97 protein-coding genes, 12 tRNA genes and 1 CRISPR repeat array (1 of these 110 running past the window's edge) are annotated in these 87,074 nt (G+C 26.6%); of the genes, 32 read left to right on the forward strand and 77 right to left on the reverse strand.

Annotated elements, in window-relative coordinates; translation table 11 throughout:
- The 14 genes from rpoB to NY022_RS02410 all read right to left on the reverse strand — a co-directional run.
- Positions 1 to 2,875: the 5' portion of a DNA-directed RNA polymerase subunit beta gene (gene rpoB, locus NY022_RS02345; protein WP_267523391.1), read on the reverse strand. The gene continues 1,256 nt to the left of window position 1, outside the view; 2,875 of the gene's 4,131 nt are visible here — the first part of the coding sequence; it begins with the start codon at positions 2,873 to 2,875; its stop codon lies beyond the left edge, outside the window.
- Between the two features lie 87 nt (positions 2,876 to 2,962).
- Positions 2,963 to 3,337 (reverse strand): 50S ribosomal protein L7/L12, encoded by a 375-nt coding sequence (gene rplL, locus NY022_RS02350; protein ID WP_267523392.1) that lies wholly within the window; start codon positions 3,335 to 3,337, stop codon positions 2,963 to 2,965.
- 21 nt (positions 3,338 to 3,358) lie between these two features.
- Positions 3,359 to 3,838: a 50S ribosomal protein L10 gene (gene rplJ / locus NY022_RS02355; protein ID WP_267523393.1), complete on the reverse strand. Its 480-nt coding sequence runs from the start codon at positions 3,836 to 3,838 to the stop codon at positions 3,359 to 3,361.
- 186 nt (positions 3,839 to 4,024) lie between these two features.
- Positions 4,025 to 4,726, reverse strand: coding sequence for a 50S ribosomal protein L1 (gene rplA / locus NY022_RS02360; RefSeq protein WP_267523394.1), 702 nt, complete (start codon positions 4,724 to 4,726; stop codon positions 4,025 to 4,027).
- 58 nt (positions 4,727 to 4,784) lie between these two features.
- Positions 4,785 to 5,210: a 50S ribosomal protein L11 gene (gene rplK / locus NY022_RS02365; RefSeq protein ID WP_214118198.1), complete on the reverse strand. Its 426-nt coding sequence runs from the start codon at positions 5,208 to 5,210 to the stop codon at positions 4,785 to 4,787.
- Between the two features lie 17 nt (positions 5,211 to 5,227).
- The gene (gene nusG, locus NY022_RS02370; protein ID WP_267523395.1) at positions 5,228 to 5,761 is read right to left on the reverse strand and encodes a transcription termination/antitermination protein NusG; all 534 of its coding nucleotides are present in this window, start codon (positions 5,759 to 5,761) and stop codon (positions 5,228 to 5,230) included.
- 10 nt (positions 5,762 to 5,771) lie between these two features.
- Positions 5,772 to 5,951, reverse strand: a complete 180-nt coding sequence (secE, locus tag NY022_RS02375) for a preprotein translocase subunit SecE (protein ID WP_267523396.1) — start codon at positions 5,949 to 5,951, stop codon at positions 5,772 to 5,774.
- A gap of 14 nt (positions 5,952 to 5,965) precedes the next feature.
- A tRNA-Trp gene (locus NY022_RS02380) sits at positions 5,966 to 6,041 on the reverse strand.
- Between the two features lie 4 nt (positions 6,042 to 6,045).
- A complete protein-coding gene (rpmG, locus tag NY022_RS02385) occupies positions 6,046 to 6,204 on the reverse strand; it encodes a 50S ribosomal protein L33 (protein WP_267523397.1) in 159 nt (52 codons plus the stop codon).
- A 50-nt stretch (positions 6,205 to 6,254) separates the two neighbouring features.
- Complete coding sequence (gene tuf / locus NY022_RS02390; protein ID WP_267523398.1) at positions 6,255 to 7,454, reverse strand: elongation factor Tu; 1,200 nt, start codon at positions 7,452 to 7,454, stop codon at positions 6,255 to 6,257.
- Between the two features lie 64 nt (positions 7,455 to 7,518).
- Positions 7,519 to 7,593: transfer RNA gene (locus NY022_RS02395), tRNA-Thr, on the reverse strand.
- Positions 7,594 to 7,696: 103 nt separating this feature from the next.
- A tRNA-Gly gene (locus NY022_RS02400) sits at positions 7,697 to 7,773 on the reverse strand.
- Between the two features lie 4 nt (positions 7,774 to 7,777).
- Positions 7,778 to 7,862: transfer RNA gene (locus NY022_RS02405), tRNA-Tyr, on the reverse strand.
- Positions 7,863 to 7,907: 45 nt separating this feature from the next.
- Positions 7,908 to 7,983, reverse strand: a tRNA-Thr gene (locus NY022_RS02410).
- 84 nt (positions 7,984 to 8,067) lie between these two features.
- Between NY022_RS02410 and yaaA the strand changes: the two genes are divergently transcribed.
- The 3 genes from yaaA to NY022_RS02425 are packed head-to-tail and all read left to right on the forward strand — an operon-like array spanning position 8,068 to position 9,618.
- A complete protein-coding gene (gene yaaA / locus NY022_RS02415; RefSeq protein ID WP_267523399.1) occupies positions 8,068 to 8,802 on the forward strand; it encodes a peroxide stress protein YaaA in 735 nt (244 codons plus the stop codon).
- Position 8,803: 1 nt separating this feature from the next.
- Positions 8,804 to 9,025, forward strand: coding sequence for a hypothetical protein (locus tag NY022_RS02420; protein WP_267523400.1), 222 nt, complete (start codon positions 8,804 to 8,806; stop codon positions 9,023 to 9,025).
- Entirely contained in the window at positions 9,022 to 9,618 is a 597-nt protein-coding gene (locus tag NY022_RS02425) for an NAD(P)H-dependent oxidoreductase (protein ID WP_267523401.1), read from the forward strand. Before NY022_RS02420 ends, NY022_RS02425 begins: the two co-directional genes overlap by 4 nt.
- 64 nt (positions 9,619 to 9,682) lie before the next feature.
- Here NY022_RS02425 and NY022_RS02430 read toward each other — a convergent pair whose 3' ends face one another.
- Positions 9,683 to 9,829 (reverse strand): alpha-amylase, encoded by a 147-nt coding sequence (locus NY022_RS02430; protein ID WP_267523402.1) that lies wholly within the window; start codon positions 9,827 to 9,829, stop codon positions 9,683 to 9,685.
- A 259-nt stretch (positions 9,830 to 10,088) separates the two neighbouring features.
- On the opposite strand from NY022_RS02430, the gene NY022_RS02435 reads away from it, so the two are divergent.
- Positions 10,089 to 10,355, forward strand: coding sequence for a hypothetical protein (locus NY022_RS02435; protein ID WP_267523403.1), 267 nt, complete (start codon positions 10,089 to 10,091; stop codon positions 10,353 to 10,355).
- Positions 10,356 to 10,733: 378 nt separating this feature from the next.
- Here the strand turns inward: NY022_RS02435 and NY022_RS02440 are convergent, their stop codons facing one another.
- On the reverse strand, positions 10,734 to 11,426 hold the full coding sequence (locus tag NY022_RS02440) for a hypothetical protein (RefSeq protein WP_267523404.1): 693 nt from the start codon (positions 11,424 to 11,426) through the stop codon (positions 10,734 to 10,736).
- A 336-nt stretch (positions 11,427 to 11,762) separates the two neighbouring features.
- On the opposite strand from NY022_RS02440, the gene NY022_RS02445 reads away from it, so the two are divergent.
- On the forward strand, positions 11,763 to 12,479 hold the full coding sequence (locus NY022_RS02445; RefSeq protein WP_267523405.1) for a transporter substrate-binding domain-containing protein: 717 nt from the start codon (positions 11,763 to 11,765) through the stop codon (positions 12,477 to 12,479).
- Between the two features lie 27 nt (positions 12,480 to 12,506).
- On the opposite strand, the gene NY022_RS02450 is transcribed toward NY022_RS02445, so the two are convergent.
- Entirely contained in the window at positions 12,507 to 13,094 is a 588-nt protein-coding gene (locus tag NY022_RS02450; protein WP_267523406.1) for an NAD(P)H-dependent oxidoreductase, read from the reverse strand.
- 114 nt (positions 13,095 to 13,208) lie between these two features.
- On the opposite strand from NY022_RS02450, the gene NY022_RS02455 reads away from it, so the two are divergent.
- Positions 13,209 to 13,724: a phosphatase PAP2 family protein gene (locus NY022_RS02455; protein WP_267523407.1), complete on the forward strand. Its 516-nt coding sequence runs from the start codon at positions 13,209 to 13,211 to the stop codon at positions 13,722 to 13,724.
- 455 nt (positions 13,725 to 14,179) lie between these two features.
- Here the strand turns inward: NY022_RS02455 and groL are convergent, their stop codons facing one another.
- Together groL and groES are read right to left on the reverse strand one after the other, a co-directional pair.
- Positions 14,180 to 15,811 (reverse strand): chaperonin GroEL, encoded by a 1,632-nt coding sequence (gene groL / locus NY022_RS02460; RefSeq protein ID WP_267523408.1) that lies wholly within the window; start codon positions 15,809 to 15,811, stop codon positions 14,180 to 14,182.
- A 10-nt stretch (positions 15,812 to 15,821) separates the two neighbouring features.
- A complete protein-coding gene (groES, locus tag NY022_RS02465) occupies positions 15,822 to 16,079 on the reverse strand; it encodes a co-chaperone GroES (RefSeq protein ID WP_267523409.1) in 258 nt (85 codons plus the stop codon).
- Between the two features lie 159 nt (positions 16,080 to 16,238).
- Between groES and NY022_RS02470 the strand changes: the two genes are divergently transcribed.
- Positions 16,239 to 18,461, forward strand: a complete 2,223-nt coding sequence (locus NY022_RS02470; RefSeq protein WP_267523410.1) for a hypothetical protein — start codon at positions 16,239 to 16,241, stop codon at positions 18,459 to 18,461.
- Entirely contained in the window at positions 18,461 to 19,753 is a 1,293-nt protein-coding gene (purB, locus tag NY022_RS02475; RefSeq protein ID WP_267523411.1) for an adenylosuccinate lyase, read from the forward strand. Before NY022_RS02470 ends, purB begins: the two co-directional genes overlap by 1 nt.
- A 72-nt stretch (positions 19,754 to 19,825) precedes the next feature.
- On the opposite strand, the gene NY022_RS02480 is transcribed toward purB, so the two are convergent.
- From NY022_RS02480 to NY022_RS02495, 4 genes are all read right to left on the reverse strand, one after another.
- Positions 19,826 to 22,351 (reverse strand): DEAD/DEAH box helicase family protein, encoded by a 2,526-nt coding sequence (locus tag NY022_RS02480; protein WP_267523412.1) that lies wholly within the window; start codon positions 22,349 to 22,351, stop codon positions 19,826 to 19,828.
- A gap of 8 nt (positions 22,352 to 22,359) precedes the next feature.
- Positions 22,360 to 23,820: a site-specific DNA-methyltransferase gene (locus tag NY022_RS02485; RefSeq protein WP_267523413.1), complete on the reverse strand. Its 1,461-nt coding sequence runs from the start codon at positions 23,818 to 23,820 to the stop codon at positions 22,360 to 22,362.
- Positions 23,821 to 23,965: 145 nt separating this feature from the next.
- Entirely contained in the window at positions 23,966 to 24,106 is a 141-nt protein-coding gene (locus tag NY022_RS02490; RefSeq protein ID WP_267523414.1) for a hypothetical protein, read from the reverse strand.
- 53 nt (positions 24,107 to 24,159) lie between these two features.
- Entirely contained in the window at positions 24,160 to 24,549 is a 390-nt protein-coding gene (locus NY022_RS02495; protein ID WP_267523415.1) for a hypothetical protein, read from the reverse strand.
- A gap of 180 nt (positions 24,550 to 24,729) precedes the next feature.
- Here NY022_RS02495 and NY022_RS02500 point away from each other — a divergent pair, with 180 nt between their 5' ends.
- Positions 24,730 to 26,709: a dynamin family protein gene (locus tag NY022_RS02500; protein WP_267523416.1), complete on the forward strand. Its 1,980-nt coding sequence runs from the start codon at positions 24,730 to 24,732 to the stop codon at positions 26,707 to 26,709.
- Entirely contained in the window at positions 26,702 to 28,480 is a 1,779-nt protein-coding gene (locus tag NY022_RS02505; protein ID WP_267523417.1) for a dynamin family protein, read from the forward strand. Before NY022_RS02500 ends, NY022_RS02505 begins: the two co-directional genes overlap by 8 nt.
- 322 nt (positions 28,481 to 28,802) lie before the next feature.
- Here NY022_RS02505 and NY022_RS02510 read toward each other — a convergent pair whose 3' ends face one another.
- The 26 genes from NY022_RS02510 to rpsJ all read right to left on the reverse strand — a co-directional run bounded on the left by NY022_RS02510 (position 28,803) and on the right by rpsJ (position 41,484).
- A complete protein-coding gene (locus tag NY022_RS02510; RefSeq protein ID WP_267523418.1) occupies positions 28,803 to 29,168 on the reverse strand; it encodes a hypothetical protein in 366 nt (121 codons plus the stop codon).
- Positions 29,169 to 29,171: 3 nt separating this feature from the next.
- Positions 29,172 to 29,933 (reverse strand): type I methionyl aminopeptidase, encoded by a 762-nt coding sequence (gene map / locus NY022_RS02515; RefSeq protein WP_214116039.1) that lies wholly within the window; start codon positions 29,931 to 29,933, stop codon positions 29,172 to 29,174.
- Positions 29,934 to 29,944: 11 nt separating this feature from the next.
- The gene (locus tag NY022_RS02520; RefSeq protein WP_267523419.1) at positions 29,945 to 30,553 is read right to left on the reverse strand and encodes an MBL fold metallo-hydrolase; all 609 of its coding nucleotides are present in this window, start codon (positions 30,551 to 30,553) and stop codon (positions 29,945 to 29,947) included.
- Positions 30,546 to 31,271 (reverse strand): glutamate racemase, encoded by a 726-nt coding sequence (locus NY022_RS02525; protein ID WP_267523420.1) that lies wholly within the window; start codon positions 31,269 to 31,271, stop codon positions 30,546 to 30,548. Before NY022_RS02525 ends, NY022_RS02520 begins: the two co-directional genes overlap by 8 nt.
- Positions 31,243 to 31,704: a C40 family peptidase gene (locus tag NY022_RS02530; RefSeq protein WP_267523421.1), complete on the reverse strand. Its 462-nt coding sequence runs from the start codon at positions 31,702 to 31,704 to the stop codon at positions 31,243 to 31,245. Before NY022_RS02530 ends, NY022_RS02525 begins: the two co-directional genes overlap by 29 nt.
- Before the next feature lie 140 nt (positions 31,705 to 31,844).
- On the reverse strand, positions 31,845 to 33,107 hold the full coding sequence (secY, locus tag NY022_RS02535; protein ID WP_267523422.1) for a preprotein translocase subunit SecY: 1,263 nt from the start codon (positions 33,105 to 33,107) through the stop codon (positions 31,845 to 31,847).
- Positions 33,107 to 33,508 (reverse strand): 50S ribosomal protein L15, encoded by a 402-nt coding sequence (gene rplO, locus NY022_RS02540; protein ID WP_214116065.1) that lies wholly within the window; start codon positions 33,506 to 33,508, stop codon positions 33,107 to 33,109. The genes secY and rplO overlap by 1 nt, the downstream gene beginning before the upstream one ends.
- Before the next feature lie 3 nt (positions 33,509 to 33,511).
- Positions 33,512 to 33,955, reverse strand: a complete 444-nt coding sequence (gene rpsE / locus NY022_RS02545; RefSeq protein ID WP_267523423.1) for a 30S ribosomal protein S5 — start codon at positions 33,953 to 33,955, stop codon at positions 33,512 to 33,514.
- Between the two features lie 9 nt (positions 33,956 to 33,964).
- Positions 33,965 to 34,321, reverse strand: coding sequence for a 50S ribosomal protein L18 (gene rplR, locus NY022_RS02550; RefSeq protein WP_267523424.1), 357 nt, complete (start codon positions 34,319 to 34,321; stop codon positions 33,965 to 33,967).
- Between the two features lie 10 nt (positions 34,322 to 34,331).
- A complete protein-coding gene (rplF, locus tag NY022_RS02555; protein WP_267523425.1) occupies positions 34,332 to 34,868 on the reverse strand; it encodes a 50S ribosomal protein L6 in 537 nt (178 codons plus the stop codon).
- Positions 34,869 to 34,930: 62 nt separating this feature from the next.
- The gene (gene rpsH / locus NY022_RS02560) at positions 34,931 to 35,326 is read right to left on the reverse strand and encodes a 30S ribosomal protein S8 (protein ID WP_267523426.1); all 396 of its coding nucleotides are present in this window, start codon (positions 35,324 to 35,326) and stop codon (positions 34,931 to 34,933) included.
- A 9-nt stretch (positions 35,327 to 35,335) separates the two neighbouring features.
- Complete coding sequence (locus NY022_RS02565; protein WP_172234194.1) at positions 35,336 to 35,521, reverse strand: type Z 30S ribosomal protein S14; 186 nt, start codon at positions 35,519 to 35,521, stop codon at positions 35,336 to 35,338.
- 1 nt (position 35,522) lies between these two features.
- Complete coding sequence (gene rplE / locus NY022_RS02570) at positions 35,523 to 36,068, reverse strand: 50S ribosomal protein L5 (protein WP_214116075.1); 546 nt, start codon at positions 36,066 to 36,068, stop codon at positions 35,523 to 35,525.
- A 1-nt stretch (position 36,069) separates the two neighbouring features.
- Entirely contained in the window at positions 36,070 to 36,303 is a 234-nt protein-coding gene (gene rplX, locus NY022_RS02575; RefSeq protein ID WP_214116077.1) for a 50S ribosomal protein L24, read from the reverse strand.
- Complete coding sequence (rplN, locus tag NY022_RS02580; RefSeq protein ID WP_267523427.1) at positions 36,303 to 36,671, reverse strand: 50S ribosomal protein L14; 369 nt, start codon at positions 36,669 to 36,671, stop codon at positions 36,303 to 36,305. Before rplN ends, rplX begins: the two co-directional genes overlap by 1 nt.
- On the reverse strand, positions 36,671 to 36,922 hold the full coding sequence (gene rpsQ, locus NY022_RS02585) for a 30S ribosomal protein S17 (RefSeq protein ID WP_267523428.1): 252 nt from the start codon (positions 36,920 to 36,922) through the stop codon (positions 36,671 to 36,673). Before rpsQ ends, rplN begins: the two co-directional genes overlap by 1 nt.
- A 10-nt stretch (positions 36,923 to 36,932) precedes the next feature.
- Positions 36,933 to 37,118, reverse strand: coding sequence for a 50S ribosomal protein L29 (gene rpmC / locus NY022_RS02590; RefSeq protein WP_267523429.1), 186 nt, complete (start codon positions 37,116 to 37,118; stop codon positions 36,933 to 36,935).
- Positions 37,105 to 37,530, reverse strand: coding sequence for a 50S ribosomal protein L16 (rplP, locus tag NY022_RS02595; RefSeq protein WP_267523430.1), 426 nt, complete (start codon positions 37,528 to 37,530; stop codon positions 37,105 to 37,107). The genes rpmC and rplP overlap by 14 nt, the downstream gene beginning before the upstream one ends.
- Before the next feature lie 2 nt (positions 37,531 to 37,532).
- Complete coding sequence (gene rpsC, locus NY022_RS02600) at positions 37,533 to 38,231, reverse strand: 30S ribosomal protein S3 (RefSeq protein WP_267523431.1); 699 nt, start codon at positions 38,229 to 38,231, stop codon at positions 37,533 to 37,535.
- A gap of 1 nt (position 38,232) precedes the next feature.
- Complete coding sequence (rplV, locus tag NY022_RS02605; RefSeq protein WP_214116095.1) at positions 38,233 to 38,571, reverse strand: 50S ribosomal protein L22; 339 nt, start codon at positions 38,569 to 38,571, stop codon at positions 38,233 to 38,235.
- 10 nt (positions 38,572 to 38,581) lie between these two features.
- A complete protein-coding gene (rpsS, locus tag NY022_RS02610) occupies positions 38,582 to 38,863 on the reverse strand; it encodes a 30S ribosomal protein S19 (RefSeq protein ID WP_214116097.1) in 282 nt (93 codons plus the stop codon).
- 1 nt (position 38,864) lies between these two features.
- Positions 38,865 to 39,695: a 50S ribosomal protein L2 gene (gene rplB / locus NY022_RS02615; RefSeq protein WP_214116098.1), complete on the reverse strand. Its 831-nt coding sequence runs from the start codon at positions 39,693 to 39,695 to the stop codon at positions 38,865 to 38,867.
- A gap of 1 nt (position 39,696) precedes the next feature.
- Positions 39,697 to 39,978 carry a 50S ribosomal protein L23 gene (locus NY022_RS02620; protein ID WP_214116101.1) on the reverse strand — a complete coding sequence of 94 codons (282 nt, stop codon included), beginning with the start codon at positions 39,976 to 39,978 and terminating at the stop codon, positions 39,697 to 39,699.
- Between the two features lies 1 nt (position 39,979).
- Positions 39,980 to 40,591, reverse strand: a complete 612-nt coding sequence (gene rplD, locus NY022_RS02625; RefSeq protein WP_214116103.1) for a 50S ribosomal protein L4 — start codon at positions 40,589 to 40,591, stop codon at positions 39,980 to 39,982.
- Positions 40,588 to 41,163 carry a 50S ribosomal protein L3 gene (gene rplC, locus NY022_RS02630; protein ID WP_214116105.1) on the reverse strand — a complete coding sequence of 192 codons (576 nt, stop codon included), beginning with the start codon at positions 41,161 to 41,163 and terminating at the stop codon, positions 40,588 to 40,590. The genes rplD and rplC overlap by 4 nt, the downstream gene beginning before the upstream one ends.
- Before the next feature lie 9 nt (positions 41,164 to 41,172).
- Complete coding sequence (gene rpsJ, locus NY022_RS02635) at positions 41,173 to 41,484, reverse strand: 30S ribosomal protein S10 (RefSeq protein ID WP_214116107.1); 312 nt, start codon at positions 41,482 to 41,484, stop codon at positions 41,173 to 41,175.
- A gap of 364 nt (positions 41,485 to 41,848) precedes the next feature.
- Between rpsJ and NY022_RS02640 the strand changes: the two genes are divergently transcribed.
- From NY022_RS02640 to NY022_RS02650, 3 genes are all read left to right on the forward strand, one after another.
- The gene (locus NY022_RS02640) at positions 41,849 to 43,282 is read left to right on the forward strand and encodes an acetyl-CoA carboxylase subunit A (protein WP_267523432.1); all 1,434 of its coding nucleotides are present in this window, start codon (positions 41,849 to 41,851) and stop codon (positions 43,280 to 43,282) included.
- A 261-nt stretch (positions 43,283 to 43,543) separates the two neighbouring features.
- A complete protein-coding gene (locus NY022_RS02645; protein ID WP_267523433.1) occupies positions 43,544 to 45,352 on the forward strand; it encodes a biotin/lipoyl-containing protein in 1,809 nt (602 codons plus the stop codon).
- A 103-nt stretch (positions 45,353 to 45,455) separates the two neighbouring features.
- A complete protein-coding gene (locus NY022_RS02650; protein ID WP_267523434.1) occupies positions 45,456 to 46,172 on the forward strand; it encodes a hypothetical protein in 717 nt (238 codons plus the stop codon).
- Between the two features lie 222 nt (positions 46,173 to 46,394).
- On the opposite strand, the gene ppsA is transcribed toward NY022_RS02650, so the two are convergent.
- Entirely contained in the window at positions 46,395 to 48,758 is a 2,364-nt protein-coding gene (gene ppsA, locus NY022_RS02655) for a phosphoenolpyruvate synthase (protein WP_267523435.1), read from the reverse strand.
- 113 nt (positions 48,759 to 48,871) lie between these two features.
- Here ppsA and ppsR point away from each other — a divergent pair, with 113 nt between their 5' ends.
- Positions 48,872 to 49,696: a pyruvate, water dikinase regulatory protein gene (gene ppsR / locus NY022_RS02660; protein WP_267523436.1), complete on the forward strand. Its 825-nt coding sequence runs from the start codon at positions 48,872 to 48,874 to the stop codon at positions 49,694 to 49,696.
- Here the strand turns inward: ppsR and NY022_RS02665 are convergent.
- From NY022_RS02665 to NY022_RS02705, 9 genes are all read right to left on the reverse strand, one after another.
- Positions 49,664 to 50,491 (reverse strand): hypothetical protein, encoded by an 828-nt coding sequence (locus NY022_RS02665; RefSeq protein ID WP_267523437.1) that lies wholly within the window; start codon positions 50,489 to 50,491, stop codon positions 49,664 to 49,666. The genes ppsR and NY022_RS02665 overlap by 33 nt on opposite strands.
- Positions 50,491 to 50,793 (reverse strand): thioredoxin family protein, encoded by a 303-nt coding sequence (locus NY022_RS02670; protein WP_267523438.1) that lies wholly within the window; start codon positions 50,791 to 50,793, stop codon positions 50,491 to 50,493. Before NY022_RS02670 ends, NY022_RS02665 begins: the two co-directional genes overlap by 1 nt.
- Complete coding sequence (locus NY022_RS02675) at positions 50,790 to 52,169, reverse strand: cation:dicarboxylate symporter family transporter (protein WP_267523439.1); 1,380 nt, start codon at positions 52,167 to 52,169, stop codon at positions 50,790 to 50,792. The genes NY022_RS02670 and NY022_RS02675 overlap by 4 nt, the downstream gene beginning before the upstream one ends.
- Positions 52,170 to 52,261: 92 nt before the next feature.
- Positions 52,262 to 52,338 (reverse strand) — tRNA-Asp (locus NY022_RS02680).
- A 17-nt stretch (positions 52,339 to 52,355) separates the two neighbouring features.
- A tRNA-Val gene (locus NY022_RS02685) sits at positions 52,356 to 52,431 on the reverse strand.
- 3 nt (positions 52,432 to 52,434) lie between these two features.
- Positions 52,435 to 52,510 (reverse strand) — tRNA-Lys (locus NY022_RS02690).
- Positions 52,511 to 53,062: 552 nt separating this feature from the next.
- Positions 53,063 to 53,833, reverse strand: a complete 771-nt coding sequence (locus tag NY022_RS02695) for a 3'-5' exonuclease (protein ID WP_267523440.1) — start codon at positions 53,831 to 53,833, stop codon at positions 53,063 to 53,065.
- Positions 53,834 to 53,835: 2 nt separating this feature from the next.
- Positions 53,836 to 54,111, reverse strand: a complete 276-nt coding sequence (locus tag NY022_RS02700; RefSeq protein ID WP_267523441.1) for an acyl-CoA thioesterase — start codon at positions 54,109 to 54,111, stop codon at positions 53,836 to 53,838.
- Positions 54,112 to 54,449: 338 nt separating this feature from the next.
- The gene (locus tag NY022_RS02705; RefSeq protein WP_214150569.1) at positions 54,450 to 55,331 is read right to left on the reverse strand and encodes an RluA family pseudouridine synthase; all 882 of its coding nucleotides are present in this window, start codon (positions 55,329 to 55,331) and stop codon (positions 54,450 to 54,452) included.
- A gap of 137 nt (positions 55,332 to 55,468) precedes the next feature.
- On the opposite strand from NY022_RS02705, the gene NY022_RS02710 reads away from it, so the two are divergent.
- The 8 genes from NY022_RS02710 to NY022_RS02745 all read left to right on the forward strand — a co-directional run bounded on the left by NY022_RS02710 (position 55,469) and on the right by NY022_RS02745 (position 63,538).
- Positions 55,469 to 57,844 carry a ribonucleoside-diphosphate reductase subunit alpha gene (locus NY022_RS02710; protein WP_214116143.1) on the forward strand — a complete coding sequence of 792 codons (2,376 nt, stop codon included), beginning with the start codon at positions 55,469 to 55,471 and terminating at the stop codon, positions 57,842 to 57,844.
- Positions 57,845 to 58,662: 818 nt separating this feature from the next.
- Complete coding sequence (locus tag NY022_RS02715; RefSeq protein ID WP_267523443.1) at positions 58,663 to 59,031, forward strand: DUF4878 domain-containing protein; 369 nt, start codon at positions 58,663 to 58,665, stop codon at positions 59,029 to 59,031.
- A 74-nt stretch (positions 59,032 to 59,105) separates the two neighbouring features.
- Entirely contained in the window at positions 59,106 to 59,885 is a 780-nt protein-coding gene (locus NY022_RS02720; RefSeq protein WP_267523444.1) for an RsiV family protein, read from the forward strand.
- A gap of 181 nt (positions 59,886 to 60,066) precedes the next feature.
- A complete protein-coding gene (locus tag NY022_RS02725) occupies positions 60,067 to 60,900 on the forward strand; it encodes a hypothetical protein (protein WP_267523445.1) in 834 nt (277 codons plus the stop codon).
- 16 nt (positions 60,901 to 60,916) lie between these two features.
- On the forward strand, positions 60,917 to 61,471 hold the full coding sequence (locus NY022_RS02730; protein ID WP_267523446.1) for a TlpA disulfide reductase family protein: 555 nt from the start codon (positions 60,917 to 60,919) through the stop codon (positions 61,469 to 61,471).
- On the forward strand, positions 61,468 to 61,905 hold the full coding sequence (locus tag NY022_RS02735; RefSeq protein WP_267523447.1) for an META domain-containing protein: 438 nt from the start codon (positions 61,468 to 61,470) through the stop codon (positions 61,903 to 61,905). The genes NY022_RS02730 and NY022_RS02735 overlap by 4 nt, the downstream gene beginning before the upstream one ends.
- A complete protein-coding gene (gene truB, locus NY022_RS02740; protein WP_267523474.1) occupies positions 61,902 to 62,702 on the forward strand; it encodes a tRNA pseudouridine(55) synthase TruB in 801 nt (266 codons plus the stop codon). Before NY022_RS02735 ends, truB begins: the two co-directional genes overlap by 4 nt.
- A gap of 5 nt (positions 62,703 to 62,707) precedes the next feature.
- The gene (locus NY022_RS02745) at positions 62,708 to 63,538 is read left to right on the forward strand and encodes a 4-(cytidine 5'-diphospho)-2-C-methyl-D-erythritol kinase (RefSeq protein WP_267523448.1); all 831 of its coding nucleotides are present in this window, start codon (positions 62,708 to 62,710) and stop codon (positions 63,536 to 63,538) included.
- Positions 63,539 to 64,170: 632 nt separating this feature from the next.
- Here NY022_RS02745 and NY022_RS02750 read toward each other — a convergent pair.
- From NY022_RS02750 to NY022_RS02775, 6 genes are all read right to left on the reverse strand, one after another.
- On the reverse strand, positions 64,171 to 64,920 hold the full coding sequence (locus NY022_RS02750) for a Fic family protein (protein WP_267523449.1): 750 nt from the start codon (positions 64,918 to 64,920) through the stop codon (positions 64,171 to 64,173).
- A gap of 245 nt (positions 64,921 to 65,165) precedes the next feature.
- A tRNA-Ser gene (locus NY022_RS02755) sits at positions 65,166 to 65,253 on the reverse strand.
- Positions 65,254 to 65,257: 4 nt separating this feature from the next.
- Positions 65,258 to 65,410 carry a hypothetical protein gene (locus NY022_RS02760; protein ID WP_267523450.1) on the reverse strand — a complete coding sequence of 51 codons (153 nt, stop codon included), beginning with the start codon at positions 65,408 to 65,410 and terminating at the stop codon, positions 65,258 to 65,260.
- 19 nt (positions 65,411 to 65,429) lie between these two features.
- Positions 65,430 to 65,503: transfer RNA gene (locus tag NY022_RS02765), tRNA-Cys, on the reverse strand.
- A gap of 6 nt (positions 65,504 to 65,509) precedes the next feature.
- A tRNA-Leu gene (locus NY022_RS02770) sits at positions 65,510 to 65,597 on the reverse strand.
- A 21-nt stretch (positions 65,598 to 65,618) separates the two neighbouring features.
- Positions 65,619 to 65,693 (reverse strand) — tRNA-Gly (locus tag NY022_RS02775).
- A gap of 719 nt (positions 65,694 to 66,412) precedes the next feature.
- On the opposite strand from NY022_RS02775, the gene NY022_RS02780 reads away from it, so the two are divergent.
- Entirely contained in the window at positions 66,413 to 66,538 is a 126-nt protein-coding gene (locus NY022_RS02780) for a hypothetical protein (protein WP_267523451.1), read from the forward strand.
- Positions 66,535 to 66,978, forward strand: coding sequence for a hypothetical protein (locus NY022_RS02785; RefSeq protein ID WP_267523452.1), 444 nt, complete (start codon positions 66,535 to 66,537; stop codon positions 66,976 to 66,978). The genes NY022_RS02780 and NY022_RS02785 overlap by 4 nt, the downstream gene beginning before the upstream one ends.
- Positions 66,979 to 67,007: 29 nt before the next feature.
- On the opposite strand, the gene NY022_RS02790 is transcribed toward NY022_RS02785, so the two are convergent.
- Positions 67,008 to 67,592 carry a hypothetical protein gene (locus NY022_RS02790; RefSeq protein WP_267523453.1) on the reverse strand — a complete coding sequence of 195 codons (585 nt, stop codon included), beginning with the start codon at positions 67,590 to 67,592 and terminating at the stop codon, positions 67,008 to 67,010.
- 141 nt (positions 67,593 to 67,733) lie between these two features.
- Here NY022_RS02790 and NY022_RS02795 point away from each other — a divergent pair, with 141 nt between their 5' ends.
- Positions 67,734 to 68,579, forward strand: a complete 846-nt coding sequence (locus NY022_RS02795; protein ID WP_267523454.1) for a glycine--tRNA ligase subunit alpha — start codon at positions 67,734 to 67,736, stop codon at positions 68,577 to 68,579.
- 18 nt (positions 68,580 to 68,597) lie between these two features.
- Here the strand turns inward: NY022_RS02795 and NY022_RS02800 are convergent, their stop codons facing one another.
- Positions 68,598 to 69,614 (reverse strand): GGDEF domain-containing protein, encoded by a 1,017-nt coding sequence (locus NY022_RS02800; RefSeq protein WP_267523455.1) that lies wholly within the window; start codon positions 69,612 to 69,614, stop codon positions 68,598 to 68,600.
- 97 nt (positions 69,615 to 69,711) lie between these two features.
- Here NY022_RS02800 and NY022_RS02805 point away from each other — a divergent pair, with 97 nt between their 5' ends.
- Entirely contained in the window at positions 69,712 to 70,134 is a 423-nt protein-coding gene (locus tag NY022_RS02805) for a Sua5 YciO YrdC YwlC family protein (protein WP_267523456.1), read from the forward strand.
- Here the strand turns inward: NY022_RS02805 and recJ are convergent, their stop codons facing one another.
- The 9 genes from recJ to dnaA form a co-directional block, all read right to left on the reverse strand.
- Positions 70,135 to 71,709, reverse strand: coding sequence for a single-stranded-DNA-specific exonuclease RecJ (gene recJ / locus NY022_RS02810; RefSeq protein WP_267523457.1), 1,575 nt, complete (start codon positions 71,707 to 71,709; stop codon positions 70,135 to 70,137).
- On the reverse strand, positions 71,697 to 73,298 hold the full coding sequence (locus tag NY022_RS02815; RefSeq protein WP_267523458.1) for a CTP synthase: 1,602 nt from the start codon (positions 73,296 to 73,298) through the stop codon (positions 71,697 to 71,699). The genes recJ and NY022_RS02815 overlap by 13 nt, the downstream gene beginning before the upstream one ends.
- A 36-nt stretch (positions 73,299 to 73,334) precedes the next feature.
- Complete coding sequence (locus NY022_RS02820; protein ID WP_267523459.1) at positions 73,335 to 73,769, reverse strand: hypothetical protein; 435 nt, start codon at positions 73,767 to 73,769, stop codon at positions 73,335 to 73,337.
- Between the two features lie 108 nt (positions 73,770 to 73,877).
- Entirely contained in the window at positions 73,878 to 75,101 is a 1,224-nt protein-coding gene (locus NY022_RS02825; RefSeq protein WP_267523460.1) for an HD domain-containing protein, read from the reverse strand.
- The gene (gene queF / locus NY022_RS02830; RefSeq protein ID WP_214119961.1) at positions 75,101 to 75,523 is read right to left on the reverse strand and encodes a preQ(1) synthase; all 423 of its coding nucleotides are present in this window, start codon (positions 75,521 to 75,523) and stop codon (positions 75,101 to 75,103) included. Before queF ends, NY022_RS02825 begins: the two co-directional genes overlap by 1 nt.
- Positions 75,520 to 76,848 (reverse strand): EAL domain-containing protein, encoded by a 1,329-nt coding sequence (locus NY022_RS02835; protein WP_267523461.1) that lies wholly within the window; start codon positions 76,846 to 76,848, stop codon positions 75,520 to 75,522. Before NY022_RS02835 ends, queF begins: the two co-directional genes overlap by 4 nt.
- On the reverse strand, positions 76,845 to 79,157 hold the full coding sequence (gene gyrB, locus NY022_RS02840; RefSeq protein WP_214116169.1) for a DNA topoisomerase (ATP-hydrolyzing) subunit B: 2,313 nt from the start codon (positions 79,155 to 79,157) through the stop codon (positions 76,845 to 76,847). Before gyrB ends, NY022_RS02835 begins: the two co-directional genes overlap by 4 nt.
- A gap of 9 nt (positions 79,158 to 79,166) precedes the next feature.
- Positions 79,167 to 80,252 (reverse strand): DNA polymerase III subunit beta, encoded by a 1,086-nt coding sequence (dnaN, locus tag NY022_RS02845; protein WP_267523462.1) that lies wholly within the window; start codon positions 80,250 to 80,252, stop codon positions 79,167 to 79,169.
- A 34-nt stretch (positions 80,253 to 80,286) separates the two neighbouring features.
- Positions 80,287 to 81,603, reverse strand: coding sequence for a chromosomal replication initiator protein DnaA (gene dnaA / locus NY022_RS02850; RefSeq protein ID WP_267523463.1), 1,317 nt, complete (start codon positions 81,601 to 81,603; stop codon positions 80,287 to 80,289).
- 349 nt (positions 81,604 to 81,952) lie between these two features.
- Between dnaA and ruvC the strand changes: the two genes are divergently transcribed.
- The 5 genes from ruvC to NY022_RS02875 all read left to right on the forward strand — a co-directional run bounded on the left by ruvC (position 81,953) and on the right by NY022_RS02875 (position 84,870).
- Positions 81,953 to 82,429, forward strand: a complete 477-nt coding sequence (ruvC, locus tag NY022_RS02855; protein WP_267523464.1) for a crossover junction endodeoxyribonuclease RuvC — start codon at positions 81,953 to 81,955, stop codon at positions 82,427 to 82,429.
- A complete protein-coding gene (locus NY022_RS02860; RefSeq protein ID WP_267523465.1) occupies positions 82,426 to 83,277 on the forward strand; it encodes a DNA ligase in 852 nt (283 codons plus the stop codon). Before ruvC ends, NY022_RS02860 begins: the two co-directional genes overlap by 4 nt.
- A gap of 167 nt (positions 83,278 to 83,444) precedes the next feature.
- Positions 83,445 to 83,915, forward strand: a complete 471-nt coding sequence (locus NY022_RS02865) for a hypothetical protein (RefSeq protein WP_267523466.1) — start codon at positions 83,445 to 83,447, stop codon at positions 83,913 to 83,915.
- A gap of 107 nt (positions 83,916 to 84,022) precedes the next feature.
- On the forward strand, positions 84,023 to 84,337 hold the full coding sequence (locus NY022_RS02870; RefSeq protein ID WP_267523467.1) for a hypothetical protein: 315 nt from the start codon (positions 84,023 to 84,025) through the stop codon (positions 84,335 to 84,337).
- Positions 84,301 to 84,870: a hypothetical protein gene (locus NY022_RS02875; RefSeq protein ID WP_267523468.1), complete on the forward strand. Its 570-nt coding sequence runs from the start codon at positions 84,301 to 84,303 to the stop codon at positions 84,868 to 84,870. The genes NY022_RS02870 and NY022_RS02875 overlap by 37 nt, the downstream gene beginning before the upstream one ends.
- Before the next feature lie 27 nt (positions 84,871 to 84,897).
- Here NY022_RS02875 and NY022_RS02880 read toward each other — a convergent pair whose 3' ends face one another.
- Positions 84,898 to 85,893, reverse strand: coding sequence for a WYL domain-containing protein (locus NY022_RS02880; RefSeq protein ID WP_267523469.1), 996 nt, complete (start codon positions 85,891 to 85,893; stop codon positions 84,898 to 84,900).
- A gap of 94 nt (positions 85,894 to 85,987) precedes the next feature.
- Here NY022_RS02880 and NY022_RS02885 point away from each other — a divergent pair, with 94 nt between their 5' ends.
- Positions 85,988 to 86,134 (forward strand): hypothetical protein, encoded by a 147-nt coding sequence (locus NY022_RS02885; RefSeq protein WP_267523470.1) that lies wholly within the window; start codon positions 85,988 to 85,990, stop codon positions 86,132 to 86,134.
- A gap of 341 nt (positions 86,135 to 86,475) precedes the next feature.
- A CRISPR array of direct repeats spans positions 86,476 to 87,073; the repeat unit is 36 nt; unit sequence GTTTCAATCCCCTAAATCGGGGCAATGTTCTCTAAC.
- Position 87,074 lies beyond the last annotated feature (1 nt).

Raw genomic sequence — 87,074 nt, forward strand, 5'->3', positions numbered from 1 at the left:
CTTGAGAAGCTTTTGCTCTAGTATCTTTTTCTATTCCTTTTTTTGTAAATACTTTTACATCAATTACAACACCTTCAACACTAGCACCTGCATATAAAGATTTATTAACTACATGACCTGCTTTTTCTCCGAAAATCGCTCTTAATAATCTTTCTTCAGGAGTTGGTTTTACTTCGCCTTTAGGAGAAACTTTACCTACTAAAATCATACCAGGTTTTATATGTGTTCCTATTCTTACAATACCACTTTCATCTAAATGTGCTATATCTTCATCTTTTACATTTGGAATATCACGAGTAATTTCTTCAACACCATCTTTTAATTCACGGGCTTCTATTTCTTTTTCATAAACATGAACGCTAGTAAATGCGTCTTCACGAATCATTTTTTCACTCATTACAATAGCATCCTCGTAGTTGTAACCATTCCAAGGCATAAATGCAATCAAAGCATTTTTACCAATAGCAAGCTCTCCTTGATCCATAGAAGGACCATCTGCAATTACTTGTCCTGCTTTTACTATATCACCTTTTCTTACAATTGGTTTTTGAGAAAATGTTGTATTTTGGTTTGTTCTTAGGTTTTTTTCTAATTTATAATGGTCTATATATAATCCATTTTCATCTTCACCTAATACGAAAATATTACCACTATCAACTTTTTCTATCTTACCACCACGCTTAGCTTTAATTGCCTCCCACGCATCTCTTGCTACTATTTTTTCCATTCCTGTTCCAACAATAGGAGCTGAAGTAGTAAGCAATGGTACTGCTTGACGCTGCATGTTTGAACCCATTAATGCACGGTTTGCATCATTGTGTTCTAGGAAAGGAATTAACGAAGCTGCAAGCCCAACGATAGCACCTGAAGTAAGATCAATAAGTCCTACATCTTCTCGTTTTGCTAATATCGTTTCTCCATCTATTCTAGCTTCAATTAAATCATCAACAATATTTCCATTTTCATCTACTTTAGTTGAAGCTGGTGCAATACAAATTCCTTCTTCTTGAGTAGCTGTTAAATACACGATTTCATCACTTATTTTACCATCTACAACTTTTCTATAAGGAGCTTCAACAAAACCTAAATCATTAACTTTTGCGTAAGTTGAAAGCGAGTTAATAAGACCGATATTTTGACCTTCTGGAGTTTCAACAGGACAAATTCTTCCATAATGAGTCGTATGAACGTCACGAGCCTCAAAACTTGCTCTTTCTTTTACTAAACCACCCTCACCTAAAGCTGATAATCTTCTTTTATGCGTAACTTCACTAAGTGGATTTGTTTGATCCATAAATTGTGATAATTGACCGCCAGTAAAGAAATCAAGTAATGTAGAAGTAATCATTTTTGAATTAATTAAATCACTAGGCATAAGCTCTTCAATAGGAGTTGTGATTGAACTTAATTTATCCTTAATACCTTTTTGAATTTTTGCAAAACCTACATGCAATTCGTTAGTCAATAATTCTCCAATAGCTCTAATTCTTCTATTTCCTAAATGGTCTCTATCATCTAAATATCCACGACCTGATTTAATTCTATAAAGGTATTGAATAGTTTTAATAATGTCTTCTTTAGTAAGAACTGTAATATATTCTGGTACGTTAAGACCTAATTTATGATTCATTTTCATACGACCAACTTTAGTTATATCGTATCTTTCAGGGTTAAATAACATATCTAAAATATAGGTTTTTGCCGCATCTAAAACAACAGGATCACCTGGTCTTAATACCCTAAATATTTTAGCTATTGCAAATTCTTCTTCATTTTCATAGTTTTCTGAACGTTTAAGTGATTTAAACATATCTAAATCATTTTGAAGAGTTTTTAACATTGAATCATCTATTCCTGAGCCAACATCATTAGCTATTTTAAATTCACTTCCATTATGAACTAAAGCTATTAATTTATCTTCATCAAGCATTGTAAGAGTATCAAATAACAACTCACCTGTGTTTTTGTCATATACAGGCTCTGCTAATTGGCGATTTGCTAAAATATCAACAGGATATTCTATCAAATCTAGACCACTTTCTTCTAATTCCTTAATTTTTCTTTTAGTTAATTTTTTACCTGCTTCTAATAATACTTCACCTTTTTCATTAATAATATCAAATTCTGTTCTGTCTCCTATATTATTAACATCAAAATTCGTATAAAACTTATGCTTTCTAAGTATGATAGTTTGTATAGGATAAAACAATTTTATTATATCCTCTTTACTATAACCCAAAACTCTCAATAATAAAGTAACTTGAAATTTTCTTCTCTTATTAATTCTTGCATATAAAATATTTTTTGAATCAAATTCAAAATAAATCCAAGCACCTCTATCAGGTATAATTTGACTTGAATAAAGAAGTTTATTACTCTCTTCACTTTCCTTAAAAATAACACCTGGACTTCTATGAAGTTGATTTACAACTACTCTTTCAACACCATTTATTACAAACGAGACTCTATCAGTCATTAAAGGAATATCTCTTATTGTAATATCTTGCTCTTTAGTTTCTTTAATGCCAAGTTTTTCGCCAGTTTTTTCATCTCTATCATATATATTTAAACGAATTTTAGCACGTAAATTTGCAGAATATGTAAGACCTCTTTCCATACACTCTCTTACTGTATATTTTGGTTTAACAAATTCACATGATACATACTCTAAACTTAATCTATTTTGAATATCACTAACAGGAAAAAATGATTTAAAAACTTTTTCTATACCATTTTCACCATTTTTATCACCTATATTTAAAAAATACTCAAAACTTTTTTGTTGCAACTGTAATAAATTTGGAATTTCAATTTGCTGTGGAACGTTTGAAAAATCCACCCTTAATCTATTTCCTGAATGTAAGCTATTTAACATATATTACCCTCTTGATGGTTTTGAAAGAATAGTTTTGTTGTAAAAACAATACAATATAAAAATAGCCCTAAAAATAGGGCTAAAAAATTACTTAAGCTCAACCTTAGCGCCAGCTTCTTCAAGTTGTTTTTTTGCTTCTTCAGCATCAGCTTTACTAACACCTTCTTTTAATGTTGATGGAGTACCTTCAACAGCATCTTTAGCTTCTTTTAAGCCTAATCCTGTTAATGCACGCACCACTTTAATAACATTAATTTTATTAGCACCAGCATCAGTTAGTACAACATTAAATTCTGTTTTTTCTTCTTCAGCAGCTGCTACAGCACCACCAACAGCACCAGCTACCATAACAGGAGCTGCACTAACACCAAATTTTTCTTCAAATTCTTTAACTAATTCAGATAATTCTAAAACACTTAGATTTGATATATATTCTAATACATCTTGTTTTGTAATTGCCATTTTTAATCCTTTATATAACTTTTATTCTTTTTCTTTTTTTTCTTTAAGCGCATTTAAACCGATTGTGAAATTTTGAATCGGTGCATTCCAAACTTGCAACAACATAGCAAGTAACTCTTCACGAGATGGCATTTTAGATAATGCATTAATTTTATTAGCATCAGCAACTTCACCATCAATATGACCAAATTTAATTTCAAAAGCATTATTTTTTTCAGCAAACTTAGCAGCTACTTTAGTAACAGCTAAAGAATCAACGCCCCAAAGATAAATATTTGTATCTTTAAGAGTTAGACCATTTTTGCCAGATTTTTCTAAAGCAATATTAGCTAAAGTATTTTTAACCACTTCTACCTTAACATCAGCAACTCTAGCTGAATCACGTAAAACTTCTAATTGCTTAGTAATAATACCTTTGTAATTACAAACAACAACAGCATTGCTAGTTGAAAATTCATCAGAAAGTCTTGCTATAACTTCTTCTTTTTGATTTCTTGTCATCTTTTCTCCTTTCCGATTTATGATTTAAGCAGAGAGACAAAAGTCAATTAAGTCAATAAACCTCGGCTGTCACAAATCAAATTTTTATTTAAATTCTCCAACAAAAAAACTAAAATAAAAATTTGAAAAAGAATAGCTATATTTGTAACATAAAATATTTACAAATTAACTATTCTAAAGAAAAAATTATTTTAAATCTAATAATTCTTGAATTTCTAATTTTACACTAGGACTCATAGTCAACGATAAAGCTGCATTTTTTATGTATCTACCTTTAGCTGTAGATGGCTTATGTTTATTAATAGCTTTAATAAAAGTACTAGCATTATTCATAATTTGCTCTTGACTAAAACTAGCTTTACCAATTCCTGCATGAATATTTCCTTGTTTATCTACACGGAAATTAACTTGACCTGATTTAGCATTTTTAACAGCCTGAGCCACATCCATAGTAACTGTTCCTGTTTTAGGATTTGGCATTAAACCTTTAGGTCCTAAAATACGTCCAACTTTACCAACTAGCCCCATTAAATTTGGAGTTGCTATTAATACATCAAAATTAATATTGCCTTTTTGAATTTCTTCTACTAAATCATCATCACCAACAATATCAGCTCCAGCAGCTTTAGCTTCATCAGCCTTAACATCTTTTGCAATTACAGCAACACGAACCTTCTTACCAGTTCCTTCTGGTAAGACTACCGAACCTCTTACCATTTGATCTGCGTGTCTTGGATCAACATTTAATTTCATTGCTATTTCAACAGTTTCATCAAATTTTGCTGACGCCAAACTTTTTACAGTCTTTATCCCATTTTCTAAAGAATACTCTTGTGTTAAATCAACCTTTTTTAATAATTCTTGAATTCTTTTTGCTTTTTTTGCCATATTTTTACTCCGCATTTTTATAAAGTGCTTCCGCCTTAACCCGGCGGTTAGGTTTTTATTAATCTACTACTTCAACACCCATTGATCTAGCAGAACCTGCAATAATTTTAGCAGCTTGCTCACGATCTTTAGTATTTAAGTCAGCAATTTTTCTATCAACAATTTCAAGTATTTGAGCTTTTGTTAATTTGCCAACTTTATTTTTTAAAGGATTATCAGTTCCTTTTGAAATACCTGCAGCTTTTTTAATTAAATCTGTAGCAGGTGGTTGTTTTGTTATAAATGTAAAACTTTTATCAGCATATACTGTTATAACTACTGGAATATTATATCCCGCCATATCTTTTGTACGCTCATTGAAAGCCTTACAAAATTCCATAATATTAACACCTTGTTGTCCTAAAGCAGGTCCTACTGGTGGTGATGGATTTGCCTTTGTTGCAGCTATTTGTAATTTAATTTCCCCAACAACTTTTTTAGCCATAATGACTCCTTAACTTATTAAATAATTTTTTCTACCTGTGAATACAGTATTTCAACTGGTGTACTTCTTCCAAAAATTGAAACATTAAGTTTTAAAGTACCCCTAACCATATCATATTCTTCTACAATACCTGTAAAATTCGCAAATGAACCCTCAGTAATCCTAACACTTTCTCCACTTTCAAAGAAAATCTTAGGTCTAGGTGCTTTTCTGTTATTAGCTTTTTCTAAAATCAAATTAACATCCTTTTCGCTTAAAGGAGTAGGTTTTTTAGACTCACCAATAAATCTACCTACTTTAGGTAATTTTTGAATTTTATGCCATAGCTCTATATCCAAGTCTAAGTTAGCAAAAACATAGCTCGAATACAAACACTTAGCTGTAATTTTTTGCTTACCATTTTTTCCTGTTTCTATAACATCTTCAGTAGGTACCAATATTTCCTTCAACCTATCTGAAATACCATTTTCAAAACAAAGTTTCTCTATAGCTCTTTTTACAGCCATTTCACTACCTGCGTAAGTCTGAATCGCATACCATTTATAATTCATTCAACGCCTCTTATAAAATACTTTTTAATGAAAAAGACATAATTAAATCAACTAAAGCTAGAAATAAAGAAATAACAGTAACTACAACAGCAACAGTTATAAAAGCATTCCTTACATTATTCTTTGTAGGAAAAAACACCTTTGATAATTCAGCTTTTGATAATTTAAAATAACTTATTAATTTTTCCATCTTTAACCTTTTTATGGCAGGGCAAGAGGGATTCGAACCCCCAACCATCGGATTTGGAATCCGGCGCTCTACCGTTAGAGCTATTGCCCTAAAATTAGCTCTTTAATTTAACTTCTTTATGAACCGTATGTTTTCTCAGTCTCGGACAATATTTTTTTAATTCTAACTTACCTGTAGTATTTTTAGAATTTTTAAATGTACTATAGTTGATATCACCTGTTTCTTCACATTTCAAGCCTATTTTAATTCTCATTTTATCTCCTTTTCATTATTCATTAGGGTAGATTACTCTACCCTTAAAATTTACTTAACAATTTTAGATACAACACCTGAACCAACTGTTCTACCACCTTCACGGATAGCAAAACGAGTACCTTCTTCAAGCGCAACTGGTTGAATTAATGATACAGTAATTTTCACATTATCACCAGGCATAACCATTTCTGTGCCTTCTGCTAATTTTATTGAGCCTGTAACATCAGTTGTTCTTACATAGAACTGTGGTCTATAGTTATTAAAGAATGGAGTATGTCTACCACCTTCTTCTTTAGTTAAAATATAAACTTCAGCTTCAAAATCTGTATGTGGAGTAATAGTTTTTGGTTTAGCAAGAACCATACCACGAACAACATCTTCTTTTTTTGTTCCACGTAATAATACTCCTACGTTGTCACCAGCTTGACCTTGATCCATTTCTTTTCTAAACATTTCAACACCAGTAACTGTAGTTGTTTGAGTATCTCTAATACCTACTATTTCAATAGTATCTCCAACTTTAACAACACCTTTTTCAATACGTCCTGTTACAACTGTACCACGACCTGAAATTGAAAATACGTCTTCAATTGGCATTAAGAAATCTTTATCAGTATCACGAACTGGAGTTGGGATATAGCTATCTACTTGTGCCATTAATTCCATAATTTTAGCTGACCATTCGCCATCTTTACCAGCTTTTGCTTCTTCTAAAGCTTGTAAAGCTGAACCAGATACGATTGGAGTGTCATCACCTGGGAAATCATATGAACTTAATAATTCTCTAATTTCCATTTCAACTAGCTCTAACAATTCAGCATCATCAACCATATCAGCTTTGTTCATAAATACTACGATGTATGGAACACCAACTTGGCGTGATAATAGAATATGTTCTCTAGTTTGTGGCATTGGGCCGTCTGCTGCTGAAACAACAAGAATAGCACCGTCCATTTGTGCAGCACCTGTAATCATGTTTTTAACATAGTCTGCGTGACCTGGGCAGTCTACGTGAGCGTAGTGACGATTTTCAGTCTCATACTCAATATGAGAAGTAGCAATTGTAATACCTCTTTCTTTTTCTTCTGGAGCATTATCAATATTATCATAATCTTTAAGCTCTGCAAGACCTTTTCTTGATAAAACAGCTGAAATAGCAGCAGTTAAAGTAGTTTTACCGTGGTCAACGTGACCAATTGTTCCGATATTCACGTGTGGTTTATTACGTGAGAATTTTTCCTTTGCCATAATACTTCCTCCGTATTAATAAAATTATTCATACAAATCTAAAATTATTACCTTTTTGAATAAATGGAGCTCATAGCGGGACTTGAACCCGCGACCTCTCCCTTACCAAGGGAGTGCTCTACCTCTGAGCCATACGAGCGCTCAGAAAAATATAATTCTAGACAACTAAAATAAACAAAAAACTATTTTTTTGAAAAACTTGTGAAGCGATAAAAATACAGCTCCCAGTTTTTACAAAAAAGTGGAGCGGGAAACGAGACTCGAACTCGCGACCCTCAGCTTGGAAGGCTGATGCTCTAGCCAACTGAGCTATTCCCGCATCATGGTGGTGAGTCGTGGATTCGAACCACGGAAGGCAAAGCCAGCAGATTTACAGTCTGCCCTCGTTGGCCACTTGAGTAACTCACCTTTAAACAAAAATCTTTTTTGTTCTGGTCAAACACTGTTAAAAAATGGAGCTGGTTAAGGGACTTGAACCCCCGACCTGCTGCTTACAAGGCAGCTGCTCTACCAACTGAGCTAAACCAGCAATTAAAAATGAAAGACGGCATTATATATAATTTTTTTTCATTTGTCAAGACTTTGCTATAATTTTTTGTGAAAAGGAGTAAAAATGTTTATATTATTCTCACCTAGCGAAGAAAAGATAAAATCATCAAACAATTACAATATAGAATTTATAAAAAATTTTTTTATAAATTTTAATACTTCTCAATTATCTATAAAATCTAATTTTAGGGATAATTTTTTGAAAGAATATGCTAATAATTTCAATAATTTAGAAAATATTTTTGGTGTAAAAAATACAAATGATGTATTTAAAAACTTTTCAACAAATTTATATAGTGCAATAAATTTATACCAAGGTATTAGTTTTAAAGAGCTATCATATAATAATCTAAGCGATAAAAGTAAAGATTATATAAATAGGCATTTAATAATATTTTCAAATCTATTTGGGCCAATAAGACCTAACGATAAAATACCATTTTATAAATTAAAACAAGGTATCAAAATAAACAATATTAATCAAGCAAAATCATATAAAGAAGATACTAGCAAACAATTAGATGAATTAATAAATGATTTTGTGATAGATTTAAGAGCTAAAATATATGAAGAATATTATGATATAAAAACTAATTCTGTGAATTTTAATTTCATAAAAAATGGCAAACAACTATCTCATAGCTCTAAAGTATATAGAGCTAAAATACTAAAAGTATTAGCTAATAACAATGTTACCGAGCTTAAAGAATTATTTAATATCATTAATAACGATTTTAATGTATTAAGCATAAAGACATTAGATAACAAAACAATTTTTAATATAGATGTTAAGGATTAAAATGAATTTATATTTAGTTATAATTTTATGTATATTCTTGTTGGTAATATTTTCAGTAACTCAATATTTTAACACTAGAATAAATCTATTAAAACAAAAAATATTAGCTATTGATGAAAAATTAAATGATGCAATTAAACTAATTGAAAAAAATAGATTATTAATTGAAGACAATAAAGAAAGTATATTGGCGCAAAATAAAAACAAAAAGGACGAAGAATGAATTATTTGCACTTATTAAAAACTCGTTTTGCTTGTAAAGAATTTAATAACGAAAAAGTTTCTCAAGCAAAAATCAATACTATTTTAGAAGCTGGAGTTTTAAGCCCTAGCTCATTAGGGCTTGAGCCTTGGACTTTTTATGTTTTACAAAGTCCTGAAAACATTGAAAAATTAAAACAATTTTGTAATTCTAAAAGACAATTTGAAACTTGTGCTTTTGCTGTAATTGTAGCTGCAAAAAATAATTTTGACCCAAAGGGTAGCGTAGTTCAAAATGCGCTTAAAAGAAGAGAAGATTTTGATAAAGTTTATGAATTATATTCGCCTTATCTAAAGCGTTTAGAAACTAGAAACGCTCACGAATATGGAGCTTTACAATGCTATATAGCAGCGACAAATATGGTAAATTGTGCTCATACTTTAGGCGTTGATTCTTGCATTATCGGAGGATACGACGAAGCACCGATTAATGAAGAATTTTTACCAAAAGATGAGTTTTGTGCTTTAGTTTTAACTTTTGGATATAGAGTAAACGGACAGCCAAAACATAAAAAAATGAGATTTTCGTTTAACGAAAAAGTAAAATTTATATAAGAATTCTATCTTCAAAATAAATTACATTTTATACACTAGCCTTTTTAGGCTAGTAAATCCAAAATTATTTTTTATTATTTGGATTTAATTGAGCACCACGATTTCCATGAACTTTTGCGTGAGCTGGGTTTTGACCTGAAGTACCTTTATTAGCATTAGCTTGATTTGCTTTATGGTTTGCATTAGTGTTATTCATAATATCTTCTTTCATAAAATAATTTATTATACCTCCCCCCCCCCACTCTTAATTTTTACTTAAAAAATATAAATTTAAAATTCATATATTTAAAACTTATTATATATTTAAGCATAAATTAAGAATGGGGGGGGGTAGTATAGTTTTGCAAAGGAGACAATATGAAAATTATTAACATAATAATCATACTAGGCATAATATTTTTGCATATAAAAGTTGTGCCAAAACACCTAAAGATAAATTTGTATCCATATCTACAACAATGTGATACCAAGTGCAAAAAATATGCAAAGCCTCCGCAAAAGAAGTTGTGAATAATTTAAATGATGAAGAATTAAATTTAGCAACAATACCATTTCCAAAATATACGCAAAAAAAATACGTGATTTACAAAATAAAATACCAAAAACAATGTTTAGCAAAACTACAATACAAAAATGTAAAGGAAAAATTGAAGAACAAAATATTAGAAATTTATTTTTTAATAGCGATTCTAGGAGCTATTTATACTTATTTTTATAAGTGGCATTTACACATCTAAGGCTTATTTAATAGGGTTTTGCATAACCTTTTTTCATTGCTTAATTATTTGTTTTAACCCTATATTATAAAATCACTATTTTAATTTCTCTAAAGTAAGATTTAAAATAGTGATTTTATTTTAAATTTCTAATCAATTCTCTCAAACACAACATAAACAATAAAAAATTATAAATAACAACAATTATGCCTTTTTAGTTTTTTATAGTATCTCATAATATAATTTAAAAATATACTCTCACCTATCAATAATCTTAATTAACACTTAAACAAAATAATATATTTAAATAAAATCAAAAATAATAGAAATTTCAGGGAATTTATGAAAAGTTAATCTAAAATACTTTTTACTCAAACCTTTTAAAGGCTTGAGTAAATTTTAAAATTTATAGCCTAGTTCAAAACCAGCTTTACCACCATTACCAATTAAAGTATTTTCATAGCCGAATTTTACACCAGCATAAATATTATTTGCAAAAGTATAACCAAGGCTTAAATCAACTTCAGGCGAAAAGCGTTTTGTAAAATCTACTTTTTTTGTAAAGTATTTAAAATATACACCACCACTCATTGTAAAATTATTCTCAAATTGTTTTCTAGCTGCAACACCAGCTTTTAAAAACATTGATTTTGGTTTCATATCAAAAGCTAAGTTAGGTTCTATTTTTATAGCAAGATTGTAAATTTTCATAAATTCATCATCTAAAGTTAATTTTAATTTTTCATATCCTAAACCACCTAAAAATGAAACTGAAGCATCATTTCCTGCTGTAATTCCGTATCCAGCTAAAGCTTGTAAACTAAATAATTTTGCCTTAAAATTTCCATTAAAATCTATATCCTTAAGTATATAATCAGTTTTGTAGTGTGAATAACCTAATCTTACGTCATATACAAAATTATTCTCGCCTTCGTTATAAAATTTATTTGCATAAATTTCATAACTATAAAGATTTTTCTTATTTAAATCAAATTCAGAATCAGTATCCACGCTAGAACCATAAAAACCAAAACCAACAAAATTGCTTGCAAAAGCACTCGCACAAATTAACGATAAAGCTAATTTTTTCATAACATCTCCTAATTAAATTTATAAAAATAATACCCCCCCCCCTAGCTTAATTTAAACTTACAACATATTTTTTACATTTTATCCAATATGATATTTTATAATATTTATAAATTTTATTACGAAAAGTAACATAAATTAAAAAAAATATAATTTTTTTATGTATTTTTCTAATTAATATGATAATATGGATTCACAAAATCAAAAGGAGGTTACATGAAACAAATAAATATTTTAAAACTGCGTTAATACTTCACACTTCTATTTTCTTATTTCATTTATTTTTAAATTTTTAGTTTTTAGTTTTATTTTATTTATTTTTACAAAAAAAGGATTATTATGAAAAAATTATTTATTATTATGTTATTAATGTTAGGTCTTAGTGCAAATGAAGTTTATAAAGTTGGTTTATCACCTGGATATCCACCATTTGAATTTATAAAAGATGGTAAAATAAGTGGCTTTGATGTTGATTTAGTTAATGAAATAGCTAAAAAATTAAATATAAAAGTTGAATTTGTATCTATGGAATTTGATGGTTTAATAGCTGCTATAAAAGCTGGTAAAATAGATATAATAGCATCTGGTATGAACAAAACTCCTGAAAGAGAAAAAAATGTTGAATTTAGCATACCTTATTTTGAGAGTATGAATTATTATGTAAAATTACAAGATAATGACAAAATAAATTCTTTACAAGACTTAGAAAAAGGTGCTACAATCGGTGCTCAAATAGGCACTATACAAGCCAATGAAATTTCAAAGATCAAAGGCGTAAAACCATATCTAAATGCCGAACATATGGTATTTATTTTAGCAACTCTCAATAAAAAAATTGATGGATTTATACTAGAAAGTGCAGTAGCAAAAGGCTATATGAAAAATTATCCTAATTTTAGTGTTTTTGCTAAAACTAAAATTGAAGGTGATGGCGTTTGCATAGCATTCCAAAAAGGTAATTTAGAATTAAAAAATAAATTTGATAACGCTATAAAAGAATTAAAAACTGATGGCACATATCAAAAATTACTAGACAAATATGAATTAAATCAATAAATTTTTAGGCTTATTTAAGCCTAAAAACTATTTAAATTTATTTATTATTTCGCTATATAAGTGAGATTCATATTGTTTTAAAAAATCACTAGGATTTTTATGCACATCATAACAAGCAAAAGTTTTTAAAGCATCAAAACCTAAATATTCATGAGTTTTATGAAGTCCTACACTAATACCATCAACACCTATGCCTTTATAAAATTGTTCCTTGTCTTCAAATGCAATCCTTGGTGCATTCCAAGTCCATGAAAGCATATATTTTTTACCTTTACAAAGACCGCCTGAACCATATTTTTTATTAACATCGCTCCTACTTCTACCATCACTAGTAAAAAGTTTATCCACCCCTTCATCAAAAACTTTTGCCATATACTCATATACAATCCAAGGTGCAGCATACCACCAACCCTGAATTTGCCATATAACAATATCGGCTTTTAAGAATTTTTCTACCTCAACATTGACATCGTATCCATCATCAATAGTTGTAGTAAATACATTAAAACCATTATCTTTTAAAATCTTTGTAGCGTGTTCATGTAAATTTTTGCTAAGAATTGCTTGAGAATTACTAAACGCCTTTGCACCATTTATTAAAAATATATTTTTCATGAAAAAATCCTTTTAAATAAATTTTTTAATTTTATATAAATAACATAAATATATACATAATTAAGCTAGTTTTAAAGGGGGGGGGTAGAATGCACAGAAAATTAAGGATGTAATATGAAAATAATATATTTTTTATTAATTGTTATTTTAAATTTTAGTTCTAATGCTTTTGCTGATAATATTAAAAAAACTGGAGATATATTACAAATCGCATTGCCGATTTACGCATTAGGTATCACAATTTATAATGATGATTTTATAGATGGAGGTAAGAATTTTTTAATGACTTTTATAGCTACACAAGCCAGTGTGGAAATTTTAAAAAGAACTGTAAGAGAAAAAAGACCTGATAATTCTGATAAAATATCCTTTCCTAGTGGTCATACAGCTGCATCGTTTTCTAGTGCTTCTTTTATACATAAAAGATATGGAATAAAACAAGCTATAGTGCCATATATATTAGCTAGCTATGTGGGATACTCTAGAATTAAATCCAAAAAACATTACACACACGATGTCGTTGCTGGAGCCTTATTAGCTGGAACTTTTAGCTATTTTTTAGTAGATAAAAAAATTAGTATTAACAGTGTAGGTGATGGAGCTATTATTAGTTATACATCAAATTTTTAAATTTAAACCTAAAAATCATATTTAATATTAATTTTTACTAAAATTTCAATAATTTTTAAAACTATGATATTAAAAATATCTTTGATATTTTTTTTAATATCATATCACTAAATGCCTAAAAACACGATTTCAAATAACAAATCCAATTAAAATTTACTTTATCAAGTATAATTTGATTTTATATTATTGATATTAGTTTTATCACTAAATTAATAATATTTTAAAATCATACAACTTATAATTATATTTTTAAATTTCATCTCATTATTTTTATAAATGTTTTATTAATTTATAAATAATAATTTTACAGCATATCGTTTTGATTATAAAAGCTTTTTGCTTTTGTAATTTTTTGAAAAAAACTATTTACATAATAATCACATACGAATAAGAATTACGAATTTTTAAATTTTAAAAATAAAGTATATAAAAGTAGCCTTTTAAGGCTACTTTGATTACATCATACCAGGCATTCCGCCCATACCGCCACCCATTGGCATTTCAGGTTTGTCTTCTTTAATATCGCTTATTGTAGCTTCTGTTGTAAGTAGCATTGAAGCAACGCTTACAGCATTAAGTAATGCTACGCGCTCAACTTTAACAGGGTCAATTATTCCTTCTTCATACATATCTACATATTCACCACTTGCAGCATCAAATCCTTTGTTTTCATCTTTGCAAGTTTCAATTGTATTAACAACCACACCAGCGTCAAATCCTGCATTTTCTGCAATTTGGCGAATTGGAGCTTTGATTGCACGGCGAACGATATTTGCACCGATTAACTCATCGCCTTCTAAATTTATATTAATTCTATTTGTAGCGTGAATTAGTGCAGCACCACCACCAATTACTATACCTTCTTCAACAGCAGCTTTAGTTGCACTTAGTGCGTCATCAACTCTGTCTTTTTTCTCTTTCATTTCAGTTTCAGTTGCAGCACCAACTTTAATAACAGCAACACCACCACTTAATTTTGCTAAACGCTCTTGTAATTTTTCTCTATCATAATCGCTTGTAGTTTCAGCAATTTGAGCTTTGATTTGATTAATTCTTGCATTAATTGCGTCTTTGCTACCTGCACCATTTACTATTGTAGTATTATCTTTATCAATTACGATTGAACTAGCACTTCCTAAATCCTCAGCACCAGCACTCTCAAGTGTTCTTCCCATTTCTTCGCAAATTACTGTTCCACCTGTTAAGATTGCAATATCTTCAAGCATTGCTTTTCTTCTATCGCCAAAACCAGGAGCTTTAACTGCAGCTATATTTAAAATTCCTCTTAATTTATTTACAACTAAAGTTGCTAATGCTTCGCCTTCAATATCTTCAGCTATTAATAAAAGTGGGCGACCATTTTTTTGTGCAGCTTCTAGGATTGGTAAAATATCTTTTAAATTTGTGATTTTTTTATCATATAATAAAACTAAAGGATTACTTAATTCGCATACCATTTTATCGGTATTTGTAATAAAATATGGACTTAAATAACCTCTATCAAATTGCATACCTTCAACAACGCTTAATTCATCATTGATTGATTTTGCTTCTTCAACTGTGATAACGCCATCTTTGCCTACTTTTTCCATTGCATCAGCAATTAATTGTCCGATTTTTTCATCGCTATTTGCTGAAATTGTAGCAACTTGTGCGATTTGCTTTCTATTTCCTGCAACTGGTTTTGCTAAAGCTTTTAGTTCAGCTATAATTGCTTCGCAAGCTTTATCCATACCACGCTTAACTTCAATTGGATTTGCACCAGCTGTTATATTTCTTAAACCTTCTTTAAAAATTGCGTGAGCTAAAACGGTTGCAGTTGTAGTTCCATCTCCTGCTTGATCAGCAGTTTTACTTGCAACTTCACGAACTAAACTTGCACCCATATTTTCTAAAGTGTCTTTTAATTCAACTTCTTTTGCAACGCTAACACCATCTTTTGTAATAGTTGGAGCACCAAAACTTTTTTGAATTAATACATTTCTACCACGAGGCCCCATAGTAACTTTTACAGCGTCATTTAATTTTTTAACGCCTTCATATAATTTATTTCTAGCTTCGTCTGAATAAAAAATTTCTTTTGCCATTTAAATCTCCTTATAAAATTCCTAAAATATCTTCATAATTTAATACTAAATATGTTCCATCTTCTAATTTAATTTCTGTTCCTGAATATTTACTGAAAACTACTTTATCGCCTACTTTTACATCACTAATATCACTAGCTACTGCAAAAACTTCACCATTTTGTGGTTTTTCTTTAGCATTATCAGGTATAATAATACCAGAAGCTGTAGTTTTAGTTTCATTAGCGCATTTTATTAATACACGTTTGTTTAGGGGAGTGAATTTCATTTTTATTCCTTTCTTGACTTTTTTGTCACTCTTAATTATTAAGTGCTAAATTATAATTAAGAATGGTTAATAAAATTAATATCTTAGTGTTAAAAACTAAAAAAAGTTTAGTTTCAAAGACTAAAGCAGTTTTATGAATTTATTTACAAGGAATTAATTATGAAAAAGGTTATTTATTCTATTTTAGCCCTATTTATAGTGCTTTTTATAGGAATTTATTGTGTATTATTTACAGGATTTGGAAATGATTTTATTAAAAATATTGCTGAAAAAAAACTGAATGAAAATTCAAATATATCAATAAAAATAGAAGAATTTAAATTAAAATTTTCTGAACTTAATTTAAAAATTTTAGTAAATGGTATGCTAGAAGCTAGTGTTAATGGTGGATTTTCGTTATTTTCTCAAAATCTAGACTTAAAATACTTACTAGAAGGTAAAAATTTAGAAATTCTAAAAATCAATGACCCGCTAAACATAGCCGGTAATATCAGTGGTAAATTTAATAATTTTAATATAGATGGAAAAGGTGTTATTTTTACTAGCCCACTTACACTTGATGCAAATATAAAAGATTATTTCCCAACTAAGCTAAACCTTAATGCTAATAATTTAGATGTAGAAAAATTAAGCAAAATCGCAAATGTTGATTATGCAAGTGGATTTATCAACCTAAATGCAAATGTTGATGAATTTAATAAAGATAAACTTGATGCAGCTGCCCACATTAGTCTTTACTCTGAACTTAATTTAAAACCTAGCATAACTAAAGAATTTGGCATTGATATTTCAAGATTTGGCAAGGTTATAATTGATTCAAAAAATACTTATAAAGCTAATGAGATTACTCCGAATATCAATGTAAAATCTAATATTTTCAATTTAGCTAGTAAATTTGAACCAATTAACATAACAAAAAAAGAAGTAAAAGGACAAATCGTAGCATATCTTAGCGAATTAGCCTTCATTAATCCTAATCTTAATAGTGATTTAAAAATAGATTCAAATATCACTTTTAAAGATAATATTATAAATATAGTTTCAGCATTAAATGGTAAAAATTTAAATGCTAAAAGTTTAAAAATCACTCACAATTTAGTAAAAAGTACAACATCAATTAATACTGATTTAAAAGCTAATGCTGGACTTGTAAAACTTAATGGTGGAGAAATAATTAATCTTAATGCAAGTGCAAATTTAGATAAAAATGGTTTAGAAAATGCTAGTGCTAAAGGACTTTTACTAGGTGGAAATGCCGATATTAAAATGGGTAAAAATGACCTAAATGCTAATTTAAAAGGATTAAATTCGTTAGCACTTCTAAGCTTAATTAATCAAGATAAAATGATAGATGCAAATATTGATATCAATACAAATTTAAGTGATTTGAAAAAATTAATAGGAACTACAAATATAAATATTAGTGGAAAAACAATCCCTAGTTATTTTAAAAGCAATTATGATTTAAATATAAATTCAAAAGTATTAGCAAATGCTGATGTTAAACTAAATGGTGCTGATAATATCAGTTTTGACGCTAAATTAAATACTGATTTAGTAGATAGTTTTAACGCAAATGGTAATTACAAAAAAGGCGTAGCAAACGCAAATTATGATGCGAGTGCAAATCTAGCTAATTTTAATGCTTTACTTAATAAAAATATGAGCGGAAATGTAAAAGTTGATGGGAATTTAACTTTTGATAAGATATTAAATCTTACTTTAAACTCAAAAGAATTCTTTGGCGGTTCATTAGCTGCTAAGCTAAATGGAGATAAATTTAACGCTAATTTAAATAATGTAGCGCTAGAGCAACTTGCAAAATCTTTTGATTTTGTGGATATTTATAGAGCAAACATTAGCGGAGACTTAAACTATAATATAAAAAATGCTAACGGTGTTTTAAATGCTAGTCTAGGAGAAGGTCATCTAAAACCTCATCAATCAATAAATTTATTAAATTTAGTACTAAACACTGACATTACTAAAATAATATTTGATAATGGAAAGGCCGTTGTAAATATCAATAAAAACTTAATAGACTATAATGCAAATTTAAATGCTAAAAATGCTAAATTAGAAGTTAGTAACGGAACCTACAATACTATAAGTAAAGCTATTAATGCCCCTGCTTATGTTATATTTAACAACAATGAAATAAAAGGAACATTTACTGGCACAAGTGATAAAATTAAATTTAATCCGGACGCTAAAAATACTATTGAGAATACACTAAAAATAATTGATAAATTTACAAATAAAAAAGATAAAACAGAACAAAATGAAGAAGTAAAATCTCCACAGGATGCAGTAAAATCTTTATTAAATGGTGATGAAAAGCCTAAAGATGCAGTAAAATCTTTATTAAAAGGTATTTTATAATGATTGCAAGATATTCAAACCCTGAAATGTCAAGTATTTGGAGTGAAGAAACTAAATTTAATGCTTGGCTAGAAGTTGAGCTTGCAACTTGCAAGGCGTTTAATAAAATAGGTGTAATTCCTAATGAAGATTTAGAAAAACTATATAAAAATGCTAAATTTGATATAGCAAAAATAAAAGAAATAGAAGAGCAAACCAAACACGATGTAATAGCATTTACAAGAGCATTATCACTTAATTTAGGCGATGAGAGAAAATGGGTTCATTATGGACTAACAAGCACTGATGTAGTAGATACTGCACAAGCAATTCAACTAAAAAAAGCAAATGAAATAATAAAAGCTAATTTAGAAAATCTTTTAGATATTTTAAAAGAAAAAGCAAATCTTTATAAATATACTCCACAAATAGGAAGAACTCACGGAGTTCATGCAGAGCTTACTACCACTGGGCTAAAGTTTGCTTATTTTTACGAAGAAATCAAAAGAAATTATGAGCGTTTTATAAACGCTAGTGAAGAGATTAGAGTAGGAAAAATTAGCGGTGCAGTAGGCACTTATGCAAATGTTCCACTAGAAGTAGAGCTTGATATTTGTAAAGAGCTTGGATTAAATGTAGCAAATATCAGCACTCAAGTTTTACCTAGAGATTTGCACGCAAATTATATAAGCGTGTGTGCGTTGATTGCAAGTGCTTTGGAAAGATTTGCTACAGAGATAAGACACCTTGCAAAAACTGAATGCGTAGAAATGCTTGAATATTTTAGTGAAAATCAAAAAGGCAGCTCTGCAATGCCACATAAGAAAAATCCAATAGGAAGTGAGAATATTTGTGGTCTTAGCCGTGTGATTAGGGGGTATTTAATAACTGCTTACGAAAACATAAATCTATGGCACGAGCGTGATATTAGCCACTCAAGTGCAGAGCGAATTATGCTTCCTGATGTAACGATTTTGCTTGATTATATGCTAAAAAGATTTAGCTCTATTGTAAAAAATCTAATGATTTATCCTGAAAATATGAAAAGTAATTTAGATAAATCTTATGGATTAATCTTCTCTCAACAAGTGCTTTTAGCCCTCATTCAAAAGGGTTTAAGTCGTGAGATGGCGTATGATTTAGTGCAAGGACTAACTAAAAAAGCTTGGAGCGAAAAGCTTCAGTTTAAAGAATTATTAAAAAATAGCAAAGAAATTTGCGAAATCTTAAGTACCGAAGAGATTGAAAATGCTTTTTTAGTTGATTATCATCTTAAAAATATTGATAAGATTTATGAGCGTTTGGGATTGTAAAAAAATATAAAAGAATTTGAAATTTATTATTTCAAATTCTAAAATTAAAAAATAATATAAAATCTTATATTTTCATAAAATATCATTTAAATTCATAGCTTCTTGATATTCCACGCCCAACAGCTTAAAATGTTTTTTACCACATTCAATTTTTGCATTTTCATTTTTTCTTCTTTCGTTTTGATTTAAACTTCCTTTAGTTTCTACCACAAAATAAACCTTATTGTCTTTAGCTATCGCCCAATCTGGATTATAGGTACCTAATGGGGTATTTATTTTAAACCAATTAGGAAGCTTTATGCAAAGTTTTATTTGTTCGTGAGTATTACTATCATTTAAAAATTTCTTTTCAATACTAGAATCAAGCATTACCTCATCATAAACACCTTTTAAACTTTTGTTTAATTCATCAGCATAACAAATAAATTCATCTTCAAAATTACTCAATTCATAAAACTCATCAATTTTTTCATATATTAATTCATCAATAAGTGATATAGATTTTGTTTCATTTATTTTATTACTTATTTTTTCGCAAAAATCTTGTGGATTAATAAAAATATTATCAAATATATTTTTATTTATTTTTGATAGAATTTTTGCTACACTCTTTTTGGTTATACTTGTATTATTTGCAATAATTTCAATAAAATTTGGCAAAATTTCATACCTTTTATCAATAATAAACCTATTAACTTCGCCTATATTTATAACTTCATTTGTATTTTTAACATCTATCTTATTTACTATAATTTTTGATTTTTCTAAATTTTGAAGATTATCAATCGCCTTTATACAATCACTAATAAAATTATCATTAAGCTTTAATTTATACCTAGTTTTTTGTTTGATTTTATCCCAAAGTTCTATAAATTCAGCACTCTTAAAATTATCATTTAGTTTAATAATTTTTTTAGTTGATGCATTTTTTGGTGCATTTACTCTGCTATATCCTAATGCTTCATATTCTTTTTGAAAGCTACTTACAAAATCTTCATAACTTTCATTGACAATAACGGTTAAAACATTATATTCATACAAATCACCATCAAGCCTTCTCCCATCATTTCTAACAGCAAGTCTTAAACCTCTACCTATTTCTTGATGTTTTTTAATTTCGCTTTTTGTATCATTCAAAGTACAAATATTAAAAACATTTGGATTATCCCAGCCTTCTTTTAAAGCTGAGTGCGAAAAAATAAAACTAAGTGGCTCGTTAAGGCTTAGTAATTTTTCTTTATCTTTCATAATTTTTGTATAAGTATCGTTATCATCTTGTGTATTACCTTTTGTATCTTTTTCAACACCTTTCTTATCTACTGAAAAATATCCATCGTAAAATTTACCATTATATAAATATTCTAAATTTGAATATTGTTTTATAAGATTTTTAAACTCTTCTTCAAAAATATTTTTAAATTTTGCATTATTTCCCCTAAAATTAGCTACTTTATCTATAAAAAATAAAGATATTACCTTTACTCCCAATGGAAGTAATTTTTCTTGCTTTTCTAAATGTGTTTTTATAGTTGCATGAATTTGTGCTCTTTGTAAAAGCTCTAAATCATCTTTTATATTACTTTCACCAATTTTTAATTTAAAATTAGCAAAATCTACAAAATCACTTCCAATTTCAACCACTTTTAAACCATTATAAATAGCTAATTTAGTCTTATCATCTAAAAAATCGCCGTGTTTTATTTTAATAACTTTTCTAATAACACTCCCTTTATTACCAATGTCAAGTTCAACTTTGGCATTAAATTTTTCATCAATACTAATCAACTTTATATAGGCTTCATTTCTGGTATGCACTTGCACTACGCTTAAAGCTTCTGCTTTTTTAACTAATCTTTGCTCTAAGGCATCATTTGCATCAAGTTTAAAAATTAAATTTGAACTATCTTTATGCGTTGCTGAAAATCTAAAAATAGCCATAGGATTTAATGATTTTATCCTATCTTTTGCATTTTCACTCATCATATTTTGTGGCTCATCTAGGATTATTATAGGATTTGTTTTACGAATTATTTCAATAACTTTCCCATAACCTTCTAACTCTTGATTTAATTTATTGCTATCCTTATTAAAAGCATCAATATTTATTATCATTACACTCAAATAATTATTTTCACTAAAATCCATTACATCGTTTAAATTACTAGAATTATAAACAAAACTTTTGCAAATAAGCCCTGTATATTGCTCTATAAAATGTTCTTTCGTAATTTCAAATGTTTTAATGACACCCTCGCGGATAGCCACACTTGGAACTACTATTATAAATTTACTAAATCCATAAAGTTTATTTAACTCATATATACTTTTTAAATACACATAAGTTTTTCCAGTGCCTGTTTCCATACTAATAGCAAAACTAAGCTCATTTAATTCATTAATTTCATCTAAATTATTAAGTTTTGCTATTTCATTAAAATTATTTAAAATATCTTTATTTGATATATTTAAAATATTTTTATTTTCAGTACAACCTATCTCATGAAATGATGATTTTTCTAATTTTTGCCCTTTAAAAAGTCTTGCTATGTTATTTACTGCTTTTATTTGATAATTTAGGGTTTTAAACTCTATTTTCATACAAACTCCTAAAATGTTCTTATGTTATTTAAATTTTCTAAAGCATTTAATTTTTTATCGTCATTAAGCAAATCGTCTTTTATAATAATTTCACAATCTTTATATTTTAAAAGCTCATCAATATCACATTCTTTTAGGCAAATTATCATAGTTTTTTCATAGTCTTTTATAAAATATTTATTGTATTTATATTCTATTTTAGAAGTCAAAGAATATCCTTGCTTTAAAATAAACTCATAAACTAAATCAAGCTCACTTCTATCTTGTTTTATCTTTTCAAGTCTAGTAAATAAATTTTCTTGGGTAATATTTTCTCCACTCCATTCACTAATATTTGAACTATCTAAATAAAAAACCTTAACTCCATCATCAAAACTAGCATCTTTATAATCTTGCTTGATTTTTTCACTAGATTTTTTTATCCTTGCAAGTCCTATTTCACAAATATTTTTATATCCGTTTTGATATGCTATGCTCTTAGTATCAGTAGGCTCTGGGACTTGCACTAAAATATATTTTCTGTTTCCACCATCTTCGGCATTTAGTTGCATCACAGCGTGTGCCGTTGTCGCCGAACCACTGAAAAAGTCTAAAATAATATCGTCTTTTTGAAGATTTTTAGAAAATAACTCTAGTAAAAGCCTTGTAGGTTTAGGATTTTCAAAAACTAATTTTTTAAATAGTTGCTCTACTTCATCATTACCATCAGAAGTCCAATACCCATTTATTAATGAATACATTTTTGAAACATCACTATTATTATAAGCACAAATAAGATTAAAATTTGTATCCTTATATTGTTTTAAAAAATATGTTTTATTATTAATATTTTCTAATATTTCGTTATATTTTTCTTTAGTAATCATTTGTTCATTTAAAAAAATATCTAATTCTTCAAACATTAAATTTCTATGTTTAATTAACCTACTACCATATTTATCAAAAAGTGGTTCTAATTTTGGATGATTTGTATATTTTCCATGCACCTTTCTTATTAAATCATCGATAATTTCTGGCTTATCCTTACTTTTAAAAAGACCATCAAATAAATTTTTATTTTTAACATAAATTAAAATATATTCGTGTCCTTCATAAAAATACTTAGCTTGGCCACCACCTGATTTTTTTTGCCAAACAAATTGAGATATAAAATTATTTTGTCCAAAAATTTCATCACATAATAGTTTTAATTGTGCTGCTTCATTATCATCAATACTTATAAATATCACACCATCATCACGGAGTAAATTTTTTGCAAGTTTTAGCCTTGGATACATCATATTAAGCCAATTTGAATGAAACCTACCATCTGTGTTCGTATTTGTTGTGATATTATTTAATTGCTCTTTGTAAGCTTTTAAAGTATCGTTAAAATCATCTTTATACACAAAATCCTTGCCTGTATTATAAGGTGGGTCAATATAAATTATTTTAATTTTTTCAAAATAAGATTTTTGAAGTAATTTCAAAGCTTCTAAATTATCCGATTTTATATAAATATTATTTGAATTTTCATTTGAATTATTTTCATCGTATCTTAAGGTATTTGTGGTTGATTTAAAATAGCTATTTAATACATTTTCCTTACCAAACCAATTTAATCCATATTTTTCATCACCTGTAATCCCCCCCCCCCATTAAAGATTTTAAAATTTCATAATTAATTATTCCATCACTCACTGCTTCAGGGAAAATTTGCTCTAATTTTTTTATATTTTCATTAATCAAATCTAAACTTTTATCATTTGCTTTCATTTTTTCCTCTAAAAATAAATAATAATTTTAATAAAGACTACAAATGTAGTCTTTTATTTATTCGTTTTTTGCGTATTATTTTGCTGAGTTGGTTGCTCAGTTTGAGTATTTTGTTGATTATTATTTTGTTGTACTTGTGCTGGTTGCTGTATAGTTGCTACATTAAATTTACGTTTATAAACACAAGTTACACCACCTTCATTTTGCACTATAGGAAATTTAAAATCACAAAAATATGTAGAAACTACTATAGGAATTTGTTTGTTCATTAATTGACTTGGCTGAAAATAAAAAACTTGCCCATTTTTACAATTTGGCTCAACCCCTGAAAAAATATTCTCATTTACAATACAAACTTCATTTTTATATGTATTTGTAGCATTTTGATTACAACCTAAAAATAAAATACTAGATGCTAAACAAAAAAATATTTGTTTTTTCATAAAATCTCCTTAAATATTATTAAAACAACCGATTATAACACAAAAACTTTAGTATAAATTTATACAAAAAATTGATACAAATTGTAACTAAATTAAAAATATATAAGACAAAAAAAACAATAATAAATCATATTTAACTTATAAAGATAATATTTGTCATATTTTAAAAAAGGGATAATATTGCAAGAATTATTACAAAATTTATGGAAAGATTTACTAGGTAACCTTGATTATAACTACGAAAAAAATATATTTTCAAATGAATTTGCTGCTTTAGTATTAACAGCAAATGAAGCTAATTACAAAGAATTATTAAGTCTAAAAACATATACAACCTATCTACAAATAAATAATTTTTATGAATTAAAAAAATTACAAATAGGGGTATTAAATTCAATAAAAAATAATCTTTTAGACCCTAAAGAGATATTATTTCATTTAGAAAAATTAAAAAACATAGTAAAAAATGAAACAATATTTAATTATCTAAAAGAACAAAACGGGACAAACTCAAATAAATTTAATAATGAATTTGATAAAACTAAAAATAAATTAAATGAAATTTTTAATGAGTTAAATAATTTATTATCCGATGACTTAAAAAAACAAGTGCAAGAATTTAAAAATCAGCTAGAAACAAAAGATTTTAAAATAGCTTTTAGCGGGATATTTAATGCCGGTAAATCAAGCTTAATAAATTCATTATTAGATAGTAATTTTTTGGGTGTATCAAATGCACCAGAAACTGCTAATTTAAGCATAATAAATTATTCTAATAATCCTTGCGTTAAAGTAAATTTTTATGATGAAAAAGAATTTAATACAATCAAATCTCAAGCTAGTTTAAATGAGGAGTTAAGTGAATATTTTAAAATTGATTATAAAAAATTTGAAAGCATTAACATAGAGCTTAAAGACCTTTATAACTACACAAGTGCTAATTCTAATATGAGTATTTTTGTAAAAGATATAGAAATTAACATAAATAATGAATATTTAAAAAACAATATAAGCATTATAGATACCCCAGGACTTGATGATATAGTAATCAGTAGAGAACAAAAAAGCTTAGAATTTCTTAAAAAAGCAAACTGTATTTTATACTTAATGAGTGCTACACAAGCACTTAGCATTAAGGATTTAGAATTTTTATGTAATTTTATGAAAAACAACCCAACAACGAAACTAATTTTAGTTCTTACAAAAAGTGATTTAGTAAGTCAAAGCGAATTATTTAAATTAAAAGATTATGTGCAAAATCGCTTTAAAAATGAATTATTAAAACACAACATAACAACTCCTTTTTATTTATTTAGCGTTAGTGCTAATGAATATCAAAATAATAAAAATAATGGTAATATAAACTCATTAAGAATGTTTTTAAATGAAAATATTTTTAACTCATCAAATACAAAAGAATTTACCAATAATATAAAAGAAAAAATTAAAAATATTATCTCAAACGAAATTTTAAATTTAGAAAATATAAATAATTCTCTTAAACTTGATGATAATAACTACAAACAAAAAATAGATGAATTAAAAGAAAAAGCTAGATTGCAAAATGAAAGAAAAATTTTAAATTTTGAATTGTTAAAAGAATATGAAAATAAAAAATATGAATTGCAAGAACACGAGCTAAAATTTTTAGCAAAAATACAAGCAAATAAAATATTTGATGAATTAAATTACAATAAAAATTATTCTAATGAACAAGCAAAAAACATAATAATGCAAGGCTTTAAAGATTGTTTAAGTGGTAATTATTCTAGCTTAAAACATAATTTTATGAATGATTTTGATGAAATCTGTAAAAAAATTGAAATCAATTCGGATATTGTATTTGAATTTAATAATAAAAAACTTCAAGAAAACTATGATAATTTAGATAGGGTATTAAATACATTTAATATTTTATCAACAAAAGTAGAAAATGATATTCAAGAAAAATTAAATGCTATATACACGAATTTAAATTATGATATTTTTAAATTTATTAAACAAAAAAACACAGCCGATGATTATTTAAAATCAACGCTAAATAGCATGTATACAATAACACATATACCTGAAAATATTAGTGATGCTAGTTTAATTTTAGAAAAAAATACAAAAATTATTGAACAATTAACACAATTAAAAAAGGCATTAGATGATTAAAAATGTAATAGATGAATATAATAAAAAATTTAATCCTAGTTATGATGATAATTTTTTAGGACACTTAAAAAATATTAAAAATAAGCTAGAAAATCCTAAATTTATGTTGAGTAAAGAATTGATACAAACTATGGATAAAAATATTACTAATTATCTACAACCAATTCAAGTTGGGGTTATAGGACAATTTAGCTCTGGGAAAAGTTCTTTACTAAATTTATTATTTAAAAAAAATCTATTAGCTACTGGTGCAAGACCTGTTAGTGTTGTCGCTACATATATTAAATATGGTGAAAAAGATGTTGTTTTAGGAGAATATGAAGAAGGTTTAAAAATTATTAATAGTAAGAATTTAAACGACCAAAATGAAAATATTGATGGGCTAAAAAATATACACATATATACTGATAATGAAATTTTAAAAAATATAACCTTAATAGACACCCCAGGCTTAAACGCTAATGAAAATGATGAGGAATTTTCTAAGAATTTAATTAATTCTTTTGATGCACTAATTTGGCTAAGTTTAGCTGAAAGTGCTGGAAAACTTAGTGAAGAAAAGGCTATAAAATCATTCAAAAAAAATATTCCAAGCATTTGTTTAGTAAATCAAAAAGATAAATTAAATAAGCAAGAACAAGAAAAATTGCAAAATTATTTAAATAAAGTTTTTAGCAAATATTTTTCAAAAATAGAATTAATTTCGTGTAAATTAGCTGTAGAAAATAATAATGATTCTAATATTGAAGCATTCTACAATTTTCTCAAAGACCTTAATAAAACGGAAATAAAAGAAAAAATAATAAAAGAAAATTTAGAAAATATAAAATATCAACTAAATTATATAAATTTAAAAATTTATGATGCACTAAATACTTTAAATGCAAGAATTGATGAATATAACGACATAATCAAAAAAATAAACAATAAAGAAATTTTTGATGATTTTAATGAAAAAATACTAAATGCATTAAAAACTATAGCAAAAAATATAACTCAAGAATTTTTAAATAATTTTAAAGAAAAAAATGCAAATTATTTTACAAATAAAAAAACATTATTGCATAAGGATTGTTACGAAAAAAACGAATATAAATACAAAACAATAATCCCTGATGATACGTTTTTAAATATTTTTTATAACAAAGACATCATTAACAAAGAATTTTTAAGAATAAAAAAAGAACTAAATGATTTATTTTTAAATATTAAAGATAATTTCAAACAGCCTTTGAATAATTTTATAAATAATTTAAATTTATTAAAAACCAAAGAATTAGGTAAAAATTATTTAACAATAGTAAAATCTGAATATTATGGAATATGTGATGATTTTTACAAAGCGCTTGATGAATTAATAATAAATGATTATCAAAAAGCCTTTTTTCAATATGAATTAAAATTAAATTTATTATATGAAAAAATAAATACAAAGGCTTTAAATAATTATGAAAATGCTACAAAATTAAGCCTTTCATTTTTTTATGAAAAGATTAACGCTAGTCGTGAATTTTATGAGCTTGACAACACTAAATTTAAACTATATTTACCTAGCGAAAATGAAATTTATAACAGGCTTTTAACGGATTGCTCATTCTATGAATTTGAAGAATTGTTAATAAATAAAAAACAAATGAATAAACATTTTAATGATTATTTAACCGAACTTAGCTTAATTTGTGAAAAACAAAAAGAAGCTATTAATATTCGCTTAAATAAACTAAAAAATATTGAAAATTCTTTATTAGAAATATTAAAAATAGAAAATTAATTAAAATTTTTAATTAATTTTCTACAAATTACATTAAATTATTATTTTAAATTTATCTTTTGTTTTTTATTATTTTTTTATTTTAATATTTTATAAAAATTAAGAAAGATTATTTAAAAATGGTAAAAACTAATTTTAAAAATATAATGTTTTAATACAATATGTTAAATTAATTATCTTTTTAAATATATTAATATTAAATATAAAAACTTTTTAATCATATAACTAAATTGATATTTTAATAAAATATAAATTTATTTTTCAATTATAAATTAATAATTTTAAATTTATTACTTGCAATAATTTTTTAAAAAATTGAATTTTATAAATATTTTTCTATTTCATCAAGGCTATTTTTATGAAAATTTCTTAATTTTATATTTGAATAAAATAAGCCATTGGTTTTGATTTTTAAAAATCTCTTTTTTCTTTTATAGCTTTTAATATCGCTTAGTTTTATGTATTTTGTAAAAAATATAAATCTAACTCCAATTCTATCTTTATACAAAATCACTTTAATTATAGGCATATCATAAATATAAATCACAAGCAAAATTGAGAAAAATATGCTTAAATAAACAAAGCCTGCTTTAAAAGCTCCTTGTGTTATTGCAATAATCAAATAAATAAATACAAAATACAAAACACTGCTAAAATCTAATTTAGATTTAATTATTTTCGCATCCATAAATTACTCATTAATTGATAAAATCTCAGCTCTTCCATTTACAATAGCTACGCAGTGTTCATAATGAGCAGTATTTAACCCATCTGCTGAAGCAGTTTCCCACATACCTTTTAGATTTTTAGGTCTTCCATCTTTTTGACAAATCATAGGCTCTATACAAAATACCATTCCATTTTTAATCTTTGGACCATTTTTAATACTATCATTTGGGTGTAGATAGTTTGGTATTTCAGGCTCTGCGTGTGGTTTTCTACCAATGCCGTGTCCGCAAAACCCTTCTAGTGGAACAAAACCACGAGAGCGAATAAAGTCTTCTAAAATCTTGCTAAGCTCTTTAAATCTCATACCATCTTTAATATTACTTATTGCATTTAGCAAACAATCCTTGCTACAAGCAATTAATTCTTCATCTTTTTTAGAGATTTTGCCAACACCATAAGTCCTAGCAGCGTCTCCATAATATCCATCTATGAAAGTTCCAACATCGCAACTTACAATATCGCCTTCTTTTAAAACTCTATCATCAGGAATTCCATGAATGCAAGTTTCATTAAGACTAACACAAATTGCACCTGGAAAACCATAAAGCCCTTTAAAAGCTGGTTTTGCACCAAGACTTAAGATATAATCTTCTGCAGCTTTATCTAATTCTTTTAAAGAAATTCCTGGTTTTATTAAAGTTTCAAGATAATCTAGCGTTTTTGCAACCATTTTATTAGCTACTCTTAATTTTTCTATTTCTGCTGGTTTTTTAATTTCTATCATATTTTACCTATCTATATTGAATTTTTAACGTATCTAATCCATAAATCAAAATTTGGTTTTTCCAAACTAACTTTTGTTTGATTTCCATGCCCTGGTAAAAGTATAAAATCATCTTTTAAATTTTTAGCTTTTTCAAGGCTTTTTATCATATCCTCCGCACTAGAAAATAGAAAATCCCATCTTCCTATACTTCTTTCAAATAAAAAATCTCCACTAAAATAAAAATTATCAAATTCTATTATAGAACAACCTGGAGTATGACCTGCAAAATGATGAAAAGTAAATTTTAAATCATCAAAAACCAAACTCTCGCCATCTCCTACACCTATAGCTATATCATCACTATGAATAAATCCACAACTATTAGGGTCTGCTAACATAAAAATATCATCTCTATGGCAATATAAAGGTGCATTAAATTCTTGAGATACTATTTTATTATCCCAAACATGGTCATGATGTCCGTGAGTGTTTAAAACTGCTACAACTTTACTACAATTATTTTTAATAAAATTTATGGAATTAAATCCTGGATCAATAACAATATCAGCATTTTTACCTTTTATAATATAACAATTTGTAGCATATACACCGCACGGCATTTTTAAAATTTCATTCATTATTAATCCTTTCATAAAATTCTTTTAATATCCTAGTATCACTTGAAGCTTCAAATATTATTGATGTTTTAGGAACTTTTTGTATTTTTTCAAATTGTTCTAATAAAATTAATGCTGGGTCTATAGTAATAGAATTAACAAAATAATTTTTAATTTCTTTATCTAAAAATGGGTAATGAGTACAAGCATATAAAATATATTGATAATCTCTTTTTGTAAAATAATTAGACATAATATCATTAGCTTTATTAAATTCCATACTCTCAACAATAGGAACAAATTCTATGGGACTTATGAAATCCGCTTTGATATTAAATTTATCACAAGCATTTTGATAAAGTGAAGAATTAATAGTTGCTTTTGTAGCTATTATCAATGTATTTTTATTATTAGCAATCCTGCTAAGACCTAAAATAGCAAAATCGCTTATTGGTAAAACTTTGGTCTTTGTCTTTAAAACTGGCAAAATAGAACTAACAGTATTACATGCTAGAATAATCAAATCTACATTTTGTTTTTCTAAATAATCTAATGCCTGCTGTCCAATTTGTATAATCTCATCTTTACTTTTAGTTCCAAATGGAACATTTTTATTATCAGCATAATATAAAATTTCATCAGCTATTTTAACTTTATCAAGTAGTTTTAATACTCCTAAACCACCTACACCACTATCAAAAACTGCAATTTTATTTAACGCCATTGTATCTTCTAGCACTTAAATATCTATTTTTCCAATACTTTGAATCCAAATTTTGAACTCTAGTGCCACCTTTTGATGATAAATGTATGAAAGACTTTTTTTCTAAATAAATACCAACATGCATACCATTTCTACCTCTTCCAGTTTTAAAAAAAACCAAATCACCTGCTTTAAGATTTTTTTTTGAAACTGCAACACCACCTAATCTTTGTTCTGCCGTACTTCTAGCTAAAATTATACCAAAAGCATTATTAAAAACATATCTTACAAATGATGAACAATCTCCACCTGTATTTTGATTACTTCCACCCAATTTATAAGGAGTATATTTCCACACTTTAGCCTCTAATAAAATTTTATCTATAATACTTCTATTAACTTTAGATAATTTTTCATATTCCTCTTCTAAACTAAATGTTTCATCATAATTAGATTCAGGTTCGAACATTTGAATATGGTAATTAGAATATGAATTATTTAAATCAATATAATTAGAATTTGTATTATTATAAAAATTGGCTACATTTCCCGAACAAGACACGAAAAATATAGCCAATATTAAAGGCAAAAAAATTCGCCATTTATTAATCATAAGCCTACTGCACTTAAGGTTTGATATTTATTCACATACATTTGAGCTTCAATTTTTCTCATTGTATCAAGTGCTACCTGAACAACAATTAAAACTGATGTTCCACCAAAATAAAATGGAACTCCCATAAATTTAGCTAAAAGCCAAGGAAGTGTAGCGATAATTGCTAAATATATTGAGCCACTTAATGTCAAGCGACTTGCAATTTCATTTAAATATAAAGCTGTTCCTTCTCCTGGACGAATACCTGGAATAAAACCACCTTGTTTTTTTAGGTTTTCTGAAATATCTTTTGCATTAAACACTATTGAAGAATAAAAATATGCAAAAAAGATTACAAAAAAGAATGTAAAAATATGAAATACATAACCATTTGGATTGAAAATATCATTAATTTTCATAATGTATTCATTTGTACTTGATTGTAAAACAGTAGCAGGAAATGTTAAAATTGCACTAGCAAAAATTGGAGGAATTACACCACTTAAATTTAATTTAATAGGAATATAATTCATAATTCTTTTATTTTGATTTTGCATTAAAACTTTTCTACTATAAGAAATTGGAATCCTTCTTTCTCCCAATTCTACATAAATAATAGCACCAATAGCTGCAATAATAACTAAGGCAATACCAATTACTACTAAGAAATTTAATTCACCAGTATTTACAAGGTTAATTGTGCTAGAAATCGCACTAGGAATTCCCGAAACGATACCAGCAAAAATAATTAATGAAATACCATTGCCAATACCTCTTTGAGTAATTTGCTCGCCTAACCACATAAGCAACATAGTTCCAGCTAACATACTAGCAGCGCTTAAAGCTATAAATGTATTAAAATCAATCATAATAGCAGCTTCACCTGTTCTTGAGTGTAAGCTTTGAAGCCCTATTGAAACTCCAACACTTTGAACTAAAGTAATCACAATAGTTGCTACACGAATAATTTGCATATATTTAACCATTCCATCGCGTTCTTTTTTCATACGACCGATATTTGGAAATGTTGCTGCAAGTAATTCCATAATAATTGATGAAGTAATATAAGGCATTATACCTAAAGATATGATTGATAAACGCTCAGCAGCTTTTCCACTAAACATATTAAACATACCTAAAGCATTATTTGTATTTGAATTAAAAAATTCCTTAATTACATCTACATTTACACCAGGAACTGGCACGTAAGCCAGTATCCTGTAAGCAAATAAAAGCGCCAATGTTATAAAAATTTTATTGGCAAGATTTTTATTCATTATTTACTTCCGCTAGTTTTAATGTTTTCGTCTTTGATTTTTGCTACTAATGAACTAGCACTTGCGCCAATTAATTTTATTTTCTTAACGCTTGAAGAAAATTTATGAACACTTTTTAAGCTTTCAAAAGTAATTTCTTTTAATTCTTTAATAGCTGTAACTTTTTCAACATTAATTACATAAGGTTTTTCAAACTTAGAAGTAAAACCAACTTTAGGTAATCTTCTTTGAAGTGGTTGCTGACCACCTTCAAAACCTCTTTTTTCATTATAACCTTTTCTAGCTGTTTGACCTTTACCACCTTTTGTAGCAGTTTTTCCCCAGCCAGAACCTTGACCACGGCCTATTCTTTTTGTTTTATGAGTAGAGCCTGCTGCTTTTTGTAAATTTTCAAGTCCCATTTTTTATCCTTTCAACATACTTAAAGCTTTGATTGTAGCTCTTACAACGTTGCCTGGATTTGATGAACCAAGTGATTTTGTAAGAATATCTTTAATACCTGCAAGTTCAATAATTGGACGGCTTGAACCACCTGCGATAACTCCAGTACCTTCGCTAGCAGGTTTTAATAAAATACGGCTTGCATTGTATTTTACTTCAATATCGTGTGGGATTGTTTGGCCACGAAGTTTAACTGAAATGATGTTTTTAAACGCATCATCTACTGCTTTTTTAATAGCATCAGGAACTTCTTTAGCTTTACCATAACCAACACCTACAAGACCATTTCTATTGCCCACAATTACAAGTGCTGTAAATCTAAAGCGACGACCACCTTTAACAACCTTTGTAACTCTACCGATATCAACAATTACTTCTTCAAATTCTTCTCTATTATATTTTTCCATAATTTATCCTTATAGTTTGATACCGTTTTCTCTTAAAGCATCAGCAAAAGCTGCTACAACACCATGGTATAAATAACCATTTCTATCAAAAACTGCTTCTTCAATTTTTGCTGCTTTTAAGCTTTTTGCAAATTCAGCTGCTAATTTCTTAGCACCTTCAATATTTGCTTTAATGCCTAATTTTTTACCATTTAAGCTAGCTATTGTGTGAGCTTTTACATCATCAATTGCTTGAACATAAAGCGTTCTATTTGATTTAAAAATAGATACCCTTGGTAAAGTTGCACAACCGCTAATTTTTGCACGAATTCTCTTTTTTCTCTTAATTCTAAGAGATAATTTTCTTTTTAAGATATTTGCTCTCATTATTTATCCCTTACTTCTTAGATGTTTTACCAGCTTTGCGAATAATACGCTCATCTGAATACTTAATACCTTTACCTTTATATGGCTCAGGTGGTCTAAATTCACGAATTTTAGCTGCAACTTGACCTACTACTTGCTTATCAGCACCTGTAATAATAATAGCATTTTTTTCAACTGCTATTTCAATACCTTCTGGAGCATCAAAAATAACAGGGTGAGAAAATCCTAAAGCCATTTCTAAAGTTTTACCTTTCATTGCAGCTTTATACCCAACACCATTTATTTCTAATACTTTTTTAAATCCTTGAGTAAGACCTACTACTATATTATTAGCTAAAGCCCTGTAAGTTCCCCAATAAGCTCTTGAGCTTCTATCATCGCCCTTTGGAGTAAAGATCACTTTATTATCTTTAACTTCAACATTTACATTACCTTTAAAATCAAGTTCTTTTTTTACATTTCCTTTAGTAAAACTAAGAACATTACCATCAACTTTAGCTGAAATTCCAGCTGGAATTTCAATTGGTTGTTTTCCTATTCTTGACATAGTTTTCCTTTTTATTTGTCTAGGGAAAGCTTAAGCTTTCCGAATGCCATAAAAAGCATTAATTACCAAATAGTGCAAAGTACTTCGCCACCGATGCCTTCTTTATAAGCAACTTCATTGCTAATAACACCCTTGCTTGTACTTACAACTATTGTTCCATAACCGTTTTTAAATCTTTTGATTTCTTCTTTACCACGGTAAACTCTACGACCAGGCTTGCTAACACGTTTTATCTCATTAATAACGCTTTTACCTTTTTCATCATATTTCAAAATAATATTGATAAATTTTTTCTTATCTTCTTCTATTACGCTATAATCTTCAATATAACCTTTCGCTTTAAAAATATCAACAATAGATTCTACAACTTTTGAGTGTAGTAATTTTGTTGTATCTAATTTACGAAGTGCTGCATTTCTAATACGAGTTAGTGAATCTGAAATTAAATCGTTAATCATAACTTCTCCTTACCAGCTAGCTTTCTTAAGACCAGGAATTAATCCTTCATTAGCCATTTTTCTTAGGCACACACGGCAAATTCCAAAATCTCTATATACTGAGTGTGGACGACCACAAATTTGGCATCTTGTATAAGCTCTAACTTTAAACTTAGCTGGACGAGCAGCTTTTGCTATCATTGATTTTTTTGCCATATTACTTTCCTTTTGTGAAAGGCACACCGAATAATTCTAATAATCTTAATGCCTCTTTATCGCTATTTGCTGTTGTTACAACATTTATATTCATACCATGGGTTCTTAAAATTTGGTCATATACAACTTCAGGGAACATTAATTGTTCATTTAAACCGAAGCTATAATTTCCACGACCATCAAAACCATCTCTACTTAGGCCTCTAAAGTCTTTAACTCTTGGTAATGCAATAGAAATTAACTTATCTAAAAACGCATACATATTGTCTTTTCTTAAAGTTACCATTACACCAACAGGGAAACCATCTCTTACTTTAAAACCAGCAACTGATTTTTTAGCTTTAGTTACAACTGCTTTTTGTCCTGAAATTAAACTAATTGTATCAACAATGCTTTGTAATACTTTTTGATCTTTAGTAAATTCAGCACCTAAACCAACGCTAATTACAATTTTTTCAATAGCAGGAATTAACATAGGATTTTTAATATCAAATTCTTTAGCAATAGCAGGCTTAATGCTATTAACATATTTTTCTTTTAATCTCATATTATGCCTCCACCTTTGCTACATTTGAAATATCCATAGGCATTTCCTTATTTACAAAACCACCTTGTGGATTTTGTTCGCTTGGTTTAACTGCTTTCTTAGCAATTTTGCAACCTTCAACGATTACTTGATTTTTCTTAGGAAAAACTGCCTTTACAACACCTGTTTTACCTTTATCATCACCTGCGATAATTTTTACATTATCACCTTTTTTAATTTTAAATTTAACAGCCATTATAAAACCTCCGGAGCTAGTGAAACAATTTTCATAAAGCCACCATATCTTACTTCTCTACCAACTGGCCCGAAAATACGAGTTCCAACTGGCTCTCTTTTAGCATCTAAAATAACTGCTGCATTTTCATCAAAACGAATTAATGAGCCATTTTCTCTTTGAACTTCTTTTTTAGTTCTTACGATTACAGCTTTAACTACTTGACCTTTTTTAATTTTACCATTTGGTAAAGCTTTTTTTACAGATGCAACTATAACATCACCTACAGTAGCATATCTTCTCTTGCTACCACCTAATACTTTTATACACATTAACTCTTTTGCACCGCTATTATCAGCAACTACAAGCCTTGTAAAACTTTGAATCATTACTCAACTCCTGCTGCTAATATTGTCTTAAGACGAAAAGATTTGCATTTTGACAATGGTCTGCATTCAATAGCTACAACTGTATCGCCAACATTAGCAGTATTTTTTTCATCATGAACTAAATATTTTTTAAAGCGTTTTACTATTTTTCTATATCTTGGATGAACAACCTTACGTTCTACTAAAACACTAACTGTTTTATCACCTGATTTAGAAACAATTACGCCTTGAATTTCTCTTTTAAAACTCATTACTGGCCCCTTATTTCATAGCTGATATTGCAGTACTGATTTTAGCAATATCTTTTCTTACTACGCTAAGCTCATTTGTATTTGTAAGCTGCATCGTTTTAAGCTTTTGTTTTAGTGTAAATAAAAGCACCTTTTTCTCTCTTAACATAGCATTTAATTCTTCTGCTGTTTTATCTTTTAGCTCAGTATATTTCATTTTCACTCTCTCTTGTAACGAACTTAGTTTTAAATGGTAATTTACTCATAGCAAGTGCAAGAGCTTCTCTAGCTAATTCTTCACTAACGCCTGTCATTTCAAAAAGAATTCTGCCTGGTTGAATATTCATTACCCATTCTTCAACTCCACCTTTACCTTTACCCATCCTTGTTTCAAGTGGTTTTTTAGTTAAAGGTTTATCTGGGAATACTCTTATCCATGATTTACCTTGTCTTTTAACATGACGAGTTAGAGCAATACGAGCTGCTTCAATTTGGCGTGAATTAACTCTACCACCCTCAGTAGCTTTTAAAGCATAATCACCTAGAGCAAGTTTTGTGCCACGGCAAGCATAGCCACGATTGCGGCCTTTCATCATTTTTCTAAATTTTGTTCTTTTTGGCATCAACATAATTATTTACCTCTTCTGGTTCTTCTTGTCTTCTTTGCTGCTGGCTCTTCAGTTTTATCAGCTTGAACACCTTTATGTAATACCTCACCTTTAAATATCCATACTTTAATACCTATGTTTCCATAAGTTGTATGAGCTTCAGCAAAACCATAATCAATTTTTGCTCTTAAAGTATGTAAAGGCACACGACCTTCAAGATACCACTCTGTTCTAGCCATTTCAGCACCACCTAAACGACCTGCAACGCTAACTTTAATACCTTTTGCTCCTGCTTTTTGTGCATTTTGAATAACTTTTTTCATAGCACGGCGGAAAGCAACACGCTTTTCAAGTTGAGTTGCAACACTTTCTGCTGCTAATTGAGCTGATGCATTAGCACGACGCTCTTCTTTAATATTAATATTTACTTCTTTATTGATTAATTTTTGTAGTTTTGTTTTAATTACTTCAACATCACTACCTTTTTTACCAATTATAATTCCAGGGCGAGCTGCAACTACAGTAACTCTTAATTTCTTAGCAGTTCTTTCTATTATTATTTGACTAACGCCTGCATAGTATAGTTCTTTTTTAAGAAAAGTACGAATTTTATAGTCTTCACCTATGCCTTGAGCTAAATTTTCCTTAGCTGGAAACCATCTTGATTCCCAATTTCTATTAATTCCTAGTCTAAGACCGATCGGATTTACTTTTTGTCCCATTTTAGCTTTCCTTACTTTCAGTTTTTGCTCTGCTTACTTCAACCATAATATGAGCAGTTGGTTTTCTAATGCGACTTGCACTACCTCTTGCTCTTGGTCTAATTCTTTTTAGAACTGCACCTGCATCAACACGGCATGAACTTACTACAACTTCACTTGGCTCATATCCACCATTTGCAACAGCACTTGAAATTGCATTAGAAATGTATTTTGCTGCTTTATTTGGCATAAATTTTAAACTAGCCATTGCTAATTCAGCATTCATTCCTTGAACTTCTCTTGCTAACAATCTTGCCTTAGTTGGTGATAGTCTTATGAATTTAATTAATGCTTTACTCATCTACTACCCCTTATTTTCCAATTTTCTTCTGCACAGAACCTTTGTGGCCTTTAAATGTGCGAGTTGGTGCAAATTCACCTAATTTATAACCTATGTGATTTTCAGTTACATATACTGGAATAAAGCTTTTACCATTATGAACGTTAAAAGTAAGACCGATCATATCAGGAGTTATAGTGCTTCTTCTTGACCAAGTTTTAATTGGTTTATTATCGTTAGCTTTTTTTGCTGCGATAACTTTTTTCATAACATGAGAATCAACAAAAGGACCTTTTTTTAATGATCTAGCCATCTTATTTTCCTTTTCTTCTTGATATTATTAGCTTATCGCTAGCCTTTTTACGGCGAGTCTTAGCACCTTTAGTTGGTTTACCCCAAGGTGTAACTGGGTGACGACCTGAGTTCTTTTTACCCTCACCACCACCATGTGGGTGATCTACTGGGTTCATTGCACTACCACGAGTTTGTGGGCGAATACCTCTATGTCTATTGCGTCCTGCTTTACCGATTGTAACGTTAGCCCAATCTTCATTACCAACTTCACCAATACTAGCCATACATTCAGCTAATACTCTTCTCATTTCACCTGATTGTAAGCGAACGATTACATATTTTTCTTCTTTACCCATTAATTGAGCAAAAGAACCTGCTGAACGAATCATTTGTCCACCTTTACCTGGTTTTAACTCAAGGTTATGGATAATTGTACCTACAGGAATTGATTTTAATTTCATAGCATTTCCTGGTTTAATATCTAAACCTTCAGCAGCTGAACAAACAATGTCATTTACTGCTAAACCACGAGGTTGGATAATATATCTTTTTTCACCATCTTTATAAGCAATTAATGCAATACGGCAATTTCTGTATGGGTCATACTCAATAGCTTCTACACGACCTTCAATTCCAAATTTATTTCTTTTGAAATCAATGATACGATATAGTTTTTTAGCACCTGCTTCTTTATGGCGACTTGTTATTCTTCCGTTGTTATTTCTACCTGCTGCAGCTGGAAGTTTTACAAGTAATGAGCGAACACTAGCTTTTGCTGTAATATCATCGCTACTTACACCTGTAATATATCTTCTGCTTGGGGTATATGGTTTATAAGTTTTAATAGCCATCTTAGCCTTCCTTATTCTCTAAACTAGCACCCTCAGGTAGCTTTACATAAAACTTTTTAAAGTCACTTCTTTGGCCTTCAATTCCTCTAAATCTTTTAACTTTTCCATCCATTCTTAATGAATTTATTTTTAAAGGAACGATACCAAAATATTCTCTTAACACTTGCTTTAGACCATTTTTTGTCATTTTAGGGCTAGCTTGAATAACTACTACACCACTTTCTTGAAGGCCTAAAGTTTTTTCTGTATAAACTATATTTTTTATATCTGTGATATCAGCCATCTTAGCCCTCTTTCGTAATTGATGCTAAAGCATCTTTTTCAATAATAACTGAGTTAAATATACTTAATAAATAAGCATTTACTTCAGTAATATCAACAACATAACAATTTGCAAGATTTCTAAATGCTAATAATGTTTTTTCATCTAATAATGATTTAACTATTAAAGCATCTTTAACACCTATTTTATTAATCATAGCTCTTGCATCTTTTGTTTTACCACTTTCAATAACTATATTATCTACTGCAAATATTGCGTTTGCATTTGCTTTATCAGCTAAAGCTCTTTCAAATGCTAATCTCTTTTGCTTTTTATTTACTTTTTGAAAATAGTTTCTATTATTTGTTGGACCAAATGCAACTGCACCACCTACCCATACGTTAGTTCTAGTTGAACCTGCACGAGCACCGCCACGACCTTTTTGTCTCCATGGTTTTTTACCACCACCGCTAACATCACTTCTACCTTTAGTATGAGCTGTATTTGCTCTCATGCTAGCTTGATATGATTTTACATATAAATAAAGGTTATGAGGATTTACTTCAGCGTATCTTGCTGGTAAATCAAGCTCGCTAGCTTTTTCAAATTTATCGTTTAATACGCATACTTTCATTTTACAATCCTTACTTTACCCATTGCACCATTATAACCTGCAACGCTACCTTTTAATACTAAAACACCATTTTCAGCGTCAAATGAAACAACTTCATTTTTAACAGTAACTAATTCATTACCAAAATGACCCGCCATTTTGCGTCCTTTTTGAACACGACCTGGCCACTCGCGGTTACCTATAGAACCTGAGCGTCTGTGAAAACGGCTACCATGACTTGCTGGACCACCTGCAAATCCGTGTCTTTTAATAACACCTGCAAAACCTCTACCTTTTGAATTAAAGCTTACTTTTAAAACTTTTGCTTCAGCTAAAGGTGTAGTGTCAATGTCACCTGCTTCTTTATTTGCTACTTCTAAACTAGCAAATTTGTTAAACTCTGCACTTAGGCTGTATTTTTTTTGCTGACCTGCTATGCACTTGTTTTGATGTTTACCTTGTGCGTAAGCAACGATAGCTTTACCATCTTTAAGTTCGCAAACTTTTGTTTTTACTAACTTAAGTAATGTTACAGGAGTGCTAGATGTGTTAATTGTTCTACTCATTCCGATTTTTTCAACAATATATTCCATACTCTATCCTTACTTGCCCATTGCACGAACTTCAACATTAACTTCTGGTGCCAAATCAAGCTTTGTTAAGCTATCAACGGTGTCAGTAGTAGCAGCCAAAATATCAATCATACGAGCGTGAATTCTCATTTCAAATTGTTCTCTTGAATCTTTATTGATGTGCGGAGATCTTAAAACGGTATAACGCTTTATTTTTGTAGGCATTGGCACTGGACCTCTAATTTCAGCACCAGTTCTCTTAACGGCTTCAACAATTGCCGCAACTGTACGATCTAGAACCCTATGGTCATAAGCTTTTAACTTTAACCTAATTCTTTCCATAATTTTTCCTTTTAAAAGAACTCGTTGGCATTTAAGCCAACCCATTAAAGAACATGTGATAAGTATCACAAAAACTAAAATAGGTTCGCAAGTGTATTTAATATAAGTTTATTTGTCAAGAAAAAATATAAAATTCTACATATTTTTATCTTTTTTAAAGAGATAAAATAATATATATCTTATTTTTTAAATTCGTTAAAATAATAAAATTATTTTTTTTCAAACTTTTTAATCAAAATTGTTACATTTAGTAATAAATTTATAAGAATAATATGATATTTTATGTTTTGATTAATAATAATTAAAAATTCAAATTGCAAAAAATTATAATACAATTATAAAATTAAACTAAATAGGAGAAATTATGATTAGTAAAGTTTTAATAGCCAATAGAGGCGAAATTGCTGTTCGTATAGTCCGTGCATGTAGAGATTTGCACATTAGAAGTGCTGCAATTTATACTAAACCTGACGAAAGCTGTCTTCATGTAAAAATAGCAAGTGAGGCACACTGTGTAGGCGATGATCCTATAAAAGGCTATCTTGATGCAAAAAAAATTGTAGAAACTGCACTAGAGTGTGGGGCTGATGCTATACACCCTGGCTATGGTTTTTTAAGTGAAAACTATGAATTTGCAAAAATGGTTGAAGATGCTGGATTGATTTTTATTGGCCCTAAAGCTGAAGTAATTAGACAAATGGGTAATAAAAATATAGCTAGAGAATTAATGAAACAAAATGGTATTCCTATTGTTCCTGGAACTGACCCTTTAAATAAATGCACGATGGATGAGATTAAGGATATGGCTGAAAAAATAGGCTATCCTGTAATCCTAAAAGCAAGTGGTGGTGGTGGTGGTCGTGGTATTCGTGAAGTTTGGAGAGAAGAAGATATGCAAATGGCTTATGAATCTTGCACTAGAGAAGCTAAAGCATACTTTAATAATGAAGAAGTTTTCATGGAAAAATTAATTGTTAATCCACGACATATTGAATTTCAAATTTTAGGTGATAACTATGGTAATATCATACATTTATGCGAAAGAGATTGCTCAATTCAAAGACGCCATCAAAAAATAATTGAAATCGCACCATGCCCTTCTATCAGTGAAAATTTAAGAAAAGTTATGGGTGTTACTGCAGTTGCTGCTGCAAAAGCCGTTAAATATTCTAATGCTGGAACTGTTGAATTTTTGCTAGATGATTATAATAGATTTTATTTTATGGAAATGAATACAAGAATTCAAGTAGAACATGGGGTAACTGAGGAGATAACAGGTACTGATTTAGTTGTAAGACAAATTAGAATTGCTTCTGGTGAAATTTTAGATTTAGAACAAAGCGAGATTAAACCTCGTGGTTTTGCAATAGAAGCAAGGATTACAGCCGAAAATGTTTGGAAAAATTTCATACCAACTCCTGGAACAGTAACTGAATACTACCCAGCATTAGGACCATCAGTAAGGGTTGATTCTCACCTATATAAAGATTATAAAATACCACCTTATTTTGATTCTTTGGTTGCAAAATTGATAGTGAAAGCTACAAGTTATGACTTAGCTGTAAATAAATTAGAAAGAGCATTAGAAGAATTTACCATAAAAGGATTTAGAACTATTATTCCATTTTTGCTCTCTATTTCAAAAAGTCGTGAATTTAGAAGAGGTTTTTTTGATACCAGCTATGTTGAAAAAAATATAGAAAAAATATTAGAAAATACTAACGACCCAGATGAAAATCGCAAAGATGAAATAATAGCAGCAATTAGTACAGCTATAAAAAAATACAGGGTTGACTAACAAAATAATAGCGATTAATTTCGCTATTATTTTATAATTTTATTAGTAATACTAAAAATATTTATTATAAAATTTATTTTTTCACAATTTTAATACAAAAAATGCAAAATATTTATTATAAAAAATAATTTTTTGTTACTAATATTCTCAATTATAATTAAAAAAATATATTGTTTAATTTTATTAAGTAATTGTAAAGTTTAATTCATTAAATTTTTTGAAATTTGAATGTATTTCAAAATACAAAAGGGGAGGCTTATAATGGCTAAAAAATATATAGATATTATGGATACAAGTTTTCGTGATGGGTTTCAATCAGTTTATGGTGCTAGAGTTTTAATGAAAGATTTTTTCCCAGCATTAGAAGCTGCAAAAGAAGCTGGAATTACGCATTTTGAATTTGGTGGTGGAGCAAGATTTCAAAGTCTTTATTTTTATACAAATGAAGATGCATTTGTTATGATGGATAAATTCCGTGAAATAGTAGGAAAAGATGCAAATCTTCAAACACTTGCTCGTGGAGTAAATACCGTAACACTTGATACTGGTAGTCGTGAAATTATAGATTTACATGCAAAAATGTTTGCAAAACACGGGACTACTACAATTAGAAATTTTGATGCTTTAAATGATGTGGAAAATTTAAAATATAGTGGTGAAAGAATAGTTCATCATGGTCTAAAACACGAGATAGTTGTAACAATGATGGATTTACCTACAGGCTGTAAAGGTGCACACGATGCTGCATTTTACGAAAAAACATTAAAAGAAATTTTAAAAGCTAATATCCCATTCCACAGTGTTTGTTTTAAAGATGCTTCAGGAACAAGTAATCCACAAAAAGTATATGAAACAATAAAAATGGCTAGAAAAGTATTGCCAGAAAATACTCACATTAGGCTTCACACACATGAAACCGCTGGGGTTAGTATAGCGTGCTATTTAGCAGCGCTTGAAGCTGGTGTTGATGGAATTGACCTTGCAGCAGCTCCTGTTAGTGGTGGAACTAGCCAACCTGATATTCTTACAATGTTACATGCTGTAAAAGGTAAAAATTATGATTTAGGTGGTCTTGAAGAAGAAAAAATCTTAAAATATGAAGAAGTATTCAAAGATTGCATGAAAGATTATTTTATGCCACCTGAGGCTACACAAGTTAGTCCATTAATACCATTTTCTCCAATGCCTGGTGGAGCACTAACAGCAAATACTCAAATGATGAGAGACAATAATGTTTTAGATAAATTCCCAGATGCAATTAAAGCTATGCGTGAAGTAGTAGAAAAAGGTGGCTATGGTACAAGTGTAACTCCTGTTAGTCAATTTTATTTTCAACAAGCATTTAACAATGTAATGTTTGGTAAATGGAATAAAATTGCTGACGGATACGGTAAAATGGTTTTAGGATATTTCGGAAAAACTCCTGTAGCTCCAGACCCTGAGATTGTGAAATTAGCTGCTAAACAATTAAATTTAGAACCAACAACTGAAAAAGCCATAGATATTGCTGATAAAGATGAAACAAAATCTTTAAAATACACACAAGCTATTCTTGAAAAAGAAGGTATTTCTGTAACTGATGAAAATTTATTTATAGTGGCAGCATGTAAAGAAAAAGGTTTAGCATTCTTAAAAGGTGAAGCTAAAGTTAATGTTAGAAAAATTTCAGATATGCCAAAAGAAAATCCTACAAAAAAAGGTGGTTCAAATTTTTACTCAGTTGTAGTTAATGGTAATAATTATAATGTAGAAATTTCAGAAGGCAAAGATAACTTTAGTGTAAAAAGTGTAAAACCTATAGCAAACGAATCTAAAGAAAACAGTGGAGTTTCTAAAAAGGCAGTGGTTTCAACTGGTGAAAAAAGTGTGTTATCATCAATTCCTGGAAATGTATTTAAAGTGTTAGTAAAAGTTGGTGATAATGTAAAAGCAGGACAAGAGCTGTTTATACTTGAAGCTATGAAGATGGAAATACCTGTAGAATCACCTAGTGATGGTATTATTGAAGAAATATTTGTAAAACAAGGTGAAACGGTAGATAGTGAACAAGTATTAGCTAATTTAAAATAAAAAAATCGTGGTAGACACCACGATTTTTAATATTCTCTAAATATTAACTTTTTATTAATTAAATTATGTAATTATTTAATATAAATTTATTTAAGGAGTATTAATGAAAAAAATATTTGTTTTAATTGCTTTTTTATTTGTAGCTTGTAAAGATACAGCTGATGATTTAGGTAACAAACTTGGTAGTGCAATTAGTAATGGAAATTTTAACAAACTTGAAAAACTACTTGATTATTCTTATAACATAGAAAAAGCTGCTCACATAAATGACGAACCAAGAGCTAAAGAGGGGATGAAACTACTGGCAAGTTTTATTAATAATTATGAATATTTTGTAATTGGAGAAGAAAATAATCCAACTTTAGCAATAATCTTTGAAATGGTTAATGGTAAAAAAATTAGTCATGAATTAGACTTAATAAAACAAAATGGTGAATACAAAATTAAGTTTAGAAGTATTGAAGAACTTCTTAGAAAATTAGAATACACAACTGAAAATATGGCTAATAAAGAGCTAGAAATTTATGAAAATTTATTAAATGACCTAAGAAATTATTATTATATAAATAATATGTGGGATAAAGATGTATCTAAAATGACAAGCATTAAGGCAAAAGGTAATACTATCAAAATTGGAAATAAAAAAACTTGCCTAAAAGTAAATGTAAACTCTGAAAAATTAGAATTAAAGCTCAAACTTGAAAATAAAAATAATGCATTTTGTAAAGCTAGCTTTGGTTCTGAAAAATTCAAAAAATTAAGTCTTAGAAACAATAATTTAAGCTTTGATAAGACAATAAATATAATTTGGGATGAGTAAAAAGCTAAGGGTTTTATAACCTTTAGCAAATAAATTTCTAATTCATATGCATAGTTAAACTAAAAAATGACTCTTATGTAAATTATTATAAAATGTTCTAATAAAATATAAACAATAAGTAATTTATAACAATATATACTCATATCAAAAATAAATTTAATAACAAATGCATTAAAAAATAATAAGGTTTTTAAACCTTATTATCAAAATAATACAAATAATTTATTTTAAATTTTCAAGTCTTTTCCAAGTTGTAATTACACTATCAGGGTTAAGCGACATTGAAACTATCCCTTGTCTTTTTAACCATACAGCTAAATCAATATGATCACTTGGTCCTTGACCACAAATTCCAACATATTTATTTGCTTTTTTACAAGCTTTAATTGCTCGTTCTAACATAAATAATACAGCCTCATCCCTTTCATCAAAATCAGCTACTAAAATATCCATTCCACTATCTCTATCAAGCCCTAAAGTAAGCTGAGTCATATCATTACTACCTATGCTAAACCCATCAAAAAATTCTAAAAACTCATCACATAAAATAGCATTAGATGGCACTTCACACATCATAATAACTCTTAAACCATTTACCCCACGCTTTAAACCATTTTTACTAAGTAAATTTATAACTGAACTAGCCTGAGAAATAGTCCTTACAAAAGGTACCATAATCTCAATATTATTAAGCCCCATCTCATCTCTTGCTATTTTTAAAGCTTCACACTCCATTTTAAAACATTCAGCGAAATTTGGTGCTAAATACCTACTAGCTCCACGAAATCCTAACATAGGGTTTTCTTCATTTGCTTCGTAAAATTCACCGCCTATTAATTTTCTATATTCATTTGTTTTAAAATCACTAAGGCGTATTATTACAGGTTTAGGGTAAAACGCAGCTGCTATTGTTGATACACCTTCTGCTAATTTATTTACGAAAAACACTCTTGCATTGTCATAACCCTTTATAGCATTTTCTATTTTTAGTTTTAAATCATCATTCACATTAGGATAATCTAAAATAGCGTTTGGATGAATTCCTATATGGTTATTTATAATAAATTCAAGCCTAGCAAGACCAACGCCATCATTTGGCATTTGAGAAAATTTAAAAGCAAGTGCAGGGTTACCAACATTCATCATAATTTTTACGCCAGCATCACCTAATTTTTCATCACTTTGTTCAACTGTTTCAAATTTTAAAGCACCCTCATAAACCCTACCTTCATCTCCATGAACACAACTAACACTTACGATTTCTCCATCTTTTAAAATATCAGTTCCATTTCCTGTTCCAACAACCGCACCTATACCTAACTCTCTTGCTATGATTGCAGCATGACAAGTTCTACCACCACGATTTGTTACAATTGCGGCTGCTTTTTTCATAACTGGTTCCCAGTTTGGATCAGTCATATCAGTAACTATAACATCACCAGCATTAACACGATTAATTTCACTAATATCTTTGATAATTTTTACAGTTCCAACGCTTATCTTTTGACCTATCGCACGACCTGTTATTAATATTTTTCCATCATCAATTAATTTATAATTTAATTCTTTTTTACCTTGGGATTTAACAGTTTCAGGTCTTGCTTGTAAAATATAAATTTTACCATCTACTCCATCGAGCCCCCATTCAATATCCATAGGTCTTTGATAGTGCTTTTCAATAATCATTGCATATCTTGCTAATTCTTCAATTTGCTCATCATTTAAACTAAATTTATCTTGTAATTGTTTAGGAACTTCTACTACTTTTACAGCATTTTCACCTTTTTTACGCTCATCTTTAAATTCCATTTTTATTAGTTTTGAACCTATTTTTTTAGATATAATTGCTTTATTATCATTATTTAAAGATTCTTTAAAAACATAAAATTCATCAGGATTAACAGCACCTTGAACTACACACTCTCCAAGTCCATAAGATGAAGTTATAAAAACAACTCCTTTAAAGCCACTTTCAGTATCTAAACTAAACATAACTCCAGAGCTTCCTTTATCACTTCTTACCATTCTTTGCACTCCAGCACTAAGTGCTACATTAGAATGTGAAAAACCTTTATGTACACGATAAGATATTGCTCTATCATTGTAAAGAGAAGCAAAAACAAGTTTAATTTTATCTAAAACATCATTAAGTCCTGCAACATTTAAAAATGTTTCCTGTTGTCCAGCAAATGAAGCATCTGGCAAATCTTCGGCTGTTGCTGATGAACGAACAGCAAATGTTCCTTTACCATCTATATCTAATTTTTCATAGTATTCTTTTATTTCATTTTCAAATTCAGGACGAAAATTAGCATTTTCCACCATTTCCCTAATTTTAGCCCCTGCTTTAGCTAAATCATCAACATTATCAGCATTTAAATCTTTTAAAATATCATTAATTTTTTTATCTAAATCATTATATTCTAAAAAATCTCTAAAAGCCTCAGCTGTTGTAGCAAAACCATCTGGAACACGCACACCACTAGAACTTAGCTGGGTAATCATTTCTCCTAAACTAGCATTTTTTCCACCTACTACTTCTACATCACTCATTCTAACTTTATTGAAAGGTAAAATATATTTCATTATCAGCTCCTAACTTTAAATATTTTAATTCTATAATAAAAGCATAAATTTAATATTATTTTATAATTTTCTTATTATTTTATAAGTAAAATGAATTAAAAAAAAGGGATAATATGCAACGCAAAAAACAAAAAACAGTATTTTTTATAAGTGATGGGACAGGTATTACAGCTGAAACATTTGCACATTCTGTATTGGTTCAATTTGACGAAGCCTATGAATTTAAACAAATTAGAGAACCATTCATAAATTCTGAAGAAAAAGCAATAAGTGTAGCTTTAAAAATTAATGAAATATCAAAAAAAGAAGGAGAACCACCACTTGCATTTAGCACATTAATCCATAATAATGTTGCATCTCATATAAAATTGGCTAATTGTATTTTTATTGATTTATTAGAACCTTTCGTTAGCTTAATATCAAATAAACTTAATGTTAAACCGACAATAAGAGATAATTTATTAAGAGCAAATCCCACTAGTAAAAATTATCAGGATAGAATCGAAGCTATAAATTTCACTCTTGAACACGACGATGGACAATTTGTCTATGCGCTTGAACATGCTCAAATTATTTTAATAGGAGTATCAAGGTCAGCAAAAACACCAACTAGCTTATATTTAGCTATGCAATATGGAATAAAAGTTGCAAATTATCCACTAACACCAGATGATTTTAAAGCTTGTGCTTTGCCAAGTGCTTTGCATCCACATAAAGATAAACTTTTTGGACTTAGTATTGACCCTTATCGTTTGAGTGAAATTAGAAATGAACGAATGCCAAATTCAGAATATGCAAGTTTGATAAACTGTAAAAATGAAGTAAAAGATGCTGAATTTTTAATGAAAATTAATCAAATTCCATATATTAATATTACTAATAAAAGTATTGAAGAAGTTACAACCTTATTGCTTGATATACTTGATATACACAATTAATATATGTTTTAACTTTTTAAATAAGTTTAAAATAATATTTTGTTCTTTTATCATTTTATTTTCTACAATTTTTATGTTTTTATTATATATTGTAAGACCTGATGGGATAAAAGAACGATTGATTTTTTTATCATTTATATAAAAATACCCTTTAGTATTAGTTTTTATAAATTTAATATTATTATAAATTAGATTTCCATTATCAAATATCTCTAATAATTCATTAAATCTACTATTTCTATTTGTAATAAATTTAAAATTTTGTTCTAAACAAGAAAAATAAAAATTAATCTCTTTATCTAAATCAAAATCTATTTTATTTTGCCGAAATAATCTATTTGTTTTTATAGTTTTTACATTAAAATTATATTTGAATTTACAATTTTTTGCTTTTAATATCAAAAAATCATCATTAAATCCAAATTTAATAATCCTAGTTTTAATATTTAAAAAATATCTTAAATCGCTTCTTAAAAAACCACAGGCTATAATTTTTGAATTCTTAGGAAATTTATAAAAATTATTAAAAAAACTTATGTTTTCTACGAAAATATAATCAAAAAAATTAATTTTATATATATTTTTTAACGCTTTTTCATTAAAAATATTACAATAAAAAATATTATCATTTAAATTTAAAGTATCATCATTTGATATATACAAAATTTTATATTTATAACTAAGATAATTTGCTAATTCTTTTAATAAAATTTCAATTTCGCTTTGATTAGAAAATATATAAAATCCATCATAATAATTATCAAAAATATTATTTAATGATGGATTTTCAAACATTAAAGTTTTTTAACGCATTCTTCAATAATATTAGCACTTCTTGGCTCAACCAAACGCTCGCAAACCTCAACACCATCTTTTAAAAATAATATCGTAGGAATATGTCTAATTCCCATTGTATCACGGATTTTTTCATCTTCATCAACATCAACTTCAAAAAAATTAATATTTTCATATTTTTTTGAAAGTTCTTCTAAAATCGGCTTTGCAAAACGACAATCCCTGCACCAATCAGCACCAAAACTAACAACACAACTCCCACTTAAACAACTATTATAATCACTAAAATTTATCTTTTTCATTCTACTTCCTTTATAAATGTATCTTTGTTTAAATTTTTTAACTCACTATCTGTACATACAGCAGCTATCATAGCACCATTAACATTACTCATAGTTCTTATCATATCTATTATAGGGTCAATTGCTAAAATTACACCTAAAATATAGAAATTTTCACCTAAACCAAGCCCTGTAATCATAATAGATGCAGCAACTATAGCAATACCAGGTATTCCAGCTATACTTAAGGCTCCTATTATAGTGATAATAGCTACTAAAACAAAATATGAAAAATCTATATTAATATTAAGACTTTGCAACATAAATGCTGCTACTAAACCCACATAATACCCAGCACATCCACTCATACCTATGGTAGCACCTAATCCAGCTACAAAATTTGAACTACTTTCACTAACACCTAATTTAGTATGAAGTGTATTTATAGTAACAGGCAAAACACCAGCCGAACTTCTTGATGTAAAAGCTAATAATAAATTTTCAAAAACTTTTTTATAAAATATAATTGGTGAAAGTTTATGTAACAATAAAATAACAGAAAAAACAACAATCATTAATAAACCGCTTAAATATGTTAATAATATAAACAAACCAGCTTCTTTAATGGCTGCAAAACCATTTGATATTAATGTATTTGATACCATAGCAACTACTGCATATGGCATTAATTTAATTATATCTTTTACTATTTCCATAATTATCTTATTTATAAATTCAATTAAATTTTTATATGTATTAAAAACATTTGCATATTCATTATTTTTACTGATTTTTCTAGCCGTTAATGAAAATAAAAAAGCTACTAAAATAACGCCTACTATGTTATTTGATGACATTGACGATATTATATTATTTGGCATTAAACCTAGCAAAATTTCACTTAATGCCCTACTTTCTTTTAAAGTCTTATCAACTTGAACTATATTATTACTACCTAAATCAAATAATATACCTAAACTAAGTCCTATTATACTAGCAATAACAGTTGTAAAAAGTAACCAAAAAACACTCCTGCTTAATAATGATGAAACTTTAATATCATTATCTAACTTTAACAAAGAAGATGAAATTCCAAAAAATACTATAGGTATTATCATTAATTTTAACAAACTTATGAAAATACTAACTACGAACGAATACCATATTTTAACTTGTTCTAACCATAAAACTAATTTATAATTTTCTGGAAAATCTGCTATATATTGTGCTATACAACCTAAAAAAACACCAAATATTAAAGCTAAAAACATTCTTTTTGAAAATTTAATCGTATATGATAATTTGTATAGCCAAAAACAAAGCAAAAAATAAACAGTAATAAATACTAAAGCCAAGGGTTCTGATAAATTAAAAAAATTAATAAAAAAATTTTCCATATAACTTCCCATAATCAAAATAAAGGAGTTATAATATCTTATTTTAATTAAATCTTAGAAATTTTAAAATAAATATAAAAATAGAATAAAAATGGCGCGGCGGACGGGGCTCGAACCCGCGACCTCCGGCGTGACAGGCCGATATTCTAACCAGCTGAACTACCGCCGCAACCAAATTAAAAGGAATGGTGGTCGCTATAAGACTCGAACTTATGACATCCACCTTGTAAGGGTGGCGCTCTACCAACTGAGCTAAGCGACCAAATGGTGTCCTGTGTTGGATTCGAACCAACGGCCCCCTCATTAAAAGTGAGATGCTCTACCTGCTGAGCTAACAAGACATATTATTTTAAAAGCTGTGATAATACAATAAAATTTATAACTTGTCAAGAGAAAAATATATTTATTGAAGTATTTATTTTATAAATAAACAATAATTATATAAATTATTTAAAATATAAAAATTTAAATTATAAACAATTATAAAAATTAGTATATCTTAAATTTTATTTTTAAATTAATTAAATTATGGCATAAAATAAATTTATATTTTAAAAATCAATTATAGTGTTGCTAAATATTGATTATAAAAATTCAATCTATAATTTAAAGCTTTTAAATTTACCTTAATAACTTTTTTATTTATTAAAAATTTATCTTATATGACAAATATAATAATTTATATATTTTATATAACTTTTAATATTGTTGAAAATTTTTTAAATTAATTACATCTTATTTTTTTATTTATCCTAATACTTTCAATAACACATCATTACAATTTATATATTTTAAACATTGCTTTATAATTAGACAATAAAAAATAATTTAAAATTAAACTTAACTAATTTTAAATTATTACAGTTGTTATTACATATAAAATAAAATTAAATTTATGTATTATTTTGTATATATTTTATAGAATAAATCAAATCTTCATCAGAAATATTATTAAGAAACCAAGATATATACTGTGGCTCTTTTGTACATACCTCCTCTATACTTTTACCTTTATGCTTACCGAATGGAAATTTATCTAAAAGCAATGGCTTTTTAGTAATCTCGCATAAATCATCATAGGTATTATTTACTAATAATTTATCAAGTAATAATTTCATAATTAAAACATCGCCTATTGCATTATGTGCTTTTATGCTAACACCTATATTATTTGCTTCATCTTTCTCATATTTATAAAGTTCTAAAAAATATCTCAAATATTGCAATCTATGTGCTGTTATGTTTGGAAAAATAGCTCTTGCACATTTATATGTATCAATTAGTTTATAATTATTTTTAAATCCTTCTTTTTCCAACATTCCTAAATCAAATTTAATATTATGTGCAATTAAATAATTATCATTTACATTATGTTTTTCTAAAAAATTAGCAAATTCAGTATCTAAAAAATAAGGTTTATTTTTTATCATATCAGGTGTTATATTGTGAACTTCCATAGCCTCATAAGAAATTTCCACATCACTTTTACATAATTCATCAAACACTAAAACATTTTTTTCTTTAATATTATCAAATAAATTTTCACAGTATTCTTCAATATTTTTAGTGTATTTTTCACTATCATAAACCAAAGCTCCAACTTGTATTATCCTATCTTGTTCACCGTTTCCGGTAGTTTCTGTATCAAATAATATATACTTCATATTTAATCCTTTAATTTCTTTTTTATACCATTATCATCAATATTAACATAAACAAATTGTCCTTGTGCTACAAGATTAATTGTTCTTTTTCTTTCAACAAAAACATCAATATTAACATCAATAGATGTATTTCCAATTTTATTTATATTAGCAAAAATTTTAACCAAATCACCTAAAAAAATAGGTGCTTTAAATACAATATTTGCTGATATTGTAACTAATTTGTCATTTGTAATTTCTTTTGCTGCAACAGCTCCAGCCAAATCCATTTGACTCATAATTCAACCACCAAAAACACTTCCTTGTGAATTCAAATCACAAGGCATAGGTACCAATATTAATTTTGCATCTTTATTTTCTATCATTATAATTTCCTAAGTTTGTTTCACATGAAACATAATTAATCATTAAATTAGTTATATAATTTCTAACAAATCTAACTAAAATTATATAATTATAAATTATTTTAATTTTAAAAATTTAATTCTATTAAGTAAAATTAAGTTTCACGTGAAACATTATTTTTTCTTTTCATTGATTATGATAAAAATCATTCCAATAATTCCACCAATGCAAACCACACCCATAAATAAATATTGAAATATATCTAATCCATTCATTTAATTGCTCCTAAAAATTCATTTTCTATATCATCATTAAAAAAATCATAATCTTGATTTTTATAAGTAAATTTTAATCTTGCAGAATGAAGACAAAGCCTACTTGCTCCACAAAGTTCTTTTATATTTGATATCTTCTTATCTAAAATATCTCTTGCTTGTTTGTTAGTAAGTCCATACAAATTATCCCCTGCGATTTTATTTCCTACATAATGCAAATGCACCCTTAATTGATGTTGTCTTCCTGTTAGTGGAATTGCTTTTAAAAGTGTATATTTAGGATAATTTTTGATAACTATAAATTCAGATTGTGAAATCTTGCCATCTACACAAACTTGCATTTTATTTTTTAAATCATCATCATTTTTAAGTCTTGCACTAACACAAAAATCATTTTTAATATTACCACATACTAATGCTAAATATTCTTTGTGTATTTTTTGTTTTGCAAAAAGCTCTTTTAATTCTTTATTGGCAGTTTTTGTTTTAGCTACCATTATAAGACCACTTGTAGCAGCGTCAAGTCTATGAGCTACACTTGCATTTTCTCCATATTTTTGCCAAATTTCATCATTTAAAGAATACTCACAATTTCTTCCATTAGGATGTGATAAAACTCCGCTTGGTTTATTAAAAATTGCAAAATATTCATTTTCAAAAATTGGTTTTAAATTATTACTAACGCATTCATAAATTAGTAAATAATATTCTCCACAAATAATAGAATTCTTTTTACATATTTCAATATCAGTTAAATTTATTTCTTCTATATTTAAAGTATTTTCTAGCTTTTTACTAACATTATTTTTAAAAATAATAACACGATTTTTATCACAAAATCTTTGTGCTTTTTTTAAATCGTAGTTTAAATTTTGCATAACTAATTGATAAACTTTTTTATTTTCTGTAGTAAAAAATTTTTTATATAAATATCCCACTCTTTTTAACCTTTATTATATATCTACTTATTATAATACATTCTTTTTTAAAATTCACAAAGGAAAAATAATCAATCATGAAGGTAGTAAAAAGAACAGGTAGAGTAGAAGAATTAGACATATCTAAGATTAAAAAATATACAACTTTAGCAACTGAAGGGCTTGATAATGTAAGCCAAAGTGAACTAGAAGTTGATGCTAAAATACAATTTAGAGATATGATAACTTCTGAAGAAATACAAAATACTTTAATAAAAACAGCAGTTGATAAAATAGATATAGATAGACCTAATTGGACTTTTGTAGCTGCGAGATTATTTTTATATGATTTATATCACAAAGTTAATCCACAAAAAGAATATGTGCATTTAAGAGAATATTTTGAGCGTGGAGAAAAAGCAGGAAGATTATTTTTAGGTCTTAAAGAAAAATATGACTTAGATGATTTAAATTCTTATATCAAACCTGAAAGAGATTTACAATTTACTTACTTAGGTATTAAAACCCTTTATGATAGATATTTAATTAAAGATAGCAAAGGTAATCCTATTGAATTACCACAACATATGTTTATGGCAATAGCTATGTTTTTAGCTCAAAACGAATTAAATAGGCAAGAATGGGCTAAGAAATTTTATGATTTAATAAGCAAGTTTGAAGTTATGTGTGCAACTCCAACTTTAAGTAACGCAAGAACAACAAGACACCAATTAAGCTCGTGTTATATCGGCTCAACCCCTGATAATATAGAAGGTATTTTTGATTCTTATAAAGAAATGGCTTTATTATCTAAATTTGGTGGTGGAATAGGCTGGGATTGGAGTAAGGTTCGTGCTATGGGTGGTAGTATAGACGGACATAAAAATGCAGCTGGTGGAATTATTCCATTTTTAAAAATCACAAATGACATTGCCGTAGCGGTTGATCAATTAGGCACAAGAAAAGGTGCAATATCTGTTTATATTGAGCCTTGGCATATGGATGTTTGCGATTTTATTGACCTTAGAAAAAATAGCGGAGAAGAAAGAAGAAGAGCTCACGAATTATTTCCTGCTTTATGGATAAATGATTTATTTATGAAAAGAATTGCTGAAAATGGAAAATGGACTTTATTTGACCCATTTGATACTCCACAACTTTGTGATTTATACGGAAAAGAATTTGAATTAGAGTATGAAAGACTTGAAAAAGATGAAAATATAGTAAAAGAAGTAATGGATGCAAAAGAGCTTTGGAAAAAGATTTTAACAAATTATTTTGAAAGTGGAATGCCGTTTTTATGCTTTAAAGATAATGCTAATAAAGCTAATCCAAATTCTCATTCAGGTCTTATTAGAAGTTCTAATTTATGCACAGAAATTTTTCAAAATACAGACCCAAATCATTATAAAATAAAAGCTACTTTTGAAGATGGTAGTATAAAGATTTATGAAGAAAATGATATTTTAACTCTTGATAATTCACAAGTAAAAACTGCAAAAAAATTAAGTAGCCTTGATACTTTAAATGGTAAAAAAGTTTATATAGTAGAAAAAGAATATGATGAAGGAAGAACCGCAGTTTGTAATCTAGCTAGTATAAATTTAAGTAAAATTAATAGTATAGAAGATATTAAAAGAGTAGTTCCAATAGCAATTAGAATGCTTGATAATGTAATTGAACTTAATTTTTATCCACACGCAAAAGTAAAAAACACTAACCTTAAATCTCGTGCAATAGGTTTAGGTGTTATGGGTGAAGCACAAATGTTAGCAGAAAAAGGAATAATGTTTGGGACTAATGACCACTTTGAATTAATTGATAAAATTATGGAAAATATATCTTACGAAGCTATAAGTGCAAGTAGTGATTTAGCAGTTGAAAAAGGTGTATATCCTGAATATGAAGGAAGTAATTGGAGTAAGGGAATTTTCCCTATTGATGTCGCTAACGATAATGCAAAAATGCTGACACTAGGAGATAATTTATTTAATCAATCAAATTGTGATTGGAATGATTTAAGAAAGAAAGTTAGTAAACAAGGTATGAGAAATGGCTATTTAATGGCAATAGCTCCAACTTCTAGTATATCAATTCTAGTTGGAACTACTCAAACAATTGAACCTGTATATAAAAGAAAATGGTTTGAACAAAACTTAAGTGGAATGATACCTAATGTTGTACCAAATCTAAGTCTTGATACCTGGCAATATTATGTTACAGCTTATGAGCTTGACCAAAGAGATTTAGTTCGTGCTGCTGCAATTCGCCAAAAATGGATAGACCAAGGACAAAGCTTAAATATATTTGTTAGTCTTGACAAAGCAAGTGGTGGGTATTTAAATAGTATTTATACATTAGCTCACTCACTAGGACTTAAATCTTGTTATTATCTAAGAAGTGAAAGTCCAGCAAGTGAACATCTAGATAATAAACCTGTCGATAGAAGCATTGAATGCGAAGGTTGTCAATGAAAATTAAATTATTTTAGGATATAATTAGCAAGATTATATCTTAAAAACAATTCATATATTATATTGATATTTATAGATTTTTCTAAATAACTAACAAGATTTAATTATATTTGTTATTTTCTTAGTTATTTTTATAATGTTAATTAAACTTTACTTTTATTATATTTTAGATTTATAGAACATAAGTTATTGTAATCTATCTATAATTGTGCAAGTGTTAGTAATTTAAAATAGATAACATTGTAACTATTAATAACCTTAAATACACTTGGAATTTTATAAACTATAGGTTCAACTTAACTCATTAATTAGATTACAAAATATTTAGTTTTACAATAACTTGTAAAACTAAAATAACGCATAAAGAAGAATTTGTAAAAAACTTAAATAAGATACAAAAAATAGTAAATGCCACAAAAGAGCAATTGTTCTAATACTTTATCTAATTAGTGTTTATGGTGGTTTAAATTCTTTTTATAAGTACTCAAAAGCTTATGAAAAAAATTTTAATTTACATTTATTTGGAAACGATAATAATATTGAAGAATGTCTAATAAGTTTATATGAAAGTAAAGTTCTACCTAATAAAATTTTTATATATTCTGATAATTTAGAGTTAGTAAAATAGTCTATAACATTTGTTGAAATCTGTGAAAAAAAGGAATATGAGATATTAAATAATAAAGATATTTTTATACAAGCAAAAAAATTAAATAAAAATGAATTAAAAAATATCAACGTTAAAAATATTCACAACCATTAAATATTTATAAAGAAAAAATTAATATATTATATACAAATTTATTTAAAGGAAAAAAATGAAAAAAGTATTTTTTATGTTATGTGCTACATTATTTTTGGTAGCTTGTGGTGGAGATAATCCTAAAGATATAGCTAAAAATTTTATTGAAAGTGCTTATAATGGCAAAGTTGAAAATATGATGAAGTACTTAGATGTCCCAGATAATCAAAAAGAAACCGCTAAAGGTAAATTATCTATGATGGTTTTAATGACAGCTGAAGCCACAAATAAAAAAGGTGGTATAAGCAATATTTCTATTATTGATATAACTGAAAATGATGAAAATGCAAATGTTACATTAAAAATAACATTTAAAGATAAAAGTGAAGCAAATGAAAATGTAAGATTATACAAAAAAGATAAAAAATGGTATGTAAAAATGTAAATTTTAATTTTTTTAAAATAATAGATGAAGTTTCACGTGAAACAATTTAGAAAATATTATACAAAGGAAATAAAATGAATAAAGTGTTGTTTTCAGGTTTTTTGGCTATTAGTTTAAATGCGGCTGGATTTTTGATGATAGATAGTGATAAAACTGCATATTTTACAATTAACGACCATAAAGATAAAGTTGAATTTATTAGCGGAATGAATATATTTAAAGATGATGTTTGTTTTTCTTGTAATGATACTTTTGATAAAAAAATTGATTTTGAAGCTAAAAAAGCGTTAGGTATTAAATATGACAGTATTAGTCTAAAAACTAATGATAGTAATTTTAAAATAAGATACTTATCTGGCAATAATAAAGAAGAGCTTAATCTAAATGAATTTTTTGCTCAAAGTTTAACTCATTTTGGAACAATAGAAATAATGGAAGACGTTGTTTTTGCAAGCAATGATTTAACAAGCGTTCGCTTTCAATTAATTGAAGATAATAAAGGTGCTCATCCATTACATTTTGTAAAATTTGCAATTCTAGATAAAAATGGCAAAACAATAGGTTCTGATTATGCATTTAAAAATATAGATAAATTAAAAGAACTAATAGAACAAAAAATAAGAAATTATCAATCAAAAACAAATCATCCTGAAAAAGACAGCAAATTCTTTAGTCCACTGGAATTAAATAATTTTTATTTTGATAATCTAGGAATAGTTTTTTCATACAGTCCTTATGAATTATTTTCATATGCAAGTGGATATATAAAAGTTCGTATCAACTACGAAGAGTTAAAACAATTCATAACTGATGAATTTAAAAATCAATTAAAAAATAATAAAGTCATAAAATAATTCTATTTTTTTACTAAATAAATACACCTAAAAAATTTATTTAAATAAAATTTTCTAGGTGTTGTTTATAAATAATAAAATATAAAATAAATAAAAATCCCAACAAATCAAACTAAAACACTGATATTTAATTAATTATTGTTTTATATTTTATATAATTAGCACTAGTTTAGGAGTATTAATGAAATTTTTTATATCTTTAATAGTTTTTATTACTAATATTTTTGCAAATAATTTTCAAGATAGTGATTTTATAGAATTAAAAAATATAAACATAAAAGATTATTATGTAAGCGAATATATTGATGGAATGTCAGCAATTTGGAATGGTAAAGAACTATATAATAATCACAAAATAAAATATGACATTGATAAAAAATATCTAAAAAATTTTCCACCATTTGAAATTAGAGGCTTATTATTTTGCGGAACTGATTACTATGATACATACAATGATATTATTTTAGATAAATTTAAATGCACTAAATTCTACACCTATGATGTACCAAATAAAACTGGGGAATTAAAAGAAAGATTACAAATATTAAGAGATTATCTAAAAAAACATCCAACTGAAAATATAACATTTGTAGAACAACACGAATTTGATAATGAAAAAGACTTTATAGATTTTTTCAACACTACGACAATTAATGGCTCTGAGGGAGTATATCTTCACAAAAAAGGAACCACATACGATATTCCAAAAGAAGAAAAAATCATAAAAATTAGAAAATTTTATAAAGATAATTGTGTTATATCTAAGGTAAATATACAAAATAATAAATTAAGCAATTATCAGTGTAAATGGAAAAAAGCAAATGCAGCAAGAGCTATTGATGGTGATGAAGAACGACCAGAAAACAATGAAGTAATTGATATTAGTATAGGTGCTGGATTTACAATAGAGCATATGCAAAACCCTTTAAAAATAGGGGATAAAATTGCATTTAAATACTACAAATTAAATAAAAACAATATACCGGTACACTGTGTATTTTTAAGAAAATTTTAATTATTAAGGAAAAAATATGAAAAAAGTATTATTATTTTTAAGTTTATTTATATTTGTTTTTACTGCGTGCAACAGTGAATCAAATAAAGAAATAAAAGTTGGCGATATAATCACACTAAAAAGTTGGGATAATCAAGAGATTAAAATAAAAAGAATTGAAAATGGATTTTCATTAGTAGATAGTGATAAAATTTTAATTATAGATATTTTCGGAACTTTTTGTCCGCCTTGTAGAGCTGAAGCTCCTATGTTATTTGACATTCAGTCTAAAAATCTAAATGATTTAATAATATTAGGACTTTCATATGCTGAAGAAGTTGATAATGAAAAATTAAAAGAATTTGCAAAAAATTATAATGCTTATTATTTTTTAACTAATGACAAAAGAGCTGATTTAATAGTTGAAGCAATAGCTAACGATATCAAATACAACACACAAATTCAACTCCCATTCAAAGTTATGATAAAAGATGGCAAATATCAAAATTTAGGTGAAAATTTATATATATTAGGAAAAACTGACGAAGGTTTATTAAAAGAAAGTATAAAAAATGCAAAGGAAAATAAATGAAAAAAAGTCTTTTTATAAGTATGATAGCTTTATGTTTTGTTGCTTGTAATAAAAACGATGTAAATATTGATAACATTATTAGCAAAGATAGAATTTTAGAAATGGATAAAAAAGAACAAAGATATTTAAAAAATAATGAATATAAAATTACTAAAATATTAGATAAACAAAATTTAAAAACATACAATACTGCAGGTGAATGGTCTATAATAATTGATAATAATAATTTTGGCCTATTTGTTGGATGTAATAGAATTTTTGGTTCTATAGAACAAAACAATAATCAATTAATATTTAAAAATCCAGCAAGTACAAAAATGATGTGTCTTCCTGATATGATGGAGGTTGAAAATTTAATATCTATTAATCTAACAACATTAAATATTGTTAGTGATGGTTTAGAAAATAACAATATTAAAGTATTTTTTAAATAATAATGATATTTTTAGCCAACAAACCGATTAATATTAGCTCAAATCATTTTGCTCAAAAATTAGGGCGAAAACTTGAGCTAAAATTAGGATATTCTGGAACACTAGATCCATTTGCAAGTGGGGCATTATTAATGGCTTGTAAAAAACATACTAAATTATTTAGATTTTTTAATCTTGAACCAAAAATATACAATGCAACAATATGGCTTGGTGCTAATAGTCCTAGTTTTGATAATGAAAATATATCTTTACACAATGTAGAAGAATTAAATTTAAAACAATTACAAGATGCTTTTTCTCATTTTCAAGGCAGTATAACTTATACGCCACCAAAATTTTGTGCTAAAAAAATAAATGGAAAAAGAGCCTATGAATTAGCTAGAAATAACGAAGATTTTAATCTAAATCCATGTGTTATGAATGTAAAAGCAAAATTACTATATTATTCTCATCCATTTATAAAATTTGAATTAATCGCTTCTAAAGGGACATATGTTCGTTCTTATGCACAATTAATTTGCAATTATTTAAATGTAGTTGGAACACTTAGTTCACTACAAAGAGTTAGTGAAGGTAATTTTAATAAATTTAAAGAATACAATGCTTTTGATAGTGTAAATTTAGCGGAAAACTATTATTTAGGAGATATAAAAGATATTTTACTAGGAAAAAAATTAGATATATCAAATTTTAGTAATAAAAAATATGGAATATATAAAATCAATTTAGGAGAAACTTTCAGCATTATAGAAATAAATGACAATATTAGTTATTTACTAAATAAAATTGAAAAATAAGAACAATGAAATCGTATGCGAAAATTAATATTTTTTTAAAGATTACCGGAAAAATTAACAATTATCACCAGCTATCTTCAAGATTTATAAAACTTGATAATTTATATGATGAAATTTATATGCTGCCAAAAAAAGATTTATTAAAATATAAAGAAAAATCATTATATGAAATTCCATTCTTTAGTAAAAAATCAGAACAAATAATGAAACCTATAAAACATTTTGAAAAAGATAAAATTATGAATAAATATTATTATATAAATGAAAATTTATTAAGTAATTTTTATTCAGAAAGTAATATTTTTGATAAAGTTTTAAATAATATACCAGAAAAAATCAAATTAGATTTTTTGACAAATTACGCCATTATTTTACACAAAAATATACCAACATTTGCTGGTCTTGGTGGCGCTAGTTCTAATGCTGCTAGTTTTATAAAATTATTATTAAAATTAGGTAATTTTGATAAATTTGAAATAGCCAAAAAAACCGGTGCCGATGTTAGCTTTTTTATAAGTGATTGTAAAGCAGCTAATGTAAGTGGTTATGGAGAAATAATTAACGAATTTAAAGATTGTGATTGTAATTTTAATATATATTTTTCAGAACCATGTTCTACCCAAAAAGTATTTTATGAATTTTCAAAAAATCCTATATACTATGAATCAGATGATTTAAAAAATTTAAATACCATAGAATTATTAAAACATTCTAATTATTTTTTAAATGATTTATTATTACCTTGTGAAAAAATTTACCAAAAAGTAAAAGAATTAGCAAAATTAGGATTTTTTATGAGTGGTAGTGGTGGAAGTTTTTTTACAATAAAACATTAATAATATTAAAGTAATTTATTTTATATAAAACACTTCTACAAATGAATATAAGTTTATTAATTTAGCATTACATATATATGGCAACTATTTCTCTTTACTCGTTGATAATAAATTTTACTTAATATTATGAAAGTGTGTAAATAAAAATTATCAATTTAAATTTAATAAAAATATTTTTAAAAAACTTAATAATAATTTAAATTAGTTTAAAACTTTTATATAAACTATAAACTTTAAGTGATGTGAAATAAGTTGAAAGCTTTATATGCTCCTTATTTAAGCTTAATTTTTGTAAAATGTAAATACTTTACAAAGTATATGAAATAAAAGTTTTTGTTTTATACTTTTTTAAAATACTTTTAAAAAATATTTATAAAAGCTTATTAAATAAACTTCAAAGTCCTTTTAAAAACCTTTAAAAAAATCTATGTGAAAAATATTGAAAGAACATTTTTAAATAAATTATTCTTAAAGTTAAAAAAAATGAGATTATAAATTATTACATAAATCCTTTCTTAAACATATTTATAATATTTTAATTAATAAAAACCATTTAAACAAGAAAAATAAAAAAAAATATCTTCAAAGGCTTTATCATTAAGAAATAATATTAATTTTATATCTCATATTCTTTAAAACAATTTATTTTTATAAGATTGTGCTATGTATTGATTAAACATTTCATCATTTTTTTCACTCTCAAGCTTTTCTTCAATACTAGGCTCTACGCTATTAAATCCATCAATACAATTTTTATAAGTAAAATCCATAATATCTTTCATTTCATTTGTTTCATAATATTTAATTAATTTTTCTTTAAACTCACTAATAAGCTCAACAGGTATATTTACTAAACCTGCTCCGTTACTAATTAAAACCTTATTAGCACATAAAATAGCTGTTCTTTTATTACCATCAATAAAAATTTGTCTTCTCATTAGATATAGCATTAATGTTATTGCTCTTTGTGTAGCATTTGCGATTTTTTGTATTTCGTTTAATTCTTCTATAATTTCCTCTTTATGTGGCATTTTAGGTTTGTAAGTTGTTCCGCCAATAACCACATCAAATTGCCTTATGTAGCCTGATTGATAGATTAAATTTGCACCTATAGTCTTGTTCATTTTACAAATATAAGCAAAATCAACTTCAGGATAATTTATAGTATCAAAAAGAACATACCAAGCGTATTTAAGGTTGTTAATAGCTACAATATCATCTACCTTTAGATTGCCCACGCTTGCACCATTATAAATAGCTTCTACTTGTGGAAAAGTTACATTAATTCCCTCAAGTCTCGCACTTTTATAGATATTATCTACGATATTTCTTTTTGCTAAACATATGTTGTATTCTAAGCTCATATGAAATTTATTTTTCATATTTATTAATCCTAATTGTCTTTTTATAAAATAATGATAGCATAAAAAAACTCCTTATATCCGTTAATGATATAATAATAGATTAGATAAAAAATATCCTACTGTATTACATAAAAAACTAGTTTTAATATACAATTTTATCTCTTTTGAGCTATTTTTTTAAATATTGCATTAAAACTATATAATTATAAAAATAAATATAAATTCAACACAAATTAAAAAAAAATTAATGAATAAAAAGGAAGTGGCCGGGAGAAAGGGATTCGAACCCCTGGAGGCTTGCACCTCAACGGTTTTCAAGACCGCCGCTTTCGACCACTCAGCCATCTCCCGAAAGTTATCTAGTTTTTTCTTCTATGTATCTAGCACCAGAGTTGATTTTTTCCTTAGTCCATTGACCAGCATTAGAAGAATCTTGCTTAATCCCAGTCCAAGTATTAGAACAAGCGATAAACACAAAAGATAAAAGAACACACAAAGCTACTTTCATATTTTCTCCTAAAAATTATTGGAGGTGATACTCGGATTTGAACCGAGGATCAAGGCTTTGCAGGCCCATGCCTTACCGCTTGGCTATATCACCTTTAAGTGGTGCCCAGGGCCGGACTTGAACCGGCACGGTAAAAACTACCGAGGGATTTTAAGTCCCTTGCGTCTACCATTTCCGCCACCTGGGCGACCAAGCTAACTATAAAATATGGAGCGGGAAACGAGGTTCGAACTCGCGACCCCAACCTTGGCAAGGTTATGCTCTACCACTGAGCTATTCCCGCAAAATAAAAACAAAATTATATATATTTTACCTTAAATAAAGCTTAAACAATATAAAATATTAAAAATATTTTTAATACTTAAAAACTTATTTAATAAAAACAACTTAAATTTATATATAAATATAAAAATTAAATTATAGTATTCGCAAATTTTAAGCATTCATTCAAATATTATTTAATACTAAATCCTAAACTTTTAAAATAATATTGTTTTATAAATAAATATTTTTATAATTTTTTAAATAAAAGTTAATACTTTATGTAAAAATTCAATTTAACATTATTTAAACTAAAATGGTTTTAAATATTATTTTTTTAATTAAATAAATTAAAAAATTATGTGCTAAATTCATAAAATTTATAATATTTTATTGATAATATTTATTAATTTTTTTTGTTATTAAATTTAAGAAAAAATTCAAAAAAATTATATATTTTTTTAAGGATTAACTTGCTATAATTTCTCCGTAATTCAGATTAAACAACTACTTTTTATTATTCATTTATACAAAGTCTCTAATTAGAGCAAAACAACAAAATTTTTATTAAAAATAGCAATATTTTTAATCGGTTTTTTTGATATATATTATCTTTTTTAACAAAGGGATTTTTATATTAAAAATTTAGCATTAGGTGAGTAGTTTTTAAAAAATTTGAATTACATAATAAAAGAATAATAATCCTTTTTAGTCTGAATTACAAAATAAAGGGGATTGTGTATGAAAAAATTATTAGTTTTATTGTCGTTTATTCTTATGATTGTTGGTTGTAATAATCTTTTAAGTGTTGGCGATAACAATACAAATACATTTAATGAAAATAAACAAATAGGAGAATTAAAATGAGTGATGTAATAGATATGTCTTTAAGTTTTAGTGAAAAACAAGCAGTTGCGTATGCATTTTTAAAAGCGTTTTATACTCGTGAGGAGTTAGGATATAGTGTTGATGACTATGAAGCAAAAGATGTAACGCCAAAAATAATTGAAATTGTTAATCAAATGGGTAAGGATATAATTAGGACAAATAGGATTATACAAAGTGCTAATGTGTTTAAAACTCTTGCAGAGGGTTTAGGTAGTAAAGTTGAATTTATAGCAGCACTTGTAGATTTAATCGCTAGTGGTTCTGGTAGTAGTTTGCTAGACGCTGTTAATGTTTCTGAGGATACATTGATTAAAGAAAGAAAATTAATTAGACGCAATGTTCTTGCGTATAATATGATGAAAGTTATTTTAGCACGCGAAAAAACTAATATTGAATTATCATTTCAAGGCATAATTTAATTTAAATGCTAGGATTAAAAGTCCTAGCATTACATATTCTTAGATTTATTTTTAAAAAACATTCTAATAAGAAAAATAACGATAATAAATAAGGCTATATAATAATATTTGCTATTTTTTTCTTGCTTTTGCTCTTTTTCAATAGTTTGAATTTGTGTGCAAGAAAATTTAAATCCTAAGTCGCAAGATTTTTTATAATATTCCATTGCATTTTTTAATAAAGATTTTTTTTCTTCATCATTATTAGAATCTAAATTCATTATTTCATAAGTTGTGCCAATAATATAGCAAGATGTTGCTACTTTTAAATTACAAGCTTTTTTATAATAATTTATACTATCTTTTATTTTATCATCACTTTTTATTAGTTCATCTTTATATATTTTACCTATAGCAGAACAAAATTCTCCATTTCCTTTTTCACATTCATCTTTAAAATATTTTACAAATTCATCTTTTTTATCACAATTAGTAGCAATGTTTGGTTTATATTTACATTTATGAAGAAACGAATGTAAAGCGTCAATATAATTATCGCTATATTCTTTTAAAATTTCTAAATCTATAGCAAGTAGATTAAAAGCAAAACACAATAAAATTAAAATCTTTTTCATAACCCCCTCCTCTATTTATAATTAAAAAATAACTCATAAAAATTAAATATAAAACTTTATTTCTTTCTTAATATACTTAAATTTTAATTATATTTAAATTAATCTTGTATTATTTGAAAAATTTATCTAAAAGGCTTACAAATGACTTTTTCTGAAATTATTTTAAATTTACAAAAATACTGGTGCGAACAAGGTTGTGCTTTAATTCAACCATATGATTTTCCATCAGGTGCTGGGACATTTCATACTCAAACATTTTTAAAGGCGTTAAACCCTACTCCACACAATGTGTGCTATGTAGCACCATCAAGACGTCCAACCGATGGAAGATATGGAGATAACCCAAATCGCTTAGGTGCTTATTATCAATTTCAAGTATTAATGAAACCAAGTCCTGCAAATATTCAAGATTTATATCTAAATAGTTTAAAAGCATTAGGATTGGATTTAAGTAAACATGATATTCGTTTTGTAGAAGATAACTGGGAAAGCCCATCACTTGGTGCTTGGGGACTTGGTTGGGAAGTATGGCTTGATGGTATGGAAGTTACTCAATTTACATATTTTCAGCAAGTTGGTGGATTTGCTACTCCTATGGTTAGTGCGGAGATTACTTATGGACTTGAACGCCTTGCTATGTATATTCAAGATATTGATAATGTTTATGATATAAACTGGGGTGGTGGTTTAAAATATGCTGATATCCATAAACAAAGTGAATTTGAATATAGCACATACAATTTTGAATTAGCTGATGCTACAAGACTTAAAGAAATGTTTGATATATCATTTAAAGAATCTAGAATGATTTTAGATAAAGGATATAGCTTACCAGCATATGATTTTTGTTTATTATGCGCACATTTATTTAATACACTTGATGCAAGAGGTGCTATAAGTGTTACTCAAAGGCAAGATTTTATGCTAAAAATTAGAGAGCTAAGCAAAGATTGTGCTAGTGTATATCTAAAAAGCATTACAAAATAAAGTGGTTTTTCCACTTTATTATATAGCTTGTATATTTACTACATTTTTACCACTTCTTTTACCGTGGTATAATTCTTTATCAACGATTTTAAAATAAGAAAGAAATTTATTTTTATTTGGTTTTTTAATAAATAAACCACCAATTGTTATGGTAGATATAATATTATGTCTAGATACTTTTTGTTTACTTACTGCATTTTTGATATTTTCCATATAAATTTGTGCTTCTTTATCATCTTTAACATTAATTTTTAAAATAAATTCCTCCCCACCCCACCTTGCAACTATTCCATTTTTGTCAGTTACTTCATATAAAATTACAGATGATATTGCTTTTAAAACTAAATCTCCAACATCATGACCATAAGTATCATTAATATGTTTAAAATTATCAACATCACATATAGCTAATAAAACATTATTAGAATTATCAATATTAGGAACTATTTTTTCTTCAAAATATTTTCTATTATAAAGCCCTGTTAAAAAATCTTTATAAATTAAACGGGCTAAATCAGATATATTTTTATTACTAGTAATACTAGCTAAAATACCATAAGCAATCATATAAATGACAGAAACTAAAATATTAATATGAAAAATCAAATCTTGTTTTGAATTATAAATTCCTATAAAATCATTTCTATAATTATATATCAAAAATATACATATTATTAAAAATATAGTAATAAATATTTTTGGTAGCCAAGATGAAAAAAAACTAAATTGTAAGAAAAATAAACACATTAAAACTATAGTAAAGTTACTATTATAACCTACATATAATATACCAAAAACTTGATGAAAGAAAATTTCAATAAATGTTAGTATAAAAACTATATTTGGATTACCTTTATAATATAAATACATAACAAAAATATAATTAAAAATAGAGTATATATTAAAATATACCATTTCATATATCTCATTAAATAAAAATACAAATAAATACACAAAATGAGAACATAATATAGCTGCTAAAAGGTATAAATTTAAATCTAAGTCTTGTAATATTTTTTTAATCTTTTTATCCATTATACAACCTATATTTATTTTAAAATAATGATTTTACATAAATTTATTTATAAAACAAATATAAAATCAAAAAAATATATGTTTTGAGGAAAATTAAATGATTTATTTAGCACAAACTGATACAACGGCTGGTTTTCTAAGTAAAAGCGAAATTGAAATAAATTTAGTAAAAAAAAGAAATATAAATCAACCGTGTATAATGACTAGTTATTACTTTACAAGTCTTAAAAATAAAACTTCTATTCCAAATAAATTTAAAAATCAAATAAGAAGGTCAAAAAAAACAACATTTATATATAAAAACAATATATCTTTTAGAGTTATAAAAGATACAAAACATAGTGAATTTTTAAAAAATTTTGATTTTTTATATTCAAGCTCTGCAAATTTACATGGTAATAATTTTTCATTAGAATATGCAAAAAGTATAGCAAATATCATAGTAGATAATAAATTTCAGCAAAATTCATCATCTAAAATATACAAAATAAACAATACTACAATAAAAAAAATTAGATAATTATTTATAAATATTTATAACATTTAATTGTATAGTCGGATTAATCTTAAAATAATTTTTTTGTAAAGAATAATGAATATTAACTATTTCATTATCTTTCGGATAATAATCGCAATTAAAATAAATTGCATCAAATTTATAATTTTTTTGAATAGCGCTAAATTTCAAATGCCTATTTTTAAGAATGCTTATGTCTTTAATCTGAATATTTTTGCTAATAAAATAAGGTTTTTCATTGCCTTGACCAAATGGCTCATAACTACTTAAAATATCCAATAATTCCATGTCAATCTCACTAAAATCTAATTCACCTAAAGTAGAATTAGTATCACAATATAAAATATTTTTAGAAAAATCAGTATTGTTTAAATTATTTTTAAATTTTTCTAAATTATTCACATCTATACTAAGCCCAGCTGCTGCTTTATGTCCGCCAAAACTTTCTAAAATATCACTATTTTGTTGTAATAATTCTAAAATATCAATATTTGCAACACTCCTTGCGCTTCCTTTTGCTAAGTCATCTTCAATATTAAAAACAAAACTAGGTTTATTATACTCTTTAGCTAATTTTCCAGCAACTATTCCTAAAATGCCCTTATGCCAATGTTTTGAATAAGCTATTATTACATTTTCATCAATATTTACAAATTTTTTAGCTTCTTCATAACTTTGCTTTTCTTCTCCTTTTCTTTCCATATTCAACTGCTCTATTATATTTAAATATTCACAAGCACTTAAATAATCATTAGCTCTTAAAAATTTATAAGAAATACTAGCATCATCCATTCTTCCACTAGCATTTAATAATGGTGCTATTAAAAATGGAATACTCTCATAATCAAAGAATTTCTTTTTATATTTTTCTTTTAAAACTACAAAAGCAGGACGATTTAATTTATTTAACTCTTTTAAGCCATAACGAACTAGTATATGATTTAAATCATTTAAATTCATCATATCAGCAACAATTGCAATACACAATAAATCTAAAAAACTAGCCATATTGTATTCTATATCTAATTCTTTTTTAATAGCCCCACATAGCCACCAAGCTACTTGTGCCCCGCAAATCTCACAATTAATATGCTTAGAAAACTCACAATCATCTCTTTTTGGATTAATTACAGCATAAGCATTTGGTAAAGTATCTCCTGGGGTGTGATGATCGCTTATTATTAAATCTATACCTAATTCTTTACATTTATTTGCAGCTTCATACGCTACTATTCCATTATCAACCGTGATTATTAAGCTAGCGTCTAAATTACTCACTATATCTTCGCTAATTCCGTATCCATCGCTAAAACGATTTGGAATTTTAACAATTATTTCTACACCTAAATTAGCAAAAAATTCACTCATAATAGTAGAAGATACTATGCCATCTACATCATAATCTCCTACTACTGCTATTTTTTCTTTATTTTTTATTGCCTTAGCTATTCTAATTGCTGCTTTATTCATATCCTTAAAGGTATGAGGTTTTGGAATAGTGCTAAGGCTTTTATGAAAATCGTTTTTAAATCTATCTTCTAAAACCTGCTTAATTTTAGTTTTATTTAGTGCAAGCATTGTCTAATAAAGCCTAAGATGACAGGATTTGCTTTAGTTAGCCTTGAAGTAAATTCAGGATGATATTGAACGGCTACGAAGAAATCATTATTTGTATTTTCAATAGCTTCAATAAGTCCATTTGATTCTCCACTAATAATAAGTCCATTTTGCTCGTATAAATCACGATATTTTGAGTTAGCTTCATAGCGATGGCGATGTCTTTCATAAGCTACTTTAGAATTATATAACTTACTTAAAAGTGTGCCTTCTTTTATATTACAAACATATTCACCAAGTCTTAAAGTCCCACCTAATGGAGTTTTTATTGTTCTGATTTCTTTTGAACCTGATTGATTAATAAATTCATCAATTAAATAAACAATAGGATTTTTAGTATTCTCATCAAATTCAGTTGAATTAGCATCATCAAGTTTTATAACATTTCTAGCAAATTCAATTAAACTAAGCTGCATTCCAAGACAAATTCCTAAAAATGGAATATTATTTTCACGAGCGTATTTAATAGCCTTGATTTTACCTTCAACACCACGCTGTCCAAATCCACCAGCTACAAGTATTCCATCATTTCCAGCTAAATCATTTTCATCTTTTAATTCTTCGCTATCTATCCAATTAATTTCTACTTTTGTATCAAGATTTGCGCCTGCGTGAATTAGTGCTTCTGTTAAAGATTTATAACTTTCTTTTAAATCTATATATTTTCCTACGAAAGCAATTTTAACTTTTTTGCTTGGATTAATTATTTTTTCTGTTAATGCTTCATACTCTTTTAAATTAGGAGTTTTTAGCTTTAGATTTAAATGTTTTGCAATAGGTAAAAGTATATTTTGCTCTAAAAATTTAAGTGGAATTTGATATATGCTTTTTGCATCAATACTTTCTATTACACAATCAATTTCTACACCACAACTCTTTGCAATTTTTTCTTTTATTTCATCGCCTAGTTGGATTTCACTACGAGCTATTATCATATCAGGACTAATACCTATTCTTCTTAATTCTCCAACTGAATGTTGAGTTGGTTTAGTTTTTAATTCTCCTGCTACTTTTATAAAAGGAACAAGAGTTAAATGTGCGTAAAATACATTATTTTTTCCGTATTTAAGTCCTAAAGAACGAATTGCTTCAAGAAATGGTAAGCCTTCAATATCCCCAACCGTTCCACCAATTTCTACTACTAAAACATCTTGATTTAAAGCCGCTGCTTCCATTCTACTAGCAATTTCGCCTACAATGTGTGGAATTACTTGAATAGTTTTACCTAGATATTCTCCACGGCGTTCTTTTTCAATTACGCTTTGATATACTTTTCCTGTAGTAAAGTTATTAAGATGAGTTAAATCTTCATCTAAAAATCTTTCATAATGTCCTAAATCAAGGTCAGTTTCTGCACCATCTTTTGTAACAAAAACTTCTCCGTGTTCAAGTGGGCTCATAGTTCCTGGGTCAATATTTATATAAGGGTCAGCCTTTAAAATACTTACCTTTAATCCACTTTGTTTTAATAAACTTGCAATGCTAGCTGCTGCAATTCCTTTACCAAGTGAGCTTAAAACTCCACCTGTTACAAATATAAATTTAGCCATACTTTTTCCTATCAGTTTTTTTTATTGTATATAATTTTATTTAATAACTTCGTTTTTTAAAAATTCTAAAACTCTAATTTGAGCGTAATTTTCTATTTCTATTTCATTTTCTTTTGAATGTTTTCTTAAAATCAATTTATCTAATTGAACGAAATTTATCTTATTAATATATTTTGGATTTTGCTTTGTTAATTTCAAAATATCCTTTAATAATTTATCAACCCCTAAACAATCAGATCTAGCTATTAAAATATAATCTTTTATGGTAACTAAGAAAATTTCTCTTTGTAATTTTTTCTTATAAATTTCATTTGATATATCTCTTATTATATTGTCTAATTCAGGTTTATTATCTTTAAGTACAGCTACCATTGAAGCAATTAATTTAGCTCTATAATTTAATGAATTATTAGTTCCTAAAAAAGTATTTTGAACATTTGCTATAAATTTATATATAAAATCTAATTTCATTTACCCTCTATTAAGTCATTTTATCTTAAAATGCGTTTTCTCAAGTCAAGCCTTGTGCAATGTTTGTAAAAAGCAGAGCTTCAGGATGGGAACATAGCAGAGCACTTTTTATGAGTGTGTGCCGCAAGTCTCTTGGCTTGGGTTTGTAAAAAACTCTTCAAATTCTTTTAACATTTCATAAAAATTTACTTCACCAATTTTAGGATTTTCTTTAAAATCATTTAAAATCTTTGAATAACCATTTTTTAAATCCTTAGATTTAACGCCGTAATAATTAGAAATAATTGCTTCTAAAAAAGCTCCAGTTTTATCACAAGCTTTAAGCATTTTTCCATCAATTGTATTAAAACAATCTTCATTATAATCGTTAGGATTTTGAATAATTTTTACATTTTCTTTATTTATTCTATTTTTAAATTCATCTTTTTTAATCTTACCATCTTCATTATAAATTCCTAAAAGATAAGCAAATTCAGCTCTTATATTATTAGGCACAAAAGGTAAAATCTTTTCATCAATTAATTTAAGCTCATAATCACTTATTATCTCACTAAGCCCATCAATTCCGTATTTAACAGGTGTAATAATATCTCTTGTAAGACTTTCTGGTAAATCGTGAAAAATAGCACAAAAGAAGTTACTAATAAATCTAGTATCACAAGCTTTTATTTTAAGACAATAAAAATAGCTTAAAACAGCTACTACTAACATATGTCCTAAAACACTTGTTTCAGGAATTCTAGGAGTTTGAGCCCAACGCTTTTGAAATCTTAAACGACCACTTAAATCAATTACCTTAGCTAATTTTTGATTTAATGATATTTTTTGAACTGCTAAAATTTCTAAATAATCTTCTAATTCTTCATCTAACTTAGCTTTAATTTCTTTATAATTACTAACATTTGGATATATAAATGAAAACTCATATCTAGTTGATAAATACCCTGCTGCTTTTAAAATAAATTTTTCTTTTTCGTGAGTTTTATCATTATAATAATCATTAAAAATTTTTAAAAAATCATCGTTTTTATTGATTAAACTAAATTGTTTTTGTATCCATTCATCTAATTCTTTTTGTTTTGTTTTTTTGATTTCATTTAATACATCAGGGCGAATATCAGTAACTATTACACGAGAAATAAACTCAACAACAATAGCATCAAGTAAAAATCTCATATCAATGTCTTTTTCACTTTTTGCTAAAAAATAAGCAATAATAGCCTTATGAGCTTGTTTATCAAGTTCAACTAAATTACAAATTCTAGGAAAATCATTCCATCTTGAAATTGAAGCAGCCTTAAAAATATGTAAAACAAGCTCTGGACTAATCATTATTTATCCTTTTTATCTTTTTTCTTTTCTTTTTTAATTTCCGTATCAGAGCAGCACTCAATCACCGTATGAACATTACCACGAGGATTAAAATCTCCAACTAATTTAATATATTTTGGTTTTAAACGCTTTTTAAGAGTATTATAAATCTTATTTATACTATCTTCGTGGCTTATGTTTTTGTTATAAAATGAATTAACATAAAGTTTAATTGCTTTAAGTTCAACTACCCATTTATTAGGTATATATTCTAAATATAATGTTGCAAAATCAGGATAACCACTTCTTGGGCAAAGACAAGCAAATTCAGGTAGAGTTATTTTAATAACATAATCATTTTTTTGCTTATTTTCCCAACGCTCTAATTTTTTACCTTTAATTTTTTTTATTTCTTTTTGTCCGTATTTTAATTTTTCTTTCATTTCATCTCCTTAAGATTTTTGTCCTTATAAAATAAAAAGCCTTGATAATAATCAAATTTAATATCTTTTGTTAAATCAAGTAGATTTTTATTATCAATAAATCTCATAATAGTTTTGATATTTAGGCTTTTACATAAATCATGCAAATTTTTATATATCAAAAAATATTTTTGATTTTGTATTTTTCTATTGAATTCAATATCAAATATTCCAAATTCAAAATCAAATCTTTTTAAATATTCTAATGAAGTAGATAATCCTATACGATTCAAAGCAAATGATACACCTAATTTTTGATATTCTTTAATTATTTCTTCAAAACTTGACAAATCATAATATAATTCATTCTCATAAAATTCAAAAATAATTTTATTTTTTATATAATTATTTTCTTTAAAATATTCTTCTAAAAACAATAAAAATTTTAAATTCCTTAAAAAATCAGCTGAAATTTTGATAATTACTCTATTATTAAAATTATAATTAATGCTTAAATAATTTAACAAATTTATATAATAGTTATATTCTAAATTCTGTTTAATAATTAAATTTTCTAATTTATTTTGTGATAATTTTTCTGGATAATCAGTATTAATTTTATAATTAATATAATAAATTTCTTCATCACCCATTAAACGCTGTAACTTTATCGTATAATCACTTTTTCTAATAGACAAATCAATGCTATTTGATATAATATTTTCTGTTTCTACATCAATTTTATCTTTTAATTTATTTTGAGCTTCAAGATATAATTTTGTAAAATTTCTGTCTGATTTTACCATTGAAAATTCTATTTTTAAATCAATTCCATCTATTCTATTTTTTTTTATATCAAAAAAAATTTTTTTTATTTCATGCTGCAATATTTTATAATTAATAGAACTTAAAATCATAAAATCTGAAGTCGTAATTCTACCTATAATTAAATTTTCATTCCATGAATAAAATTTATTAATTAATTTCATTAAAATTCTATCGGTATTTTCAAAACCTAATCTAAGTTTAATGTCATTTATATTCAAAATAGTAAAAAATACGACATTATCATCATTATTTAGATATTTTTTAAATTCACTTTGTAATAAAGTCCCAGTTTTTTCGTCAATAACATTTTTTTTTATAACTGAGTAAATTATAAAAATAAAATAATAAAAATATAAAAATATTAAACATAGTATAAATAAAACATTAAATAAATCTAAATCAATATTTATATACTGAAATAAATAAACACTTGAAAAAACTAATAGTAATAAAGGCATAATGAGCTTAATAGCTGCATCTTGCCTATTTTTTCTTTCAATTTTTTTACTAATTGTCATATATCTAAGTGTTTTACATCTTTAGCGTGTGCTTGAATATATTCACGGCGAGGTTCAACTTCATCTCCCATAAATAAATTAAACACTCCACTAGCCCTATCAAAATCATCAACACTAATTTGAATTAAACGGCGATTTTCAGGGTCCATTGTAGTTTCCCATAATTGTTCTGGGTTCATCTCACCAAGACCTTTATAACGCTGAATATAAGTTCCTTTTTTAGCATTTTTTTCAACTTCATCAAGAACTTCTAAGAAATCTTTATCATTAAAAATATTTCTTTCTTCAATTTTTTTATAAATATAAGAAGCTTCTTCAAAATATGGACTATAAAATAAATCATTATTTACAACTATTTCTTCTAAACCATTTTGAGTTTGAACATAGATTTTAATCTCATCTTCACTAAGATAATGATTTAATATATTAAATCCTTTTGCTTCTAAAAATTCTTTTGATACTTTAAAAATCTCTTGCATATTAAGAGCTAAAATATCAGGATTTTCAACATAATGTCTAATTAATTCAATCACATTAAAGCGTTTTTTAAGCTCATTTAAAATACTTCTATAAGCTGCTACAACCTTTAAGAAATCTTTTAAATCATTTGTTCCAATTCCACTAAATTCTAAATTCTCAACTCCAGTTTCAATCAAATAATCATTTAAAGCTTTTTCATCTTTTAAATATATTTCTTTTCTTTGACCTTTTTTATAGCGATATAATGGTGGTTGAGCTAAATATACATGTCCATTTCTAATTAATTCTTGCATAAATCTAAAGAAAAATGTAAGAATTAGAGTTTGAATATGAGAACCATCAACATCAGCATCTGTCATAATGATAATTTTATGGTATCTTAATTTTTCTATATCAAAATCATCGCCTATTCCACAACCAAATGCCGTAATCATATTTTTAATTTCATCAGATTTTAAGATTTTATCAAGGTGTGATTTTTCAACATTTAAGATTTTTCCTTTTAAAGGTAAAATCGCTTGAAATTCCCTATTTCTTCCTTGTTTAGCAGAACCACCCGCACTATCACCCTCTACTAAATATATTTCTCTAATTTCAGGGTCTTTTGAAGAACAATCAGCTAATTTTCCAGGTAAAGTCCCTACACTTATGCTTTCTTTTTTACGAGTTAATTCTCTTGCTTTTTTTGCTGCTTCACGACCTCTTGCAGCCATTAAAGCTTTATTCATAATAGCACGAGCATCGTTTGGATTTTCTTCAAAGAATTTAGTTAAAGCATCGTTTGTAATTTTATTTACTATACCACGAACATAAGAACTACCTAATTTACCTTTAGTTTGTCCTTCAAATTGTGGTTCAGGAACTTTTACACTAACTATTGCAATAAGTCCTTCTTTAGTATCTTCGCCTGTTATTTTTATATCTTTTTCTCTAGCAGCTGCATTTGCTTCAATATAACTTGTAATTACCTTTGTAAGCCCCATTCTAAAGCCTGCTTCGTGAGTTCCACCATCTGCAGTTTTAATGTTATTTACGAATGAAAATAAAGTCTCACTATAAGTATCATTATACATTAGTGCAATATCTACAACTACATCTTCTGCTTCATCATTAAATGCAATTACATTTGTAACAGCTTCTTTTTTATTTAAATCAGTTACAAATTGAGAAATACCACCATCATAATGATAAGTTTCGCTTTTACCATTTCTTTGGTCTTTAAAATTAATAGTAATTTGTGGATTTAGATATGCTAATTCACGAAATCTCTTAGCTAAAGTATCATAATCAAATTCAACTACTTCAAATATCTCAGGGTCAGGGAAAAACTCTATGCTAGTTCCTGTGCGATTAGTTGTTTTGATTATTTCTAGCTCACTTGTTGGAATACCTTTAGAAAATTCTTGTCTATGAGTATTTCCATCTCTTTTAACGGTTGCAATTAATTTAGATGAAAGTGCATTTACAACCGATACACCAACGCCGTGCAAACCACCACTAACCTTATAAGTATCTTTATCAAATTTTCCACCAGCGTGAAGAACGGTTAAAACAACGGTTAGAGTTGAGATATTTTCAGTTGGGTGAATTCCAACAGGAATTCCACGACCATTATCAGTAACTATACAAGAACCTTCTTTGGTAATTTCAATATCAATAGTATTACAAAAGCCAGCCATAGCTTCATCAATAGAGTTATCAACTACTTCATAAACCATATGATGAAGACCATTAAAGTTAGTATCGCCAATATACATTCCAGGGCGTTTTCTAACTGCTTCTAGTCCTTTTAATACTTTAATTTTACTTTCTGCATAATTTTCTTGCATTATTTATCCTTAGTTTTTATTTACTGTTATTATTGACATAAAATTTTTACTTTCAAAAATAACTGGAGCTGTTTTTGCAAAAAATTTAAAATCAAAGTTTTCATTTTCATTTAAGTTTAAAAAATCCATCATATATTTATTAGTTAAATTTATTTCAAAAGTTTCATCAATATTTGAATTTATTTCTAATTCGCTTACTACATTTGTTTCATTTAAATCATTTCCATCAATAGAATTATTTTTAAATATTATTTTATTATTTTCAAATGTTAATTCTGTTTTCATTGAAACTGCACTTAATTTTTTTATTTCATTTAAAAAACTTTCATTATTTAATTTTAATAATTGTGTAGGTTCTCTTTGTGGTATAACATCTTTATATGGTAAATAATCGATTAAAGCTAATTTTGTATAAAACATAAAATTATCATTTTCAATTATAAAATATGTTTTATTTTTATAAACCTTTACTTCTTCATTTAATAATTTCATTAATTCTAAAATAGATTTTTTTGTAATAATTATTCTATCTTCATTATCATTATTTGATTCAATAGTATATAAATTTAATTTTTTTGAGTCAGTTCCTACAAAAATTATTTTATTTTTTAAAATATCTATACATGCACAAGAAAATTGAAATGAAGTTCCGTTATTATCTATTGCTGGAACAATCATTTTAAATCCTTTATTTAACTCATTTGACGATATTAATATAGGATTTTTTTCATAATTATTTTCAATAAAATTAAAATCATATTTATTTATTATAGGTAAAGAAAAATTAGTTTTATTTTGAGTAATTTTTATAGATTTTTCTAATTTTTTAATTTTTATATTATCATTGTTTAGGCTTTTTAAAATATCTATAAATTTTTTGCCATTTATAAAAATTGAACCATTTTCTAATACATTACAATTTCTAATCTTATATTCAATACCAATTTCAGTATCACTTGCTCTAAGAGTTAATTCATTATCAAAAGCTATCAATTGTATTTGTGAATTAGTACTTGTATTATCTTTTTTTTCAACATAATTACTAACTATTAAAGCTATATTTTCTAATCTTTTTTTATCAATTATTATTTCCATTTTTAATCCTTTTTATGTATTCTATCAATTTTTATTAATATTCTTTATTTTTTGAATTTATAATTTTATTTTTTAAAATTTCAACATTTTCTCTAAAAGAATCATCATTTATAAGAATTTCATTAATTTTTTTAATATGTTTTGATACAGCACTATGGTCTTTCATTTGAAAATTAGTCGCTATTTGACTAATTGAATTTGATATTAATTCTTTTGCTAAAAATATTGCTATTCTTTTTGCCTTAACTATATTTTGTTTTTTGGAATTTGATTTTATATCATTAATTTTTATATTAAATTCATAGCTTATAACATTAAAAATATCTTCAATTTCTATATTTTTTTGTTTTTCTTTTACATATTCTTTTATTTGATTTTTTACTAATTCTAATGTTATTTCTTGTCCTGTAAATAAATGTATTCCTCTTATATTAGTAATAATACTTTCTAAATCTCTAATATTTTCACCTATATAATTAGCTATTGTATTTATCATTTCATCATTTAAATATATATCATTTACTTGACTTTTTTTCTTAATTATTGCTTTTTTAGTATCTAAATCAGGGACATCAATATTTGTTATTACACCATTACCAAATCTTGATTTTAATCTTTCTTCAATTCCATTTAAATTTTTAGGTGCCACATCTGAAGTCATTATTATTTGACCATTTCTTTGAATAATATCATTAAAAATATGAAAAAATTCTTCTTGAATTTTATCGGTATTACCTAGAAATTGAACGTCATCAATTAATAATAAATCACAATCTTTATATTGGTTATTAAAATTATCAAATTTTTTTGACATTAATGCATTTTGATAGTCGTTCATAAATCCTTTAGAAGTTTTATATATTACTTTTTTACCTATTTCTAAACATTCATGACCACTAGCTTGTAATAAATGAGTTTTACCTAAACCTGTATTTGAATGTATAAATATTGGATTAAAATCTTTACCAAATTTATTTTCATTAGTTATTGCTTTACAAATTTCATAAGCATATCTATTATTTTTACCTACAATAAAATTATTAAATGTATAACTTTCATTTAAAATTGAAATTTGTTTTTTTATATTTGCTAATTTTACTTCTTTTTTGTTTTGATTATTTTCTTGGTTTTTTATATAAATATTAATTTGATAATCATTTGAACTTATACTTTGAATTATATTTTTTATTATATTTTTAAATTTTGTTTCTATATGTTTTGCTATAAATTGATTAGGTGCTTTTATATTTATATTATTATCGTTTTCTTTTATTTCACATATTTCAAAATAATTTTTGAATTGACTTTCTCCTATTTCATTTTTTAGTTTTTCTATAATATTGTTAATCATTTTTTTAATCCTAATTTTATTTTTACCTTTGATGATGTGAAATTTAAGAAATTTATGTAAAAAGTTTCGGAATTATCCGTTATTAAGGTAAATAAACAATTATTTATTATCTTTTAAATTTCATATATTTTCACAAATTTATAAAATATTTCACGTTTTTTATTATTTTGTGAAATTATTTATAATCTTAAGTATGGTTTTTTAATTATATTTTTGATGATTTTGTCGATTTTTATTCTATTAAAATTGTAAATTTATTGTTTTGTGAAATTTATTTTACAATGCTAAAATATTGAAAATATCAATATATTTTTTATAATTACACATAAATTTCACAAGGATTTCACATATGAAAATTTTAGGATTTGACCCAGGAACTAGATTTTGTGGATATTGTCTTTTAGAAAAAAATGGCAGCATAAATACTCTTTTAGAAGCAGGTCTAATAAGATTTAAGAGTAAAGAATTAATAGATAATATTTTAGAATTAAACGAAGCTTTAGAAATGATTTTTGAAAAAGTTCCAAATGCTAGTGTGGCAGTTGAAAATATATTTTTTGCTTATAATCCGCAAAGTGTTTTAAAACTCGCACAATTTCGTGGAGCAATGTTGCTTAAAATCTTACAAACTTATGGGAATTTTAGTGAATATACAGCTTTACAAGTTAAAAAAACAATCACAGGCAAAGCAAAAGCAGAGAAAGAACAAGTAGCTTTTATGGTTAAAAAACTTTTAAAAATTAATAAAGAAATAAAACCACTTGATATAACCGACGCAATGGCGGTTGCATTAACTCATAGTTTTTCAATTAAGGAAAAAATATGAAAAAAATATTTTTTATTTTAATATGCTTAAATTTATTTGCTCTTGATTTAATAAAACCAGTAGTCTTAAATATTAATAATATAAATATTAGCGACTATTTAGTAAGTGAAAAATTAGATGGCGTTAGGGGTTTTTGGGACGGTAAAAAATTATATTCTAAAAATGAAAATTTATATTATCCACCAGATGATTTTGTAAAGAATTTTCCACCATTTGCTATTGATGGAGAATTATATTGTGATACTGATTTTGAAGATATTATAAGTGATGTAAAAAAATCTAAATTTCAATGTGTTAAATTATATGTTTTTGAAGTTCCGAATCAAAAAGGTAATTTAGAACAGAGATTACAGGTTTTAAAAGATTATTTAAAAATTTATCCAAATGATAATATTAAGATTATTCCACAATTAAATTTTAAAAACAAAGATGAATTTTTTAAATATTTTGATGATATTACAAAAAATGGTGCTGAAGGCGTTGTTTTGCATAAAAAAGATACTAATTTTGATACAAAAAAAGGTGATAACATAATTAAATTTAAAAAGTATTTTGATGATGAGTGCGTAATAACTAAGATTAATTACACTAAAAATTTATTAAAAAATTATGAGTGTAAATGGGATATACAAAATGCGCAAAAAGCCTTAAAAACTAAGAAACAAAAAGAATTATTTAATAGCAAAAAGAATGAACAATATATTATAAAAATCGGTTCAGGTTTTAATAAAGAACATAGAGAAAATCCTTTAAGTATAGGCACAAAAATTACTATAAAATATTATAAAATTAGTAAAAATTTAAAACCAATTCACGCTGTTTTTATAAGAGTTAGAAAGGATAATTAAATTTTTATAAAAGTTTTTGTAAATGTAATATAAAAATTACAATTTTATTAAGTTACGAAATTTAAGTTAGTTTGTTTTAAAATTATTATGAATAATACCGATAAGTTAAAAATTTAGAAAATTATTTATTATAAGCTTTATTTATATGACACTAATAAGGAGAAAGAATGGCTTTTAAAAACGCAATTATTGATGATAGATTAGATAAAAAATACTCACTTGCGTATATTTACGGAGAACATACTAATAGTTGGTATGGCAGACAACATCATAAATTTCCTTTTGAAAAACGCATTGTAATAGATGAAGAATTAGACTGCTGGTTTATAAGATGTATGAATTTTGATGACCCTGAGCTAGACCATGCAAAGCTTAGTAAGTCTTTGTGGATTTTATATTATAAAGGCGAGCATATAAGGATAGTTTTAGATTATGATATCAAACAAGAGATTGATAATGTAGTTTATAATAGAGTTTATAAAATTCTTTCTATAAGAGATAATAAAACATTAAGTGAAAAAGAAATAATAGCCTTATTAAGAGAAATATTAGCTGTTTATAAATGGGACGGAAGCTTAAATAATGATAAAGAATTTAAAGCATATATAATAGATGAAGTATTAGGAGATGATGAATGAAATTATTTGTTGTAAAAATGTAGTTTCTCTAAAAGAATTTAAATTAGTGATAAAATCACAAGTATTATCTGATACAAAATAAAACATTTTGTTACAAGGAAATTAAAGTGGAAATTATCAATAAAAAGTGTGATATTTGTTCTTGTAAAATCTCAAAATTAACTTATAAAAAAGATTTAGGATTTATTAGTCTAAAATGCCCTAATTGCAATGCCTTGTATAGATTAAAAGACAAAATGTCTTTTGTTATGATAGATGCTGCTTTAGTGGATATTTCTCGTTGGGTTTGTGTATTGCTTTCTGTTGTTCCTATTGCTTTATTGGATAAATTTATTAATAGCAGAATTATTCAAGTAGCAATATGGTTTTTTAACTTTTTTGATTATTGCAAGTATTTTTTTCATTCATTCATGATTATTTAGAATTGTTTATATTTTCAAAATTTGTTTTATTTGATAATAGTGAAACAATTGAAATTAAAAAATCTAGGTTAAGCAAATTAAAAGACTTTATGATTAATCTTAGTAAAAATATAAATATATTTTATAAAAAGTGTGATATTTGTTCTTGTAAAATCTCAAAATTAACTTATAAAAAAGATTTAGGATTTATTAGTCTAAAATGTCCTAATTGCAATGCTTTTTATATTTTAAAAAGCAAGATTAATGGCTTTTCTTTTAGCAATGCTTTGAGTGTTATTTTTGGTTTTATTAGTGCTATTATTACAATAATTTTTGCCACTTCAAATAAGAATTTAGCTAATGAAAATTTTGTATTTTTTATCTTTATATTATTTGCGATTTTTTTAATATCTATCGCTATTTTTTCTATTATTGAGCGTTATTTTAATATATTTATATTTTCTAAGTTTTTCTTGGTTGAAGATTTGAGTAAAATCAAAGCTAAAAGTAAAACAATAATAGACTATATTTTAAGCAAATTTAAATTCTTATAAATCATCACAAGCTTTAATTTATCTACACTATTGATAGGTATTCAATGCTTGTTTTAATGATTGCTTAAAGCTTTCTTGCAATGTTTTTGGTTTTAATATTTTTATATCAGGCAACCAACTTTTAACAAATCTTAATATTTCAAGCTCACTTGTATATTGTATATCTATTATTAGTGGATTTTCTTGAATTATTATTTGATATTTAAAAAATTTTTTCATATCTTTTTGAAAATATTGTTTTATATTGTCGCTAATTTCTAATGTAGCCGTATTTACATTATCTAAATTATTATAATTACTTAAAGCATTATTTAATTTTTTTAGTTTTATATCTAATTTATCTGGAATTTCTATGTCTTTATAGTTAGAGCCAATAATTTCAGTGATATCTTCAATAAATGCTAATCTCTTAAGTTCAATGCTTTCATTTTCTTGTTTTACTAAAGCATACCAATTTTTATCACTATAAATTATTTTTAGAAAAATTACTTTATAAACTTCATTGCTTTTCATTGTAATAGTAGCTTTTAATTTTTTATTCATTAATTTGAAAATTTTTTTAGTATATTTTAATTCTAATTCACTCATTTTTGTATCTATTAAAGGATTATCTAGACACATAAAGTTATTTTTTAAATCTTTTGTAAGTTCTGCTATATTGTTAGAATTCAATGTTTTTAATGTATTAAATGCTAAAAATTCATCATAATTATATTTTTTATCTGTAAAAAATCTCAAAAAATCATCATTTAAATAATCAGAATTTATTATGTATTTAAATGGGCGTTTTTCTTCATATATTTTAATATATTGACTAAGATAATTTGATACTTTAATGTTTTCAATGATTTTTGAAATGCTTTGTTTTGAAATATTATAATTTAGTTTTACCTTTAAATACCTAGTTATATCTTCTCTAGTAGCACCTTTTTCGCCTTTTTCATAAATTATTTTTATAATATTTAAATATAGAGTGAAGTTATCTAAGTTTGCGGGTTTTCTTTTGGTTTTTGTTCTTATCATTTTTATTCCTTATTGTTTTAGTCAATAATAATAGGACTTTAAAATTATATTATTTCATTGTTTAATAAATACAACGAGATTAAAAGGAGAAAAAATGGAAATAAAAATTAGCGAATTGGCTTTAAAAATTATAGCAGGCACAATAACAACGATAGCATTGGCAATAATAAGCTCAAATAATTCAGGTAATTCAAATCACTTAGATAATACTCTTGATGATTTTGATGAGTTATTAAAATAAATCTAAAAGTCAAAATTTAATCAAAAGGAGAAGTAAAGAAAATCAAAAAAATAATATATTTAATACTAAAATCTAAATTTATTTGATAAGAATATGTTGTAATACATAAACATTCTTAAGAATATGTATTACAAAAATACTTTTTTATAATGAAAATACATTAAAAAATCATTATCACTATAATCAAAATATTTCACTTATAATTGCATAATTTTATCACCTTTCTTATTTTAAACTTCCGTTTCTTTATATGTGATTTTTTTATTTTTATACCACTTTTGAAATTTTATATGTCATTTGACTTTTACAAATATCAACCATGTTAATGCAAAGGCTGGATTTTTTCAATCCCCTAAATCGGGGCAATGTTCTCTAACTTTATACATAAACTTGTTAAAAGTGCCTTTAGTGGTTTCAATCCCCTAAATCGGGGCAATGTTCTCTAACAGAACAATTTAGATTTTGCGCTTCCAACTTTAAGTTTCAATCCCCTAAATCGGGGCAATGTTCTCTAACAAAGTATAGTAAAGAGCATATAAATTTAAATAATAGGTTTCAATCCCCTAAATCGGGGCAATGTTCTCTAACAAAAGTAAGGTTAGGTATAGAAATATGCTTAATAGTTTCAATCCCCTAAATCGGGGCAATGTTCTCTAACTTTATACATAAACTTGTTAAAAGTGCCTTTAGTGGTTTCAATCCCCTAAATCGGGGCAATGTTCTCTAACAGAACAATTTAGATTTTGCGCTTCCAACTTTAAGTTTCAATCCCCTAAATCGGGGCAATGTTCTCTAACAAAGTATAGTAAAGAGCATATAAATTTAAATAATAGGTTTCAATCCCCTAAATCGGGGCAATGTTCTCTAACAAAAGTAAGGTTAGGTATAGAAATATGCTTAATAGTTTCAATCCCCTAAATCGGGGCAATGTTCTCTAACT

It is taken from the genome of Campylobacter sp. MG1, assembly GCF_026616895.1.
Taxonomy (GTDB): Bacteria; Campylobacterota; Campylobacteria; order Campylobacterales; family Campylobacteraceae; genus Campylobacter_E.

What these genes read in the sequence shown, in the direction of transcription:
- rplL (WP_267523392.1), bottom strand. Translation starts at nt 3,337, where the DNA reads ATGGCAATTACAAAACAAGATGTATTAGAATATATATCAAATCTAAGT.
- rplJ (WP_267523393.1), bottom strand. Translation starts at nt 3,838, where the DNA reads ATGACAAGAAATCAAAAAGAAGAAGTTATAGCAAGACTTTCTGATGAA.
- rplA (WP_267523394.1), bottom strand. Translation starts at nt 4,726, where the DNA reads ATGGCAAAAAAAGCAAAAAGAATTCAAGAATTATTAAAAAAGGTTGAT.
- rplK (WP_214118198.1), bottom strand. Translation starts at nt 5,210, where the DNA reads ATGGCTAAAAAAGTTGTTGGGGAAATTAAATTACAAATAGCTGCAACA.
- nusG (WP_267523395.1), bottom strand. Translation starts at nt 5,761, where the DNA reads ATGAATTATAAATGGTATGCGATTCAGACTTACGCAGGTAGTGAAATG.
- secE (WP_267523396.1), bottom strand. Translation starts at nt 5,951, where the DNA reads ATGGAAAAATTAATAAGTTATTTTAAATTATCAAAAGCTGAATTATCA.
- rpmG (WP_267523397.1), bottom strand. Translation starts at nt 6,204, where the DNA reads ATGAGAATTAAAATAGGCTTGAAATGTGAAGAAACAGGTGATATCAAC.
- tuf (WP_267523398.1), bottom strand. Translation starts at nt 7,454, where the DNA reads ATGGCAAAGGAAAAATTCTCACGTAATAAACCACACGTGAATATCGGA.
- yaaA (WP_267523399.1), top strand. Translation starts at nt 8,068, where the DNA reads ATGTTTATATTATTCTCACCTAGCGAAGAAAAGATAAAATCATCAAAC.
- NY022_RS02420 (WP_267523400.1), top strand. Translation starts at nt 8,804, where the DNA reads ATGAATTTATATTTAGTTATAATTTTATGTATATTCTTGTTGGTAATA.
- NY022_RS02425 (WP_267523401.1), top strand. Translation starts at nt 9,022, where the DNA reads ATGAATTATTTGCACTTATTAAAAACTCGTTTTGCTTGTAAAGAATTT.
- NY022_RS02430 (WP_267523402.1), bottom strand. Translation starts at nt 9,829, where the DNA reads ATGAAAGAAGATATTATGAATAACACTAATGCAAACCATAAAGCAAAT.
- NY022_RS02440 (WP_267523404.1), bottom strand. Translation starts at nt 11,426, where the DNA reads ATGAAAAAATTAGCTTTATCGTTAATTTGTGCGAGTGCTTTTGCAAGC.
- NY022_RS02445 (WP_267523405.1), top strand. Translation starts at nt 11,763, where the DNA reads ATGAAAAAATTATTTATTATTATGTTATTAATGTTAGGTCTTAGTGCA.
- NY022_RS02450 (WP_267523406.1), bottom strand. Translation starts at nt 13,094, where the DNA reads ATGAAAAATATATTTTTAATAAATGGTGCAAAGGCGTTTAGTAATTCT.
- NY022_RS02455 (WP_267523407.1), top strand. Translation starts at nt 13,209, where the DNA reads ATGAAAATAATATATTTTTTATTAATTGTTATTTTAAATTTTAGTTCT.
- groL (WP_267523408.1), bottom strand. Translation starts at nt 15,811, where the DNA reads ATGGCAAAAGAAATTTTTTATTCAGACGAAGCTAGAAATAAATTATAT.
- groES (WP_267523409.1), bottom strand. Translation starts at nt 16,079, where the DNA reads ATGAAATTCACTCCCCTAAACAAACGTGTATTAATAAAATGCGCTAAT.
- NY022_RS02470 (WP_267523410.1), top strand. Translation starts at nt 16,239, where the DNA reads ATGAAAAAGGTTATTTATTCTATTTTAGCCCTATTTATAGTGCTTTTT.
- purB (WP_267523411.1), top strand. Translation starts at nt 18,461, where the DNA reads ATGATTGCAAGATATTCAAACCCTGAAATGTCAAGTATTTGGAGTGAA.
- NY022_RS02480 (WP_267523412.1), bottom strand. Translation starts at nt 22,351, where the DNA reads ATGAAAATAGAGTTTAAAACCCTAAATTATCAAATAAAAGCAGTAAAT.
- NY022_RS02490 (WP_267523414.1), bottom strand. Translation starts at nt 24,106, where the DNA reads ATGAAAGCAAATGATAAAAGTTTAGATTTGATTAATGAAAATATAAAA.
- NY022_RS02495 (WP_267523415.1), bottom strand. Translation starts at nt 24,549, where the DNA reads ATGAAAAAACAAATATTTTTTTGTTTAGCATCTAGTATTTTATTTTTA.
- NY022_RS02505 (WP_267523417.1), top strand. Translation starts at nt 26,702, where the DNA reads ATGATTAAAAATGTAATAGATGAATATAATAAAAAATTTAATCCTAGT.
- NY022_RS02510 (WP_267523418.1), bottom strand. Translation starts at nt 29,168, where the DNA reads ATGGATGCGAAAATAATTAAATCTAAATTAGATTTTAGCAGTGTTTTG.
- map (WP_214116039.1), bottom strand. Translation starts at nt 29,933, where the DNA reads ATGATAGAAATTAAAAAACCAGCAGAAATAGAAAAATTAAGAGTAGCT.
- NY022_RS02520 (WP_267523419.1), bottom strand. Translation starts at nt 30,553, where the DNA reads ATGAATGAAATTTTAAAAATGCCGTGCGGTGTATATGCTACAAATTGT.
- NY022_RS02530 (WP_267523421.1), bottom strand. Translation starts at nt 31,704, where the DNA reads ATGTTCGAACCTGAATCTAATTATGATGAAACATTTAGTTTAGAAGAG.
- secY (WP_267523422.1), bottom strand. Translation starts at nt 33,107, where the DNA reads ATGAATAAAAATCTTGCCAATAAAATTTTTATAACATTGGCGCTTTTA.
- rplO (WP_214116065.1), bottom strand. Translation starts at nt 33,508, where the DNA reads ATGGGACTTGAAAATTTACAAAAAGCAGCAGGCTCTACTCATAAAACA.
- rpsE (WP_267523423.1), bottom strand. Translation starts at nt 33,955, where the DNA reads ATGGAAAAATATAATAGAGAAGAATTTGAAGAAGTAATTGTTGATATC.
- rplR (WP_267523424.1), bottom strand. Translation starts at nt 34,321, where the DNA reads ATGAGAGCAAATATCTTAAAAAGAAAATTATCTCTTAGAATTAAGAGA.
- rplF (WP_267523425.1), bottom strand. Translation starts at nt 34,868, where the DNA reads ATGTCAAGAATAGGAAAACAACCAATTGAAATTCCAGCTGGAATTTCA.
- rpsH (WP_267523426.1), bottom strand. Translation starts at nt 35,326, where the DNA reads ATGATTAACGATTTAATTTCAGATTCACTAACTCGTATTAGAAATGCA.
- NY022_RS02565 (WP_172234194.1), bottom strand. Translation starts at nt 35,521, where the DNA reads ATGGCAAAAAAATCAATGATAGCAAAAGCTGCTCGTCCAGCTAAGTTT.
- rplE (WP_214116075.1), bottom strand. Translation starts at nt 36,068, where the DNA reads ATGAGATTAAAAGAAAAATATGTTAATAGCATTAAGCCTGCTATTGCT.
- rplX (WP_214116077.1), bottom strand. Translation starts at nt 36,303, where the DNA reads ATGGCTGTTAAATTTAAAATTAAAAAAGGTGATAATGTAAAAATTATC.
- rplN (WP_267523427.1), bottom strand. Translation starts at nt 36,671, where the DNA reads ATGATTCAAAGTTTTACAAGGCTTGTAGTTGCTGATAATAGCGGTGCA.
- rpsQ (WP_267523428.1), bottom strand. Translation starts at nt 36,922, where the DNA reads ATGAGTTTTAAAAGAGAAATTCAAGGCGTAATTGTTTCTAAATCAGGT.
- rpmC (WP_267523429.1), bottom strand. Translation starts at nt 37,118, where the DNA reads ATGAAATATACTGAGCTAAAAGATAAAACAGCAGAAGAATTAAATGCT.
- rplP (WP_267523430.1), bottom strand. Translation starts at nt 37,530, where the DNA reads ATGTTGATGCCAAAAAGAACAAAATTTAGAAAAATGATGAAAGGCCGC.
- rpsC (WP_267523431.1), bottom strand. Translation starts at nt 38,231, where the DNA reads ATGGGACAAAAAGTAAATCCGATCGGTCTTAGACTAGGAATTAATAGA.
- rplV (WP_214116095.1), bottom strand. Translation starts at nt 38,571, where the DNA reads ATGAGTAAAGCATTAATTAAATTCATAAGACTATCACCAACTAAGGCA.
- rpsS (WP_214116097.1), bottom strand. Translation starts at nt 38,863, where the DNA reads ATGGCTAGATCATTAAAAAAAGGTCCTTTTGTTGATTCTCATGTTATG.
- rplB (WP_214116098.1), bottom strand. Translation starts at nt 39,695, where the DNA reads ATGGCTATTAAAACTTATAAACCATATACCCCAAGCAGAAGATATATT.
- NY022_RS02620 (WP_214116101.1), bottom strand. Translation starts at nt 39,978, where the DNA reads ATGGCTGATATCACAGATATAAAAAATATAGTTTATACAGAAAAAACT.
- rplD (WP_214116103.1), bottom strand. Translation starts at nt 40,591, where the DNA reads ATGAAAGTATGCGTATTAAACGATAAATTTGAAAAAGCTAGCGAGCTT.
- rplC (WP_214116105.1), bottom strand. Translation starts at nt 41,163, where the DNA reads ATGGAATATATTGTTGAAAAAATCGGAATGAGTAGAACAATTAACACA.
- rpsJ (WP_214116107.1), bottom strand. Translation starts at nt 41,484, where the DNA reads ATGGAAAGAATTAGGTTAAAGTTAAAAGCTTATGACCATAGGGTTCTA.
- NY022_RS02640 (WP_267523432.1), top strand. Translation starts at nt 41,849, where the DNA reads ATGATTAGTAAAGTTTTAATAGCCAATAGAGGCGAAATTGCTGTTCGT.
- NY022_RS02645 (WP_267523433.1), top strand. Translation starts at nt 43,544, where the DNA reads ATGGCTAAAAAATATATAGATATTATGGATACAAGTTTTCGTGATGGG.
- NY022_RS02650 (WP_267523434.1), top strand. Translation starts at nt 45,456, where the DNA reads ATGAAAAAAATATTTGTTTTAATTGCTTTTTTATTTGTAGCTTGTAAA.
- ppsA (WP_267523435.1), bottom strand. Translation starts at nt 48,758, where the DNA reads ATGAAATATATTTTACCTTTCAATAAAGTTAGAATGAGTGATGTAGAA.
- ppsR (WP_267523436.1), top strand. Translation starts at nt 48,872, where the DNA reads ATGCAACGCAAAAAACAAAAAACAGTATTTTTTATAAGTGATGGGACA.
- NY022_RS02665 (WP_267523437.1), bottom strand. Translation starts at nt 50,491, where the DNA reads ATGTTTGAAAATCCATCATTAAATAATATTTTTGATAATTATTATGAT.
- NY022_RS02670 (WP_267523438.1), bottom strand. Translation starts at nt 50,793, where the DNA reads ATGAAAAAGATAAATTTTAGTGATTATAATAGTTGTTTAAGTGGGAGT.
- NY022_RS02675 (WP_267523439.1), bottom strand. Translation starts at nt 52,169, where the DNA reads ATGGAAAATTTTTTTATTAATTTTTTTAATTTATCAGAACCCTTGGCT.
- NY022_RS02695 (WP_267523440.1), bottom strand. Translation starts at nt 53,833, where the DNA reads ATGAAGTATATATTATTTGATACAGAAACTACCGGAAACGGTGAACAA.
- NY022_RS02700 (WP_267523441.1), bottom strand. Translation starts at nt 54,111, where the DNA reads ATGAGTCAAATGGATTTGGCTGGAGCTGTTGCAGCAAAAGAAATTACA.
- NY022_RS02705 (WP_214150569.1), bottom strand. Translation starts at nt 55,331, where the DNA reads ATGCAAAATTTAAACTACGATTTAAAAAAAGCACAAAGATTTTGTGAT.
- NY022_RS02710 (WP_214116143.1), top strand. Translation starts at nt 55,469, where the DNA reads ATGAAGGTAGTAAAAAGAACAGGTAGAGTAGAAGAATTAGACATATCT.
- NY022_RS02715 (WP_267523443.1), top strand. Translation starts at nt 58,663, where the DNA reads ATGAAAAAAGTATTTTTTATGTTATGTGCTACATTATTTTTGGTAGCT.
- NY022_RS02720 (WP_267523444.1), top strand. Translation starts at nt 59,106, where the DNA reads ATGAATAAAGTGTTGTTTTCAGGTTTTTTGGCTATTAGTTTAAATGCG.
- NY022_RS02725 (WP_267523445.1), top strand. Translation starts at nt 60,067, where the DNA reads ATGAAATTTTTTATATCTTTAATAGTTTTTATTACTAATATTTTTGCA.
- NY022_RS02730 (WP_267523446.1), top strand. Translation starts at nt 60,917, where the DNA reads ATGAAAAAAGTATTATTATTTTTAAGTTTATTTATATTTGTTTTTACT.
- NY022_RS02735 (WP_267523447.1), top strand. Translation starts at nt 61,468, where the DNA reads ATGAAAAAAAGTCTTTTTATAAGTATGATAGCTTTATGTTTTGTTGCT.
- NY022_RS02745 (WP_267523448.1), top strand. Translation starts at nt 62,708, where the DNA reads ATGAAATCGTATGCGAAAATTAATATTTTTTTAAAGATTACCGGAAAA.
- NY022_RS02750 (WP_267523449.1), bottom strand. Translation starts at nt 64,920, where the DNA reads ATGAAAAATAAATTTCATATGAGCTTAGAATACAACATATGTTTAGCA.
- NY022_RS02760 (WP_267523450.1), bottom strand. Translation starts at nt 65,410, where the DNA reads ATGAAAGTAGCTTTGTGTGTTCTTTTATCTTTTGTGTTTATCGCTTGT.
- NY022_RS02780 (WP_267523451.1), top strand. Translation starts at nt 66,413, where the DNA reads ATGAAAAAATTATTAGTTTTATTGTCGTTTATTCTTATGATTGTTGGT.
- NY022_RS02785 (WP_267523452.1), top strand. Translation starts at nt 66,535, where the DNA reads ATGAGTGATGTAATAGATATGTCTTTAAGTTTTAGTGAAAAACAAGCA.
- NY022_RS02790 (WP_267523453.1), bottom strand. Translation starts at nt 67,592, where the DNA reads ATGAAAAAGATTTTAATTTTATTGTGTTTTGCTTTTAATCTACTTGCT.
- NY022_RS02795 (WP_267523454.1), top strand. Translation starts at nt 67,734, where the DNA reads ATGACTTTTTCTGAAATTATTTTAAATTTACAAAAATACTGGTGCGAA.
- NY022_RS02800 (WP_267523455.1), bottom strand. Translation starts at nt 69,614, where the DNA reads ATGGATAAAAAGATTAAAAAAATATTACAAGACTTAGATTTAAATTTA.
- NY022_RS02805 (WP_267523456.1), top strand. Translation starts at nt 69,712, where the DNA reads ATGATTTATTTAGCACAAACTGATACAACGGCTGGTTTTCTAAGTAAA.
- recJ (WP_267523457.1), bottom strand. Translation starts at nt 71,709, where the DNA reads ATGCTTGCACTAAATAAAACTAAAATTAAGCAGGTTTTAGAAGATAGA.
- NY022_RS02815 (WP_267523458.1), bottom strand. Translation starts at nt 73,298, where the DNA reads ATGGCTAAATTTATATTTGTAACAGGTGGAGTTTTAAGCTCACTTGGT.
- NY022_RS02820 (WP_267523459.1), bottom strand. Translation starts at nt 73,769, where the DNA reads ATGAAATTAGATTTTATATATAAATTTATAGCAAATGTTCAAAATACT.
- NY022_RS02825 (WP_267523460.1), bottom strand. Translation starts at nt 75,101, where the DNA reads ATGATTAGTCCAGAGCTTGTTTTACATATTTTTAAGGCTGCTTCAATT.
- queF (WP_214119961.1), bottom strand. Translation starts at nt 75,523, where the DNA reads ATGAAAGAAAAATTAAAATACGGACAAAAAGAAATAAAAAAAATTAAA.
- NY022_RS02835 (WP_267523461.1), bottom strand. Translation starts at nt 76,848, where the DNA reads ATGACAATTAGTAAAAAAATTGAAAGAAAAAATAGGCAAGATGCAGCT.
- gyrB (WP_214116169.1), bottom strand. Translation starts at nt 79,157, where the DNA reads ATGCAAGAAAATTATGCAGAAAGTAAAATTAAAGTATTAAAAGGACTA.
- dnaN (WP_267523462.1), bottom strand. Translation starts at nt 80,252, where the DNA reads ATGGAAATAATAATTGATAAAAAAAGATTAGAAAATATAGCTTTAATA.
- dnaA (WP_267523463.1), bottom strand. Translation starts at nt 81,603, where the DNA reads ATGATTAACAATATTATAGAAAAACTAAAAAATGAAATAGGAGAAAGT.
- ruvC (WP_267523464.1), top strand. Translation starts at nt 81,953, where the DNA reads ATGAAAATTTTAGGATTTGACCCAGGAACTAGATTTTGTGGATATTGT.
- NY022_RS02860 (WP_267523465.1), top strand. Translation starts at nt 82,426, where the DNA reads ATGAAAAAAATATTTTTTATTTTAATATGCTTAAATTTATTTGCTCTT.
- NY022_RS02865 (WP_267523466.1), top strand. Translation starts at nt 83,445, where the DNA reads ATGGCTTTTAAAAACGCAATTATTGATGATAGATTAGATAAAAAATAC.
- NY022_RS02880 (WP_267523469.1), bottom strand. Translation starts at nt 85,893, where the DNA reads ATGATAAGAACAAAAACCAAAAGAAAACCCGCAAACTTAGATAACTTC.
- NY022_RS02885 (WP_267523470.1), top strand. Translation starts at nt 85,988, where the DNA reads ATGGAAATAAAAATTAGCGAATTGGCTTTAAAAATTATAGCAGGCACA.